Origin of the sequence: Tumebacillus amylolyticus, from assembly GCF_016722965.1 — a bacterium.
In the GTDB taxonomy this organism is placed as follows: domain Bacteria; phylum Bacillota; class Bacilli; order Tumebacillales; family Tumebacillaceae; genus Tumebacillus; species Tumebacillus amylolyticus.
This window is the reverse complement of sequence record NZ_JAEQNB010000005.1, coordinates 56,197-171,539: the sequence shown is the minus strand read 5'-3', so window position 1 is coordinate 171,539 and position 115,343 is coordinate 56,197. Positions and strand designations below refer to the sequence as shown.

Genomic DNA, 115,343 nt, shown 5'->3' with positions numbered 1-115,343 from the left:
GAAAAAAGCGTTGATTCGCTTGGAAGACGTCGGGCCGGGCGGAAAGTACGGGACAGAGGAAAGTCTACTAAAATTGTGCGTGGTGGCCGACCTTCTGGCACGCGAAGGTGTGCCGTTTCATGTCGCGATGATTCCACGCTTTGTCGATCCATCCAAGGGGTATGATTCGTCGATTGCAAACGGCAAAGACCCATTTGTAAAGAAGTTCTTGAACGTGATCCACTATCTGCGCACGCGCGGTGGGTCGATCGGGATGCACGGATACCGGCATCAATATCAAATGGAAGCCAGTGCAGACGGGTATGAGTTCGCCTACTCAGCCTGCGAGAGCGATTGCCCCCCACAAGAGCCGGACGCCTCGTATCTCGATCGCGAGGAATTTGAGAAGTCCTATTCGTCCAGTCGGATGCGCGATGGATTTGCGACAGCTAAGCAGGCGGGAGTGAAGTTGGATTGGTTTGAGACGCCCCATTATGCGGCGGAAGGAAATGCGCGTCAGGTGTTGGAAGGTTGGGTCGGGTTGTTTTTCGAGAACGACCCGAGCCATGAAGAAGCGAATAAAAAAGTGAAGTTTGAAGACCTCGACACCCCGCTGTACAGAGGTGTCGTGTATGTGCCGACTCCGCTTTTTTATATAGATGGGTCGCATCCGGAGCAAGATGTGGAGCGGATGTGCAAGGAAATTGCAGAGTATGCACCTGATGAAATTGCCGGCTTTTTTTATCATGCGTTTTTGGAGTTTCCGTACATTGCGTTCGAATCGACGGGATCGGGCAAGAAGCGGGTGAAGTATGATGTCAAATCGCCTTTGCACCGGTTGATCCGTTGTTTCAAGCAGCAAGGCTGGACGTTTGAGCATCTGTTGAATCTCGTGCCGTTTGCGCCGTCGGCGAGGCGAACGGGTGTTTTCCCGGGAAATAACGGGGTGGTGTTAACGGGAGATGTAGACGGTGACCAGCGGTCAGAATTGGTGTTTTGGGAGCCGTCGACAGGCACTTGGTCGGTGTTGCGAGCGAACTTGGATGGATATCCGAACCGCAACATTCCCATTGGAGATCCTGATCAGGCGTTGACCGGGTGGGCGCAAGGGGAGTATTGGCGTCCATTCTTGGGCGATGTGAACGGTGATGGCCGGGCGGATTTGATCGTGTTGGACCCGGAGATCGGGCAGTGGCAAGTGGCGTTGAGCGATGGACAGAGATTTGCTCCCGCGGCAGGGGATCGACAGTTTCTCTGGTTGGAACACTTCCCGAGCGGCGAGGACTGGGTTCCGCTCGTCGGGGATTTCAACGGAGATGGAAAAACGGACGTGGCCGTTTACAACGTCACGACCGGCGATTTGCGTGTTGCGCTAAGCACGGGGGCTCACTTTGAAGAAATGATGGTCAAGGGAACAGACCACGCGCACCTGTGGTTGAAAGGCTGGGTGAAAGGCAAGGATTGGCGAGTGGCGGTGGGAGATTTCAATGGAGATGGCCGCTCGGACCTCGTGGCATGGAACCGAAGAACGGGAGATTGGAAAGTGGCGTTGAGCAACGGCCGCCAGTTGATGCCGACTGCTGGGCACGTGGGGACCTACTGGCGGCGCGGGTTCGGGGTTGGAGATCAATGGAAGTTGCTGGTGGCGGACGTGAACGGTGATGGGCGCGATGATGTGTTGCTGGTCGATTCTGCCAAGGGTCTATGGCTTGTGGCGCGCAATGAGGGGGACCGGTTCGTTCCGCATGACACAACGTTCGGACCGTGGGCGGCAGGGGCGTATGCGGCGCCTTTTGTCGGGAAATTTACAAGGGACGGCAAAGCCGCCATCGGCGTACGGCAGCCGCTTTTACGAGGCGGGGTTGTGGATTTTTCTCTTTCGGTCATGAAGTGAGGGGAAAATAGGCACTTGTCCCTTGACTTGATTCCCTTAGATTGGGTAAGATAGTTGCAACGTAAAATGTTGCGGCGATGAAGAAACAGAAAGTACCTGCCTCTCCATCCACCAGCGAGCTGGGGACGGTGTGAGCCCAGCGGATGCGGGCAGGGAAACGGCGGTTTCGGAGCTGCAAATCGTGAAGAGGTGGGCGTGGCGATTCTTCGTTGCGTCAACTAGGGTGGAACCGCGGGAGGAAGCTCCCGTCCCTAGGCTTTTACAGCCAGCCTAGGGACGGGAGTTTTTTTGTATGCTCGTGGCCCTGGCTGAGCCCCTCACCAACGAAGGAGCTGTTTCAGATGAGCGTCAAAATGGACGAAATCGTAGCACTGGCGAAACACCGTGGCTTTATCTTCCCGGGTTCGGAAATCTACGGCGGCCTCGCCAACACGTGGGACTACGGCCCGCTGGGCGTTGAGTTGAAGAACAACGTCAAAAAAGCATGGTGGAAGAAATTTATCCAAGAATCTCCGTACAACGTCGGTCTCGACGCGGCGATCCTCATGAATCCGAAGACTTGGGTTGCATCGGGTCACGTCGGCAACTTCAACGACCCGATGATCGACTGCAAAGCTTGTAAAGCTCGTCACCGCGCTGACAAACTGATCGAAGAAGCGCTGGGTGAAAAAGGCATCGAGATCATCGTGGACGGCATGACCTTCCAACAGATGGCCGAACTGATCAAGGAACACAACATCCCGTGCCCGGATTGCGGTGCGCACGACTTCACCGACATCCGTCAGTTCAACTTGATGTTCAAAACCTTCCAAGGCGTCACCGAGTCGTCCACCAACGAGATTTTCCTGCGTCCGGAGACGGCCCAAGGTATCTTCGTCAACTTCAAGAACGTGCAGCGCACGATGCGCAAGAAGCTCCCGTTTGGTATCGGCCAAATCGGTAAGTCCTTCCGCAACGAGATCACCCCGGGTAACTTCACGTTCCGCACGCGTGAGTTCGAGCAGATGGAATTGGAGTTCTTCTGCAAGCCGGGCGAGGAATTGAAGTGGCACGAGTTCTGGAAGCAAGAAGCGAACACTTGGCTTCGCACGTTGGGTATCAAGGATGAGCACCTGCGCCTTCGCGATCATGATGAAGATGAGTTGTCTCACTACTCGAACGCTACCAGCGACTTCGAGTACAAGTTCCCGTTCGGCTGGGGCGAGCTGTGGGGCATCGCGTCCCGTACGGACTTCGACCTCAAGCAGCACATGGAGCACTCCGGTGAAGACTTCCACTACACCGACACCGAGACCAACGAGAAGTACATCCCGTACTGCATCGAGCCGTCTCTGGGTGCTGACCGCGTAACTCTTGCGTTCTTGATCGACTCCTTCGAAGAGCAACAACTGGAGGGCGGCGATTCCCGCACCGTGTTGCACTTCCACCCGGCTTTGGCACCGTTTAAAGCGGCGATCTTCCCGCTGTCGAAGAAACTGTCTGAGCCGGCGACGAAAGTCTTCGCCGATCTGGCGAAGCATTTCAACGTCGATTACGACGAGTCCGGCTCGATCGGCAAACGTTACCGCCGTCATGATGAGATCGGTACGCCGTACTGCATCACGTTCGACTTCGAATCGGAAACGGACGGCGCGGTGACGGTTCGTGATCGCGATACGATGGAACAAACTCGTATGCCGATCGCCGAGCTGAAGTCGTTTATCGAATCGAAGCTGGAGTTCTAAACCTTCTATATTAAAAAGCCTTCTGTTCCTCCCCTTGAGGGAGGCAGAGGGCTTTTTTTATTTCTAGCATCCCGCACACTCTACAAAACTTTTTTCTAGTTTCTTTGCGAACAAGTTGGTATAACTCCACTTCCTGTCCCATACACATGAAATAACAAACGAGAGAGGGACAGGGAGGAGGAGACACGATGATCGTACACAACCGGCTGCAGACGAGCACGCTCGATCTCGAACCCGTGCTGCGAGAACAAATCGCGCCGGTGCTTCCCCTGCGGCTTCGACAGGCGGTGCTCTCTTTGCCGGACGAAGTGCGCCGCCACTTGGAAGAAGTGCGCATCCGACTGGGTCGTCCGCTGCAAGTTTACTACGGCGGACGTGAGGCGTTCGTGACCCTCACAGGTCAAACGTCACCCCGCGCTGAGGACGGGCATTTCATCGACGAAGAAGACATCGCCCAAACGCTCAACCTCATGACGCACTCTTCGCTCTACGCGTTGGAGGAAGAGCTCCGGCGCGGCTATCTCACCATCCCCGGTGGGCACCGTGTTGGACTTGCCGGACGAGCTCTCTTGGATGGACAAGGGCAACTCCGCGGCTTGAAGGAGATTACCACGTTCAACCTGCGTATCGCCCGCGACGTTCGACATGCTGCAGAGAAGATTCGCCATCTGCTAATCGATTCCGCGGCCTACCGCTTGCACAACACGCTTTTGATTTCGCCGCCGCAATGCGGCAAGACCACACTCCTGCGCGACCTCGCCCGACATCTCTCCTGCGGCACGTTGCATCCGAAACTGCCGCCGCAAAAAGTCGGCATCGTGGACGAACGCTCCGAAGTCGCCGCTTCCTGGCGAGGAGTTCCACAACACGATCTCGGTCCGCGCACCGATGTGTTGGATGCCTGTCCGAAAGCGGAAGGCATGCAGATGATGATCCGCTCGATGTCGCCCCACGTTCTCGTCACCGACGAGATCGGTCGCCCGGAGGACGGAGCTGCGCTGCTGGAAGCGATTCACGCAGGCGTTCATGTCATCACCACGGCACACGGTTTCGGGATGCATGAAGTCCGCAACCGTCCGGTGTTGCGCCAACTGTTTGAACAGGGCGCCTTCCACCGCTACATCGTGCTTTCCCGCCGTCGCGGACCCTGCACGATCGAGGGTGTGTTCGACAAACGGGGAGAACGGGTGCAGACGGGGAGTGAGAATCATGTTTAAACTGCTCGGCGGCCTGTTGATCCTAGGGGCCTGCACGATGGCCGGATTTCGAATGGCCAACCGATATGCGGAACGCCCCAAGCAACTTCGGCAGTTCGTCAGTGCTTTGAAGGTGTTGGAAACCGAAATTTTTTACGCGGCAACCCCGCTGCCGGATGCTTGCCAGCGCATCGCCGCACGACTGCCCGCTCCGGTCGGAGAGTTTTTTCACAAGATGTCTGACAAGCTCCGCGACGGGCGCGGGCTGACCGGTGACGGTGCTTGGCAAGAGGCTCTCGACGAGATGCGCAGTCGCTTGGTGCTCAAAGAGGGAGATCGCGATGTGCTTCGCCAGTTTGGACGCACACTGGGGGCTTCTGACCGGGCCGACCAGATCAAGCACATCCACCTCGGTGTCGCGCATTTGACGGCAGAAGAGGCGAGCGCTCGCGAAGACCAAGCCCGCAACGAAAAAATGTGGCGGTACCTCGGCGCACTGCTCGGGCTGACCGTCGTGATCCTGTTGTATTAGTGGGGGGGAACGATGATGGGCACAGAGATCAATGAAATATTCTTCATCGCGGGTGTGGGCATCCTCACCGCGGTCATCCACACCGTTTTAAAGCAATCGGGCAAGGAAGAGTTCGCCTCATGGGCGACGCTGACCGGTTTTATCGTGATCATGTTCACGGTCGTCTCCTACATCGGCGACCTGTTCAACAAAGTCCGCGACGTGTTCCTGTCGCACTAGCGTCCGGTCTCGAAAAAGGAGTTCGACGCCTATGGACATCATCCAAATTGTCGGCCTCGGGTTGACAGCCACGATGCTGATCGTCGTCGTGAAGGGCAAGTCCCCCCAGATTGCGTTTCTGTTATCGCTCTTGGTCGGGGTGTTCATCTTCATCTTCCTCCTCGACAAGATCCAGCTCGTGATCAACCTGCTTGAGAAACTCTCGGTGCAAGCCGGGGTCGAGATGATTTTTTTACAGACGATCTTGAAGATCATCGGGATCGCGTACATCGCAGAATTCGCAGCGCAGATCGCCAAGGACGCGGGCGAAGGCAGCATCGCTTCCAAAATCGAACTCGCCGGTAAAGTGTTAATCCTCGTACTTGCACTGCCGATTGTGCAACGCGTGGTAGAGACGGTGCTGAATCTACTTCCGACCTAAGGAGGTGAGGCGATGAGTCTTACTTCAAAACGGACAACCAAGCGATGGACCTGGATTTTCTTCTGGCTTGCACTCGTGATTGCCATGAGCGTGGGCAATCTCACCCACGCGTTTGCGGAAGGCACGTCGCCTTCACCGCCTGCGTCGCAAGGAACACCAATCCCGCAGGAGAACGCAAGCGCGAGTCTCACCGACCCATTGGTTCAACAGCAATTCCAGCAACTTGACTTGCACGACTTCGATACATTTTTGGACGAGATCGTGCAGGAGTATGGCGACTATTTGCCGCCGGAGGTCAAAGGCCATGTGGGCGACCTCGTGCTCCACGGCCACTTCGGTACGGTGTTTCAAGGCCTGCTGGTCGGGCTGCTCAAATACTTGTTCCACGAGTTGTTCCTCAATTCGCGATTGCTTGGCACGATCATCGTCTTGACGGTTTTCGCCGCCATCTTGGAGAACATGCAGACCGCATTTGAAGGGAACAACGTCTCGAAAATCGCCCACACGATCTGCTTCCTCGTCCTGATGATTCTCGCCGTGCAATCGTTCTCGGCGGCGACGAGTTACGCCAAGGATGCGATCTCCACGATGGTCGATTTCATGACGGCGACGATCCCGATGTATCTGGCCTTGCTGGCTGCAACGGGCGGTGTGACATCGGCTGCGATGATTCACCCGCTGATCGTGTTCCTGATCAATGTGATCGGCGACTTGATTCAGTTCGTGATCTTCCCGCTGATTTTCTTTTCGGCGATCCTCTCCTTGGTCAGCAAGATTTCCAACCGCTACCAAGTGACCCAACTTGCCGGGCTGTTGAAATCAACGGCGGTCTGGGTGCTCGGAGTGTTCTTCACGATCTTCCTCGGCGTCGTCTCTGTGCAGGGGGCGGCGGGGGCGGTCGCGGACGGGGTCTCGATCAAAGCCGCCAAGTATGTGTCCAGCAACTTCGTCCCTGTCGTCGGCAAGCTGTTCTCCGATGCGGCCGACACGGTCGTCGGAGCGAGTTTGATCGTCAAAAACGCACTCGGCATCACCGGGGCTGGCGTCCTGCTTTTGCTCGCAGCGTTCCCGGCGTTGAAAATTCTCTCGCTGGCGATCGTCTACAACGTCTCGTCAGCTGTGATGCAACCGCTGGGGGAATCGCCGATCATTGGCTGTCTCAGCACGATCGGCAAGAGCTTGATCCTCGTGTTCGCGGCGCTGGCAACCGTCGGCTTCATGTTCTTCCTCGCGGTCACAGTGATTATCGCGGCAGGCAATCTGTCGGTGATGGTGAGGTGATGGACGATGATGGCCTTTCTCAGCGACTGGCTGCGCGGGCTGATCCTCGTGATTTTTCTCGCGGTGATCTTGGACATGATCTTGCCCAACAACATCATGCAACGCTACGCCAAACTGGTCATGGGTCTCTTGATCATCTTGATCATGCTGACCCCGGTTTTGAAGCTCTCCGGCAAGTCGATCTACGAGATGGACTTCACACTGGACTCGCTTCTTACAGGAGGCAAATCAAAAGCTTCCAACTTGCCAAGCCTCGACCAAATCCAACAACAGGGCGAGCAAATCGCCCAGCAAAACCAAGGGTTGACTGCCGAAGCCTGGAAAGCCGGCATCACCCAAAACGTCAAACAGATCGTCGAACAGGAAAAACCGGGCCTGACCGTCGACCGCGTCGAGGTGAAATACACGACGAATCAACAAGGCCAGCCCGAACAGCTAAACGGTGTGACCGTGACGGTGAAAAACCGCACGGAGGCCGGGTCGGTCCAACCGATTGAAGACGTGCCGCCGATCATCATCGGCAAAAGCGGAGACAGCGCGGACAGTCAAACCACCCTCGCGCAGGGAGACCGCCGACATGCGGAAATGAGCTCCTCCATCCGCACGCAGATCGCCGCCGAGTACAAACTACAATCTTCACAAGTCCTCGTCGTCTGGCGGGATTCCTGAAAAAGGGGGTGAGCGTTCTTGAGCAATTTGAACGACAAACTGCAAGGTCTGATGAAAAACAAAGCCATGCTGATCGGCATCGGCGCAGTCGGTGTGGTGCTCCTCTTCAACCCCTTCTCCTGGGGGTCATCCAAGGGGAGCGGGCAGCCGGTGACCGCGCAGAAGCCGACCGAGAGCGTCACGGTCAACACCGAACAACAACAGATGGCGAACTACGAAAAAATGTACGAAGACCGGCTGACCGAAATCCTCGACGACATCCGAGGAGTCAGCGACGCCAAAGTGATGGTCACCATCGATTCCAGCGAAGAGATGGTCTACGCCCAAGATGAACAAGAAAACCGGCAAACCACCTCCGAGCAAGACAAAAGCGGTGGCAACCGCACCGTCACAACCATTGATAAAAACGGAAAAATCGTCATGACCAAAGTCAATGGGGCAGACCAACCGGTGCTCGTCAAAACGATCAAACCCCGCGTGCGCGGCGTCGTCGTCGTCGCCAACGGGGCTGAAGAAGTGAAAATCCAAGCGTTGATCACGGAAGCCGTCCAGCGTTCGCTGGAAGTGCCTCCTCATAAAATTTCCATCCTTCCAAAAAAATCCTAATCACAAAACCCAAGGAGTGTGTTGAAAAATGGCAAAGCGTCAAACGATCTGGTTGTCCACGATGATGGTACTCTCTCTGATGTTGATCGGCTTCTACACCGTCAACAACAACGTCAAGGAAGTCTCCACCGACCCGACCCAAGCAACTGCAACCGACACCAAAACCGCAGACAAAGCGGCGGCCGACAAAGCAGCCAAAGGCGGGGACAAAGCGGTGATGGAACCGTCCGACTACTTCATCTCCTACCACCTCGAAGAATCGCAAAAAGCGTCCGCCGAAGCGGAACGCCTGCAAACGGTCATCGCCAACGACAAGACCCCGGCTGAGCAAGTAGAAAAAGCGAAAAAAGACCTCGAAAACCTCAACAACAACCAAGATAAATTCGACAAAGTCATCGACCTGATCATGGCAGAAGGATACCCGGATGCGATCATCGAAATGAAGGACGACAAAGTCAACGTTACCGTCCAATCTGCTGACCTTGACAAGAAAAAAGCGGTAAAAATCATGGGAATCGTCGCAAAAGAAATGGGAGTTTCCTCGGCAAAAGTAGTGGTGGGCAAACACGAATAAACCCTTGTGGCACAAGAGATCCCGCGGTTTTCGGGATCTCTTGATTTTTCTAACTCAAGACAGGAAGTGACTCCAATTTAGACGGAGAAGTAGAATGAAAATCTGGGGCTATGTTATACTTGGATAGGACAGGTAATCCAGCCGAGTATATTTACCATTACATATTTGCACAGGAGAGTGGCATTGAGTCATGTTCAAATTGAATGAAATCCGCGAATTGATTCGCCTGCTCGACGAGACGAGCATTAACGAGTTCAACTACGAACTTGAAGGCGCGAAACTTTTGATCAAGAAAAACGAAGTAGGCGTCGCAAACATCGTCGCAGCACCGCAACTGGTCCAAGCAGCTCCGGCTCCGGTTGTACAAGCACCGGCAGCTCCGGTCGCAGCAGCTCCGGTTGCCGCACCGGTTGCAGAAGCAGCTCCGGCTCCGGCCGCAGCTCCGAAAGCAGATGACAAGAACCTCCACAAAGTCGTTTCCCCGATGGTTGGTACGTTCTACAAATCTCCGTCCCCGGACTCTGACGCGTATGTCAAAGCAGGTGCCCGCGTCGACGAGAAGACGATCGTCTGCATCGTGGAAGCAATGAAATTGATGAACGAGATCGAAGCGGATGTCAAAGGCGAGATCGTCGAAGTGCTCGTCGAGAACGGCCAACTCGTGGAATACGGTCAACCGCTGTTCCTCGTCAAAGTTGACTAAGAAACGGGGGCTGACACCATGTTCCACAAAGTACTAGTAGCAAACCGCGGCGAGATCGCGGTCCGTGTCATCCGTGCTTGCCGAGAACTCGGCATTCCGACGGTTGCCATCTACTCGGAAGCGGACCGTGAAGCTCTCCATGTCCAACTGGCTGACGAAGCTTACTGTGTCGGCCCGACTCTGTCGCGTGATTCGTACTTGAATATCAAGAACATCCTGTCCCTCGCGACCGCTGTCGGTGTTGACGCCATCCACCCGGGCTACGGCTTCTTGGCGGAGAACGCAGACTTTGCAGAGTTCTGCAAAGCATGCGGAATCACGTTTATCGGACCGGACTCTTCGGCCATCGAGAAGATGGGCGACAAAGCTTCCGCGAAAGACACGATGAAGGCTGCGAATGTTCCGACCGTACCGGGCACCGAAGGTTTGGTAGAAGACATCGACGAAGCGCTGAAGATCGCCGATGAGATCGGGTACCCGATCATCATCAAAGCGACCGCAGGCGGCGGCGGCAAGGGCATTCGGATCGCCCAAGACCGTGAGGATCTGGCACGCCTGATCCAAATGGCACAAACCGAAGCACAGACTGCGTTTGGCAACGCGGGCGTTTACTTGGAGAAGTTCATCACCGAGATGCGCCACGTCGAAATTCAAGTCATGGGCGACAAGCACGGCAACGCCGTCTACTTGGGCGAACGCGACTGCTCGATCCAGCGTCGTCTCCAGAAGCTGATCGAGGAAGCTCCGTCTCCGGCACTGTCCGAAGAGAAGCGCCGTGCGATGGGCGAAGCGGCAGTGGCTGCGGCGAAGGCCGTCAACTACTCCGGCGCTGGTACCATCGAGTTCATCTATGACAAGGACGGCAACTTCTACTTCATGGAGATGAACACCCGTATCCAGGTTGAACATCCGGTCACCGAGATGATCACCGGCATTGACTTGATCAAGGAGCAAATCCGCGTCGCAGCGGGTGAGCCGCTCTCGATCGCACAGGAGGACATCGTCCTCGACGGCTGGTCGATCGAATGCCGCGTCAACGCCGAAGATCCGGACAAAAACTTCATGCCGTGCCCGGGCAAGATCACTCGTTACCTCCCGCCGGGCGGTTTCGGAGTTCGTGTCGATTCCGGGGCGTACGAAGGCTATACGGTCAATCCGTTCTATGACTCGATGATTGCGAAGCTGATCGTGTGGGCTCCGACCCGCGAAGAAGCGATTCTCCGCATGCACCGCGCACTGAGCGAGTTCAAGATCGAAGGGATCAAGACCACGATTCCGTTCCATCTCAAGGTTCTTCGCCACGAGAAGTTCATCGAAGGCGACGTAACCACGAAATTCCTCGAAATGTATCCTTTGTCATAATTCAGCCAGAAGCTTATACTTATAGTACTAGCAAGAGGGACAAGACGAGGGAGGGAACTCACCAGTGACTATGAACACAGAATTCAGCTCTACCGATATGGGGAACATTCGGATCGCGAACGAAGTCATCGAGATCATCGCCGGTCTTGCGGCTACCGAAATCGTCGGCGTTGCCGGCATGTCGGGTGGAGTTGCGGGCGGCATCGCCGAATTGCTCGGCCGAAAGAACCTCAGCAAGGGTGTAAAAGTAGAAGTCGGGCAGAAGCAATGCGCGGTCGACGTTTCGATCGTCGCTGAATACGGAGTCCGTATCCCGGAAGTAGCAGGCGAGATTCAAGACAACGTGAAGCGAGCGATCGAGAGCATGACCGGCCTCGAAGTTGTTGAGGTCAACGTCCACGTGCTGGGCGTCGTCTTCTCCAAACCGGTCGTCGAGGAAGTCGTCAAAGAAGAGGAAAAACCTCTGCTTCCGCCGAATCGTGTCCTGTAAATCGTAAGTACTTGGGAGAACCCCCCTGGGAACAGGGGGGTTATCTTCCATTGGAGAGGAGGACAAGCTCATGAAAATCGTCCCGCGCATTCTGCTCTGGCTCTATGCACTAGGCATCGCGGCCGCATCGGTGATCGGATTGCTCGACTATGCCGGACTCTACCGCATTTATAGTCTGCAAATCAACGACGAGACGGCCATCGCAGCTGTCGTCGCCATCCTGTTCTCACTGTTCTTCCTGTTTGCCCGCACGGGGCAACGTGCTGCACGCGAGCCGCAGACGGTGACGCAGCGCATGGAAAACGGCGATGTGAAGATTTCCTACGAGACCCTCGAGCAACTGGTCGGTCGGGCCGCTTCCGCCATCCGTGGTGTACAGAAACACAGCGCTCGCGTTCGTACCACCGAACAGGGATTGCTGCGTATCATGATCCGTTATTCCATCGAAGCGGATCTTGACATCCCGAAGACGACGGCTGACTTGCAAGAGGCGGTCAAAACCTACATCCAGACGACGACCGGCATCAAGGTCGAGTCGGTCACAGTCTACGTGACGGAGCTCGCGGTGCAACAAGAGGCCGTACAACCGACCAAGAAGAGACGGGTGGAGTAGAGCATGGACAAAGCGACCCAAGTCCTCCAGTTTCTCCTCGCGAACAAGCGCTTCCTCGGACTTGCAGTCGGATTCGTGTTCGGGTTGTTGTACCTGATCTTCGGGTTCCTGCAGACGATTGCATTTGCGCTGTTCCTCGTCATCGGCTACTTTGTTGGGAAGATGTTTGACGACCGCGAAGACTGGCGAGATGTACTTGACCGCATCATGCCACCGAAATACCGGGAATAACCACCTTTGCAGGTGGTTTCCTTTTTGCCATTCGGGTACACTATGAAGAGAAGCAATGTGACACCATAAGGAGTGCAAGAGATGAGCCGCAGAACTTCCAGAGAATTTGCGTTGCAAGGACTTTTCCAGATCGACGTCGTCAGCGCTGACGTACAGAACGCGATCACCCATGTGTTGGAACAGGAGGGGGCTGAAGTGGACCCGCTGTTCGTTCGTGATCTCGTGTCCGGCACCGTATCGCGCCAAGACATGATCGATGAACTGCTGAAAAAGTATTCGGTCGGCTGGGACCTCACCCGTATGGCGAACGTCGACCGCAACGTGCTGCGTATGGCGGTGTATGAGATGCTGTTCCACCCGGAGACGCCGAGCCATGTTGTAATCAACGAGGCGATTGACCTCGCGAAGGGCTTCTCCACGCCGGAGTCAGGCAAATTTGTCAACGGCATCCTCGCGAAGATCTTGCCGGAAGTCGATGCGCTGCGGGCGCAAGTAGGTCAATAATATGACCTACGTCCTCGGCATTGACACCAGCAACTACACGACCTCCGTGTGCCTCGTGGATCAACAGGGGCAGATCGTGCGTGAGGAGCGACGGCTGTTGCGGGTGGAAGAGGGAGAGCGGGGGCTGCAACAGTCAGCCGCTCTTTTTCAGCATGTGCAGAACTTACCTGATTTGATTGAAAAAATCGGCGTGTTGCCATCCGAACTCGCCGCTGTCTGCGCGTCCACACGTCCCCGTCGACGTGACGGTTCGTACATGCCGGTCTTCACGGCGGGGAGCGGCCTCGGTCGCAGTCTCGCAGCGACGTTTGGCGTGCCGTTTCTCGAAACGTCGCACCAAGAGGGACACATCGCAGCCGGTGAAGGAAGCACAGAAGCTGTACCCGCCGATCACTTTCTCGCCGTCCACATCTCCGGCGGCACCACCGACTTGCTCGATGTGATGCGTCTGTCGGACGGATATGAGATTGAGGAACTCGGCACAAGCGTTGACCTGCATGCGGGTCAATTCGTTGACCGTGTCGGCGTGGCTCTTGGCCTGTCGTTCCCGGCAGGACCGCACTTGGAGACGCTCGCTCAACAGTCGAACGACGAGAGCGTGACGCTGCCATCGCCTGTCAAAGGCTTCAATTTGTCGTTTGCAGGGCCGGAGACGGCGGCGATGCGTTTGATTCAAGGAGGCGCCAATCCGGCAGACGTTGCCCGTGCTGTCGAGCGCTGTATCGCAAAAGGCTTGGAGAAGACACTCCGTAAGGCTGTCGAGGAACTCGGCGCCAAGCACTTGTTGATCGTCGGAGGTGTTGCAGCGAACGCGTTCATTCGCGGGCGCTTGAAGCACCGTCTCGAACACCCGGCCGTCCGTGCGCAGTTGTATTTTGCATTGCCGCGCTATTCCACAGACAACGCGTTCGGGGTGGCACGACTCGGATTGTCACAACTCCAAAACAAAAGTCACTCCTGAGTACATTTCGGACTCAGGACTTTTCCTGTATAATGGAATTTGGTGAATGCTCGAAATTGCTCGAATAATAGGAGGCAGTGAAATTCATGGCAGAAGTACAGGATTTGAAAGTGGACCAAGAGATGTATGACATCACCATCGTCGGTGGCGGCCCGGCAGGTCTGTTCACCGCGTTTTACGCGGGCATCCGCGATGCGAAGACCAAGATCATCGACTCCCTGCCGCAACTTGGCGGTCAATTGGCAGAGTTGTACCCGGAGAAGTACATCTACGACGTAGCGGGCTTCCCGAAGGTTTTGGCGCGCGACCTCGTCAACAACCTCAAGGAGCAAGCGTTCCAATACAACCCGACCGTTTGCCTGAACGAGAAAGTCATCGGCTTGAACAAACTGGAAGACGGCACTTTTGAACTGACCACCAACACCACGAAACACTACTCCAAAACGGTCATCATCACCGCGGGCATCGGTGCTTTCACCCCGCGCGAACTGCCGGCTGAGAACGCAAGCAACTTCCGTGGCAACGGGATTCACTACTTCATCGACAACCTCCAAGCGCATCAAGGCAAAAAAGCCCTGGTCGTCGGCGGCGGCGACTCCGCGGTAGACTACGCGCTGATGCTGGAAACCGTCTGTGAAAAAGTTACCCTGATCCACCGCCGCGATCAGTTCCGCGCGCACGAAGAGTCTGTCAAGAACCTGCAAAAGTCCACTGTTGAGGTGAAAGTCTTCACGGAACTCAAAGCGGTCGACGGCTCCGGCAAAGTGGAGAAGGCGACGCTTATCAACAACAAGGACAAGTCCACCGAAGAGATCGACGTGGACCTGATTATCGGCGCACTCGGTTTCTCTGCGTCTCTCGGTCCGGTTCATGAGTGGGGTCTTGAGATCGTGGACAACGCCATCGTCGTCAACACCAAGGGCGAAACCAACATCCCGGGCGTCTATGCAGCGGGCGACGTCGTCACCTATCCGGGCAAAGTCAAGTTGATTGCAACCGGCTTCGGCGAAGCGCCGACCGCAGTCAACAACGCGAAGTTGTTCTTCGACCCGAACGCGAAACTTCATCCGGGCCACAGCTCGTCCCGCGATCACTAAGAAAGTTTGCGTTTGTGAAAAGAAAGTTCACACCCCTGTGCGGGTGTGAACTTTTTTTGCTGTATGTTAGAATGCTACTATCTACTGTCATGGAACGAGAGGACGAGCGTTTTGAACAACCAGCGTGAGATCCCGACCGTCACGATGCTGACGATGAAGATCAAAAACATGTTTGAAAACAATCCGAGCCTGCAAGACTGTTGGGTAAGAGGTGAGATCTCCAACTTTACCCATCACAGCAAAGGCCACATGTACTTCACGCTCAAGGACCCGAACTCGCGGATCAAAGCGATCATGTTCGCCGGGAACAACCGCTACCTGAAATTTATCCCCAAGGAAGGCATGAAAGTCATCGTGCACGGCTATGTCTCCGTGTTCGAGCGCGACGGGGCGTACCAGCTCTATGTCGACGACATGCAGCCGGAGGGATTGGGGTCGCTGTTCCTCGCCTTGCAACAGCTCAAGGAAAAACTCCAACGCGAGGGCTTGTTCGATGCGGTACACAAAAAACCGCTCCCGAGTTTCCCGCGCGTCGTGGGCGTGATCACCTCGCCGACAGGAGCGGCTGTGCGCGACATCATCACGACGATTTCCCGCCGCTTTCCGGTTGCGGATGTGCTCCTGCACCCGGTCATCGTACAGGGTCCGGGAGCTCCGTCGTCTGTAGCAGAGGCAATTCGCGCCATGAACGAGCTCGGCGAAGTCGACGTGTTAATCGTCGGGCGCGGGGGCGGGTCGCTTGAAGAACTGTGGGCGTTCAACGAGGAGATCGTCGTGCGGGCCATCCATGCGTCGACGATACCTGTGATTTCGGCGGTCGGTCACGAGACCGACACGACACTGGCCGACTTTGTGGCGGACGTCCGAGCGGCGACCCCGACGGCGGCGGCGGAACTTGCGGTGCCGCACATCGTGGAGTTGCGACGTCGGATCGACACGTTGCAGATGGGGTTGCAGAAGCATTTGCTCGATCGCGTGAAGGATGGACGCAAACGTTTGGAGCGCGTGGAGTCGTCGACGGTGTTCACACGTCCTACGCACCAGTTGAATCAATGGCGACAGGTGATCGACAACCAAGAAGACCGCCTGCAACTGGCGCTCACGAGGCTTGCCAACCAACAGAACCGCCGCTTGTCGCAGTTGGAAGCGCGGTTGGTGCAAGTAAGCCCTGTCGAGCGTGCGAAGCGGATGGAGCAACAGTTGATGTACGCTGTGGAACGCTTGACCCGTGCGACCGGACAAGTCGTGCAACGTGATGAGAACCGTTTCGAGCGCATGCTTGACAAACTCGACGCCTACAGCCCGCTCAACGTCATGCGCCGTGGCTATTCCCTTGCCTACACAAGCGGCAAAAAACGCCTGATCCGTTCCGTCCGAGACGTGAACCCGAGCGATCAGGTGTTGGTGCGCGTGAAGGACGGCTGGCTCGACTGTCAAGTATGGGGATTGGAGGAGGAGAACACCGATGACGGAAACGAATGAACAACAAGTAGAACAAAGCTTTGAACAAGCTTTGGAACGCCTTGAAGAGATCGTGCGCGCCATGGAAGCGGGCGACTTGCCGTTGGAGCAAGCGATTGCCGAATTCCAAGAGGGGATGAGCCTCGCGCGCATTTGTCGGGAGAAGCTCGACCAAGCGGAACAGAAAATCCAGATGTTGGTTCAAGAGTCGGGCCAACTGGTGAAAAAACCTTTTACGACGACGGAGGAATAGCTTCATGGCCTCATCCACGGACCTGAAGACGTATATCGAAGAGTTGAATGAGAAAATTGAACAGACGATGGACCGTCTCTTGCCGCCCAAAACGCAGTATCCGGGCGTGCTCTACGACTCGATGCGCTACAGTCTCTTTGCAGGTGGAAAGCGACTGCGTCCCGCTCTGACTTTGGCTACGGTGGACGCGTTGGGCGGAAACCTCGAAGCGGCGTTGCCGGTTGCGACAACGCTTGAGATGATCCACACCTATTCGCTGATCCATGACGATTTGCCCTGCATGGACGACGATGACCTGCGCCGTGGTCAACCGACCAATCACAAAGTGTACGGCGAAGCGACCGCGTTGCTGGCCGGCGATGCGTTGCTGACCCATGCGTTTCAAGTGCTTAGCACCGTGCAGACGGGAATCAAAGCGGAAACGATGCTCCGCATCATCGGCGAACTTGCCAAAGCGGCAGGCGCTGTCGGGATGGTCGCAGGTCAGATGGCGGATATGGAGAACGAGGGGAAGCAAGCGAATGCGGAAACCCTCGCTTTTATCCACGCCAACAAAACCGGAGCGCTTCTCACAGCATCGGTGCGCATCGGGGCCCTGTTCGCCGGTGCGACCGAAGTGCAGTTGCAAGCCCTGACCACCTATGCCCAGCGGATCGGCCTCGCGTTTCAGATTCAAGACGACATCCTCGATGTCGTAGGCGAGACGGCGAAGCTCGGCAAGGCGGTCGGAGCGGATGCGGCGCATGACAAATCGACCTACCCGGTGCTCTACGGGTTAGATGAATCCCGTCACATGGTACGCCGCTTGACTGACGAAGCACATCAAGCGCTGCAAGCATCCGATCTTGAAGCGTTGCGACTGCATGAGATTGCCGATTGGCTGGTCTCTCGCGACAAATAAGAAGTTAAAAAAAGACTTGTGGCACGCGCTTGCCGCAAGTCTTTTTTTATTTCCGGGTTGATTGGGATTAACTGGTTAATGGAGATATTGAACGCCAAACTAGATATTCGTACCCGTGATATGATATAAAGACTATGTAAGGCATTTTTTGAGAAGCATTTATCGAATCTAACATACAAGTATAGATCGTGGAGGGTGAACCGTGGGATTGGGGAACGGCTTGGAGCATCTGGTGCAATCGTTGCAATGGCTTGACTTGAAAATTCAGATGCTTTTGAACAAACAATGGCAAGCCGCGCCGCCGCAGGAAGATCTCATGGACCCGTTTCAGGGATTGGTTGTCTCAGAGCAAGAGGTACAGCGGTTGCTCCTGCAGGAGCCGATGCTTTTTGCAAGGGACGAAGAGGGCGATGAGGAATGGCGGGAACAAGTGGAGCTACAAGCGGCGTTGGAGGAGTTGGTGCAGCAGAGCCGGCAGGAGAACGTCCGCTTGCCCTTGGCACACGTTGCTTCATGCTTCGCCCTCACGCCGTTTGAACAACGTTGTCTGCTCGCTTGTCTCGCCGTCGAAGTAGACCGCAAGTATGAGAAGCTCTACGCCTACTTGCAGGACGATGTGACGTGTAAGTATCCGACGGTCGATCTGGTATTGAAGTTGTTGTGCGACTCTCCGTCGGAACGGATGGAAGCTCGGGCGGCGCTTGGGCCGGATGGGGCGTTGATGCGGTATTTTTTGAAGCAAGAGGAGCAAGCGGGAGGTACGTGGCTTTCGCGTCCGCTTCGCTTGGATGAGCGGATGGTGCGGTTTTTGTTGCATGGGGAAGAGACGGGGTCGTTGTTGCCCTGTATCGATGTCTATTCTCCGGAGCAGGAATGGCCGTCATTCATCTGGGAAGAGGATGTACAGGAGCGCTTGCAGGCGGGTTTGTCTGTGGAGCGAGGGGACTCTCAGTGGGTCGTGTTGCTGACAGGCAACCCCGGTTCCGGAAAGCTGTTGCATGCGGGGCATTTCGCGAAGCAGTCGCATCGTGCGCTCGTGGTGGTCGATGTACGTCGAGCGATCGAGGAGGAGCGACCGTTGCGCGAGGTATTGGCGCAGGGGGTTCGTGAAGCTCGGTTGCAGCAAGGGATTCTGTGCGTGCGTCATGTGCAGGTGTTGCTCGAGGGCGAGGCCAGCGACCGCCGTCTGTACTTGCTGCTCGACTCCATCCGGGATCAGGTGGATACGGTGTTTCTGCTCTCCGAGACACCGTGGCGTTCGGGAGATTGGAGCGAGTCCCAAGTCGTGCAGTCTCTGAAGTTGGACATCCCGCCGGATGAGTTGCGCCGTACGATCTGGGAACGCCTCGCAATCGGAATGCCGGTGGCGGACGAAGTCGATTGGCGTGTGGTGTCCGGCAAGTTTCGCTTCACGATCGGTCAGACGATCCGTGCGTTGCAGGCAGCCATGCACGGAGTGCGTTGGCAGGGGGCAAAGGAGATCAACCTTGAGATCCTGTACAAAGCCTGTTACCAACAAGTCCAACACAAATTGGAGAAAAAAGCGGTCCGCATCACCCCAAGGCAATCCTTTGACAGCTTGATCCTCCCGCCCGAGCAGAAAGACCTCTTGAAAAATGCCTGCGCCCAGATGAAATATCGCACACAGGTGTACGGCGAGTGGGGGTTTGGCAAGAAACTGTCCTACGGCAAGGGGCTCAGTATGTTGTTTGCAGGGCCTCCGGGCACGGGGAAGACGATGTCTGCGGAAGTGATTGCCCATGAGTTGCAGTTGGAGATCTACAAAATAGACCTCTCGCAAATCATTTCGAAATACATCGGGGAGACGGAGAAAAACTTGCATGAGATTTTTTCCGAAGCGCAGTTGAGTTCTTCGATCCTGTTCTTTGACGAAGCGGATGCTTTGTTTGGCAAGCGATCTGAAGTGAAGGATTCGCATGACAAGCATGCCAACGTCGAGACGGCCTATCTCCTGCAAAAAATGGAGGAGTACGAAGGGATCACGATCCTCGCGACCAACTTCCAGCAGAACATCGACGAAGCGTTTATGCGGCGTTTGAATTATGTCGTGCGGTTTCCGTTTCCGGATGCCACGTACCGTGAGTATATCTGGAGAGGGATGTTCCCCAAGGAAACGCCGCTTGACGAGGACGTCGATTTCGCCTACCTCGCCGAAAAGTTCCAATTGGCGGGCGGTTCTATTAAAAATATCGTAACTTCCGCCGCGTTTCTGGCGGTGGAAGCAGGGCAGTTGGTCCAGATGCGCCATCTCTTGCGGGCGGTCAAGCACGAATTGGACAAAACCGGCAAACTGCTTTTGAAAACGGAAGTGGAAGATTACCTGCATGAACTGGGGTTGACTTGATATGGCAGATTTTACGGCGATTGCCGATGTCGGGCGGACGATTGTACACCTGTTGCGAGAACAGATGACGCCCGATCCGATTCCCACCCCGGAGATGATCGGATTGTCCTCCCCGGCGGACAAGGGCGATTTGGCACTGTCTTTGTTTTTGTATGAAGTCCAGCAGAACGGGATCAATCAACAGAATTTTTGGAGTGATCAAGGAAACTCCCAGCAGGCACCTCCGATGGCGCTCGATCTGCATTTTTTGCTCACGGCGCATTCCAATGCCGACGTGCAGACGCGGGCTTTGGACGAACATCGCATCCTCGGGCGGGCGATCCAAGTGCTCTATGACAACCAGACTGTGCGCGGTTCGAGGTTGCAAGGGGCGTTGGCCGACAGCAACGAAGAGTTTCGCCTCTTGCTGATCGAGCCGTTGTCTTTGCACACCGCGATCACGCTGTTCCCGAACCAACCGTACAAGCTGTCCTTCAACTTCATCGCAGGGCCGGTCTACCTCGACTCCGGTCGCAACAAACAGTCCCAACGCGTGCTCGATCGCAAAGACAACATGCGTGGGCTTGAGGGATCATGAGCGAGTTCAAAGGACTGTTCGTGGTACAGCTCGTCGATTCGGTGTCGTACGGGCCGCCGGCAGGGGGCACGGACGTTTTTGTCGAGGTGGAAGGGGCTGTGAAAAAGCCGTTGCGCAAGCCCAACGGGATGTTCGTGTTCACGGACGTCCCGCCTGGCCCACGCCGGGTGTTCGTGCGGGCCGGACGGTATCATGTGCAGAGCTTCACGGTCTCAGCCGAGACGTTGAATCCGAAGTATCCGGTTGTGGTGGTGCCGCTTGCTCCCTTGCCGTCGTACCCGTTTGGCGACGGCGTGACGCTCGTGCGCGCTTCTGTGCGCGACTCTGCAGGGCGGGTGATGGCCGGTGTTCCCGTGCGGGCGGTGGTGGTGTCAGATGTCTCTGCCCGAGCGCGGTTGGCGAAGGATGCTCCAAGCGGTTCGTTGGACGTGTCGCTCGCCCGTGTAGCGGGGCGTCTGCAAGTGGGAGAGCGTCTGTGGTTGCCGGGCGAGTCTTGCATCGTGTACGAGGTGGGAGCGGACAATCGGTCGTTCTCTCTGCAAGAGCCGCTTGCAAACGCATTCAAACGCCAGAGCAAACTCATGCCATGCGTGGAGTCTCAGAGCGATGAACGCGGCGAAGTGGTGCTTCCCTTTGGGAACTGCCGCAGTGCGGCTTTTGACGTGCAGGTACAGGTGTTGCAAGGCAAGTCGGAACTTAAGGAGGTGAGGGTGGAGGAAGGCAGGACGATGAATTTGGGCGTGATTACGATTGAACCTTGACGCAGAGAGGAGGGACCGGTTCGCTCATAGGATACGAACCGGGACGAGATGCCGGAATATTTGACCCCAGGGGTCTATGTAGAAGAGTTTGACAGCGGCTCGGTGCCGCTTGAAGGGGCTAGTACGAGTACGGCAGGTTTTATCGGTCTCGCCGAACGCGGACCCAGCAAAGGGATGCCGGAATTGGTGACGGGGTTCCATGATTTCCGTCGCATTTACGGCTCATACCTCTCCAAAACGAAGTGGGAAGAGTTCCGTTTCCTCTCCTACGCCGTGGAGAACTTTTTCCTGAACGGCGGTTCCCGCGCGTACATCATGCGCGTAGTGCCGGAGAATGCGGTTTCGGCTGCCAACTTCGATACCAAGTTGGACGACGCGAACCTTCCGGCTACCCTGCTCGTCGAAGCGAAGAACGAAGGGATTTGGGGCAACCAGATCCAAGTCGTCGTTCGCCCGGACAGCAAGGCAAAGTCGGCGATCAAAGCTGTGGTCGATGCAGGGACCAAGAAATACCAACTGAAAAACTCCTCCGGCTTCAACGCGGGCGATGTAGTGATTTTTGACGGGGGCGGTTCGGACAACCCGATCACCATCCTGTCTGTTCAAGATGACGTCATCGAACTGTCCCAAGCTTTGCCGGATGATGCAGTCGACGAAGCATTGCCGCCGACCAAAGTGTTGAAGACCTGCGAATTCTCCATCACCGTGCGCTACGGCGACGAAGTGGAGTTCTATGAACAAGTCTCGCTCAACCGTGAAGCGACGAACCATGTGGACAAATTGCTCGCGAAATCGAACTTGATCTTCGTCATGGACAACCATGCCGCGCAAGACCCGGCAACCCCTCTGCATCCGTACAGCGTGGTTTCCGACGGCAAAGACGCGAAGGAAAAAGACACCTCGTTTGCGATCGTTCTGAGCGGCGGCAGCGACGGCTCCTATGATTCGATCAAGGCTGATCCGAAGCGCTTCACCGGCGTGGACGATGCCGACCCGGCAAAACGCACGGGGATGCAGGCGTTCCTCAACAACGAGGTCGTTTCGATCATCGCGGTGCCGGGCATTACCGACAAAGTCGTGCAAGTGGACTTGGTCGCGCACTGTGAGAAAACCCGCAGCCGTGTGGCGATCCTTGATGTGCCGCTTGAACTCGTAAAGCCGGATGACATCCTCACCAAACACCGTGACCTGTTCGACACGTCGTTTGCTGCGATGTACGGTCCGTGGTTGCAAGTGTTCGATCCGCTGGACAAGCGCAACATCTTCATCCCGCCGTCCGGTTCGGTGGCAGGGATCTTTGCTCGCTCCGACAACACTCGTGGCGTCTCCAAGGCTCCGGCGAACGAAGTGGTGCGCGGTTGCACCGGGTTGTCCACGTACTACAACAACGGAGCGCAAGACATCCTCAACCCGAAAGGCGTTAACTTGATCCGCTCCTTCCCGGGCCAAGGCATCCGTGTCTGGGGTGCTCGTACGCTGTCTTCGAACGGGCTTTGGAAATACATCAACGTCCGTCGTCTGTTCATCTTCGTGGAAGAAACGGTTCGTCGCGGTACGAACTGGATCGTGTTTGAACCGAACGATGAGCCGCTGTGGGCGCGTGTCCACCGCACGATCGACGTGTTCATGACCGGCGTATGGCGTTCCGGCGCGTTGATGGGGGCTTCTCCGGCTGATGCGTATTACATCAAAATCGGCCGTGAGACGATGACCCAAGATGATATCGACAACGGCCGCCTGATCTGTGAGATCGGGATTGCACCGGTCAAACCGGCAGAGTTCGTCATCTTCCGCTTCACGCAGAAGACCGGGGACGCACAGTAAGGATTTTGGGAAGAGAGAGGAGTGTAAGGAATGGCAGACCGCAAGGACCCGTATCGCAAGTTTCGATTTATCGTGCAGTTTGACGGCACCGTACAAGGGGGCTTTTCTGAAGTCAGCGGTTTCGACGCTTCGATTGACGTTGTCGAATATCGTGAAGGCGATGAGGCTGCAATTACCCCGCGTAAACTGCCGGGCTTGGCGAAGTACGGCAACGTCACGTTCAAACGCGGCGTAACCGATTCGATGGAGCTGTTCAACTGGCTGCAAGGTTTCACCGAAAACAAAATTGTCCGCAAGAACTTGACGATCATCGCCAAGGACGAAGCGAACAACGAAGTCGCGACTTTCCAAATCATCAATGCTTGGCCGACCAAGTATACCGGCCCGGACTTCAACGCGACGGCGTCGGAAGTGTCGATTGAGTCGATTGAAGTGGCGCACGAAGGCATGAAGCGCACGAAGTAAGGTAAGGCATTTTTTTTCAAAATTATTGGGTGTGGAGAGGGTGGCTCGGCTGTATGGCCGGGCTGCCGTTTCGGCCCCTACTGGGACAGTCCCCAATGAGGAGGAACTAGCATCATGGCATTCCAGACCGAGTACGAATTTGTGTTGCCCAAAGGCTACGTGGACGAAGAAGGAACCCTGCACCGCCGTGGTGTGATGCGCTTGGCGACGGCAGCGGATGAGATTCTTCCGATGCGTGATCCGCGCGTACAGAACAACCCGAGTTACTTGTCGATCATCTTGCTCGCTCGTGTCGTCACCAAACTTGGAGATTTGCAAATGATTGATACGCGCACGGTGGAGAACTTTTTCACGGCGGATTTGGCGTACTTGCAAGCTCTGTACCGCCAGATTAACGAAGGGGAAGGCACGATGTTGAAAGCGCATTGTCCGAAATGTGAGCATGAGTTTGGCGTTGACATGGCTTTTCCGATGACGACGAACGGGGCATGATGGGATATCCCGTCGACAAGATCTACGAGGAAGCCTCGTTCATCGCGTACTATTTTCATTGGACGCATGATCAGATCATGGCGATGGAGCACCGGGATCGTCGTAAGTGGTGTGAGGAAATCTCGCGCATTAACCGCAACTTGAACGGGGAGAAGGACCGACCTCCGAACCCGTTTGATGTATTTAAGTAGGAGTGATTGCATATGGCGCAGGAGAAGCAACAGCGTACTGTGGTCGGGGCCTACCGTTTTTCTGTAGAGCTGAAGGGCATCACCGTGGCCAGTTTCAGCGAGGTCTCGGGGTTGCAGTCCGAGATCGAATATGAGGAGTACAACGAAGGCGGCGTGAATGATTTCACGTACCGTTTTCCCAAGCGCACGAAGTATTCACCGATCGTGCTCAAGCGTGGTTTGAGCGATTCGTTTGAGTTGTGGCAGTGGTATCAGAATACAACGCAAGGCAACGTGCAGAAAAAAGACGGGGCCGTGATTTTAAACGATGCGACCGGGCAGGAAGTGTGCCGTTGGTCGTTTCAAGATGCATACCCGGTGAAGTGGTCCGGGGCGGAGCTCAACGCGTCGCGTAGTGAAGTGGCGATTGAGACGATGGAGATCGTGTTTACGCAATTGAAGATGTCCAAAGGAAGTTCGTGATCATGCTTCCGTTTTTGCAAAAGCCTCATGGGCTTGAGCCTCGAGGTCCGCTGGCGACGCTGGTGGATCATGGGATGGCGATGTCCATTTTGGGGAAGTACGGTTCGTGGCGTGAGGATTGGTTAGGGTGGCTCGACTTGGTGTATCGCCAAGGGGCTGAAGAAGAGAGCGGTGCGGAGAATGGCGGAGTGCCAGAGCTGCATCAGTATCTCGTGCAGTTGCAACTGCAGCTTCAGACGTTGCAGCACCCGGAATCCAAGCCGATGAAGACGCAACAGATTCTTTTGACCCAACTACAGAATGTCATGCGGCAACCTGCCGTTTTTCATAAGATTACCCAGTCGGTGATGCGAGAAGTTGTGACTGTGAAGGTGCCGGTACAGCGGGAAGGATTTCCTGCACCGACCGTCACGAGAGAGATCGCAACGACGAAAGTGCGGCCGTTCGGGGTGGGAGTGGGGGAGGGGCAGCCTGAGGCTTCGACAGATGTTCAGCAGCAGACCCAGACCGTAGTTCCCGTCCGACATTCGTCCGCACCGCAGCCGCCGAGCTTGGTTTATACCGAGGCAAAAACAACGGAGCCCGCAGGGGAGACCGGAGCAAAAGCAACAAATGTTCCGCGCTCCGTCGGTGAGGCACGAAAATCGATGCCGCCGAACTCCGGGAGTGAAGCAAAGGCAACAAAGTCGCAGAGCTCCGTGAGTGAAGCACAAGCAACGAAGTCGCAGAACTCAGTGACTGACGCACAAAAAACGAAATCTCCAAGCTCTGTGGCTGAAACACAAGCAACGAAGCCGCCGGGCGCAGTGAATGAACCACAAGCAAGAAAGTCGCAGAACTCAGTGACTGATGCACAAATAACGAAATCTCCAAGCTCTGTGGCTGAAACACAAGCAACGAAGCCGCCGGGCGCAGTGACTGAAACACAAGCAACAAAGTCACAGAACTCAGTGACTGACGCACAAAAAACGAAATCTCCAAGCTCTGTGACTGAAACACAAGCAACGAAGTCGCCGGGCGCAGTGAATGAAACACAAGCAACAAAGTCACAGAACTCAGTGACTGACGCACAAAAAACGAAATCTCCAAGCTCTGTGGCTGAAACACAAGCAACGAAGCCGCCGAGCTCACTGAGCGAAGCACAAGCAAAAAAGTTACAGAACACCGTGAGTGACACACAAGTACCTCAATTGTCGAACTCCGTGAGAGATTCACTAGTAAAGCAGTCGCCAAACACCGCGAGTGAAGTACAAGCAACGCAGTCGCCGAGCTCACTGAGCGAAGCACAAGCAACAAAGTTGCAGAACATCGTGAGTGAAACACAAACAACGAAGTCTCCAAACACCGCGAGCGAAGCACAAGCAACGCAGTCGCCGAACTCCGCGAGTGAAACTCAAGTAACGCAGTCGTCGAACTCTGCGACTGACGCACAAAAAATGAAATCTTCAAGCTCTGCGAGTGAAACGCAGACTGCGAAGTCTCCGAGCACTTCGCTTGAAGCTAAGACAACATACATTTCAAATCCTGTGAGTGGAGTTCCGACGAGGTCCTCCAACTCTGAGAATACAATTCAACCAACAGCCCCCTCGGATAACGGCCATAAATTTGTGACGTCACATACCGAGGGTGATATTTCCTCGACAGATGGATCGAACACGGAAGTTGCGATTTTCGATCGTGGAGCTAGAACCACGACTCTGTCGGAATCTGAGGATCAAGCACTTGCACCACAGGAACCTTTTTCTGTAGGTGAGGCGCCCAATTCTCTAGAAGAGACAAGAACCCGCGATACGGTGGGCTTCTCAAATCCAACAACAACTTCTCTTGAGGCAACTCCTGCAAGCGGCGAAGTCTTTCTACCCAATTTGCAGAGATTCACAAGTGAATTTACTATCTCGACAGCATCGGTTTCCGAAGGCGTGACCTCTGTTTTTTCAGATGACACGACTTCGAACGGTGTTCAATCATCCAAGGGGCAAGCCCTACTCGCCCCATTTACCGGATACATGTCCTACACCGGCACTTCCCAACGCTTGTTTAGGTTACCAGCATCTACCTTGCAGGCATTATGGATGACATCGGTGCAGCAAATGCACAGTCCACTTCTTGATAGGTCCTCTTTTTCTGAAGAAGTGAACTCTTTTCTGACGTCGGATGGATGGTGGTCGGATGTCACGTCCTTGGTGTTCCTCGCCAATAGGATTCAATCAGACCTTGAACCAAACTCCAATGATCCTCAGCCATTGAGTTCAAGCAGGACTCCAACCAATGGCGTCTCACCACTTTGGATGGATCTAGCTATAAAAGGCATGCAATCACAGTCGATGAGTCAGCCATATAGGGGACCTGAAACCCATTGGTTGAGTACGCCAAGTAGAGCCATACAAGCAATACGGTTGAGCCAACATCGTGGAGTCGCACAAGTTCCATCGACGAATCAGCCAAATGGTGAGTTACAAGTTCAGGGGATGAACCAGCCCGTTGGAGCATCGCAAGCCGAACGGATGGACCAACGAAGTGGAGCTATGAATGCTCCATGGATGAGTCAGCTAGCTCTTGCCATACAAGCTCAGCTTACGAACCATTCAAGTGATGTCAGCCAAGTTCCCTGGTTGAGCCGATTACGTGATGTACTGCGGGCCCAGTTTACGAACCAGTCAAGTGAAGCCAACCAAGTTTCATGGATGAGTCGACCAAGTGAAGCACTGCAAACTCAGCTGATGAACCAGCCGAGTGAAGGCAGACAAGCTCCATGGATGAGTCGACCAAGTTTAGTCATGCAAGCCCAGCTTATGAATCAACTGAGGGGATTCATCCAATCTCCAGGGCTGAGCCTGCCTAGTCAAGCCCTGCAAACCCAACTTTTGAACCGTTCCGGTGGAGTCTTACAAGCTCCATGGATGAACCTGCCAAGTCAAGTCCTGCAAGCCCAACTTTTGAACCATTCCGGTGGAGTCCTACAAGCTCCATGGATGAACCTGCCAAGTCAAGCCCTGCAAGCCCAACTTTTGAACCGTTCCGGTGGAGTCTTACAAGCTCCATGGATGAACCTGCCAAGTCAAGTCCTGCAAGCCCAACTTTTGAACCAACCTAGTGGCGTCTTCCATTCTCCATGGACGAGCCAACCAAATCTAATACTTCAAGCTCATCTTATGAACCAGTCGGATGGAGTCTTACAATCCCCGTGGATGAGCCAACCAAGCCTAGCCCTGCAGGCTCATCTTATGAACCAGTCGGATGGAGTCTTACAATCCCCGTGGATGAGTCAACCAAGTCTAATACTTCAAGCTCATCTTATGAACCAGTCGGATGGAGTCTTACAATCTCCGTGGATGAGCCAACCAAGTCTAGTACTTAAAGCCCGTCTTATGAACCAGTCGGATGGAGTCTTACAATCCCCGTGGATGAGCCAACCAAGCCTAGCCCTGCAAGCTCATCTTATGAACCAACTGAGTGAGGTCTTGCAGTCTACAGGGTTGGGCCATCTCAATGGTGGAATTCAGACTCACCGCATGATTCAGCTTCGTGAAATTTTGCAAGTTCCGTTGATAGGTCAGCCAAGTATTGCTTTGCAAGGCGAGCGGTTGAGTCTTCTACGTAGAGACTTGCAAGCCTCATGGATGGGTCAGGCAGCTATTGACATGCATGCCGAATCAATGAGCTTGCCAAATGGAGTCATATTGGTCCAACGGATGAACCAATTGAGTGGGGAACCGCAAGAACAACCGGTGAGTCAAACGACTCGAACCACTCAACCCCAGCAGGTCATTCGGCCAAATGGAACCATGCAAGCTTCGCAGATGAGCCAGCCAAATGGAACCATGCAAGCACTACAGATGAGCCAGCCAAGTGGAACCATGCAAGCTCCGCAGATGAGCCAGCCAAGTGGAACCACGCAAGCACTACAGATGAGCCAGCCAAATGGAACCATGCAGGCTTCGCAGATGAGCCAGCCAAAGGGAACCACGCAAGCACTACAGATGAGCCAGCCAAGTGGAACCACGCAAGCACTACAGATGAGCCAGCCAAATGGAACCACGCAGGCTCTACAGATGAATCAGCTGAGTGGAAACACACAAGCACAGTGGATCATTCAGCAAAGTAGAGACATGCTGGTCCAACGAATGAGCCAACTCAGTGGGGGCTCTTCTGTCCCATGGATGACTCAACCAAGCGCAAACGAGCAATTCCGTTGGTTGAATCTCAGTAGTAGCCTACAGCCTGCGTGGAGCAGTTTTTCAAATGGAACCGTGCGTGTACCGTGGCTGAGTCTCATAGAGAGACACACACAGGATTTCTGGACCAATCTCCTCTTAAATAGAGGCATCCAAGCTTCGCCGACGGGCAACGTAGCTGGTACCCTGCAATCTCCGTCGACGAGCCGCTTCGATGGCAGTGCTCAATCTTCGTTGACGAACCGCTCAGATCAAGACGTGCAAGTATCTTTGCTGGGGAACTCAAAGCAAAGCCTGCCGATCCCATTGATCGGACATTCAAGCGGGAGCCTTTACACCCCGTGGACAAATATGTCTGCTGGAACCATGCTTAACCCGTGGATGAGTCCATTGATTGGCAGTGTGTTAACACCGTGGGAACGAACTTCAATCGGTGGGGCGTCGGCGCTTGGAATGTTGAGTTCGCTACCGATGAGAGCACCTTGGACGTCGCTCTCATGGGGGAACGTACCGCCCATGATCTACTTCGAAGGACAACCTCAAGACTTCGACCAGATTGCAACAGCAGAGGGCTTAGTGCGTACCCAGCAAGTTCCGAGTGCAAGAACCACTCCCACGGCGGCACAGTCCACTTGGGGAACGACTGCCGTTATGCAAGTCCTCCAAATGTTGTCAGCTGCAAAAGGGACCCAAGTTCCGTGGACTCCGAACTTCACCGGAGGAACACAATCCCCGTTGACCTCAAACCTCAACGGGGGAGCGCAAATCCTTCATTTGTTGACAAACGCCGGAGAACAACAAACTCCGTGGGCCTCAACCCCGACCGGCGGAGCACAAGTCCTCCAATTGCTTCAATCGGCGAGAGGCTCGCAAACTCCGTGGCCCCTGCACACCACAAATGAAACGCAAATCCTGAAATGGCTGGAAACCGTCACTGGAGCACCCACCGACAGAGCGGTTCATCCGCTTATCTTCCAGCATCTCATTCAAAAAATGAATCCCTCGGCGGCACCCTCCCGCAACGGAGGCAACTCGCCATTCCATCCGGATTCACAAATCTCGCAAGCCCTGCAACCTCGCAACACCCGCGAAACTCGCATGTCCCTCCTGTATCACTTGCAAATCCAAGAGGAGGGTATTCTCTACGAACGAGTCCGGGACCGCTATATGACTCAACTTGAGGAAGTCCCCCTCGTCGTCCCGATGCAACACCGCAGAGAACTCAACCCGGATCAGGACGTGGTCGTCCGCCTCGAACATCGTCAACCCGAGCGAAGCACTGAAACACCACCATCGGAACGAGCTTCCGGCATCGCGACCACCCCGACTCTCAAAGTAGAACCAACCGGCCCGAAACCGACCGAACTGGATCAAATGGACATCGACCGCATCGTCGACCGTGTCTACCGCGAACTGCAAAAACGACTCCAATTCGAACGCTCGATCCGAGGCATGTAACAAACTCTTCCCCTAAGGAAAGGAGACTCCCAAATGGCCGAAAAAGCGCTCATCCAAGTTCTCGATGGCTCTCAAAAAGATACAAAATACAAAGTTCTCTTCAACCCGAATTCCTACACCATCGACCACGGCAACAAGTACGCTTGGCACACCATCCCCGGACTCTCCCTTCCGCTCACGCAATTTATCACAGGGGAGACGCCGAGTCTGTCGATGGAGTTGTTTTTTGACTGCAGCGACGGCGGGACGGATGCAGACATCCGAACGGAGACCACGAAGTTTGCCAACTTGCTCTCCGTGGATTCCGAACTGCACGCCCCGCCAACCTGCCAGTTCGTCTGGGGTTCTCTGCAGTTCAAGGGCGTCATCGAACGCCTCTCGCAACGCTTCACCATGTTCTCCTCCAAAGGCAACCCGATCCGTGCGACGCTCAACGTCACGTTCAAAGCCGTCGCCACGGTGCAAGAGCAATTCCAAGGCATCCCCAGACATTCGCCCGACCGCACCAAGCAAAAAATGCTCAAGCAAGGCGACCAACTGTGGATGCTTTCCGCCGAGGAGTACGAAGACCCGAAACACTGGCGCGCCATCGCGGACGCCAACAACATCGACAACCCGCGCGTATTAACCACCGGACGCCGCGTTGTCGTCCCGAGATTGGAGTAGGCCCATGTTGGAAGTCAAACTGGACGGCAGCTATCAATTCGACGACCTTGACAGCAAGTACAATCACTTCAGGGCCCCGGAGTTCGAGGTGATCAGCAACGGCAAAAATCTCGTCCAAGAAGGGGTTGCCATCACCTCTCTTCGGATCACAACCAGCATCTCGCCGGAAGCGAACAACTTTACGTTTACCGTCGCCAACGCGTACGACTGGGTCAAACGAGATTTCAAATGGATCTCCGACTACTTCCCGCTCGGGCAAAACGTCGACATCAAACTCGGCTACGGCGGCAAGCGAGAGCCCGTTTTTTCCGGCATGATCACATCGATCTCCTACGACTACCCTGCGGAGGGCAACCCGACGCTTACCATCACCGGCATGGACTATTCCTACCAATTGATGAAGGGCAAGGGATCGGACGCCAAAAACATCTGGACCGACAAAAAACACAGCGAGATCGCATCGGAAATCGCCCAAACCTATTCGCTGACCGCCACCGTAGATGCGACAAGCGAAGTGGTGCGGGTGGACCGTGAAGGACTGGACGATTACCAACTTCTCGTCAAACTGGCGAAGGCGAACGACTATGAGTTTTTCGTCTTAGGCAAAAAACTTTATTTCCGCAAGCCGGCACCTTCGACCTCGCCTATCGTAACGCTGGAATGGGGAAAAAACCTGCGCTCCTTCCAGACTTCGACCGACATTTCGATGCAAGTCGGTTCGTTCGTGGTACGGGGCTACGATGACAAGGAGAACAAATGGATTGAAGCCAAGTCAGAAGCGGTCAAACCGTACGGCGAAGGCTCCACCACCGGCTCAGACTTGATCGCGTCTGTCACCAAGAACAAGATTCACTACGAATATACCAACTACTCCAAAGCCAAAGCCTTGCAAGACCGCGCCAACGCCCTCGCTCGGGAAGCGGCGATGAAACTGGTCCAAGGCAACGGAGAATCGATCGGACTGCCGGAATTGATCGCAGGGCGTTTTATCAAAATCAAAGGGCTCGGCCCCCGATTTGGCGGATCGTTGTACTTAACCAAAGTCGCGCATTCGATTTCGGGTTCCGGATACTTGACCACTTTTGATGTGGGAGGGAATGCACTGTGAGTTTTGGCGATTTTGACTTTCTCGGAGGAGGTATGTCCGGTTCCAACGCCTCCTCCTCAACCACCAAGATCAACGGTGTCGTCGTCGGGGTCGTCACGGACAACAAAGACCCGGACAACCTCGCCCGCGTCAAATTGAAATTCCCGATCCGTGAAGGCGAAGAAACGACCGACTGGGCGCGTGTGGCCAACCTCATGGCAGGGAACGACCGCGGCTCGCTTTTTATCCCGGAAGTCGGCGACGAAGTGCTGGTCGCCTTCCATCTCGGTGAAGTCAGTCAGCCTTACGTGATCGGCTCGCTTTGGAACAAGGACCAAGCCGCTCCCAAGGGCGACGCAGACAAAAACAACATCCGCAAATTCCGCTCTCGCTCCGGACACGAGATCACGTTCGACGACGACGGAACGGACGGCCACGTGCAGATTCAATGCAGCAAGGGCCACTACATCCTGCTCGACGACAAAACCGACACGATCAAAGTCTCGGACAAAGACGGCAAAAACATCATCGAGATCAAAGGCGGCGACTCCGGGAAAATCACCGTCACCTCCGCCGGTTCCGGTGCCAGCGCCGTGCTGACCCTCACCGCGCAGGGCGACGTCACCCTCAACGGTGCAAAGTCGGTCAAAGTGGAGTCTCCGCAGATCAACATCGAGTCCTCCGGCATGCTCAATTTAAAAGCGAGCGGCAACATCCAGATGGAGTCAAACGCGATGGTCACGATCAAAGGTTCAATGGTTAAAATCAATTAACGCAACCCCGCGAGGAGGCCTCTGCACATGGACAACCACTTTCTCGGCCGGGGCTGGAAGTTCCCCGTCACCGTCGATCCAGCGACCGGACGCATCCTCATGTCCGAGCACGAAGAGGACATTGCCGAAGCCATCCGCGTGATTATTTGGACCGCCAAGGGTGAGCGGGTGATGCGGCCAAAGTTCGGGTGCGGCATCCATCAATTCGTTTTTGAGCGGACCGACCCGACCACGGTTTCTCTCATGGAGGAAAGCGTCAAATCGGCCATCATGCAATGGGAGCCTCGCGTACACCAAGTCACCGCCAAAGTGACGTCCGACCCCAGTGCGGACGGTCGACTGTCGATCTCCGTTTCGTACGTCGTCCGCTCGACCAACAACTTGTACAACCAGGTGTATCCGTTCTACATCCACGAAGGCACCAACTAATCCTGACCGGAAAGGAGGGGAGAGCGCATGCTGCCACCCCCGATTGATCCACGCACCCTGCCCGATTTGATCGAGCGAATGAAAGAAATGGTGCCGTACTACACCCCGGATTGGCGGTTCTCCCCGAACGACCCGGACCCGGGGACCGCGTTGTTCTACCTGTTTGCAGACATGTACCTGCAGAACATCGACCGTTTGAACCGCGTCCCCGTCAAAAATATGATCGCGTTTCTCAACCTGCTCGACGTCAAACGACTGACCGCCCGTCCGGCACAGGGCTATGTGACGTTTCACCTAAGCGTCGGCACTCCGCAACCTGTCTTGATCCCTAAAGGCACGGAAGTCGCAGCCGAGGGAGAAGACGGCGGCAAAGTGGTATTTCAAACGCAAGAGACGATGTTGGCCACACCCGCGCGTATCACCGACGCCGTGTTGGTTTCCACGCGGCAAGACAAAATCGTCCGCATCATCGACTCGTTGCAGGACGGAGAACCGATCGCCCTGTTTGACGTCACGCAAGGAGTCAACGAACAGTCGCACGCCCTCTACATCGGGCATCGCGATCTCCTGTTGATCGAGGGCGCGGCCGAGATTCAACTGCAATTTTTCAATTCCAAGGAACCGTACCGCCAACAGAACAGCGGGGAGTGGTTCGCCGATCCGGCTCGCGTCGAGTGGCGCTATCTCACCGAAGACGGTTGGCAGCTCTTCGACGAAGTGAGAGGCGACGGAAACCAACTCTGGCTGAGCAAAAAAGGCTCCGTCCCGTTCGCCCTCACCGACCTGAACGGCGAGGCAAACCGCTGGCTCCAAGCCCGGTTGCTTCCAATAGACGACCCATCCGGCACGCATCCGCTTTTGATTGACGGCTTGCGACTGAAAACGCAGTCCCTCAATGAACAGCGAAACGGAGGGTTCGCGCCTGATGTTTTGTTCGCCAACGACGCCCAAGCCGACGCGGAGGGATGCTTCCCGTTCGGGGAGTTTTTAGCTCCGTACAGTTTGTTCTACATCGCAAGCGACGAAGCGTTCTCCAAGCATGACAGCATCGTCGAGATGTCGTTCAACTTGAAAACGTTCCACCGCCAACTGATGCCAGTCGAACAGCCCGAAGTCGAGTGGAAACTGATCATGAAGGAATCGGACATCCCCAAACCGGCCAAAATCTACCTCGCTTCCATTCGCAGTGTGGTCTGGGAGTACTGGAACGGCAAATCGTGGGCGCGGTTGATGAACGGAACGGAGCAGGAGGAACTGTTTTACCGTCCGACGTTGGAGGGATTAGACGTGACGGTGCGCTTCCGGTGCCCGAATGACTTTTCCGAGACGTTCGTGAACGGTCACTACAAGCGCTTCCTCCGCGTGCGGGTGCAAAGTGTGGACAACCTCTACACGCCCAATCCGATTCACCTCGCTCCGTGGTTGGAGAAGATCTCCTTGAAGTACCGCTATGAGCCGGACCGCTCCTTCCCGGCGCAGAAGGTTCTCGGGGACAACAACATGCAGTGGACGGATGGAACCCCTGCGCTCACCGCCAACCCACCGCGTGTGTTTACGCCGTTTGCGCCGATCGACGGCGGACATCCCGCCCTCTACATGGGCTTTGACGAAGCTCCGCTCAAGGGACCGTTGCATTTGTATTTTTCCTTCCAACAACAGAACGGCATGGAACAGAACCGTCCGATCTTGGAATGGGAGTACCTTCGTCAAGACGGAGACCGTATCGAGTGGGCGACCTTGAAGACCGTCGATGAGACGTTGGACTTCACCCGCAGTGGAACGGTGCAGTTCGTGGGACCTTCCGACATGGTGCGCAAGACGCTGTTCCGCCGTGATCAGTATTGGTTGCGCGTGGTAAACCGCGACAATCTCTATGACAGCACGAAGCCCGACTTGAAACGGCCGATCTTGCAAGCGTTGCGTCCCAACACGGTGCGCGTCATTCAGCAGGAGACCCTCCGAGACGAGACGCCCAAGCAAGTGCGTGTGAGCGATACCGAAGTGGAGTACCGCTTGCAGAACGCTCCGGTGTTCTCCGAAGAAGTCTGGGTGGATGAGACAGGCCACGTGACAGAGCGGGAGTTGGAAGACTTGATGAAGTCCGGCGTGCGAACAGATGCGGTTCGCGACGGCGGAGGTTATCTGCTGCGGTTGTGGGTGCTGTGGAAACCGATCGACCATCTCGAAGACAGCGGACCGCAGGAGCGTTGTTATCGAATTGACCGCACGGTGGGCCACATTCAATTTGGCGACGGACGCCACGGCAAAGCTCTGCCGGAGGGCGGAGCAGACCGAATTCGCGTGCATTCCAATAAGATCGTAGGCAGTCGAGGCAACGTCCCGTCCGGGGCGATTCACCGCCTGCAACGCTCCATCGCATTCGTGCAGGGCGTGATCAACCCGGAACCGACGGCGGGAGGAAGCGACACCGAACCTCTGGCAAAAGCGCTCCGACGCGGACCGCAGACCGTCCGTCACCGCGACCGCGCCGTCACAGCACAAGACTATGAGTGGTTGGCACGAACCGCTTACCCCGACCTCGCCAAAGTCAAGTGTTTTGCGGGGTACAACGGAGAGATGGAACCTGACAACGGCTCGGTCACCCTCGCCGTCCTACCGCTCAACGGCGGGCCGGGGCTGCCGTTTTTTCCCCAACTGAGACGGCAGATTGCCGACTACTTGGTCGAGCGTTCCGCCACCGTGGTGGCTACTGCGGGACGAGTGGAAGTCATTGAGCCTGCGTACTTGGAGATCAACGTGTTTGCCGAGTTGGTCGTCAAGTCGATGGAGAGCGTGGTGCCGGCCGAGCGGGAAGCGGTGGAGAAATTGGACAAATTTCTCGACCCGTTCACCGGGAATTACGATGGAACAGGCTGGGAGATCGGGCAACAGATTCATCCTTCTGTGCTCTATGGTCTGTTGAAATCGGTTGACGGGGTCAACCACGTGCAGAAGCTTTCGATGAGCGTCTACCTCGTAACAGATGGGCAAAAGCGAGAGTTGCGCACGGAAGAAGCGGTGAATCTGCCACATGGGATTGTGATCAACGGCAGGCACCAGATCGTCGTCGATCTGCTGTAAGCGCCAGAGAGGAGGGAGAACCACATGTTGCAGTTGCCCAATCTCGACGACCGCCTCTATGAGGAGATCGTCGCCGAGGCCCGTAAGAGCATTCCGCGCTTGCTTCCTCAGTGGACGGATGAGAACGCACACGACCCCGGGATCACGATGGTCGAACTGTTCTCTTGGCTGTCGGAGATGCAACAGTATTACTTGAACCGAGTCACCGCCAAAAACGAGCAGAAGTTCCTTCAACTGCTCGGCCTCGCACTCCAAGGAGCTTCCACAGCGCTCGTGGACGTGACGTTTGGCGGTGTGCAAGACCCGGTGCGGTTGCCCCGCGGCACCAAGTTGCAAGCTTTGGATCAGACGTTTGAAACGAGAGAAGCCATCTGGATCTGGCCGCATTCGATCAAACGCGTGCTGGTCCGAACGGACATCGACTCGTCCGACTACACCTCTGCCAATGACAACGGCCGAGTCGGCTATTACGCATTTGGCGCAGAGGCGTGGCAGGGCACGCAGCTTTGCCTCGGATTTGACCAACCTTTTCAGGCGGGGCATCCGATCTCATTGACGATCAACTTGCGCGAAGATCTGGCCGTTTCCCGCAATCCGCTGACAGACGATGCCGATGTGACGCCCTCCGCTCAAGTGACGTGGAGTTTCTACGGAACCGACGGGAACTGGCATCCGCTTGAGGCTGAGCATCTCGTGGACGGCACGAACCATCTCACACAGAGCGGGAGAATCACGCTCCGCTTGCCGGGCGAGATGGGCAAGACAACGATCCACCCCGCCAACGATCTGACGCGGGCATGGCTTGCTTGCTCCGTGCAAGTGGAAGGGTACGAAGTGCCGCCGATGGTGGAGAAGTGTACATTGAACACCGTATCCGCCGAACACGGAGAGACCCACAGCCTCGTCCGTTCGTTTGACAGCGATGGTTCGCAACATCTAGAACTGGTGTCGGACGAGTTCCTCGCGTTTTTTGGCGAAGTGGATGTACAGGTGCAGGAACCGGGCGGTTTCTGGCGCGATTGGAAAAAAGTCGCGGACCTGGCCGACTGCGGCCCCCGCGACTCCTGCTACGAACTCCGGCGCGACGTGGAGCAGAAAACCACCCACATCCGCTTTGGCGATGGCCTTCAAGGTCGCATCCCGCCAAACGGTCAGGGCAACGTCCGAATCCTCGCCTGCGGAGAAACTTTTGAACACCACCGTTTGATTGGGCCGAGCAACGGGTTGCCGAACCAACGCTTTGCTCTTCCGCTGACTCCGTTGGTGCCAAGTGAATTCCTGTTGCAAGTCGGCAAGATTTCCAAGGGTGCAGACGGAGCCGAGAGCTGGTTGTGGCAGGATTGGACGCGCGTGGATGACTTGGAGCGTTCCGGAGCGGACGACCGACACTACTTCCTCGACCTTGACGCCGAGGAGATCGTGTTCGGCAACCATGAGCAGGGTCGAATCCCTGAGCGTGAAGAGTCCTGGCCGAACCTCCGCTTGCTCTCCTACCGTACAGGAGGCGGCTTGCGCGGCAACGTGCAGCAAGACCGCATCTCGGGGTTGCTCGCCCCGGAAAAAGCGTTCCCATCGTCCTTGACCGTCACCAACCACTTCTATGCGGCAGGTGGCAAAGAGCGAGAAACGCTGGAGGAAGCCAAGCAACGGGTGAGACGTGAGATGCGGGAGACGACGAGAGCCGTTACCGCTACCGATTACGAGCGAATCGCCTTGGCGACACCGGGCTTGCGAGTGGCGCGAGTCAAAGCCATTCCTCTGTACCGCGTGGGTCAAGACGATCCCCACGAACAGGCGCAAGGCCAAGTGACCGTTGTCGTGGTACCGTACAGCGACGGTGCAATCCCGACGCCAAGCAGTGGATTCTTACAGACCGTACAGCGTCATCTCGACCGACATCGTCTGCTGACCACCGAAGTTCACGTGACTGCACCGGAGTACGTGCAGATTACGGTCCAAGCCGTCGTTGTGGTGCATCCTGATTATCGACACCAGACGCAACGTGTGCTGGATGCCTTGAGCGGTTTGCTCGACGTGCTCGATGACCGCGATCCGACCAAGGGGTGGGAATTCGGACGGTCGGTGTACAAAGGCGATGTGTACGGAGTGATCAACCGATTGCCGGGCGTGGAGTACATCCAGTCGTTGTACATGGACGCCGAGGGTCGCGGCATCCGTCGGGATGGAAATGGCGACATCCATCTGCCGCCGCACGGACTGGTCTATTCGGGACGTCACACGGTGCAATTGCTCAGCCGCACCGATTTGTAGGAGGTAGGAGGGAGACCTGTTGTACGAAACCACCACATTTTTTTCGTTGAACAAACTGAGCGATTGGCAACAGGGGACAGCCTACAACCTGCGATTGACAGAGGAAGGCGTCCGTCTGGAACGCACCGTCCGCTATGGATGGCAGCGCGACATCTCGCTCAACCGAATCGTAGGCACCTCGCAGGTCACCAACTTGACGCTGGGGCCGGGGGGAACGTTGTTGTTGTTGGACCATTCCGCCAACGTTTGGATGTACGACTACATCAACGCGATCTACGAATCGTTGTTTCCCAGAAAGCACCGCCTCTTCACCCGCTATGCCTTGCTCGCCGCCACCGATGACCTGCTGGTCGTCGCAGAGCGCGTTCGTGACCCGCGCATCACCGCCTACTCGCTCTCCAACATCCAAAGTGTTTGGGAGATGCGCGAATGGCAGGGACAACCGCTCTGCCCGTTGGCTCTGAGTTCCGACGGCGTGGAGGACGTCTTCGTCGTCATCCCGGAGCAGACCGTGCTCGAAGGCCGCCGTCGCGTGGTTCCCGCCGGCACCGCATTCGTCATCTTGCAAATTGGAGCGGGGGGTCGCATCCAGCACGTCTACCGCGATGAAGAGTTGCGCGCAGAGGAGTCGACGCGACTCACCGAACTGTGCAAGCGCTTTTTCCTAAACGTGCAAGGTGAGGGCGAAGTGTCTCTCTTGGACGGCCGACGGGGCAGATTGCACGTGTTTCACCGCAAGGGAGGGGTCGCACGCCATCTGGACTTGAACTTCCCCGGAGTCCCCTCAGGGCTTGGCATCGACCCGCGCGGCTCACTCTACATCAGCGACGGTCGAGAGCAGGCATCCGAAGGCCCGGACGACCGCTTTGTTCGCGTGTACAACCAGGACGGTTCTGTGTTGGAAAACGTCTCCGGCATGCAAGGGCAAGTGGACCGCATGCTGTACGGACACCGCCAGCTCCTGTACCTGTGGAACAAAGCCGAGCAACGCATCACCGTGCTCGAACCCTCGTCCCGCATCCAAGGCGCACCCGGACAGAGCGGTTCACCCGAGGGTGTCTACTTCACCCGGGCGTTCGACGCGGTGACTTCCGAGATGGTTTGGCACAAGATTCTGCTTGATGCAGACTTGCCGGACGAAACCCAACTTCGCGTCTACTACTACGCGTCGGATCATCGGGAAGTGTGGCTCGACGAGGGCACGGTGCTCCTCGACGATTTTTTACATGACGAACGTTTCAGCCTGGAGGAGAAGCAACGCCGGACTCGCAATCTCTGGCATGGCCCGATCGTCAACCCGCGAGATGCACTGCTTCGCGCCCAAGGTCGTTACTTGTGGCTTCGCATCGAGTGGAGCGGGAGCGATCGCAAGACCCCGCTTTTGAAAAAAGTACGTGCATACTACCCGCGCACGTCTTACTTGCAGTACTTGCCCGCCGTCTACCAGCAGGACCCGCAAAGCCGCGATTTCCTCGAACGGTTCCTGTCGCTGTTCGGAACCTTTTTCGATGAGATGGAAGAAGCGATCGACCACATCGCCCGCTGCTTTGACACCGATGCGGCGACGGGTGACCTGCTCAAGTGGCTCTCGACGTGGATGGGGATCGCGGTGGATGATCGCTGGACAGAGGAACAGACGCGCACGTTGCTCAAGCGCGCCCCTGATTTGTACAAAAAACGGGGCACACGCGAAGGAATCCAAGAATTGCTGGAAGTCTTCACAGGGGAGAAACCGATCCTCGTCGAATTCTTTCAATACAAAAACCTCATCGAAAAAGCGGAAGTTCGTCGCCTCATGGAGCGCCTCTACGGGCTCGACCCCTATCGGTTCAGCGTGCTGGTCAAGCCGGAAGCAGTGCCGGACGACCGCAGCCGAGCGCTCCTGGAAAAGTTGCTCTCGGAGGAGCGGCCCGCTTTTACAGACGTTCAATTGGTTGTGCTTGAGCCTCAGATTCACATGGGGTCCCACACGTACCTTGGGATCAACACGTTCTTGCAGGAGCCGACTTTGCTCGTTCTCGACGAGAAGTCCACGCTCCCTTATCACACCGTCCTCGTAGACGTCGACCACAACAGCCGAATTGGCTTGCACACGCGTCTCGGGATGGATTCGACATTGGAATGACGGCGGAAAGGAGATTTCACACATGCAAAGTTCACGTCCATACCCGTTTGAACGCAATCGATACTTCTATGGGAAACTGCTGACCGTCCGTGATTTCGAGTCGGAGCAGACCTACATGAACCAGAAGCGTTGGCTTCTGAACCGTCTCCTACATGGTGTCGGTGTCGTGACCGGCTTGCAAGTCACTCCGGCCGGAGAGCGGAAAATCACCGTCAACGCAGGCCTCGCTTTTGATTACCAAGGCCGCGAGATCATCGTGGAAGAGCGCCAAACGCTCGACCTCTCCACAGTTCCGGGCTTCCAGAACAACGGCGACTATGCCAAGATTCTCTACCTCTGCCTCAAGTACGACGAAATCGGCAAAGAGATGGTGCATTCTGTCGCAGGCACGGGACGCAAGGAAGAAGTCAGCGAATACAACCGTCTGGTGGAAGGCTACCAGTTGTTTATCAAGGAGGACGCCCCGCCGATTCAGCAGTTTGAGGCGACGAACCTCGCTTCGACGACGACGGTCCTCCATGAAGACCGCGACGTGCGAATCTTGCACCAAGTGCCGCAAGTGGCTCAGGCGGGCGACCGCTTCGAGGCCAAACTGCTGATCCAGCGCATCTCGCAACAACGCCATGTCCGCCTGGAGTTGAGTGTCACGACAGAGGGTTGTGTACTGGATGACAAAAATCAACAAGGCGACATCTTGGTTTTCGAGAAGGAGTTTGACAGCGAAGAATACAATGTGACATACAGCTACACCCTGCGCGCCCTGCAGCCCGAACCGGGGCAGGCGAACGGAAGCGTTACAATCAAGCCGTCCAACGTGAAACTTTTCCTGGCGGGCAACGAAGTGTCTGTGACGCGGTCTGCCAAGCATGTCTTCGAAGTTTCCAACGAGCCGGTTGCAGACCAACTTTTGCAAAAGTCCTGTGCGCGCGCACTCGAAGACGTCCTGACGTCTCCGAACGACCAATGCCTGTACCTGGCGCAGATCCATCTCCAACCGTGGGGGGCGTCGTACAAGGTCGATTCCATCGTGCCGGTGCCGTTCTTCGAGCAAGTCCACAATTCCTCGCTGCTGTTCAACCTTGGCGCACAAGGGAGCGGTGGTGTCGGGTCGGATGGCATCCTCGATGTACAAGCGGAGACAGTGACCCTTCCGGCGGAACAACCGCCGCACTTGGATGTGAACTACGACCGTGTCAATCGCGTGCTGAAATTCTCGCTCGGACTTCCGGAGCCAAAACAGCCTGAACTGCCGAAGACCACGGCGTCCGGCTGGCTCGACCTGTTCTTGATTGAGAAAAACAAGCCCGGTCTCTTCGGCAAAGCGGAACGCAGCTACGTCACGGACGAGATTGCACATGGATTGGGAGCGGGCCAAGTGCTGATCACCGTGGGTGTGGAAGCGAACGAGAGCTTGTTGGCGGACGCTCAGACGCAGGTCTATGGAGATGCGGATATCTTCCGCGATACCGAATTTGCGACGGAACTGCCCAAGCATACGTTGGGTACGCTGGTCTACCCGAACCGCGGTACGTTCCGAGTGGGCGTGAAGTTGCAACAGCCTACAGAACTTGGAAAACTTCGCATCCACTGGTGGGCGACCAAGGCGGACGAAGCCAAGTCGACGTATGAAGCGGTGCAACCGAAGTGGGAAGCCGCTGCGGGCAGCACTGACGAACCGAATCCTTCGCAAGACTAAGAGGAGGAGATCCCCTTGTCAAAAGCACCGAGACAAGCCAAAGGCACAACATCTTCGGTTTCCCAGCAAAAAACGTCGAGGTCCGTCCCGGCCTCGTCGTCTCCCGTACCGTCGGCGCTCTTGCAAATGCAACGCGCGTATGGCAACCAAGCGACCGCCCGTTTCCTGCAGCGCAAGACCGCCCAGCGCGCGGCGCCGGATGAGGAGGAAGAACTGCAGCTCAAAGTGGACCCCGCCCAGACTGTACAACGTTCCACAGGCGGGGGGAGCAAGATGCCGGAGGAAGTGCAGGCCAAGATGGAGAACGCGTTCCAAACGGACTTCTCCGACGTCAACATCCATGTCGGCTCCCAAGCGTCCGATGTGGGAGCGCTCGCGTATGCACAGGGTAATGACATCCACTTTGCGCAGGGCAAGTTTGAACCGCACAGCCAATCGGGTCAAGAACTGCTCGGTCACGAACTCGCCCATGTCGTCCAACAACGCCAAGGGCGCGTTCAACCGACCACCGAAGTCGGAGGTCTGCCCGTCAACGATGACGTCTCTCTCGAACGCGAAGCCGACCAACAGGGTCGAGTTGCTGCTCAGACCAAGCTCGAAGAACAGGAAGACTAAACCCGCTCCAAACCACACTAAAAAACCACCTCTCCAAAGGGAGCAGGTGGTTTTTTGTGCATGACCGACCCCTGTGGAAGCAGGTGGTTTTTTGGGTGCAAGTACCTTACTTAGCAGCCGGCGCAACCATCGCGCGCAACAGTTTGTCTCCGTTGTAGTAGCAGTAGTACATGGCATCGCCGACCCGGAACACGGTGACGTTGCCGTCTTGACGAACTTTTGTCGGTTTGTTGTCAGTGGTTTCGCCCTTCGGAGTGTCTGCGCTGTCCGTGCTGCCGGGTTTGTCGTCCTCATCAGCGGCGGGAACGGTGTCGATCCCTTTTACAATCGCGTCGATGTCTTGCAGTCCGCTTTCGTTCCACACCTCAACGGAGGTGACGAGGGAGTCCTTGTCATTCGCTTTGGACATCTCCAATTGGAACGTCATCTTGTATTTGTCATACAACATCGCCATCTTCGGCGAACTTGAGGTCGAATCCACCGTCGTATCGGTCGGCTTCTCCAACAATTCCTCCACCGCTTTCGGAGCCAGCCCGAGGAAGCCGGGGTAGTAAATGCGCCCCCGTTGGAAAAAGCCTTTGTACACAGTCGTGCCCTTCGCATCATAGCGCTCACCTTTGCCGTCTTCCAAGCCCGACTTGAATTGGCCCTTGTACAAAGGCGACCCCTTGGCGTCGAATTTCTGTCCATCGCCATCGAACTTTCCGTTCACAAAAGCGCCCGTATACGCAGGTTTGCCCGTTGCAGAGAACAACTTGCCGTCGCCTTGGTACTTGCCTGCCGAGAAATCGCCCTTGTACTTCAACGTACCATCGGTGTAGAACTCTGTCCCGGCTCCGGAGTACTCCCCGTTTTGGAAGGTGCCGTCATAGACCGGCTTGCCATTGGAACCGTACAACTTCCCGGCCCCACTGTACGACCCAGCGGCGAACAGACCTGCATAGACCAATTGATTCTGGTCGTTGAACAGTTTCCCTTCACCCTCGTACTTGCCGTTGAGAAACTGTCCGTCATATTGGACTTTGCCGTTGATGTCATACAGCGTCCCTTTGCCCGCGTAGTCATCGTTGACAAATTCTCCGGTGTACTGAATTTGCCCGGTCACGTAATACTTCGTGCCCGCCCCCTGCATCTTGCCGTTCTTGAACTCGCCGTCATAGCGCATCTTGCCGCTCGTATGGAAGGCCTGTCCCTGGCCGTTAAACATCCCGTCCTTGAACTCGCCTTGGTAGAGCAGTTGACTCATGCCGTTGTATTGCGTGCCGGTCCCGTTGGGGAGGCCTTTTTTGAAATCACCGTCGTAGATCAGGACTTCCTTGGCGTTGTAGAGCTTGCCTTTGCCTTCGTAGACGCCCTTCACTACTTGCCCGACGTAGTGCAGGTCGCCTTCTTCGGTGATCAACTTGCCCAAGCCTTGAAACGCCATCGCTTGCTTGCTTCCCTCAAGCAATGTCGTCGGCCAGCCCAGCCAATTGGCAAGCAGAGCAGGAGGGCGCAGATAGAGGTAGAGCGGGACGATGACGATCAGCAGACAAACGACCACAACCAAACGCTTCGAAAAGTAGCGGCGTCCGAACTTCACATATTGAGTGATCGAATGCTCCGGTCCCCATTTTTCCTCGACGGATTCTTTGCCCTTTTTAAAGAGGTCGGGAAGTTTTTTCACCCAGTCGATTATGGCTTTCAGTGTTTTCATCTACGGTACCTGTATGGTTTGCTGACCGGGGTTCGTGAGTTGGATCACGCCGCCCCAGTTGCACATTAATTTCGAAGAGTTATTGAGGGCTGGGAAATTGCCGATCTGTACAGTTGGTGCGCCGGGCGCCCAAGGAGCAGCCGTCACCGGCACACAGGGCATAGGAGTCAACGCCCCCATCGCCGCTGCTGTCGCGGAAGCCACCGCCGGATTTGCCATCGACTGGCACATCGCAAACGGCAAGATGTTGACCATCGGTTTATTATCCATAATCGTCGCAAGAGGTTGCGACGTGACACAACGATTTGCCGGGAGCACCATCAAATTCGCGGGAGCCGTGCCAAAACTGCACTGCATTTGCGCTCCTCCGCATACTCCGATACCCATCTCTTCTCTCCCCTTCATTTGTGTTCCAAATCAGACTCTAGAACCTACTCTCTAACTGTACCACAATCCCTGAAACTATAGTAAGATTGACTTGAAATGAGTTTTAAAGGAGAGGAACCAAATTGTTGAAAAAACGCCGTCCGTCGACTGTCTTTCACCTCGTCATGCTAGGCGTTCTGACCTTCCAACAACTGGGTTCGGCGAGCTCGGCGTATGCTTCGGAAGAGATCTCGTTATCTGACGCGATTCGCAACAGTGTGGACGCCAGTGCAGAGATTACGACGATGAAAAACGTCCAGCTCACGCAGGCCGACTTCGACCTCGCCCAAGCCTACCAGACTCTTCGCAACCAAGACGAGAAAGACAACTCCAACAAAGCCAAAGAACACAGCATGAGCCGAGACATCGACCTCGGGCTCAAAGTCCCGCAAGCCATGCTGAACAAGAAAAAACTCCAACACCAACTCGACGACAAAGTCCGTCAGACCCAAGTCCAGACGGAACAAGCGTATATGACCGCCTACCAGCAACAAGTTGGCGTAGACAACGCAACGGCCGCTCTGCAAAAAGCGGAGCAGAAAGCCAAGGACCTGCGGGCCAAGCAAAAGTTCGGGTATGCCACAGCTGACGATGTCACCGCGGCAGACGCCCTCGTGGTGCAAACGCAGACCAACCTGCAAACCGCCCAGCTGTCCTTCAAGTCAGGCCGTCTCGCGCTCGGACAACTGCTTGGCAAGGACCTCGACGGAGACTATCGGTTTGAACTGCCGCGCGTCTACGCAAATCTCACGCAAGACACCATGTGGAAACTCTATGAGTCTGCGAAATCATCCGACTTCGATCTCTTCCAAGACACCGAAGCCACCAACATGGCGCAGACCAAAGCCAACATCATCCGCGGCCTCTACCAGAACAAATTCGGCACGCAAGCGACCTCGTTGCTCGCGTCTATGTATCAATCACCGAAAGCCCCCGACTACAATTCGTTTCTCTCGCAGTACGACTCGATGATTCTCTCGCTCAAAAATAAATGGAAGGGAAAAGCACTCGTGCTCGCTCTCTCGTTTCCTTTTATTAAGATCGTGGACAAAGTCGAACTCCAAGGCGAGTACCAAGACGACCGTTATTTCGAAGACCTTTCCAGTTCCTTGCCGATGGCGTTGCTCGATTTGGACAAAGCCAAACTCAAGGAAGCGGACACTCGCAACAAACTGGCTGCGAAGATCAAATCCACGTACTTGACCGCCAAGCAAGCCGAAGCGGGCTATCTCCTCGCACTGAAAGCAGAAGCCACCGCCAAGGAAACCGTTGAGAGCGCCAAAGGCAAGATCAAATTCGGTCAACTCACCCAAGACGATGTGGACAAGTTGCAAGGAGCCTACGAGCAAGCGCAGATGGCGACACTCTCCAGCTACATCGCCTACAAGTCCTCGCTCTCCACCTTAAATCTCGCCGCCGGAGGGACGCTTCCGTACGCCTCAGGCATCCCGAAAACAGCAGCGGAGACAGGTACAGAGGCGTTCAAACCGCAACCTCCCGCACCGAAGTCGCTCGGTCTCTGGCAATTGGAACCGGTGGCCAAGGGCATGACCAGCTCTTTCAAACTGAAATTGGCGGATGGAGCGACAGCCACTCATTTTGCTTTGCGATTGAAACAAGGGGGTCAACTGATCGGAGACAAGACTCCGATCAACGGGGGGATCACACACCTCGACCTCGTCTTCCAAGACCCGAGCCTTTTGCAAGTGGTGCTCTACGCCGGAGACAAACAGATCGCCGTCACAGACTTGAGCGGCTATGCACCGTCTGGACAATTAACGGAATCTCCTGATTCCTGACTTAACTGAGAGGAGCCATCGCTGTGCCCACCCGTCCTTCGAGACAACTTGTACTCAAACTCATGCTGGCTTCTGTTCTCGTGACCACGACCGGCATGCCGCACCCGTTGTCTGCCGTCGCAGCCGAGGCTACGGTCACCCGCCCGGCCGCCGCATCGATTCCTCCCGGCACGCTGTTGATCGGCACCTATCTCGTGCAAACAGAAGCCCTCTCTCAATCGGTTTTCACCGCTGCCAAAGCGACGATGGAACCGTCAGACCAAGGGGTCTACTACAGGTCCGAATTCGCCAAAGGCTCGTGGATGAACATCGGCAAGGCGACCGACATCAGCGCCCTTTTCAAAAACAACGACGGAAAAAGCGCCCCCGTCTCCTTCGATGACATCGACAACTTGCAGATCACGTTCTGGATCACTCTGCAAGAAGGGAAACCGCATGTCGTCAGCTTCCTCTCCCCGGCTGATTTACAAGCCGCGATTGAGACCGCCAAAACCGACCTGGAGGCGAAAAAGCAAGAAGCCGACAGCGCCGCAGACTCGCAACTTTCTCAGATCGCACTGGACGCGGCAAGTTTGCAAGCGCAACTCGATTTCCTGACCGCTGTGCAGAACGGACAGGATACGCAAGCCATGCAAGCCTTGGATCGTCAAGCCGACCCGGCCTCCGCCGTCTCCACCGATTTGCAGAAAGCTCAGCAAACACAGCGTCAGACCCTGCAAAACAACCTCGATGCCGCGAAATTGGACCTCGCCGCCGCCCAGAGCTCCGGCGACACCCAGCAGATCGCCGCGTTGACCGCTCAGATTCAAGATTTGACCGCTCAATTGCAGAAGTTTGACGTTCAGATCAAAACGGCAGACCTCAAAACGGCCGATGACGATCTCACCGGCAAACTCAAAGACTTGCAATCGGCCGTCGCCACCTCCCAGACGAAAAAAGCGACCGATTTGCTCCTGCAAGTCGCAACGGCCGCTGCTGCTCTAGAAGACATTCGTCAAGCGTTGCTTCAACAGCAACTTGCGCTGACGACCGATCCCAAGGAGCAAGACAGTCTGCAACAAGCATCTCACACAGCGACCCAGACCGCTCTGAAAGCGCAGAACCTCAAACTTCGCAAGATCCAGGAAAACGCAAAACTGACAGGTCAAGTGGAGCTTGCAAACTTGCTTTTCGCTCAACTCACCGACAACAACGCCAAGCGCGATGCTTTGCGTCAGACGGACAGGCAATCGCGGATCGAGGCGTTGCAAACCACGTTGGCGACCCTCCAAGCGCAACTCAAGCAAGTTCCGCAAGGGCAGAGCCCGTCCGGAGATTTGCTCGTCCAACTCGTCAAAACGCAAGCTCAGTTGAACGCCGAACAGCAAAGCCTGACAGACGCCGCAACACTGGCCCAAGAGGACATCGACTTTTTGCAAGGGATGATCGACACCTACCAAGCCGAGGAAAACCAAACCGCCGCCGCCAACTTGCAACCGTTGCTTCTCGAGGCAAAGCGGCGGGAGGTCGATGCGACGAAAGCGCCGCTTTTTTTACAGAAATACGAAGCGGAGAGCGTACAGGCCGTACAATCGCAACAGACGCAACCGAGCCCGGCGCTTGTCGATCTACACAAGCAGACCATCGAGACCATTGAAGGAGTCGAGAAGGGCCGTTACACACAGCCGGAATTGGATGCAGTTGCACAGTTGGCAGTGGAAGTGGACAAACAACTCGGTCAGGAACCTCACGAGATCTTGCCCGTCGAGCACTTGATTTCCAACTCCATCAACTTCAAACTGGCGGCGCCGCTCCTGCGAGTCAACGGGACGACGATGGTTCCGATCCGCACGTTGCTTGAAGGTTTTGGTGCGCAAGTCTTTTGGGACGATGGCGAACAGATGGTGCGTGTGGAGTATCAGGGTCGAACCGTCGTAGCTTGGATTGGCAAGACGGCGTACCAAGTCAACGGGGAAGCCAAAACGATTGACGTCGCGCCGGTGCTCTTGGCACAGCGGACGTATGTACCGCTTCGACTGCTGGTTGAAGCGTTCGGGTTCGATGTGGCTTGGGATGAACCGACCGAAACGATTGATGTCAAAGGTCTGCCTGTGGAGGTGACGCCATGAAACGATATGTTTGGCGCGTGATCGTGCTTTTGCTGGTGATGGCAGGGCTTTCGTACGGGCTGTGGATTGAGAACGACTTCCTCAACACCAAGCCGTTTGAGAGCCAAGTTACCTTAAATAACCCGACCCGAGTCATCTCGGATGCCAACTGGCTCTACGTGATTGAGAATTCCAAGCGCGAGTTGGTCAAGTACGACCGCGGAGGTACGTGGAAGTATGACATCGACGCTCCGGAGATCGGCGATTTGGCGGCGTTGACTCCGACGTTGGACTCGCCGGATACGTTCGATTCGAGCAAGATTCAAGATGCCAACAAGTACTACCTGAGGTTCGGAAACGCCGTTTCTGAGGACAACGGCGGACTCTACGCCTTGGTGCAAGTCATGGATGAGAAAGCTCTGACCTTGAAATACGAAGTGCTCTGCCACTACACGGCGGAAGGCAACCTCGATTCGGACTGGGGCGTGTACATTCAGAAATACGACAGCAAGAAAAACGGAGCCTTGCGCTCCGGCACCGTCAAAGCTTTGCAGATGCGCAAAGGTCGCTTTACGTTCCTCGCGTTGGAACAAGGGGTGCTCAAATGGAATTCCTACGACGAGAGCATTCACAAGTTCAAAACGCTCTACCAGATGGACATTCCGTCGAACCTCTACCTCTCAGAAGTGCTGGGCTCCAAACCGGACGACCTGACCTATTCGACGATGCAAGGGACGATCTACAAGCGGGGCGGTGTGAAGCTCTATCCGTTGACCACCCCGAGCGTCGGAGATGAAGTGTATGCCGAGAGCATCCAACGCGATGCGCAGAACCGAGTCTGGTTCCTCGACCCCTACGGCAAGAGCATCAAACAGTTGGACCCGCAAGCACCCGAAGGCGTCCAGACGATCTTGACCGTCGAACAAGCGCAACAAAAACTCGGGAAGTCGGAACAGAGTGCGTCCAATGCAGACGTTTCGTTTGAAAAACTCACCGTCGCACCGGACGGTACGCAGTTCGTGATCTTCAACGACCATGTCTTGGTGGTCAGTGCGGATGGGTCTCAAGTCCGTACGTTGGACTACTCCACCAACATTCAAATCAAGCAATGGCTGTACTGGGCGGGACTTGCACTGCTCGTCCTGCTGTTCATCTGGCTTTGCAAGACGCTCTACATGGACATCATGCCGAAGTCGATCCTGCTCAAACAGGTGTTCATCCTCTTCCCGCTCATTGCGGTCTGTATGATTGGACTGTCCTTTATCATCCAAATCAAGCTCAGCGCGATTACAGACACAGAAGTACGTCATTCTATGGAATACGTGGTCAAAGACGCGCAAAACCTCGTGCATGCGGAGGAATTGCAAAAAATCCAATCCCCGCTCGATTTCATGGGCATCGGATATCAAGCATTGTTCGCCGATGTGCATTCCGAAGAACGCGACGGTCGCTACTACCTCATGGTTCACAAAGTCAAAGACGACCGAGCGTACAGCGTCTTCGAAGACGACAACGACGTCAAAATGTTCGATTCGTTCCCCTTGACCACCAACACCGGTGACTTGAGTAGTTGCAAAATTCTAGACCCCGAGTTGGGCGCTTACGAAGACGTCAACGATGTCCAACTCGTCACACACCTGCAAAATCACAATGTCGTCACTTGTACCTCCCAAGATGAGAACGGCACCTGGCTGTTCGCACTGGGGCCGCTGTTTGACAAGGACAAAACCAAGATGGTCGGCGTATTTGAAGCGGGCGTGAACATGTACAGCTACGACCAGCAAATTCTCGAAGAGCGCTTGATCACGATCATGATCGTGACCGGGTTCACGATCTTGATTCTCGGTGTCGTCCTGCTGGTGACGTGGTTGCAACTTCGACGAATCACTCGTCTGCAGGAAAGTGTTTCCATCCTGCGGGCCAACCCGGAGGAGAAGCGAAGCTTCTGGATTGAAGATCATTCCCAAGACCAAGTCGGGGAGTTGGGCCGACAATTTAATGAAATGGCCGCTTCGATTCAAGAGAGCATCGAGCAGACGAAACAATTGCGCGACGCCTACAAACGCTATTTCCCGGAAAATCTCGAGTTGTATCTGGGCAAAGACATCACCTCGCTCGACCTTGGAGATCAGAAGATCTTGGAGCACATGTCGGTGCTCGTGATCAACATTCACGACTTCCGCCAAGGGGTCAACAACGACCCGCAAGAGACTTACGATCTGATCAACAACCGCTTCCTCGCACACGTTTCCAAGGAAGTGGCGGAGCACGGGGGCATGATTGCCAAGTTCCTTGAAGCAGGTGTCGTCGCTTTGTTCCCGAAGCAGCCTGCAGACGCGTATGCGGCAGCCGTCGGCATGTGCCGCCGACTCGAAGTTCCGGTCGGCATCGGCATCCACACCGGCGACATCACGCTCGGCGTCATCGGGGCGGATGATCGTTTGGACTCCTCTCTGATTTCCGACCAAGTGATTTTGACAGGCACGTTGGAGCAATTGACCGAGCACTTCAAAGTCACCCTGTTGACCACCAAGTCCACGTATGAAGAGGGAGACGCGACCCATCGTGTTCCGGCCCGCAACATCGGCAAGATCTCTCTCGAAGGGCGGACGCTGGAGCTTTACGATGTGTTTGAAGCGGACGATCAAGCCACTCGTTTGCTGAAGTCTGAAACGAAGCCGCTGTTTGAAGAGGGCGTTACGTTCTTCAAACACGGTCGCTTCTACGACGCCCGCGAACGATTCGTGGAAGTGATGCGCCGCAATCCGCACGACTTGATTGCGCGCTTGTATTTCTATCAAAGTGACGAGTTCTACCGCACCGGTGTCGCCCTCGATTGGGACGGCTCGTTGTCGGTCACGTTCAATGAGTAAAAGTTTTCAAGAAAAAGGAAGAGGCCCTGCGGCTTTCTTCCTTTTTTTGTACACACTAACGACTAAGGAAAAGGGATGGAAAGGAAAAGCTGTGCTGTGATACAATGGTTAGACGAGTGACTTTTTTTGACTACTTGTTTTGACTATCACGAAGTGAGGCGGTACACATGCTTCTTGACAAAATCAATACCCCCTCTGATATAAAGCATTTGTCGGTGGAACAACTCAATCAACTCGCAGAGGAAATTCGTCAGTTCTTGATCGAGAACTTGGCGACGACAGGCGGGCACTTCGGCTCCAATTTGGGAGCTGTGGAATTAACGCTGGCTCTGCACCAAATTTACGACTCTCCCCGTGACAAGATCATCTGGGACGTAGGGCACCAAGCCTACGTACACAAGATCCTGACGGGACGAAAGCACCTCTTCCCGACTTTGCGCAAATTCAAGGGGATGTCTGGCTTCCCGAAACGCTCCGAATCGGAGCACGACATGTTCGATGTCGGGCATGCCAGCACCTCAATCTCGGCCGCGATGGGCTATGCATCAGCCCGGGACATCGCGGGCGAAGACCACAAAGTCATCGCTGTGATCGGCGACGGCTCGATGACCGGCGGGATGGCGTTTGAAGCGCTCAACCACGCCGGACATCTCGGAACAGATATGCTCGTCGTCCTCAACGACAACGAGATGTCGATCGCACCGAACGTCGGAGCGATTTCCCACTATCTGACCAAACTGCGCGTCGATCCGTCCTATTCGTCGCTCAAGAAGGACGTCGTGAACTTCTTACATAAGTTCGGCGACCTTGGGGACAAAACCACGCGCCTGATCGACCGCTTCAAGGACTCTTTCAAGTCCTTCCTCGTGCCGGGCATGCTGTTTGAAGAGTTCGGGTTTACCTACCTCGGCCCGATCAACGGACATGACTTGCCGACGCTTTTGACCTATATGCAACGCGCCAAACAGACCAAGGGTCCGGTGCTTCTGCATGTTGTCACGCAAAAAGGCAAAGGCTATGCCGTCGCCGCCGATGCGCCCGACAAAATGCACTCCGTCTCCAAAGGCTTCAACGTCGTCAAAGGCGATGCGCCGAAAGTTGTCAAACCGGCACCGCCGCAATACCCGAACTTGTTTGCCGACACGATGATCGAGTTGGCCGAGCGGGACCCGGACATCGTGGCGATTACGCCGGCGATGTTGCCGGGCTCGGGTCTGATCAAGTTCCAAGAAGTGTTCCCGGAGCGTTGCTTCGACGTCGGGATCGCAGAGCAACACTCGGCGACGTTTGCCGCAGGTCTTGCATGCGGGGGCAAAAAGCCGGTGCTCGCGATCTACTCGACGTTCCTGCAGCGTGCGTACGACCAAGCGATTCACGACATTGCCATCCAGAACTTGCCCGTGACGATTGCCATCGACCGCGCGGGTCTGGTCGGCAACGACGGCGAAACGCACCAAGGCGCTTTTGACATCGCATTCTTGCGTTGCGTCCCGAACTTCACGATCATGGCACCGAAGGACGAGAACGAATTCCGCCAGATGCTCTACACCGCGGTCAACCACGCCGGCCCGATTGCGATGCGTTATCCGCGCGGCGGCGGTCTCGGTGTACAGATGGACACGGAATTCAAAGCACTTCCGATCGGCAAGTCGGAAACCGTTCGCGAAGGCAAGGACGTGGCGATTCTCGCGCTCGGGTCGATGGTTCACGTTGCGCAGAAAGCTGCAGAAGCCCTCGTTGAGAGCGGAATTGATGCGAAGGTTGTCAACATGCGTTTCGTAAAACCGCTGGACGAGGAACTCTTGCTCGACCTCGCCAAGCAGGGGATGCGCATCGTTACGATCGAGGAAGGTTCGACCCAGGGCGGTATGGGGAGTGCAGTCATGGAATTTTTTGCACTGAACCGCATCTACGGCATGGAGATCTACCCGATGGGTCTGCCGGACCTGTTCGTGGAACACGGAGACCCGCAACAACTGCTCGACCACGTCGGCCTCAACGTCGATTCGGTGGTGGAACTGGTCAAAACCATGGCGCCGCTCAAACAGAAGCGCGCGTAACCATAGCTTCATAGCTGTACAGAGCGGGCGGGACGCATGTCTTGCCCGTTTTTAGTGAACGGTAACAAGAGACAAATCATTGATGACAGAGGGTATGACATGAGTGCTAAGGAACGGTTAGATGTACTGTTAGTGGAACAAGGCCATTATGATTCCCGCGAGCGGGCCAAAGCGGCCATCATGGCGGGACTGGTTTCCGTCGACGGAGAACGTGTCGACAAAGCGGGCACCAAAATCAAAGTGGAAGCGAAGATCACCGTCAAGGGAGACTTGCATCCGTACGTCTCACGCGGCGGTCTCAAGTTGGAAAAAGCGCTCGCCGCTTTCAACGTCTCGCTGGTGGACAAAGTCGTCGTCGACATCGGCGCCTCCACGGGGGGATTCTCCGACTGCGCGCTGCAAAACGGAGCGAAGCAAGTCTATTCCATCGACGTCGGCTACGGCCAACTGGCGTGGAAAGTGCGCAACGACCCGCGTGTAATCGTCATGGAGCGCACCAACTTCCGCCATCTGCAACCCCAAGACCTCAAGGGAGAGACACCGCAAGTGGCGGTCATGGACGTTTCGTTCATCTCGATTCGACTCTTGCTGCCGGTGATCTCGAATATTTTAACGGAAGACGGTCAACTGCTCTCCCTGATCAAGCCGCAGTTTGAAGCAGGTCGTGACCGTGTGGGCAAAAACGGCATCGTCCGCGACCCGGAGGTACACCGTGACGTGCTCGTACATACGTTGGGAACGGCTGTGGCGCAAGGCTTCCGCGTTGTCGACATCACCTTCTCGCCCATCACGGGCGGGGATGGGAACATTGAATTTTTGGCGCACTTGACGAAGGTTGGGAACGGCCTGTCTCCGGAGGAACTGACGGAGAAAATTCAGGGAGTTGTTCAAGATGCGCATTCTTCCTTAGAACGATAAAAAGGAATTCTTATTCAAGACAGCGAATGCTTGTTAAGAATGTGAAAGCCTGTCTACAGAATGGAGGGCATCCTTTATGAAGACAATCGGATTGGCGGTCAACCCCACCAAGCCAACGGCGATTCCGGTCACCCAAAACTTGGTGGAGATCATTGAACGCCACGGGGCACACGTGTTTGTCGATGAGGAATCGGCGGAGAAGATCGGACGCCCGGAACTTGGAATTCCGCAAAGCGACTTTCCGAGCCGAGTCGAAATTCTCTTCGTATTGGGCGGGGACGGCACCATTCTGGGATTTGCCCGCCAGTTCGCCAAGACGGGCTTGCCGATGCTTGGCATCAATCTGGGACACCTCGGCTTCCTCTCCGAAGCGGAGCCCAAAGACATGGAGAACGCGGTCCAGCGGGTCTTGGCAGGAGACTACTGCTTGGAGGAGCGCTTGATGCTGGAAGCGCAGGTCATCCGCGGGGGTCAGGTCTTGCACGAAGCGGTGGGTTTGAACGACGTGGCGATTGCCAAAGGGTCGTTTGGCCGGATGGTGACCAATCGCGTGTTCGTAGACGACATGTACGTGGACCAATACACGGGCGACGGTTTGCTCGTTTCCACACCGACGGGTTCCACGGCGTACTCGCTCTCTTGCGGGGGACCGGTCGTTTCTCCGCATATCGACGTGATCGTGCTGACTCCGATCTGTCCGCACACCTTGCATTCGCGGCCGATGGTCATCGCCGCCAACCAAGAAGTGCGAGTGGAAGTGGAAGCGACCCACGATGAATTGGTGCTCTCAGTTGATGGACAGCTTTTTTATGAATTGGAGAATCACGACGTGATCCGTGTCCGGCAAGCCGGGTACAAGACCACGTTGATTAAATGGCGCGATAGGGAATTTTTCGATGTACTACGCCGCAAATTGCACGTCGCGACGTGAGAGAAAGGGTTCGATAGAGAATGAAAGGCCAACGCCTGTTGAAAATTCGTGAGATCATTACCGGGCAAGAGATCGAGACACAGGAGGACCTGGTGGAGCAACTCCGCGCCGCCGGTTTCCAAGTCACCCAAGCGACAGTCTCGCGTGATATCAAAGAACTGCACCTCGTCAAGACCCCAACTCCGAACGGCACCTACAAGTATTCGTTGCCGGCCGAACCGACGTACAATCCGGAGCAAAAATTGCGCCGGATGTTGCTCGACTCCTTTGTGTCGATCGACCGGGCCGAAAACCTGATCGTCATGAAGACACTGCCGGGGAACGCACACGCGGTCGGCGCCATCGTGGATGCGTTGGACTGGTCGGAAGTGCTTGGCACCATCTGTGGAGATGACACGATCTTGATCATCACCCGATCCACCGAGATCGCCCCGAGTATCGTCAATCGATTCCTCTCCTACGTCTAGGGGGTTTTTTTCACCATGTTGATGGAGTTGACCGTGCGCAACTTTGCGCTGATTGAAGAAGTCCACCTGTCCCTCGAACCGGGATTGAACATCCTGACGGGGGAGACGGGTGCCGGGAAATCCATTCTGCTGGACGCCATGAGCCTCATCTTGGGGGGCAGAGCCTCGTCCGACACCGTTCGGCAAGGCGCTGCGAAAGCCACCATCGAGGCTCTTTTTGCCGTTCCCGTATCGAATGAGTTTCGAGAATTGTGTGAGGAGTACGGCATCGACCTCGACGACGAGGGCGTGCTGGTTTCCCGCGAGCTTTCAGCGGCGGGCAAGAACGTCTGCCGCGTCAATGGCCGCATGGTCACCGTGCAGATGCTCCGTCGATTTGGGCAATACTTGATGAGCATGCACGGACAGCACGAGCACCAGACGCTGACCGACCCGCGGGAGCAGATCGCCCTGATCGACGCATTTGGCGGCGAAGACCTGTTGGCGCTGCGTGCGGCGGTCGAAGCGAGTTTCCGCGACTTCCGTGTTGCGCGGCAAAAAATTCGCGAGGCGCGCCTTGGCGAACAAGAGCGAATCCAGCGTCTCGACATCGTGCGTTTTCAACTGCAAGAAATCCAAGAAGCCAACCCGCGCCCCGGCGAAGACGTGGAACTTGAAGAAGAGCGCAAGCGTCTGGCGCACGCTGAAAAATTGTTTGCCGCCGCCAATGCTTCCTATGATCGACTCTACAGCGGCGAGGGGCGCAACTCATCGGCTTTGGATCAACTCAACCAGACCATCGTCGATTTAGATGGAGCCGTCCGCTATGACGAGTCGCTCGCACCGACGCTTGAGTTGATTAAAACGGCACTTCTCCACGTCGAAGAAGCTGCGCATAGTTTGCGCGATTACCGAAACGAAGTGGAGTTCAACCCGAACAAATTATCCCAACTGGACGATCGTCTGAATGTCTTGCGCCGCCTGCGGAAAAAATATGGAGACACGGTCGAGGAGATCCTCGTCTACCGGGACAAGTTGCTTCGCGACCTCGAAGCGTTGGAGAACCACGAAGAGAACTTGGAACGGTTGTCCCTTGAGTTGGAGCGAGCGGGCAAAGGGCTTGCCAAAAACGCGGTCGCTCTCTCCAAAGCGCGACGCGCGGCTTCCGAACGCCTCGCCAAAGCGGTGATGAAGGAACTGGGCGAGCTGATGATGCCAAACACCCAGTTTGCGATCAGCTTCACGCAGATTCAGGAAGAAGACGGATTGCCGATCGGCGAACGCCGCGTCCATGTGACGGAAGCGGGAATCGACAGGGTCGAGTTCCTTTTCTCCCCGAATGTGGGTGAATCTCTGCGTCCGCTTGCCAAAATTGCATCGGGCGGCGAACTCTCGCGCACGATGCTGGCGCTCAAGACGTTGCTCGCCGATGCGGACGATGTGGGCACGCTGATTTTTGACGAAGTAGATACCGGAATCTCCGGCCGGGCTGCCCAAGCCGTGGCGGAGAAACTGGCCGTCGTCTCCCAGTCGCGGCAAGTGATCTGCGTCACGCACTTGGCGCAGGTGTCGGCGATGGCAGACACGCACTACTTAATCGAAAAAAGCATGGAGGACGGTCGCACTCGAACCGCCGTGTATGCGTTGGACGACGACCTGCGCGTGCAGGAACTCGCCCGCATGATCTCAGGGCTTGAACTGACGGAAACTACGCTACGCCACGCCTCCGAAATGTTGGAACGCGCCCGGAAATTTAAAAGTTGAAGGTGGGTTCAATGGCAGATGTTTCGCAGGATACGACATCTGTCAGGGAGGCATAGTAGAACCATCACTTCAAAGAGGTGTAGACACGGGAAGAAAGGGGAGGGTGAGATGGTTGACTAGACACACTCGCAGGAAACTAACAGGTCTCTTGGTTGCAATCCTATTCGTCGCCATGTGTTGGTTTACACCCATTCATCAGCTCGCAAGCATTCCCCAGGAACTGCGCATCTTGCAAGGCGCACACGCCGCACTCGATCTCGGAATGAAGTCGTTCGCCACGGTGACGACGTCGCAACCGGACGTCATCTCCGTCTCCGGAACTCCGAAATCGGCGGTTTCCCACCTCAATCAACCTCTACAGCTCGATTCCGGCAAAACCGGCACCGCCGACCTAAAAGTAAAACTGTTCGGTCTGATTCCGGTCAAGTCGGTCCATGTGAACGTGGTCCCGGACCTAAAAGTCGTCCCCGGCGGCCAGTCGATCGGCGTCAAACTCAAGTCCTCCGGCATCATGGTAGTTGGCTACAACTTGGTCAAAGCGGGCAAAGACTCCATCTCGCCCGCCGAGCAAGCGCAAGTCAAAGTCGGTGACATCATCACCGCCATTGACGGCACCACCGTCAAATCGGTCGAGCAAGCTGCGGAGTTGATCAACAAAGCAGGCAAGACCGGCAAGCCGATGGAATTCACGATCAAACGGCAGAAGGAGCAGCTCAAACTCAAAGTGAAGCCGCTCTATGACAAAGACAGCGACATCTACCGTATCGGCCTCTACATCCGCGACTCGGCAGCCGGTGTTGGTACCCTCACGTTCTACGCGCCGGATCAGAAAAAATTCGGTGCCCTCGGTCATATCATCACCGACGTGGACACCGGTCAACCGATCGGCGTAGGCGAAGGCCAGATCGTCCACAGCTCCGTCACCTCGATTGACAAAGGCGAAAGCGGTTCCCCAGGGGAGAAGCGCGGGATCTTCATCGACGAAGACAAAGTCCTCGGATCGATTACCCGCAACTCCGACTTTGGTGTCTTCGGCAACATGAACAACCTGCCGGACAACGCCAAAATCTCCAAAGCGATGCCCGTCGCCCTCGCCGAACAAGTTCATGAGGGGAAAGCCTCCATCCTCACCGTCGTGGACAGCCAAAAAGTCGAGGAGTTCGACATCCAGATCGTCAACGTCATGAAACAAAAGTATCCCGCCACTAAATCGATGGTCATCAAAGTGACAGACAAGCGCCTGTTGGAAAAAACGGGCGGCATCATCCAAGGGATGTCTGGCAGCCCGATCCTCCAAGACGGAAAAGTCGTCGGCGCCGTCACCCATGTATTCGTCAACGACCCCACGCAAGGCTATGGGGTGTTCCTCGAATGGATGCTCAACGAAGCAGGAATCGAGACCAAGACAAAGGTTAAATCATAAAAAGTACACCTATCCGGATATCGGGTAGGTGTTTTTTTATTTTTTGGTTCACAATTTTTTATCGAAGTGAAGGGTTGCTAACGTTTCCATCGTCTATATGCCTATAACAGAAAGAAAGTGGGGAGTAATTCGTGTCGTTTTTTACTAAGTTTTCGCTGAAAAACCCTGTCGCGATCGTGATCTTGTGCCTCTTGATCGCCGTCGGCGCTGTGTTTTCGGCAACCAAGTTCCGTCAGGAACAACTGCCTGACGTTGACCTTCCGTCGGTCACCGTGCAAGCGATCTATCCGGGAGCGTCTCCGAATGACGTCCTGAACCAAGTCACCGTACCGCTCGAAACTGTGCTGCGCAATGTGGAGGGCGTCAAGAACGTCACCTCCCAATCGCAGAACAACTTCGCGATGATCACACTTGAATTCAGCTTCAAAGACAACATGGAAGACAAAAAGAAAAAAGTCGAGGACGCCATCACCAACGTCAAGCTCCCGACAGAAGTTGAACATCCGAAAGTTTCCTCGTTTGGCACTTCAAACCAAGCGATCATCTATTCCGCCGTACAAGTCAAAGGCAACACGTCCCAAGAAGAACTCAACGACATCGTACAAAACCGCATCCTCCCGCAACTCAAATCTGTAGACGGCGTTGCCGACGTCAAAGCGAGCGGCCTCACCGATACGGGCGTGTACATCCAGCTCAATACGGACAAAATGAAAGAGAAGCACCTCTCGTTCAACATGATCCAACAGGTGCTGCAAGCCAACAACCTCAGCATTCCGCTTGGGGAAGCAACTCTGAACAAAACCAAAGAGCCGGTCATCATCACCGGCAAAGTGGATTCCGTAGACAACTTGAAAAACGTCGTCCTCTCACCGGAACCGAACAAAGTGGTTCTCGGGGACGTCTCCGATATCAAAAAAGGCAAGGACGTCAACATCATCTCCCGCACGAACGGCGCGCCGTCCATCGGGATCGACATCTACAAAGCCTCTTCCGCAAACACCGTTGCCGTTTCGGAAAAAGTCCTCGAATCCTACAAAGCGTTCGATGACGAAGGCAAAGTCCAGACGCTGATCGAGTACGACCGCTCGGCGGACGTCAAGGAATCGGTATTCTCGATGGCGCGTGAGGGCGGCCTCGGGGCGCTTTTCGCTTCGATCTTGATCCTCCTGTTCCTGCGCAACGTGCGCGCAACGATCATCGCCATCGTTTCCATTCCGCTGTCGATCATGATCTCGCTGATCACCTTGAAGTATTTTTCCAATGTCACCTTGAACATCATGACGCTCGGCGGGATGGCCGTCGCAACCGGACGGGTGGTCGACGACTCCATCGTCGTCATCGAGAACATCGTTCGACGCCTGCAAACCGAGAAAATTTCCAAAGACCTGCTGCTTTCGGCCACTCGTGAAGTCGGGGGCGCAATCACTGCGTCGACCGTCACCACTGTCGCCGTATTTGCACCGCTGGGTCTCTTGCAAGGCATCTCCGGCGAGTTCTTCGCTCCGTTTGCTCTGACCGTTGCTTCCTCTCTGGTCGCATCGCTGATCGTCGCTCTGACCGTCGTGCCGCTTCTGGCATGGGGCTTGATGCGCAAGCGAGTTCCGAAGGAGCATGAAATGGAGTCCGGCATGGCACGCACCTACAAGCGCGTGCTGAACTGGTCCTTGAACCACAAAGCAACCGTCCTGATTCTCTCCGTCCTGCTCTTCGTGGGCACGTTGCCGTTGACGCAACTCGTCGGCGTCACGTTCATGCCGGAGACGGAAAATAAATTCCTGTTCGCAACCGTCGAGATGCCAAAAGGCACTTCGCTTAGCACCGTCGATGAACTCTCCCGCAAAATCGACGAAGAATTCCGCAACAACCCGGCAGTGGAAACGACCCACGTCGGCGTCGGCCAACAGAACGGGCAAACGGTAGAACCCAACTACGCAAACTGGTTCCTCAAACTTAAGTCTGACACCGACACGAAGCAACTCATGGCAGACATGAAGGCGAAGATCAAAGTCGAAGAAGGCTCCAAGTTCGACATGTACGACGGCAACGGCGGCGGCGCAAGCGCGGGTCTCGACATCACCGTCACCGGCGGAACCGCAGAAGACCGCAAACAAGCGACCGAAGACATCACCGCCGCAGTCAAGAAAATCGAAGGCACCTCCAACGTCAACAACAACCTGCAAGAAGGTTCCAAAGGCGTGCAACTGCAAGTCCGCACCGAAGACGCCCTCAAAAACGGCTTGACCGTCATCCAAGCGTCCTCGATGCTGCGCCCGTACCTCACCGAGAGCCAAATCGGCAAAGTCGGTGACGGCAAGTCTGCGTCCGACCTGTTCCTGACGCTCAAAGGCAATTCGCTGACGACGCTGGGTGAGATCGGCAAGATGACGCTCGACCTGCCGACCGGCAAACAAATTCAAGTCAAGGACATCGCAGATGTAACTCAAGTCCAGCTGCCGGGCAAGATCCAGAACAAAAACGGCGACGAGTACTCCTCCGTCACCGGCACGATCACGTCTGCAGACGCCAATGCTGTCAACACAGCGATAACCGACGCGCTTGCGGCGATGACGCTTCCGTCCGGAGTGAAATACTCGATGGGCGGTTCTACGGAAGACATTCAAAACATGATGTCCGACATGATGCTCGCGATGTCTGTCGCACTCGGGATGGTCTACATCGTCATGGTCATCTCGTTTGGAGAAGGCCGCGCACCGTTTGCGATCTTGTTCTCGCTGCCGTTCGCATTGGTCGGCGGTCTGCTTGGCACGATCGTGATCGGCGAACCGATTTCGATCTCCTCGCTGATCGGCTTCTTGATGCTGATCGGGATCGTCGTCACCAACGCAATCGTTCTCATCGACCGTGTACAGCACCAGATCAAAAACGGTCTCTCGATCCGCGAAGCCTTGCTGGAGTCCGGCGGCACTCGTCTGCGCCCGATTCTCATGACGGCGATTGCGACGATCTTTGCGCTGGTTCCGCTGGCAGCAGGGATTGGCAGCGGTTCGATCATCTCCCGCGGTTTGGGGGCGGTCGTCATCGGCGGTCTGGTCACGTCGACCCTGCTGACGCTCATCGTCGTACCGGTCATTTTCGAACTGCTCAACTTCCGCAAAGCGCGTGCAGAGCGTCGCGACACGGTGGCAAAAGTAGCCCTATAAGATGGAAAAAAGACGGCATCCTCTCGGGTGGCGTCTTTTTTTTGAAAGACTTTTCGACAAAAAGGCGGGGGTTTGGGTCGGATTCGACTCTGTAAAAGGGTCAAAAGAGGTTGTGAGGTTGTTTTGAAGGGGAAATTTGTTGAAAATGGTCAAAATCTTTATCGTTCCAAAATGGAGGAATAAAAATGGCTTTGTCGAAATATCTTCCTGTCAGAAACCATTGAACGCACTTACCTAAGGGGGTTCCCATACAGTGAAACAAATCAAAGTGATGATTGCGGATGATAACCGTGAATTCGCCGAGCTGTTGAAAGAGTTCGTAACGGAGCAACGTGACATGGAAGTTGTCGGCGTTGCGTACAACGGCAACGAAGTTCTGGAAATGCTGGAACAACAGCAACCGGATGTCATCATCCTCGACATCATCATGCCGGTGTTGGACGGCATCGGGGTCCTGGAGAAAATCCAAGGGATGAGCCTTTCCTTCGACCCGAAAGTCATCATGTTAACGGCGTTTGGCCAAGAGAACATCACCAAGCGCGCCGTGGAGTTTGGGGCGGCGTACTACATCCTCAAACCGTTTGACATGGACGTCCTCGCCAACCGCATCCGCCAAGTGGTGCGCGTACCGGGCACGGGAGCACCGAAGCAGCAAGTGATGATGACGCGCGGCAAGAACGTCGACGCTTCGATCACCAACATCATCCACGAGATCGGCGTTCCGGCGCACATCAAGGGCTACCACTACCTGCGTGAAGCGATTGGCATGGTGTACAAGGATGTCGAGATCCTCGGCTCGATCACGAAGATCCTCTACCCGAAGATCGCCGAGAAATACAACACCACCCCGTCCCGCGTCGAACGCGCCATCCGCCACGCGATCGAAGTCGCTTGGGGCCGCGGGAACGTGGACTCGATCCGTGCGCTGTTTGGGAACACCGTCAACGTAGGGAAGAGCAAGCCGACGAACTCGGAGTTCATCGCGATGGTTGCGGATAAGCTGCGGATTGAGGCGAAGATTTCGTAATCTTCTCGAAGCCTTGTCAGATAAGGGAAATTGGCGGTACGGCAATCATAATTCGTAATTGTGACAAGCCAATAAATACGATTTTGAGCCTATAAACTTATTCCATCTCACCCAATGAATATAAAATTCATTGGGTTTGTTTGTTGGGGCGTGATGGAGGATGTCCGATGAAAATGAGCGAATTCGATTTCTACATAGAAGACTTTCTGCTGTACTGCCAAAACAAAAATTTGTCCCAAAAACGCTCTCCTCTTACGAGCAATCGCTGGGATTGTTTTTCGCCTACCTGACCACCGAACACGGAGTAGAACGTCTCAGAGAAGTGCGGACAGGACATATCAGGCAGTACATCGCCTACGTACAGGAGCGTGGCAAGTACACGGTTGTCAATCGCGATGCCAGTATGCAGATCAACCACCCTGAGGATCGAACAGACTACAAAAAATAAGTTTTCAGCGTGACTATCAACAACTACCTAAGAACTGGCTACATGAAGCGCGAGAAGTCATCAAGATTCCGTTTGACAAGGTGAACAACTACATTCAGTTCGAAGACAGAAAAGCGGAGTGTCACCAGAAGAGTTCAATAGGCTTTTGGAACAATTCGACTACACGACATGCCACGGGTACAGAATAAAGATAGTTGTTTTGCTCCTACAGGACACAGGGATGCGCATTGGCGAGTGCTTGGAGATCGAGGTTGACCAGACCTCAACGTGAAAAACACAGGCTCCTGCTCAGTAAAGGGAAGTTTTGCAGCGTATCTGAACTAATATTTTTGATTTTAAAAACGATCCCCCTTGCGTTAAACAGCAAGGGGGATCGTTTTTTAAAATCAAATGCTTCGCGGTGTGTTAACTTTACTTAAGTTCCATTGTGTAACACATTTGGGAGTTGTCACCGGTTTGTTTGACCACTTTGATATAGTAATCGGAACCGGAGGTCACCGAGAAACTATAGGGGGAGGAAGACGCTTGGAAGCCGACCGAGCCTCCAGCCAGTTGGGTACCGGTTCCTTGGTAGAGACTCCAACCAATGCTGCCCGGAGCCTGTGGGAGAATGTCGAGAGATACCGTACCGGTTGTGTTGGCATGGAATTTGTAGTAGTCCACATCCTGAGAGTTATACAAGAAGTAGCTGTTCAATCCGAGGTTCACCGATGTAGCTTGTGCGAACGAGTCGTTCGGCTCGTTGGCATCAAGATTCTCAAAGGAAATGTTATAGTACGAACTTGAAACTGTACTCGTCGGGAAGTACTTGACGTAATATTTGCGGCCAGCAGTCACGCTGAATTGGAACGGTGTTGAAGTTGCATCACTGCCACCGCCACCGATCGTGCCTCCAGCAAATGATTTACCGAGATCATCATATATCGAAAAGTTAGCTGCTGCGTCGCCCGGCTGCGTAAGGGTGATGGTCGCCACCCCGTTCTTGGTTGCGTTGTATGCATAGTAGTCAACATCGGATGTGGTAGCTAAAACTGCATTGTAAAAATGCCCGTCTGCGATGGAGTACGCTTGAGCTTGGGTGTTGTTTACTTCCCCAGTGTCATAGTGGCCCATCACGAGTTGGTATGGATTGGCGGAGACATTGCCGTTGCTATAAATCTTGATGTAGTACGGAGTCTGGATTGTCGAGACGTTGAACGCCAGGGTGAGAGGTCCCCCTGTTGAGGACGTGCTTCCTGCAGTCATAACAGTGTTGTTCGGGTCAATGACCTGGACGTTGTAGACGTTGCCATCATTGGGCGGCGTAAAGGTGAAGGTCTGCGTGCCTGTGAAAGAGCGATAGTACTGGTAATAGTCTACATCCGTGCCAGTGGACAGGTAGGAAGTATAGGTGGTGTCGGCTGACACATAGTAAGCTTGTGCCTTCGTGTCATTCGGCTCGTACGTGTCGGTTGATGCGACGGCTGGGTACGAAGCGAGCGTTGTCGTCAAGATTGTGGTAACGACCAGAGGAAACAATTTTTTGGGCATCGTAAATTTACACCTCTTATGGAATTTTTTACTTCTGATACTCATTATGGGATATCATAATGATTTTGTAAATATTTTTCTTTTTTGGAAATACCCTTTCCTCCATTAAGTTCCTTCTGATTTTAATTACTGCTATTCTTGTAGCAACATCAATTGCAAATACAAAAAAACAAACGAAGCTGTTTTCGAAGATCATTTTTGTAACCTACAAAAGCTGATCCGCATCCACCTGACTGGACACAAATAGCACGCCGTCATTCGTTGCGATGGTCGCGGATAAGCTGCGGATTGAGGCGAAGATTTCGTAGTTGTTGATTCGTCAAGGGTTCTAGGCATATCGCACTCATCTACTTTTAATTGTGAAAAGCCGACAAACCCATTTTGGAACCGATAAACTTTTTCCATCTCACCCGATGAATCTTTTGATTCGTTGGGTTTTTTGTTGGGCGGGAGATAGGGGAATGTACAGTGAAAATGAGTGAGTTTGATTTCTACCTTGAAGACTTCCTGTTGTACTGCCAGAACAAAAATCTGTCTGCTAAAACCCTTTCTGCCTATGAACAATCCCTCAAGTTGTTCTTTGCCTAGCTGAAAAACGAACACAGCGTAGAACTCCTCCGTGAAGTCCGTACAGGGCATATCCGTCAGTATATGGCGTATGTGCAAGAAAGAGGGAAGTATACGGTTGTCAATCGAGAAGCGTCTAAACAGATCAACTTCCCTGAAAACAGAACTGACTACAAGAAACAGGTATCGAGCGTGACGATCAATAATTACCTTCGCAACATCAAGGTCTTTTTCAAATGGCTCCACCAAGAAGGTGAACTGATCAAGAACCCCTTCGATAAAATAGAAAAATTACATTCGATTCGCAGACAGAAAAGCGGTGTCAGTCAAGAGGAGTTCAATAGGCTCCTCGACCAGTTTGACTACACGACATTTCACGGATATCGGAACAAGATCATTGTCATGCTCTTACAGCACACTGGAATGCGAATCGGTGAGTGTCTGGAAATCGAAGTTGAGCAAATCGACTTCAAACACAGGATGGTTCTCTTGACTAAAACCAAGGGGAAGAATGAGCGGTATATCTACTTTTCAATGGTCATGCAAAGGGAGCTTCGGCAATACTTGAAGCTCAAAGATCGTCATACGGAAACAACACTCCTGTTTCCAACAAAACGAGGAACCAAGTTGACGATACTGTCATTTGAGAAGCAACAATAGGAGGCGGGGAACATGGTCGCGGACAAGCTACGGATTGAGGCGAAGATTTTGTAAGTAAGGCAAGGCTATTGTACGTGTGAGGTTTTTTTGAGAACGCTCCACTTCATGGGGTTCCAAGAACCGTGAGGAGGAGTGTTTTTTCATGTCCGATTTTGAGTTCCAGTGTATCTGGAAATCTAAAAGCAAAGACGAGCATCCAGCTACTGTGGATGCTCGTCTCTTTGTTGTACCCACCATCGGTCCCTTCCAAATCGAGAGCTGCAAATTATGAGTTTGCAGGTTTCCTCAGCAGGAAGCAGCCTAGCAATAGTGATATGGCGAAAAACACGCTGAAAACTCGGAATCCCGTGTCAGTCAAATGTACGAGTGCGCTTTTAACCAACTTGCTTTGTTCAATCCCCATCCCGAGAAACATATGAGATGCGATGTTAGGTGCTATACGAAGCTCAACGATCATCAGCGCAAGCGTCTGACTCACAGCCCGGCCAATGTTGTACACCGTGTAGAACATCCCAGATGCGGAACCCGCTTGTTCTGGAGGTGCGGCAGTCAGTACGGTTTTTGCGAGTGAGGGCCACGCCAAACCGTTCGCCACAGAGATGAGGAACAGCGGCACGATGACAGCGAGACGTGACAGATGGTCTCCCAGATTCCCGAGTAGCAGCAAGCCAAAAGCAATCAAAACCATCCCGCCCATGAGCAATCGGCCCGTACCGAAACGATCTGCCAGTCTGCCGCCGAAGGGACCCATCACGAGTTGAGGAGCCGACAAGGGAATGAGAAGCAGACCTGACTCCAGCGGGCTCAGGTGCTGAGCCCCTTGGAGGTACAACGCAAGGAGCAGGGAAATTGAGAAATATCCGATGCAATAACTCAAGGTGACCCCTAATCCAGTTGTGTAGCGTCTGTAAGAAAACAATCGAAGATCAAACAGCGGTTGGCGTACCTTCAATTCGGTGTATAGAAATCCGATCCACATCAGCAGTGCTCCCCCAAAGAGACCCAGCACCGGCCTTGACATCCACCCCCATTCTTGCCCCTGCGACAGAGCTACCAAGAAGGCGGAGAGTCCAAGTCCAAACGTGATCATACCGAACCAATCGGTATTTGTTCGGGCCCGTTCCGTTGATCCCTTGAGCAGAAACCATCCCGCAACCAATCCGATGAACGCAAAAGGGGCGGATGCAAAAAAGATGGAGCGCCATCCAAATCCGCTGATCAATGCCCCGCCAGCCACAGGACCTATGATGGACCCAATGACCCATGAGGTCGAATTAATACCGATGGCGAGCCCGAGTTGCTCGCGTGGGAATGTCCGCATCATGATTGGCGTAGCGGTCGCTAAAGCGAAGGCCGCTCCGACGCCCTGGACAAGCCGAAACACGATGAGCATCGCGCCGGAATTCGCCAGGCCACACAGGACGGTGGCGATTGTAAAACAGGCGAACCCTGATAGAAAAATGCGTTTGGTCCCCATAATGTCCGCCCATCTTCCGGCCGGCAGTAAAAAGACGGTGCTTGTGATGAGGTAGGACGTAATGATCCACATCCCAGCCACAAACGAAACGTGCAAATCCTCCGTCAGCTTGGGCAGACCGATCACAACAATGGTCGCATCCAGATTGGTAATAAACGAAACAAGTGTGACAACGGCCAAAATTGCCCACTTGAGTGTGCGTTCCTTCGACATATGTAACTCCTCCTTTTGGTTGTCGATGTCTACAACCAATGTACAAGAGGTAGATGATCATGTAAAATGAACGCAAACGATACAATGATTCGTTATTTGTGATAGTTGGGTGGGATGTGGAACAATGGAGAGCCATGAGCTTCGAATTTTCCGGGCGGTTGCAAGGGAAGGAAGCATTACAAAGGCAGCTCATACCCTCGGTTATGTCCAATCGAACGTAACAGCGAGAGTGAGGCAGTTGGAAGAGGAGTTAAACACGAAACTTTTCTATCGACAGCGGGGCATGGTGTTAACCCCAGCAGGCGAGAAACTGCTGGGGTACGCGGAGCGAGTTTTGCACTTGCTTGACGAGGCACAATTAGCCCTGAACGATTCAATAGAACCCATGGGACCACTCAGGCTCGGAGCGAATCATACAGTGTCAGCTCTGCATCTGCCGAACATACTTGCAGAATATAACCAGAGATATCCCAAGGTAGAGATGTCGCTTGTGACCGATGTTTCCGAAGAACTGGTGCGCAAGATCCTTCATTTTCAACTGGATGGTGCATTCGTAAAACTGGCAGTCGATCATGAAAACGTGGTAAAGGATTTGGTCTATGAGGAAGAATTGGTTCTGATTACTCAGCCTGGGGACAGCGACCTTCAGGCGGTATGCAAGCAACCTTTTCTCATGAACACAATCGGGTGTCCGAATCGAGGACAACTTGAGACCTGGTTGCGATCCATTGGTAGCGCTCCTGTCCGATACTTGGAATTTAATCATCTTGACGCGATGATTCAAGGGGTGATATCCGGACTCGGAGCTTCTTTCGTCCAATACTCTGCCGCGCAAAAATACGTGGAGGCTGGAGTATTGCGGTCTTTTCCCATTCCATCTCCATATAGCTTGACCCAAACCTATTTCATCCGACACAAGGACAGCTTGTTGACAAGCGCACTCGAAAAATTTCTTGAGACTCTAAAAAAGAGTCAACTATATAGCCGGTAAAAAACAAGGCCGACAAGTGGCGTGTCGACCTTGCGGGTTCTCTAGGATCTGGCACTCCTCATTCATACTTGTGATATGCCGATAAACTTGTTCCATCTCACCCGATGAATTGTTAGATTCGTCGCTCTTAAAAGTGGTTTGAAGATTGGGAGAAGGGTCAAAGTTCAGACTTGATCCTCAGCAGGACAACACTTGAATTAACTATTTAATCATGATATAGTTTATTTGTGAAGTGAAATTTGCCAACAACTCTTGCCACTCGTCGCTCACATGACTCCTTAGACATACTTCCTAGTACATTCTATTGTAAAGGAGGATGAATTCGATGGAAAACATGTTCGAACTCGATGTGCAAGTCATGAACACCCAATTTTCAAATACAGATTCGATCTCGACGTTAACGACGTATTTGGGAACGAGCAAATGCGACGCAATTTGATGATCTCAAAGTTCGAGGAGAGTAATTCTCCTGGAAACCTTGTTCGATCTCAGAGCAACGTGCCATCACCATTCTTTTCAGAATTGGTGGTGGTTTTTATTTTTGATGAACAGGAAGCGAATTGAGGCGAAGATCTCGCAGGTGGAGCTTTGTATCTGGCAAGCGGGTATAAAAAACACCTCTGCGGTAGTTGCTAGAACCGCAGAGGTGTCATGTCAGATGCATGCTGTATTAGTTTTGAACGACGCTCAGGTCATCCACGTAAAAAGTGCCCGATGCGCCGTCTGCCGAGGAGCGGAGTACGGCGTACATTCGCAGGGAAGCTGTGTTGGCCGGGGTGGTAAAGCTGTTCTTCAACAGCACATAGCCTTTGGTGGTCAGGTTGTTTGCCATCAACAGATAACCAGGTGCTGTACCGTTGTCCGCCATCATCATATAGCTCGGGGTGGCAGGGGCTGCGAACCCGTAGTAAGGGAGCGAGTTCGATTTGATAAAGCGTCCGTCTTTGTCGTAGAAGTCGACGTAGAGTTGCACGAATGCGTTGTTCAAACTTTCAATGTAATACATCCCGCTGACGGAGTAACTCGTATTCGCATGGGCCGCAACCGATTGGTAGATGTCGAGGGCGTTGCTTTTCGGAATGTTTGTCCCCGAAATTTTTTGCGCATAGGTTCCCGTAGAAACCGGGGAAGTCACGACAGTGAAATTCGGGGTGGAACCTGTGGCTGCATAAGAGGTCCAATTTTTACCGACTTGCGTGCCGTTTGTGGTCGTAACCATGCCGTCTTCGAAGCCGGGGTTGAGCAGCAAGTTAAGCACAGGAGTCAACGTAATCGTGTTTGACGCAGGCGATTCGCCGTCTGCGTTCACGGTGGTGACGGAATAGGTGTAGGACTTGCCGTTTGTCAGACCTGCATCCGAATAGCTTGTCTCCGTTACAGGCTTTGTGTTGATTTTCACGCCGTCACGGTAGACGTTGTAGCTTTCCGCACCATTTGATGCCGTCCAAGTCAGGGTTGCTTGGGCATCCCCAGCTTTGCCGATAAGGTCAACCGGCGCATTGGGTAGGTAGGTTCCGACGAGATCTAGTTCAAGCATGATGCCCGAATAATTCGGATTTGTAGTTTTCAGTACTACTTTGGCTACGTTTTGTGCATCGACAGGGATGGGGTCGTTGTTGGTTGGTTCGGACGCTCCAATGGTGGCTACAAGATTCCCTGCTGTATCGTACAGTTGCACCTGCATGTAGTCTGGGCCATCTGCATAAACTCCCGTAACTTTTGCTGGTGCTGGCAGGATGTAGGTTTGGCCGCTTTGAAAGGGAATCATGATGTTCTCATCATAGTTGCCGTCTGTAATCCTCGTTTCACCTGTTGTGGAAGCGATCCCTCGCAACAAGCCGGGCGGTGGAGTCGAACAAACCGCGGAATAGTAAAACATGGCATCTTCCCCGGATGCTGTGATCGGAGCGAGGTAGTATGTATACCATTGGCCATTTATGACGTCGGTATCAGTAAACGTGGTGCCAGTAAGAGGCTCGGGGTTGATCTTGTTTTCCAGCTGTGCTCCCTCTTTGTACAGATTGTACCCGATTGCCCCGTCGAACGGCTCCCACTTGAAGGATATTTGGGAGTGGGAGTCGTCGGGAATCGACTCAAGTCCCGTAGTTTGAATTTTGAAATCCGGGCTCTCTTGAACGCCGATTACGTCGAAGTCTTGCATGATAAGAGTCCGGTCTGTAAAATTCACCGCTCTCACTTGGATTATGTGTTGTTTATTGACATCGATGAAATCGTTGGTCGGGCTGGATGCATTGTAGTAACCTGCAAGTAGCCCTACCTCGTCCACCAATTCAATCTCTAGGGACGGGTCGCCAACCGCTTTAAGTCCCGTTATCTTTGCTCCGGGAGCCAGTGTGAAGATTTCGCTTTCGCCAGGGGGAATGGAAAGGACCGTCGCATTGTCGCCATCGGTCAAGTTCGTCACTCCATTATAATCAGAAGCCAGCCCCCGCAATAAGCCCGGTTTTGACTTGGGCAAGAGCGAAATCTCATTCGACTGGGGCGACGACACGCCTCCAAGGATGGCCGACACGGTGTAGGTATAGGTGTTACCGTTGATGACCGTCGTGTCCAGATAGGTGTTGTCCGTGATCGGCGTGTCGGTGATTTTTGCACCGTTTCGGTAAACGTCGTACCCCGTTGCGCCTGCGACGGCCGCCCAAGTCAACGCAGCTTGGGCGTCGTCCGCAGTTCCGCTAAGCGTTACCGGTCCATCAACTGCGTACGCAGTTGTGGGAATCAAAGGTCCAACGGAGGTTGTCGAAGCCAACAACAGCGCACTCAGAAGTGTAACGCCGCTGAGTTTGATTTTTGATCGGATTTGTTTCCGATTTGTCATGAAGTCACTCTCCTCTAGAATGAAATCCATTATTTTCTATTTTCGAAAAAATTATATCATAGATAAAGTAAGGGTTCCATAAAATTGGATGTTTTATTTATCTAAACTACTAGCGTTTGTATAATAGAGGGTGGAAACTGGCTTTTTTTGTTTGTTGCAGTGTCAATCCGGACAGGCCAAATAGACGAGCATCGGGTACCTCCTCGGATGCTCGTCATTCTATTCGCGTGTAGGTGAACGTACCTCTTGTGATATTCCATTTCTGCCCAATCATGAGAGATCGTATGTAAACTGCCGAAACACCCGTTTGGTGAACGGCAGTATGTTCACTTGCTCTTCTTGAACTAGCAACCATAGCCTGCGCCTGCAGCGTAACCTGCACCGTAACCCGGAACGAGCAGGAAGAACAGAACAAAGATGATCAAGAACACAACTGCCCAACGGGTGTAACCTCCGAATGCACCGTACATAAGATTCACCCCCCTGTATGCTCATCTTCAAGAATTAGTGGCACTGCATCGTCGTCGTTTGAACCGGGTAACAGACCGGTACAAGCAAGATGAACAGCACGAAGATGATCAAGAAGACGACAGCCCAACGAGTGTAGCCTCCAAAAACGCCATATCCGTCCAAAAATACAACCTCCTCTCGAACGAGCTTTCAGCCGTTATTACCACCACAAGCCGCCACCCCAGAAACCAGAGAGACCAAACCAAGGCAGAAAACCAAGACCTAAACCAAAACCACCAAAGAATACAGGCTCTGCTTCCGTCCCGACCCCTTCGTTCTGGCTGTACGCATGATCGAAGGTCTTTTCCACTTGATCCGTTGAAGCGTGTCCTGCTCCATAACGAATGTACATCCCTTCCGGAGTCACAGAGTGTAAGATGCCGCGATGGACGGTCCCGTTCACATGATGAGCTACGATCGGTTGCCCGATATACCGCATGGCATGCTGACTCAAATCCATACCGTTACATTCCCTCCTTTCTGTACCAGCGAATAGTTCAAGCTATGAGCGACGTGCCGTACAAGGAACGGCGTTCGACTATTTCTTCATAAGAAATGAAGTGATGCAGACCAACTATGTTCCAAACTGAAAAAGATAGGACCCAATGCCTATAAAAATTTTAAAATAAAGTACGATATGTAATAGTGAGTGGTTATCAAAAACATGAGGAGGAATCAGTTTTGAAAAAGTGGTTGGTAAGTTTCGCGGTATTGGGCATGATCTTGGCGAGTACGCCGATGGCATCCATGGCGGCAACGACTGTCTCGGCACAAAGTACGGCAGAGTTGGACACTGCACAAGCTCCTGTCACGTTCGGGTTCGTGCTGCAGGGGTATGAAACTCGAGACATGATCACGATCCAAGTCGCTGTGGACGAATCCGTGAAGGCGAGCACGTTCCAGAACGTGGCCACCTCGCTCGTGAAGTACGAATTGGTGGACAGCAACGACCAAGTGGTCGCTTCTTTCTACAACCAAGGATACGGAACCCAAGACCATCTGTTCTACAACGTCACGGCCGGCACGTACACCGTTCGAATCACGAATATGACCGCCGATACGGTTGGCGGAGAGACCTACATGAACTGGTAAGGTTTCGAAAAAAACACCCTCCCGAACTCGCGAGGGTGTTTTTCATTTCCCAATATTGACATGCAAATGGGAGAATGTTATATAAATAGATGTTGGCACTCGATCTGGTAGAGTGCTACTAATATCCTGCTTTCAGGGGGTACATTGAGATGGAAAAAAAGCAATTTCAAGCAGAATCCAAACGACTGCTGGAGATGATGATCAACTCCATCTATACGCAGAAGGAGATTTTCCTGCGGGAGTTAATTTCGAATGCAAGCGATGCGATTGATAAGATCTACTACAAAGCGTTAACCGACTCGACCCTGGTCTTCGATCAAGACCATTATTACATCAAAGTCACGGCGGATGCGGAAAACCGCACTCTCACCATCCGCGATACCGGGATCGGTATGACCGAGGAGGAGTTGGAAGCCAACCTTGGCGTCATCGCCAAGAGCGGCTCTCTTGCGTTTAAACGTGAGCACGAATCGAAGGACGGGCACGATCTGATCGGCCAGTTCGGCGTCGGTTTCTATTCTGCGTTCATGGTGGCGGATGAAGTCATCGTCCGAAGCCGCGCTTTGGGAAGTGAACGCGCCTACCAGTGGCAATCCACGGGGGCCGAGGGCTACACGATTGAACCCTGTGACAAACAGGACGTCGGCACCGAGATTCTCTTGAAGATCAAGGAGAACACGGAAGACGAGAACTACGACGAATACTTGGAACCGTATCGGTTGAAAGCGATCATCAAGAAATACTCCGACTTCATCCGCTACCCGATCAAAATGGACATCGCCGATCAAGAAGACCAGACGCTCAACTCCATGGTCCCGATCTGGCGGAAAAATAAAAACGAGCTGACTCCCGCAGATTATGAGAATTTCTACACGGAGAAGCATTACGGCTTCGACAAGCCGATCAAGCACATTCATCTGAACGTCGAAGGGTCTGTGACGTACCAAGCGATCCTGTTCATCCCGGAGACGATTCCGTTTGACTATTACTCCAAGGAATTTGAAAAAGGGTTGGAGCTGTACTCGAACGGTGTCTTGATTATGGACAAATGCTCCGACCTGCTGCCGGACCATTTCTCCTTCGTCAAAGGGATGGTCGATTCCGACAGCTTGTCGTTGAACATCTCGCGCGAACTGTTGCAGCATGACCGTCAACTGAAATTGATCGCCAAAAATATCGCCGGCAAGATCAAGAGCCAACTCCTGAGCCTCCTCAAGGATGAGCGAGAGCAGTATGAAAAGTTCTACAACTCGTTTGGCAGACAGTTGAAGTTCGGCGTGTACAGCGACTTCGGAGCCAACAAAGACGCACTGCAAGACCTGTTGCTGTTCCATTCTTCCAAGGAGCAGAAACTCGTGACGCTCGACGAGTATGTGTCGAGAATGCCGGAAGACCAGAAGTACATCTACTACGCGACCGGCGATTCCATCGAGCGAATCGAAAAACTTCCGCAGACCGAGTTGGTCACCGACAAGGGATACGAACTGCTGTACTTCACCGATGACATCGACGAGTTCGCCATCAAGATGCTCATGACCTACAAGGACAAGGAGTTCAAAAACGTGTCCAGCGGTGACTTGGGCATCGAAGAAGCGGAAAACCAAACTCAACAAGAACAGCAAGAGAACCAAGAGCTGTTCGCGTACATGACGACCCAACTGTCGGGCAAAGTGACGAACGTTCGAGCGTCCAAGCGTTTGAAAAAACATCCCGTCTGCCTGTCGACAGAGGGAGACGTCACCATCGAGATGGAAAAAATTCTAAATGCCATGCCGAACAACCCGAGTGTGAAAGCGAACAAAGTCTTGGAGATCAACCCTCAGCACGAGGTCTTCCACTCGTTGAAGGCTGCGTTTGAGAACGACAAAGAGAAGCTGAATCTGTACACCGCCCTGCTCTACAACCAAGCGCTGCTCATCGAAGGGTTGCCGTTGCAGGACCCGGTCGAATTCACGAACGATATTTGCAAGATCATGGTGTAAGCATACGAAAAGTCCTCGATCCTCGCGATCGGGGACTTTTTGATAGCAGAGGGGATGAGCAACGATGCGAGAAAGACACAGGGTGTTTGTCTCGCAAGCCTATGACAATTTGAACGACATAAGCGGTACTTCCTCTCGAATCTTATAGTAAGATAGACTCATTGGAGCAGGGGAGGAAGTACGCAAAATGAATGGATCACGATGGACTTCATCTCTTATCGGCAGCATCGCTACGGTTGCGGTTGCTTGTTCAATATTCGCAACCTTACCCGCAAATGCCCAAGACAGCAATTTTCGCGATGTATCTCCGAGCGATCCGAACGCTCCGTACATTGCGGAGTTGAAAGGGCAGGGCATCTTGACCGGGTATGGAGACGGTCGATTCGGTCCGTCTGAAACGATCACTCGGGAACAGTTTGCGACTCTGTTCGTGAGAGCTTTGGGTCTGCCGATGGGAACGGGATCGATGCCGTTTGGAGATAGTGCGGAGAGTTGGTCGGCGCCGTATATCAAGACTGCTTTTGAATACCGGATCGTCAACGGAACGAGTGCGACGACGTTCTCTCCGACGCAGGCGATCAAGCGCGAAGAAGCTGCGCAGATGGTGTGGAATTTTATGAGCAAGATCGGCATCAGCGCTCCCGACAACGCGGGGAAGAGTTCGGTCGCCGATGCGGACTCGTGGGCGCAAACGGGTGTCCGCAATGTGACAGCACTTGGGTTGAGCGCGCAGGGGATCACCGATCCGGCTCAGTATCGCTCTCAAGCGGAGATGCAACGCGGAGATGCCGCCACGCTGATCGATTTGGCGATGAAAAAAATTCAGCAACGCAAAGCCGCCATTCGCCCTCAGCATGTCGTCATCGTCGTGGAAGAGAACCGCAAAAGTTCACAGATCATCGGAAACGGAACTGCCCCTTATCTCAATCAGCTCGCCAATTCGGGAGCGTACTTCAGCAACTCGCACGGGGTTCAACATCCGAGCCAGCCGAATTATCTTGCCTTGTTCTCAGGCTCGAACCAAGGGGTGAACGACGACTCCGTTCCGCATTCGTTCACAGGCCCGAACCTTGCCAGTTCTTTGCTGGATGCCTATCTGACATTTGCCGGCTATTCGGAGGACTTGCCTTCGGTCGGGTTTACCGGGAACTGGTACAAGCAATACGGACGCAAGCACAATCCGTGGGCCGACTTCACCAACGTTCCTGCGAGTGTGAATCTGCCGTTCACCCAGTTTCCGAGCGACTTCAACCTCCTCCCGACGGTCTCGTTTGTCATCCCGAACATGACAAACGACATGCACGACGGCACCGTGGCTCAAGGGGATACCTGGTTACATGACCACTTGGATGCCTATGTGCAGTGGGCGAAGTCGAACAACAGCCTGCTCATCGTGACATGGGATGAAGATGATTTCTCACCCACCAACCAGATCCCGACGATGTTCGTCGGCCCGATGGTGCGTCTGGGCGTATACAGTGAATTCATCAACCACCTGAACGTCCTGCGAACGATTGAGGACTTGTACGGACTGCCGCATGCCGGAAACAGCTCATCGGCAAACCCGATCTACGACATTTGGAAGTAAAAAAGAGCCCCTGTCCACAAGAATTGTGGCACAGGGGCTTTTTTTCTATAAGAGAGGCTCGTTGCCGTACGGATTTCGCGGTTACCTTTACACGGCGAAGAGAATCCGCGCCGCGTACACCACGAGCGCGACTGTGACGGAGCTGAACATCGTGGTGAGCAAGACCGCTTGGGCGGCGTACTCGGGGTGGTTGTTGTATTCCAGCGCGAACAACGCACTGTTGCGCGAAGTGGGGTAGGCGGAGGCGATCAGCAGTGCTTGTGCCGTGACGCCGTCGAGATGCAAGAAGTAAATGAGGACAATGGCCAGCAACGGGGGCAGAAGCAACCGGCCGATCAAGCTCAGAGAAAGCGGCAGGGTGAAGGACGTGAGTTTCAGCGTCGCACTTTGCGCGCCCAAGGTGATCAGGGCCATGCACAGGAACGCGTTGGCGACATTTTCAATCGGAGTCCAGAGAAACAGCGGAATCTCGATGTTGAACGCGTTGAGCAAAAGCCCCGCGAGGATGCCGTAGATCACGGGAGTTTTGAAAAATTCCTTCAACGAAGCCCAGCGGTTTTGATGGACCGAGACCACGTTGAGCAGTCCGTAGGTGTAGGTGAGCAGGTTCTGGAAGATCGTGATCACCACTTGGATCGACATCCCGAGCGGATGGTCGGCAAACACCAATTGCGAGACCGGCAGTCCGTAGTTGCCCGAGTTGTTCAGCACGACGCTGTTGCTGAACGTGACGGACAGCCCGCGGTCGAACTTCGCGAGTTTGGAGACTCCGTTGCTTACCAGAATCAAGAGGATCGCTTGCAAGACCAAGAACACGAAGATGTGGAGGAGCGTATCGCCGCCAATCTTGCTCTTGTAGATGTTTTCAAAACTGACAACCGGCATCAGCAGGTAGGTGTTGATCTTTGACAGGGTGTTCATATCGAATTTGAATTTCCGGTGCAAGAACGCCCCGACGCCAATCAAGGCGAAAACGGGAAAGATGATGTTGATGAGGATCAACAGCAGGATGGTCATAGGGAATCACTCCTTGTAGACCCATCATAGTCCCAACCCCCTGCTGTCGAAAAATACAAATAAGGAATCGACGGTCATAGAAAACCGGAATCGCTACAAGTCTTTCGTAAAATCGATGCTCTCGACGAACTTCACAAATTCATGAACCAGTTTGGTTTCAAGCGTTGTGTGGTGGTAGAACATCCACGTGTCGCGCACGATCGGCTCTCCTCGGTCGTTTGTGACTTCGATGCGGTGCAGGTCGGGATGATGTTCGATCAGCGCACTCGAGAGGATGCCGTAGCCGAGACCGTGGATCACCATTTCCTTGCAGGTATCGCCTTTGTCCACTTCCATGCCGATCAGCGGCGGGTGGGCGAACGTGCGGCTCCACCAGTTGTCGATGATCGACTTCATGAGGGCGTCCATTTCGTATTCGATCCGGGGATGCGAGGGGAGGTCTTGGAGGTCGATCGGGTTTTGAGAGGCGACGCAGATGCCCTCTTGGAACAGGAGCTTTTTGGCATCCGGCCATTGGTAGTCGCCGCGGACGATGCCGACGTGGACGTCTTGGTTGTAGACGAGTTGGAATACATCTCGACTCCAGCCCGTCGAGACTTTGAAATCGACATGGGGAAAGCGCTCGCGAAAGAGTTTCAGCAGACGCGGCAACTTATGCTTGGAAATATAGTTGGAAACGCCCAATCGAAGCGTTCCCATCACTTCCTGGTTCAAGTTCAGCGCATGCTCCTTGATCTGCTGCAAGCGATCCAACATCTCATCGGCGCACTTCGCCAGATATTCGCCCTCGGGTGTGAATTGAACACCGCGTGTTCCGCGTTGCACGAGGGTTACGTTGAACTCGCGCTCCATTTGTTGAATTCGTTTGGTGAGGGTCGGTTGTGCGGTGTAGAGGGTTTGTGCGGTTTTGGTGATGTTCTTTTTTTCGTAGAGTGTTTTTAAGATCAGCCAGTCGCGGTCGTCCATCTGAAGTTCCTTTCGGCCGTTTTTTTCCAGTATAGCAAAAAACGGTGCCAGTAGAGCAAGGCGGAATTTTCGATACGGGGACGGCGGCCATCTTGGCGCGGGCAGGTCATGATGAACAAGTGCTGCAATGCGGGACCCACGTCCCCCGTGACGAAGAAAGCTACAAAGAACTGATCCGCATGGGCGGCGAACTCACCCCGGTCTACAGCAATTGCTCCGGCAAACACGCGGGGATGGTCGCCACGGCTGTTCATATGGGCGAAGACGTGGAAACCGCATTTCAACTGCACATCTCTTGACATTCATGAGAATGAGCCTTTATTATTAAAACCGTTCTTATTCCAGTCAAAGAGGAGATCTAACGAAATGAATGTGGACTTTTCTGCTCTGAATCTCTGGGCGATTTTGGTGGGCATGGTGGTCGGGATGATCGTCGGTTCGCTGTGGTACTCCCCGGTGCTGTTTGGCAACGTGTGGATGAAATTGATCTCGAAGAAAAAAGAAGACATGGTTTCGGCGACCGGACCGATGATCGGCGCGGTCATCATCTCGCTGGTGAATTCCTTCCTGCTGGCAGTGCTGTTGCAATGGACGAATGCACAGTCGGTGGGCGACGGGTTGGCGGTCGGGCTGTTGCTTTCGCTGATCGTGATTACGGCGACGACGATCAACTATTTGTTCGAAGGCCGTGCGATGAAGTTGATGGGAATTCAGGCGGGCTTCCATGTGGTCGTGTTCCTCCTGAACTCCGTGATTCAGACGTTGTGGACGTAAGTAGATAAAAAGAAGGGCTGTCCAAGCGAGCGCTTGGCAGCCCTTTTTTTCGTTAGTCGAGGGGGAGCCCCATGAGGTAGGTGTCGAAGAACTGTCCGTGAATTTGCATGCTGCGAGTCTCGCGGCCCTCGTGTTGGAAGCCGAGTTTTTCGTATAGGGCGATCGCGCGGTCGTTGTCGGTGCGGACGTGGAGGTTGATTTTTCGGATGCGTGGGACGAGCTTTGCCCAGTCGATCATGTAGGACAACATCTTGGTGGCGATGCCGAGGTTCCAGAACTTTTTCTGCACGGTGATGCCGAACTCCCCTTTGTGCTCATTGCGCGGTCGGGAGCCGGTTTCGAACGTGAGGGTGCTCGCGATCTCGCCGTCGACGAGCGCGAGGAGGTACAAGCCGCCGTTTGCACTCCATTGTTCGAGGACTTGCTTTTGTTTTTCAAGCGTTGTCGTGAACTCGCCTACACCAAAGGACAGGTTGTCGCTCTCTCCGGACACGAGATGGATATAGTCCAAGATGGCTTCTGCATCGTCCGGATGTGCTTGGCGGAGGGTGAGCGTTTGGCCGGTGCGCAGTTCGAACGTCTGTTCAGAGGTCATCGGGTTTCCACTCCTCTCAAAAACTCTCGCACAACGCGAAGGTATTCATCCGTTTCTTCGTGATACGCTTTGTGTGAGCTGTTTTCAAAAACGTGGAGTTGAGAGCCGGCGACGAGGCTTTGGTAGTAGGCGAGCGTCTCGGGCTTCGTCTCGTCATGGCGACCGCAAAGGAACAGGGTCGGAATCTCGAGTTCATGGAGTTGGGGCGTGACATCGTAGGTTTTCAAATTCCCGGTAGCGCAGAATTCGGACGGACCCCACATCGTGTTGTAGACGACCGAACCGAATCCTCGATCTTCGGGTCTCGGCGGCGAGTCGATGCGGCAGAGGTGACGTTTGTAGTACTGCATCATCGCTTCTTGGTACTCTTCGGAATCCGTCGTCCCTTCCGCTTCGCAACGGGCGACGATTTCTTGGAACTCTTGCGGGAACCCTTTCAAGTGCTCGCCTTGGTCCTTCGCCCACAGCAACGCACTCAGGCAAGGGCTTGAGAAAATCACGCTGCGAACGCCCTCAGGGCGAGTCAGAAGATAGGAAGCTGCCAGCATCGTGCCCCAGGAATGTCCCAAGAGATGCACGTCTTTCAAACCGAGTGCTTCGCGGACTTGTCCCAATTCCTCGACAAACCGATCCAACTGCCAGAGCGACATGTCATCGGGACGGTCTGAATAGCCGCATCCCAGTTGGTCGTAGATGACGATGGATCGTTCATCGCCCAAAGGTTCCAAGCTCTCCAAGCCAAAACCGGTGGAACCCGGTCCTCCGTGCAACGTCAGGAGCGGAGTTTCACTGCCTTCTCCAAGTACCTGATACCAGATTTTGCCGCCCGTTACTTCTACATAGCCTTCTCTCATCCTGACACGCTCCTGTTCAATTGCTTCGATTCTAGTAAAAGAATTGTACTACAAGTGAGAGAAAAGTAAAATAATAGGATACCAAAAGAAAGCGTGGTCGAATCGGTTGAAGCGAATGGGTCGTGTCGTGAACGTGTTGTCGGATGAACAGCGTGTGGAGTGGTTGCATCGTAGCAAGGGCGCAACGCAAGGGGAGCACGCGGAGCAGAGGGAAGCGATTCGTCGGTTTCCGGTGAGCGTCTACTATCCGGTGGGAGCAGACGTTGCTCCGGAACAAGAAGTGCCGTATCTAAACGTGTTCGCTCCCGCCGTGGAGCAGTCTTTGCAGACGCTTCTGGAAATGGGTGCACAGGAGGAGCATCTGCGCAGTTTGACGTGCGGGATTCAGGATTTCGCTGAGATGACACGCACCAACCATCCCAAACCGGTCGTCGTCTATTCACCGGCGATGGGAGTGGATCGGGATTTGTACCAATACAACATCTCGCAGTTGGTTCAGGCGGGGTATGTTGTCGTGACGGTCGGGGCTGCGTATGAGACGCTTTTTACCGTGATGCCGGACGGGGAGTTTTTGCGTCAGGGGGCCGCTTTGGAAGGGTTTGACTTTGGAGACTTTGATGCTCTGCGGAAGTTGGTGGAGGTTCGACGTCTCGACTTGCTTCAGGTGTTGGACGAGCTGGCCGTGTGGAATGAACAGGACCCTTTGTTGAAAGGCCAATTGGATTTGAATGGCATCGGACTTATCGGACACAGTTTGGGAGGGGCGGCTGTGTACGCATTGGCGGAGGAGGACAGCCGAGTGAAGGCTGTCGTCTTGCAGGACCCGAGTCTGCATCTGCCTGCGTATGAGCGGGAGGTGCAGGTACCGCTGCTACTCCAGCGTCAGATGAACACAAGTCGGGACGATCTGGCGAAGTCCGGCATGCAAGAATCTGTAAAAGAAGCCACGTTGTCAGGCCAACGCCTTCTGTTTGATCGAGCGAAGGGATTCAGATCTTTAATAAAAATAAAAGGTGCCAACCACATGACGTTTTGCGACTTTCCCATCCTGTTCGGCAACGTCGAGGAGACCGCTGTCTTGCAAGAGGCGATCTCCGAATTGACGGTGGCGTTCTTGGACGAGTGGCTACTGGGGCGCAATCGAGCGTATCAGGAGTTCATCGCAATCGACAGCAGAGTCGCACAGATCGATGCAGACGGGAATGCCGTCTAAGCTTACACTTTCGCCAACCGTTTCTGGAGAAACGCAAGCCATTCACGGGCGGCGAAGGAGAGGTAGCGTTCCCGACGCCAGATGACGGCGAGGTGCCAGTGAATTTGCGGGCGATCGACGTCGAGGACACGAATCGAGTTCAGGGGGAGGTCGCGGGAGAGAATCTCGGGCAGCAACGCCACACCGAGTCCGGCGGCGACCATTTGGCGGATGAGGTCCCATTGCGAGCTTTCGCAGACGACTTGCGGTTGGAACCCGGCGATGCGGCAGGCTTCGCGGATTCGGTCGTGCAGGGAGAATTCCTCGCTGAACAGCAGGAACGAGTCGTCCCGCAACTCCTCCAGCCCCACGCTGTTCCGCTCTGCCAACGGGTGGTGAGCGGGGAGAAGCAATTTTAAAGCTTCATTATAAAAAGGGTGAACTTCGAACACGTCCGAGTTCACCGGCAACACAGTCGCGCCGAAATCGAGCGTGCCCTCCTCCACGAGCTGTTCGACACGCTTGCCGCCGTGCTCTTCTAATTGAATGGACACATGCGGATACGCGGCATGAAACTCTGCCAAGAGACTCGCAAAAAAAGGCGCCCCCACCATCGGAGGCAGCCCGATTCGCAGCGTCCCCGTCTGGACGTTGCGCACATCGTCCAAAGCGGAGGTCAAGTTGTGCAGCGACTGCAAGATGTCCAACGACTTGGTGTAGACAACGGCACCGGCATCGGTGAGTTGGATTTTTTTCTGAGAGCGGTCGAGCAGGGTGACTTGCAGTTCTTCCTCTAAATTGCGAACCATTTTGGAGATGGTCGGTTGGGTGACGTGCAGGGCAAGACTGGCCTTGGTAAACGAACCCAGCCGTGCCACCTCGACGAAATAGGTCAGTTGGCGGATGTCCACGTGAACTCCTCCTATAGCCAAACGGAATGAAGTGAATGCAGTATATGTATTATACCTATGCGTTCTCGGGGTGTATACTGGGCTCCGAGAGGTGAGAACGGATGAAAGTTGTACGATTGATCGGGCAAGTGTTGATCTTGACGGTGTTTTATGAAGCAGGACGGTTGATCGTGCAGGCGTTGGAAATTCCCATCCCGGGAAGTTTGATCGGACTCGGCCTGTTGCTGATCTTCCTTGCAACGGGTGTGATTCGGCTGGAATGGGTGGAAGCGGGGGCGGCGTTGTTGCTGTCCGAGATGCTGCTGTTCTTCATCCCGGCCTCTGTGCAGGTCGTTGATTTCGGCTCCCTGCTTGCCAAAAGCGGAATTCAGTTGGTCGCGGTGATCGTCTGCAGCACGGTGACGGTCATGGTGGCAGTCGGCTTGGTGACAGAACGAATCGTTCGTTGGAAACAGGGGGGACGGAAATGGAAACAGGGTACGCAGTCCTCAGTCTGATCGCGACGGTTTTGGTGTATCTGGGAGCGAAGTTTCTGCACAAACGGTGGTCGTATGTGTGGTTTTCTCCGTTGGTGCTCGGGCCATTGCTTTTGATCTTGTTGGTAAAAGGGACGCATGTCTCCTATGCGTCCTATTGGAGCGGGGCACAGTGGCTTTCCGATTTGCTGGGTCCGGCGACGGTGGCATTCGCCGTGCCCTTGTATAAAAATTGGGCGGTGATGAAGCGCCATGCGGTGGAAATTGTGTCGAGTATCGTGGCAGGAAGTTTGATTGCCGTCGGCTCGACCTGTCTCTATGCGTGGCTGGTTCATTTGAGCCCGATGTTGATTTCAAGTCTCGCCCCGCGTTCGGTCACGACGCCGATTGCGATGGACATCTCATCCCGAATCGGCGGGCAGGCTTCGTTGACTGCGGTTTTTGTGTTGCTGACGGGGATTACCGGATCGATGCTCGGACCTTGGTTGCTCAAGCAACTGGCACTGCGCTCTTCGATTTCACGGGGCGTCATGCTGGGACTCAGCGCCCACGGGGCCGGCACGGCCGTTGCGTTCTCCGTCGGCGCGTTGGAAGGGACGATTTCCAGCCTGTCGATGATTCTGACGGCTGTGGTGAGTCTCGGGTTGATACCGATTTTGTTGACGTTGTGAGAGAAAAAACACTCTCGGCGATTGATCTGACCCCTGTCAGATTGCCGGGAGTGTTTTTTTGTTACTGTTTGGGAGCAGGATTTCCCACTAGGTTTGAATAAGTAGTAATCAGAACCAGCAGACTGCTAGTTAGCAGTTCTTGCCAGAGGAGGTCGGCCATTCGTGAAGCATATAAATAATTTGAAAATAGAGGGCTTTCGTGGAATACGAGATTTGAGAATAGAAGGTCTTGGTTCCGTGAATTTAATTGTCGGTGGAAACAACGCAGGGAAGACAAGCGTTTTGGAAGCGATTGAGCTCGTGTGTAATCCAATAAGTATTGCGAAGTTCGTTGAGACCTCTAGGGGGCGTGATCGTGCAATATCTAATTTTAGAGTGCCGCTGGAAACTTCCGTTGAGTGGATGTTTCCCGTATCTCGTAGCCAGGATCAGAATGAGGGTTCTATGGGTCGAGAATTAATTCAACTTGAAGCATCGATTCATGGAGTAAGACATAGCTATGTAACTTCCTGTGTAGAGACAAAAATAATAAAAACATATGAGAATGCTTTAGAGCCCTATGATCAAACCGAGTCTCGAGCTCTGGAAATTACCTTGCGTCATTTTTACATGGCTCTAGTAGAAGTCGAGGAAAAAATATCGTTTTTGACATCGGAACTTCCTCGTGGGTTACGCACAAATGGGAAAGACATTGTTCCATCTCGTATGGTGACACCAGTTGACCATAGGATGCTTCCCATTGAAGCTAAATCGCTTACTCAAACTTTTCAATCAGACAAAAAAGGACTCATTTATTTGTTGCAAATGTTTGATTCCGACATTATGGGCATTGAACTGCTCGCTCCAGACGGTGTATCTGCCATCCCATTCATTCAGCATCGATATAAATCTTATGTTCCAGTGTCTGTATACGGTGATGGAATGCGTCGAGTTCTGACGTTGGCATCTGCTGTAATACAGGCAAACCATGGTGTTTTACTCATTGACGAGGTTGAAACAGCCCTTCACCATCGGAATTTATCAAAAGTATTTTCATGGTTAGTGGAAGCTTGTTCACTATTTGATGTGCAGTTGTTTGTATCGACCCATAGTCTGGAAGCCATTGATGCTATAGTAGATACTTTTATTGATGTTGACTTAGAAACAGAAAACGTCTCCCTAGAGCGGTTAGATCGGATTGTCGGCTACCGACTCGTCCAACAAACCAATCAAACAATCGCCAAACGATTTGCAGGCAAAGACCTCTATTCGCTTCGACATGAATTTGGTCAGGATGTGAGATGACGTGAGATACCACTACATGGTGGTCGAAGGTGCGCATGACGCGGCTGCGGTGGGGAAAGTGCTCGAACTTTTAGGAGCGCGTCAGATCAAAAAATTGCTGACTTTGAACAAGCTCGATGAGGACAGATACTTTGAACACCTGACGAAGCTTGACTTTCCCTACAACGATGATATGACCGAACGTATGCCGGTTCCGCTGTTTTTCCGGTATGGGGATCATCAAGACCTAGACCTAATCGCTATCCACGCGGTAGGTGGGGAATCAGCGTTGGTGAAGACCATGATGGCTACTCTTTCAAACCTTGATGACAACGGGGAGAGTTTCACCTCTCTTTCCATCATGGGCGATGCAGACGGTAGAACACCAAGCGGTGCATTGGCCTATTATAAGGAAAAACTAGAGGAATTCCCAAATCCTCCTGCTGTGATGAGTCACTTTGCTAATTTCGCGGAGCCAGGCCTCGTTCTCGAACGGAGACAGCGGATTGGGGTATATGTCCTTCCAGACAATGAACAAACGGGGACTCTCGAAACCGTATTGCTCGAATGTGCGGCGGGCTCTTACCCAGACATTCATGACAAAGCGGTGGAATACGTCGATCATTTCGCTCCAAACTATGGACAAGATTGGACAGGTTCCAAACGAGACAAAGCCGTGATCGGTTGCATAAACAACTTGCTTCGACCCGGAACTTCCAATGCGGTCTCGATCGCTAGAGACCAGTGGTTCTGTACGAACACGATGACGTTATCGAGTGCTTCGAAGTTGCAATATTTCTTGCAACAACTGCTGGGCATGGAACCCTGCTCACCAGAACAGGAATGAGAAAAAAGAAGGCACCGCAATCGCGGTAGCCTTCTTTTTCATTTACTTACAAGATCCCACAACTGTTTCCCAATCATCAACACACTGACGGAGATAAAAAGCGGTCGTACATAAGACGCGCCCTTGCGAATTGCCACGCGGGAGCCGACGAGTGCGCCGAGGATCATCGCGATCCCCATCGGAATTCCGTACGCGTAGTTCACCATCCCCAGCGACATGAACGTCACCATGCCCGCCAAGTTGCTTCCGAAGTTCAACACTTTCGCGTTGCCTGCCGCGCCTACGAAGTCAAAGCCCAGCGTCAGGAAGATGAACAACAGGAACGAACCTGTCCCCGGACCGAAAAATCCATCGTAGAAGCCCATGCCAAGCGCTGTGATCGCCCCGAGCACGGCAACTTTTTTCGTGAGCCCTTGGTAGGTCGATTTGTCGCCCCAGTTTTTCTTGAACAGCGTGTAGATCGTCACCACGATCAGCATGACGACCACGATCGGCTTCAAGAAGTCGGACGGAATCATTTTCACGATCAAGACCCCGGTGGCCGAGCCGAGCAACGACAGGGGGAACAGGTACTTCACGAGACCGAAGTTGACTTTTCCCGAGCGAATGAACGAGATCGTGCTCGTGAAAGACGACAGCGTGCCCGCCAATTTGTTCGTGCCCAGTGCAATCGGCGTCGGTATGCCGGTCAGCAACAGCGCGGGAACCGAAATCAACCCGCCGCCGCCGACCACCGAATCGACGAACGACGCGATAAACCCTGCCACGACCAGAAACGTCAACATGCCAAAACTGATGTGATCCCACATGTTAAAACTCTCCGTTCCATCCGCAAAATAAGTTCCCTTACTACTTCCATCCTCCCCTCGCTAAAACCTTTCGAGAGACGAAAATAGAAAAAACCAGAGTCCGGTTGAGATCCGAACTCTGGTCGAGCAGGTGTTTGCAAGTGACGCAGGCAGACTAGACGTTGATACGGCTGTTGTTGTGTGGACGTTGATTGTCTCGAGGTTTGTTCCGGTTGAACAACCCGCGCAACCACGGGATGACGTAGAAGTCGCCACCGAACTTGCCCGCGTTATAGCCGGCGACGAGAATGAACATCCCGAGGAGGATGTCCCACGGATTCGAGGAAACGGTTCCCGCCATCAGGTACATGAAGTTCATCAGGACTCCGAAAAACATCGCCGACGTGGTCAAAATTCCGAGAATCAAGCCGAGGCCGACAAGTAGCTCGCCCCACGGAACGAGGAAGTTGAAGATCTTCACATGCGGCAAGGCAAAATCATGCAAGAACGCCTGGAAGGTCGGAAACACGGTGCTTTTGTCAGGGCTGAGCACCGGATGTGCCAGGCTGTTTTTCAAAAAGCCGGTTGCATCGAACGCCTTTTCACCGGTAATCTTCTCCCACCCGGCGTGCAGGAATTCGTACCCGAGATACAGGCGAAGAAGTGTGAGCAGCAGGGCAGCGTATCGGTTGGAACGTAACCAGTTGACGAACATCTGGATTCCCCCTCATTGAGTCAAACGTAAGAACAATTGCGATACGTTCATTGTAGTTTGTTTGACAGGGAATTGAACTCAGTGGGTTCCCTGATGTTTGAGGGGGGGACTCCCTGATTCGAAGCAAATAAAAAAGCCCCTTCCAAAGAAAGGGCTTCACCACCTATTTCAACTCCAGCGGAAATCTCGCCATCAGCGCAATCTGCAAGTCCTTCGTCATCTTGCGCACAAACCCGAACGACGTGGTTTGCAGGTTGTCCCGGTTCAATTTCACGTTGGTCGTATGCACGTTCACAAATCCGTGGATGCTGTAGTGCCCGACCGGAGGAAAGTTGTTGCCTGTGCCTTCGCCTGCTCTCATCGGGCCGACACGCAACTCGTAGTTTCCGAGGTTGTGCTCTTGGCCAAGGCAGGCGTCGATGGCGATGACCTGTTTGTTCGCAGGCAACGAGTTGACGATTCCCTGCAAGTTGAGGCCGTGGCAGGGGGCGTCCAACGTGCCGATGACGTTCTGATACCCGGCTTCCTTCAGATACGTACCCAACAGCGGACCCAGGCAGTCGCCGGTTGCTTTGTCTGAGCCTATGCAGAGGAACAAGATGTCGCTCGTTGTCATGTCGTCCGGGAAAAATTGAAACAGACAGCGGGTCAGGTCTTTCCTACCATGTACATTCCGATAATTCTTGGCGAGCATTGCCACGGGATCACCTCTATAACTAGAATAACATCTTCCGTAAAGAGAGCAAAGAGGGTATCTGAGTTTTGTTTAATAAGATGAAAATTTTCGCACGAGAAGAGTTGTGAGTTGTCCGATTTTTCCTCTTCCGTATTATAATAGTCTACAAGATTGGAATCTATGAGAGGGGGACGTACAACTTGAGCAAGAGGGAGCGAGCGAAGTCGTTTTTGAAGACAAGAGCGCGGGGCTTGGAACGGGCTCTTTTTTCCTATGAGTTTGAGAACGGATCTGTGGGGGATGTTCTCGTAGAGCTGAAAGCGTATCAGAATGAGGACGGAGGGTTCGGGCACGGCTTGGAGCCGGACTTCCGTTGCGCGGCGTCGTCAGCGCTTGCGACGACGATCGGGTTGCAAGTGTTGGGCCGTCTGCCGGTCGATCACGAGAATGAGATGGTGCAGCAGGTCATCGGCTATCTGCTGACGACCTTGAATCGGGACAAACTGCTCTGGGAGATCGTGCCGCCGGAAGTGGAAAGCGCTCCGCGCGCGCCGTGGTGGACGTACAGCGCGAACCCCGAAGAATCATGGGGCTGGGGGAACCCGAGTGCGGAGATTCTCGGGCATCTGCATCGGTATGCGGAGTTGGTGCCTCCCGACTTGCTGGCGACGTTGACGGAGAAGGCCGTGGCGTACATCAATTCGGTGGAAAAAGAGAACTTCCACGAACTGCTGTGCTTCTTGCGATTGGAGGAGCGCCTGCCGCAAGCCTCCCAACGTCAAATCGAGAGCAAGATTCGCCGGTTGCTCGATGCGTGCGTGACGGTCGATCCGGAACAGTGGGCGACGTACTGCCTGCAACCGATCCAAGTCGCACCAAGCCCGCAATCTCGCCATTATCAGCAATTCGCAGACGTGTTGCCCGCCAACTTGGATTCGCTTCTGGAGAAGCAGACCCAAGAGGGAGTTTGGGAACCGGCGTGGGCGTGGGGCCAATTCGAAGAGACGTGGCCGCAAGCCAAACAGGACTGGTGCGGATGGTTGACGCTTGAGAACCTGCGGGTCTTGCGCGCGTATAGTCGGTAGAAAAAAAGGCATCCCATCGGGGACGCCTTTTTTTATTTCGTCCTATGACTTCTTGCCCGTGTCAAAGCGACCAAGTAGTACAAACGTAACAGATGACCCCCAAATGCATGGAAGCAAAGAGGAATATCCGACTATTCAATAGATCTGACCAGTTGGTTAAACTCAAATTATAAAGTAGAGAGACGAGAGGCAGATGGGAGTCATAAGGGTATGCATATAAAAGTCCGTGTATCGGACTTGGAAGTGAACCAAATTGTCGCGACGGACCTGTACTCCCCCGACGGCGTCTTGATGCTCGGGGCGGGAACCGTCTTGAATGAAACGCGCATCCAGCGCTTGCGAACGATGGGTGTCCTCGAAGTCTGGATCGAGCGTGAGAATACCCGAACGCTGAACCCGGGACGTCAACTGCTCAATCCGACGTTGATGTCCGGTTATGACCGCGCGGCCCGCGAGTTGGGCGCGCTTTTTGAAAGAGCAACGTCGAGCAAAAAAGTCGAGATCGTCGAAGTCATCGCCACGCTGCAACGCTTCGAAGAAGTTTGCGAGCCGGAGACCAATCCGTTTCGCATCTTCATCTCCTTGCTCACAGACGAGGACACGCTCGTTCATCACTCGATTCGTGTCGCGATGCTGAGCAAAAAACTCGGGGAGTGGATGGGGCTGGATGGAGATGCGTGCGAAGAGCTTCAACTCGCCGGCGCTCTGCATGATATCGGGAAAACGCAACTTCCCGCCGAACTGGTGCGCAAACAGGAGCGGTTGACCGACGCCGATATGATGCTGTACCAAACGCATCCGTCCCTCGGGTATGAAGTGTTGCAGAATTCCCGCTTGCCCGAGCGCATCGCGCTGGTCGCCAAGAACCACCACGAAACCCTCAACGGCCAAGGCTATCCGTACGGGTTGCGGGAGGAGGAGATCGATCTCTACTCCCGCATCGTCGCCGTCGCCAACGAGTTCGTCAACCTGACATCGCGAACGGCGCGCTATTGGAGCGTTTCTCTGTATAATGCACTGGATGAACTGAGTCAGATGTCCTTTGGCAAGTTGGACCCGCACTGCGTCTGGCAGCTCACGACGCATCTGAAAACATTTTTCATCGGCAATCTCGTAGAACTGAGCGACTCCACCACCGGACGGGTGGTGTATGTTTCGCCGTATCAAGTGACCAAGCCTCTAATTCGGACTGGCGACGTGTACCTCGACCTCACAGAATTGCGACATCTCAGCATCCGCCGCGTCCTTTCTTGGTGAAGGGAGAGAAACGCATTGACCACTCAATATCGTCCTCGCAAAGCCCGCCTGATGGCGTCGGGCAACACATTTTCGGAAAGTGTCTTTCTGTACTACCTGATTCGTTTGTACGACCAGACCAAACAATGCAGTGAAAAACCGGACATCGCCCGGTACATCAGCGAATACCCGAAAGTGAAACTCGAGTTGGAGCAGAGCGTGCTGGACACCGCCAGCTACTCCAAAAAACTCGGGTAAGCAAAACAGGCTCCCTCCTCTCCACCCTTGTCCCTTTCGACGACACCTCGCGCGGCATAGCATGAGGGGAAGGGAGGGGAAATGATGTCTAACAGATGGCGAAGCACAGCAAGACAATTTATGGGCCAGCCGATCGTCGTTCACCAACAGGATGGAAGTGTGTCCCAAGGAATTCTGCGCAAAGTCGATGAGCGCGGGGTACATCTTCAACCGATGGGCGGCGCACGGTACGCCTCGGTGATGAAACAAAAAGCACAGCCGGAAATCACCCAAGCACTCGCAACGGAATCGGACACCCCGGAGACCCAACAGGTCTTTTTCGCGGCGTGGTTTTTGATTGCGTTCGCGCTGATCGCAGGTCTTTATGCGTGGGGCGGTTACGGCGGCAGGTATGGGTATGGCGGTGGCTACGGGTACGGCGGCGGCTACGGTGTGGGGAGACCCGGACCGTATCGACGTGGTTGGTACTAGAAGCTTCATCACGAACTTTTCAGCCGGTACACGATTTTTGTGTATCGGCTATCGGTTTTTCTGACTTCTCCTCGTATACTACAGATAGAGCAGATAAATCGGAGAGAGAAAGCGGGTGTCTCTATGGAAGGGCAAGACGACGTCAAACACCAAGTCAAGGAATACTTCTCCAAGACCGCCGAGAATTATCTCGTCAAAGGGGAAGTCAAGGAACCGGACCTCCTGCACATGCTGCAGACGATTTCGTTCACTGGCCAAGAGCGGATGCTGGATATCGGCACGGCGACGGGACGAACGCTGATGACGTTCGCCCCGCACATCCGCGAGGGCATTGGGCTCGACTTGACCCCGGCGATGCTCGCGATTGCCGAGCGGGAAGCGAAAGCAGCGGGGCTTACCCATCTGTCTTGGCAAGAGGGCGATGTGGAAAACCTGCCGTTTGCCGACGGGTCGTTCGATCTGATCACGGCGCGCATCTGTGCCCATCACTTCCCGAACGTGCAACGCGCCGTCGAGGAGATGGCCCGCGTTTTGAAACCGGGCGGTCGTCTGATGATCGTCGACAATTACGCGCCGGAGCATGACGGAGGAGATGTTTTTATCAACGCCATTGAGATTCTGCGCGACAACTCGCACGTTCGGGAATGGAGGCTCAGCGAATGGAAGAGCTTCTATGAAAAAGCCGGACTGTCGTTCGTCGTCGACTTTGAGTACCGCACGTTCCATCCGCTGGGGGCTTGGACGCGCAAATCGCAGACCCCGTCCGACGTGGTGGCGCAGATTGAGCAGGACATCATCGCGGCGGCAAGCGACGAGAGCATTCGCGACATCTTCAACTTGAAGCAAAATCAGCAAGGGGAGTGGTCGTTCGACTTGCTCAAAGCGTTGATGGTCGGTGTGAAGAGGGAAAGTCCGTGAAAATGACGCGCTTGTTGTACGAATTTTTGATCCTGCTCGTTGTACTTACGTATGCCATCATCATTTTTGCAGATCCGAACGACCATCCGTTTTTGACCAAGAAATTCGTGCAAGAAGTGGATTATTGTATGATCGCGTTTTTCGGCGTGGAATATCTCGTTCGACTCTGGCGGTCTGAGAATCCCAAGAAGTTTATGGTGAGCAATTGGTTTGACTTGATCGCGATGATTCCGTTTGACATGCATTTTCAGTTGGCGCGGGTGATGCGCTTGATTCGACTGATTCGAATCTTAAAAGCGTCGCCGCTGCTGTGGAGTGTGGTGTCGTCCAAACAGATGCGGATGATCATGATCTTCATGCTGGTGATCGTGGCCTGGAGTTCTGTGGGCATTCTGTTGTTGGAGTCGGGGCACAACCGAGGCATTCAAGACTACGGCGATGCCATTTGGTGGGCAATCGTGACGATGACCACCGTGGGGTATGGCGATGTGTCTCCGACAACGGAGGGCGGGCGAATCATCGCGGTGTTTCTCATGTTTACCGGCATCGGCTTGATCGGTACGTTCACGGCGAATCTCGCCAACCATTGGGTGGGGTTCTCCTATCCGTCACAAGGGACCGGAGAGCCGGAGCGAGACGAGAACCGCGTGCGCGACCAGATGAAAAACGCCGCCTTGCAATGGCTGTACCGCATTGAAACCCTCACCGACCAAGAGTATCGCCAACTGCTGAGCGTCATGGAAGCGTTGCGCGAAGGAGACAGACCGGACGGGAAAGACAAAGATAAGCACAAACCGGCTTGAGTACGAGCGGACAGAAGCGAAAAAACACCCGCCCCAAGAGGGGAGCGGGTGTTTTTTTGACTGCATCTAGAGGAGAACGTCCAACAATATTTCAATACCTGTCGTTGTCTCCAGGTCGGTCGTTGTTCCCGGGTCTGTCGTTGTCTCCGGGTCTGTCGTCGTCTCCGGATCCGTCGTGGTTCCCGGATCGGTCGGTTCGCTGGGGTCCGGGGGCAGAATCATCGGGTTCGGCGGTGCCCAGTCCGCTTGTTTCGAGGTGTGAAGATGAGTCCCAAAAGCGAGCAGGATCGCAAGGGCGGTCAGGGATGCAAGTAGTTTTTTCATGGGTGCTAGTCCCTCCTTTGGAACAAATCCTCAAAAGATGAAGAATCTTGGTCCGTTTGTAAATAGTACTGAAAATACGTCATGACCGCAAGCGAATCGCCATGTTCAGAATAATGCTTCATTAAATACTTATATCCGGACGCCTTCCATTCACGTTCGACGATCTCCATCGCCAGAACGTCTCCCAAAGCTTTGAGATCCTCCGACTTGTACGCATGTAGCAAGTAGAGGTACGCCAACACTTGGGGTCGCTTGTGTAATTCCGGCTCGTGCTCTTGAATCAATCTCATCGCCGATTCCAGTTCTCCGAGGTGAATCCGCGCTTTGATCAACATCTCCACAGCTTTGATTCGAAACGGACTGTCCGCGGCGAGTTCGTGCAACGCCGATTCCAAGGAGGAGTCGGCAGCTTGCAGTTCGCCGGTCAGGTATTGCACGCGCCCGAGGTTGTAATAGCCGCGGCCGATATATTCCCGATTATCAGTTTCACGGTAAGCGGTCAAGGACTTTTGGAACAGCCGCTTGGCGTCGTCTAACTGCCCCAGTTCGTACTGTGCGACTGCACTGGCAAAAAACGTGGAACCCGCTTTCACAGGATCATCCCATGAGAAGCTCTCGACCCGTTTTAACAAGTCGGCCAGCCCGCTGTACTCCTTGCGAACCGTGTAGGTGATGGAAAGGTTATGTGTGAAACGGTACATGCGCTCCGAGTCTTGATACAATTCAAAAACCGGTTCATAGAGGCGGTAGGACTTCAAAAACGCTTCATGCGCTTCTTCCAACTTACCGGCCGCATAATACGCTCTGCCCAGCAGGCAGTATGCATCGGCCCGCTCTGTCGCCCCCAGTGACAGTGCGGCCAATTCTTCCGCTACCAAAACGGTTTCTTCAGAAGCCCCCTGCGACTGAAGAAGTTCGTGCAAGCGTTCCAACCGCTCTTGCGTGTCCTCACGCGTCAACCGTTCAACGGTGATGCCAAGCCCCTTGGCGATCTGTTCCAGATCTTCCGGGCTTGGAACGACTGCGCTTTGCAGGATGGAGACGAGACGATGCGGGTTGAAGCGAATGCGGTTGGCAAAGAACCCAACCAGATACGCTGCGCCCTTTTCCTCTAAAATCTCTTGAATCCGACGACCGAGGGGGATAGGATCCCTCGTTTCGTTCGATGTTGCACTTGCTGTCATATGGTTCACCCCCCTGTTACTGTGACATATCCGCGTGTCGAATTCAATAGGATTTTGTCGAATGAAAAATGGGTTTACGAGATGTATGCACGGCAGGCTTCGGCGGTACTATAACGGGCGGGGAGGGATGTCCAATGGCACTCAAAGTGGATCCGAACAAAAACGACAACACGTACAACCCGAACACTCCGTACCCGCAACGCCCGCAAGAACTCGCGAAAAGCAAGAACAAAGCGCGCAACAAGTAAGGTGGAAAGTCCCTGCTTGCAAGTCGGCAGGGACTTTACCAAAAACTGGTACGCATGTAAACCCTCCTCGGTGGCATTCTAAAGACACAATCACAGAGAGGAGGTGACACACACAATGGCTAACAACAACAGCGGATCGAATCAAATCCTCGTCAACGGCGCTTCTCAAGCTCTTGACCAAATGAAGTACGAAATCGCGTCCGAATTCGGCGTGAACCTCGGTGGTGAAACCCCGTCCCGTCTGAACGGTTCGGTTGGTGGTGAAATCACCAAGCGTCTGGTGGCGTATGCAGAGCAAGCTCTGTCCGGCCGTCGCTAATCGCACTTTTTCCTAACTGAATAGCTAGGCGTTGCACAAAAAATTCGGCAAGGGGACATTCCCTTATAATGCGAATCCCCCTTGCCTCAAAACTCAACGGAGGTGGCCTCACATGGCAAACAACAGCGGATCCCGTAACGAACTTCTGGTAAACGGTGCACAACAAGCTCTGGACCAAATGAAGTACGAAATTGCTTCCGAATTCGGCGTGAACCTGGGTGGCGAAACTCCGTCCCGCCTGAACGGTTCCGTCGGCGGCGAAATCACCAAGCGCATGGTGGCGTACGCGGAGCAAGCTCTGTCCGGCCAACAACGCTAACCATTCGTTTGAAGAAAGACTCGGGCCCGTCTGGGCTCGGGTCTTTTTTCACCCCTGCGGCAAGCTCAGAAATTCCTCGGATTTCCAGATAAAAAGCATGCATGAAACGGAGCAAGCGAACCATACTAACCTCACAACCACACAAGGAGGTGACACACAGTGGCAAACAACGGAAATCGTAACGACGTACTGGTAAACGGCGCGCAACAAGCTCTGGACCAAATGAAGTACGAAATCGCTTCCGAGTTCGGCGTCAACCTGGGTGGTGAAACTCCTTCCCGTCTCAACGGGTCGGTCGGCGGTGAAATCACGAAGCGCCTCGTAGCCTACGCAGAACAGGCTCTGAGCGGCCGTCGCTAACCGAAAGTGGTCAAGCACAAAAAATTCATATCCCATATAGGAGGTAGATCAAATGTCTAACAACAGCGGATCCAACCAAGTTCTCGTCAACGGTGCTCAAAAAGCTCTGGACCAAATGAAGTACGAAATCGCTTCTGAGTTCGGTGTAAACCTTGGCGGTGAAACGGCTTCCCGTCTGAACGGTTCCGTCGGTGGCGAAATCACCAAGCGTCTGGTTGCCTTCGCAGAACAAGCTCTCTCCGGCGGTCAACGCTAAAAACTTCATAGACTAAACTCAGAGCCTCCCTGCTAGGGGAGGCTCTTTCCTTATCGTTCAGAGGCGGTCAGAAGGAGCGTGACCGAAGTTGACTCTCTCCGTGCTTCCGTTACAATTAAGAGACGATTTTCAACTAGTGACGGAGGTTGTACATTCATGAGCCAACTTACCTCGGCAGCTTCGATCGTTAAGGGATTGAATCCTGAGCAAAAACTTGCCGTCGAGACTACGGAAGGCCCGCTATTGATCTTGGCAGGGGCCGGCTCCGGCAAGACCAGTGTCATGACGCGCCGCATCGCGTATCTGATGCATGAGCGCGGTGTCGCACCTTTTAACATCTTGGCGATCACCTTCACGAACAAGGCCGCCAAAGAGATGAACGAGCGGATTCAAAAACTGGTCGGCGACAAAGCGGAAGACTTGTGGATGTCCACGTTCCACTCGATGTGCGTGCGCATCCTCCGCAGAGAAGCCGAGCGGATTGGTTACAAAAACTCATTTACGATTCTCGACCCGGACGACCAAGTGTCTGCGATCAAGCAATCGATGCTCGACTTGAACCTCGACATCAAGAAATTTGACCCCAACCAAATTCAATGGAGAATCTCCGCTGCGAAAAACGAACTTCAAACGCCGGACGACTTCGCCAAAATTGCAGGCAGCCGTCTGCAGGACATCGCGGCGTCGCAAGTGTACCGCGTCTACCAACGCAAACTCCAAGACTGCAACGCGATGGACTTCGACGATTTGATCATGAAAACGGTCGAATTGTTCGAGACCCAGCCGGACGTGTTGGAGACGTATCAGGACAAGTTCGTCTACATCCATGTCGACGAATACCAAGATACGAACCGCGCGCAATACAAAATGGTCAAACTGCTGGCCTCCAAGTACCGCAATCTCTGCGTCGTCGGGGACGGGGACCAAGCGATCTACGCATGGCGCGGGGCGGACATCTCGAACATCTTGAACTTTGAGAAGGACTACCCGGAAGCGACGATTATCAAATTGGAGCAGAACTATCGCTCGACGTCCACGATTCTCGACGCAGCCAACGCCGTCATCCGCCACAACCAGAACCGCAAGGACAAAGCGCTCTGGTCTGCCAAGGGCCAAGGGGACAAGATCGCGATCTACCAAGCGCTCGACCAAGAGGACGAGGCGCAATACATCGTCCAACAAGTCCAAAACCATGTGGCCAACCGCGGCAAGTACAGCGACTGTACCGTCCTGTACCGTGCCAATGCGATGTCCCGCGTGATCGAGGAAGCGTTTTTACAAGTGCCGATTCCCTACAAGATCCTCGGCGGCTATACGTTCTACGACCGTCGTGAGATCAAGGACATCATGGCGTATTTGAAGTGTTTGACCAATATGGAGGACGAGATTTCGTTGCTTCGTATCATTAATACACCGAAGCGTTCCATCGGCAACGGGACGGTTCAGAAGCTCTTGAATTTTGCGCACGACGAAGACCTGACCCTGCTCGATGCGATGGGTCGGCCGGAAGACAACGGTCTGCCGGAGAAAACCGCGCAAACCTGCAAAGAATTCTACGATATGATGAAGTACCTGCATCTCTGCCAAGAGGGATTGTCGGTGTCGGAGTATCTCGAAGAAGTGCTGGAGAAAACCAACTACCGCCAGATGTACGCCATCTCCAACAAGGAAGAGGACCAGATGCGTCTGGAGAACATCGAAGAGATGTTCTCGATCACTAAGTCGTTCGACCGCCGTCGCAGAGGTTCCGTTGCGGACTTCCTCGCCGAAGTTTCCTTGCTCTCCGATAATGACAAGGACAAGAACGAAACGGAAGACGCGGTGATGATGATGTCCTTGCACGCCTCCAAAGGGCTGGAATTCCCAACGGTCTTCATCGTCGGCTGTGAAGAGACGATCTTCCCGCATATGCGGTCGATGGATTCGCCGGCGGGCATCGAAGAGGAGCGCAACTTGGCGTATGTCGGGATTACCCGTGCCAAGGAGAGACTCCACATGTCGTACTGCTCGGAGCGGACATTGTTCGGCAACACGTCGCGCAACGATCCGTCGCGGTTCCTCGATGAGATTCCCGAGGATTTCAAAGAGACGATTCTCGGAACCAACGACGTGCCGGATGCGGAATGGAAAGTCGGCAACTATGTGACCCACCCGCAGTTTGGACAGGGGATCATCCTCGACAAACGGGGGGCCGAAGAGACGCTCGAACTCACGATCATGTTCCACGTCAAGATCGGCGAACGCAAGGTCTTGCCGCGCTTCACGAGGTTGAAAAAAGCATAGACAGAACGAAGCCCAGCCTCGGCTGGGCTTTTTTTGCCCTTTGAAATTTTTCTAAAAAAGAGTATTGTCAAAACACTCTGTAACTGATATAGTTTGATCGTAGTCAAATATTGCAGAAAAATTACAGAGAGATTACGTGTCTGTTACGTTCTATATCGAAAAGGGGGAACTTTTCCATGAAATCTAAAAACTGGCTGAACGTGGGTCTTGCACTCACCATGCTGGCTTCTGTTGCACTCGTAGGTTGCGGTAGCAGCGACTCTTCTTCCAACGGCTCCTCGACCAAAGACGGTCAAGCGGATGCTACCCAAGAACTCAACCTCGCACTCGGCGATGAAATCCCGACCATGGACTTGTCCAAGGCGACCAATACGTATTCCTTCACCCTGTTTGCAAACATCAACGAAGGTCTGACCCGTCTGGACAAAGACGGCAAAGCACAACCGGCTCTTGCTGAGAAGTGGGAAGTTTCCCCGGACTCCAAAACCTACACCTTCCATATCCGCGACGGTCTGAAATGGTCCAACGGCGACCCGGTCACCGCGAAGGACTTCGAATATTCCTGGAAGCGCACCCTCGACCCGAAAACGGCAGCCGAGTACGCATTCATGGTTGCTTGGGTCAAAGGCGGAGACGCTTTCAACCAAGGCAAGGGCACTGCTGACGAAGTCGGCGTAAAAGCGACCGACGACAAGACCCTCGTCGTCAACTTGGAGAACCCGGTTCCGTTCTTCGCAGAACAGATGGCGTTCCCGATCTTCTTCGCACAAAACGAGAAGTTCGTAACCGCAGCCGGCGACAAAAACGGCGCTGACGCTGACAAAGTCCTCTCCAACGGTCCGTTCAAGATGACCGGTTGGGTTCACGAGCAATCGGCAACCATCGAGAAAAACGAAACCTACTGGGATGCTTCCAAAGTTAAGCTGAAAAAAGTCAACTTCCAAGTTGTCAAAGACTCCAACGCGGCGCTCAACCTGTACGAATCCGGCCAACTCGATCGTACCGGCCTCGTTCGCGACCAAGTTGACAACTACAAGGACAAACCGGAATACGGCATCCAACCGGAGCTAACCACCGGTTACATCCAATACAACCAAAAAATCCCGGCTCTGCAAAACACCAAGATTCGCCAAGCACTGACCTATGCAGTTGACGGCGACCAATACGCGGACGTTGTTTACCACAACGGTACCGTTGGCGCTACCGGCTACACCCCGAAGGGGATCTCCAACGGCCAAGGCGGCGACTTCACCAAGGACGTCGGCGACTTGATCAACCGCAAAGAAAACAAATCCAAAGCAAAACAACTGCTCGCAGACGGTCTCAAAGAAGCCGGCCTGTCCGAGTTCCCGAAACTCAAGTTGCTCTCCGACGACGGTGACGTCGGTAAGAAATCGACCGAGTTCCTCAAGGAACAATGGCGTCAAAACCTCGGCATCGATGTCGAGATCGAGACCGTTCCGTACAAACTGCGTCTGCAACGTTCCCACTCGCATGACTTCGACATGGTCGTTTCCCTGTGGGGCGCTGACTACAACGACCCGATGACCTTCCTCGACATGTTCGTCACCGGCGGTTCCTTCAACGATCCGCAATGGAGCAACGCGTCCTATGACGACCTGATCAAGAAAGGCAAGGCAGAGGGCGACCCGAAAAAACGTATGTCCTACCTGTACGATGCAGAGAAGCTCCTGATGAAGGAAATGCCGATCGGCCCGCTGTACTTCCGTGCGCGTGCATTCGTTATCAAGCCGTACGTCAAAGACTTCCTGCCGCGCGTATACGGTCCGGACTACGAACTCAAAGAAACCTACATCCAAGGCAAGTAATTCCTTGGTTCACACAAAAAGTCGCCCGCAGCTCATGCGGGCGGCTTTTTTTTTGCTAGATCATGACGATGACCGGGTTCTCGTACCAAGACTGCAAGGCGGTCTGCAAGTGATCGGGCGTCGAGAACGTCTCGGTGCGTCCGTGTTCGTTTGTGAAGGTGATCTGAGACCCGCGGGCATCCACGGTGTAGATCTGCCCGTCGATGGAGAGCTGAAACAACTCTCGGTCCTGTAGGCGCTGCTCCAAGTCCTGCATCCAATCCATCCGCAAAACCTCCTTTGCCTGTAGTGTGTCTCGAAACGTTCTATTTTACAACTTTGTGACGTAAAGTGTTGGTAGAAGATCACTTTGAGTGGATATTTCACTCAGCACTTACAGGGTTTCATCTTTTTTTAAAGGGTTGATTTACCCGCTTGTCCATGCTATATTGTCGTTGTAGACGAAATAGTCGCAAAAAACAGAAAAGAGACAATTTTTAGGGGGTTCGATTAAAGATGAAAGCAAAGAAGTGGTTGGGTATTGGCGTAGCAGTAACCATGCTCTCCAGCGTAGCGCTGGTAGGTTGCGGCTCCGATGACAAGGCAAGCACGAACACCGGTGACAGCACCAAAGCGGCAGAAGCTCAAGAGATCAACCTGGCTCTCGCTGACGAGATCCCGTCTCTGGACTCCTCCAAAGCTACTGACAACATTGCATTCAACATGCTGGGTCAAGTTATGGAAGGCCTGACCCGTCTTGATAAATCGGGTAAAGCAGTACCGGGCGTTGCGAAAGACTGGAAAGTCTCCGACGACGGCCTGACCTACACCTTCAACCTGCGTGACGACTCGAAATGGTCGGACGGCACCAACGTAACCGCGAAAGACTTCGAGTACGCGTGGAAGCGCACCCTCGATCCGAAAACCGCATCCCAATACGCATTCATGCTCGCATGGGTCAAAGGCGGCGACGCTTACAACCAAGGCAAAGGCACCGCTGACGAAGTCGGCGTAAAAGCGAAGGATGACAAGACCCTCGTCGTAACCCTTGAGCATCCGGTTCCGTTCTTCGCAGAACAAATGTCCTTCCCGCTCTTCTACCCGCAGAAGAAGGAATTCGTCGAAAGCAAAGCTGACAAGTACGGCGGCGACGCAGACAAAGTTCTGTTCAACGGGCCGTTCAAAATGACCTCTTGGGTGCATGAGCAATCCGCAACCCTCGAGAAAAACGACAACTACTGGGACAAAGGCTCCGTCAAGCTGACCAAGGCGAACTACCAAGTCGTCAAGGATTCCGGCGCACTGGAAAACCTGTACCAAGCGGGTCAACTCGACCGTATCGCCCTCGTTCGCGATCAAATCGACCGTTACAAAGACTCCAAAGAATTCGGCACCGTGCCGGAGTTGACCAACGGTTACTTCCAATATAACGAGAAAAACAAACTCTTCACCAACGCAAAAGTCCGCAAAGCGCTGACCTACGCGGTAGACGGCGACCAATACGCTGACATCGTGTACCACAACGGTACCAAAGGCGCGACCGGCTTCGTTCCGACCGGCACCTCCAACGGCAACGGCGGCGACTTCCGCGCTGACAACGGCGACCTGATCAAGCGCAAAGAAAACGCTGCGAAAGCGAAAGACCTGCTCGCAGAAGGCCTGAAAGAACTCGGCATGACCTCGTTCCCGGCTACCAAGATGCTGTCTGACGATGGTGACGTCTCCAAGAAAGCGTCCGAGTTCATCAAAGAACAATGGCGCCAAAACCTCGGCATCGACGTCGAAGTCGAGAACGTTCCGTTCAAACTGCGCCTGAAGCGCACCACCGACCGTGACTACGATATCGTCGTTTCCCTGTGGGGTGCAGACTACAACGACCCGATGACCTTCCTCGACATGTGGGTTACCGGCGGCGACTTCAACGAAAACGGCTACTCCAACGCGAAATACGATGATCTCATCCACTCCGCGCAGAAGGAAGCTGATCCGAAGAAGCGCATGCAGTCGATGTACGACGCTGAGAAAATCCTCATGGAAGATATGCCGGTTGGCCCGATCTTCTTCCGCGCATCTGCGGTTCTCACCAAGCCGTACGTCAAAGGCTGGGTCACCCACGTTTCCGCTCCGTCGTCCGACCTCAAGGGCGTTTCTATCGAAGGCAAGAACTAATTTTCACCGAAAAGAAACCCTCCGCCAAGCGCGAGGGTTTCTTTTTTTGTATACTGGAGTCGGAGGTGTGAGGCATTGGTAGTAAAAGTATCGTTGAAGATGAAGGACGGTTCCGTCCAGAAGGCGCGCGTTACCGATTGCGACTCGGTCGAAGAAGCGCTCTCGTTTATGAAAGAGATGCGCCCGGGCGTTGTCGAAGCGTATGAAGGTTGGGAAGTTGCAGAGGAGTATGAAAAAAAGGCACCCTAAACTCAAGGGTGCCTTTCTGCGACTTAAATGTTTCGGTTGAGTCAAATTATTTCAGAAGTTCCCTGATTTTAACAGGTTTCGGAAATCGAAATGTAGAATAGTACCTGAGAATCATTTCCTTCGTCGAAACGTTCTAACTGTCAGAGAACTTACATAAAGGTAGGAAAAACGTTCGCTCGAAGAGGACGGGGTGAGAGTGAGAATGGTAAAAGCCAAGGCGTGGTACCGCATGGGGTATCTGTTTGAGGTGGTCCTGATCACGGCGGGTCTGATTGTTCTGTTGCAGCATCCGTTCCATCTCACGGCGAACAGCTGGCTTCTCTATCTGTTCGGCACAGCTTTGATGGCTCTGTCGGTCGTGTTTCCGGTCACGTTGCCTTCGATGTTGATTTCGCTGGAGTTGGTGTTTACGTTCTACTTCGTGATGACGTATGACATCGCGACGGCGCTGTGGGTGAATTTCTTGGGTGAGTTGGTGGGGACGCTGTTGTTGGCCCACAAGTCGCGCAAGATGGCGATCTTCACCAATCCGGCGTTGAAAGTGATCTGTCTGATGGCGGGGTATCTCGCGTACTCGCTCGTAGAGCCGGTGCTTCTGGCGAACAACATGGAGTATGGCTCGAAGGTTGTGAAGCTGTTCATCGTCGGGATTGTGTTTTTTGTCTTCAATCATCTGATCATTCACGTGAATTTGTTTTTGCGACAGAGGCACTTTTCGATTCGTACGGGTTTGAACGCGGTGATGTGGGAATCGTTCATCTATCTCGCGGTGTTTCCGCTGGCGATGCTCGGGGACCTGTTGGAGCGGCACCTGGGCGCGTATACGTTGCTGGTGATCGCGGTGCCTGTGGCGGCCGTTACCAGCGTCATCCGCACCGTCTCCCACTTGCAGTGGTCGAACCGCGTCAACTACGCCTGCATTCAGTTGAGCATGGCGAAAGACCTCTCGACGATCTACCAGAAAACGTTTCACATCGCGCATGACCTCACCGACGCACGACAAGTGATGCTGCTCAAGAAACTCCCGGACGGGTCGTACCAAGGCTTGGACGACCGCGACGAGGTACTGGTGGAGAACGTCCGTCACGAGTTGCTGGAACGAGCGATTCGAGAGCGCAACGTCATCTCCGTGCCCAAGGTCAAAGGGAGTCTCGAATTGTTCCCGGACTGGGAGGCACGCTCCTACATCCTCGTGCCGCTGGTGGGCAAGACGGAAGTGTTCGGCGTCATCTGCATGGGAAAGCCGCACTCGTTTGGCTTTAAGCAAGATCATCAGAAGCAGTTGGGTTTTTTGGCAAACCAAGTCTCGATCATTCTCGACCGCAACCATATCTATGAAGAATTGGAGCGGGCCGCGATCATCAACCAGTTGACGGGGTTGTACAACTACCAATATTTTTACGAGCAATTGGACTGTCAGTTCCAACAGGCGAAGACCACCGGAGAAGACTTATGCTTGATCATCTTTGATATCGACTATTTTAAGAAGTATAATGATATCTATGGGCATATTGTCGGCGATGAGGTGTTGCGCCAAGTCGCGATGATCGCCAAGTCGGTCTGTGTACAACATGGTGTCTTGCTCGCCCGTTACGGCGGCGAGGAGTTTGTGGCAATCGGTCGGATGACGATGACACAAGCTTATGAACTCGGAGAGGAAGTCCGTCGGAAGATCCAAGACCATCAGTTCGTCTACCAAGAACACACGGTCAAGAACATCACGATATCGGTCGGCATCGCTCATTTGCAAGAGCATGATGCGCTGTCGCCGAGCGATCTGTTGGAGAAGGCTGACCAGTCGCTGTACTGGGGAGCCAAGGAGATGGGGCGCAACCGGGTAGCGGTGTACAGTTCGGAGTTCGACCAGCGTTTGTTCGTCGATGCGTTGACCGGACTGCACACGATTCACTACCTGCGCCGCAAACTGCGCTCGCTCTGTGAGAACCAGACCCACTTTCCCATGCATTTCCTCTTGGTCGACATCCTGGGCATGCGGACGATCAACGATCAGTACGGTTTCGAAGTCGGCAACCGTGTGCTGATCGACGTGTCCTATCTCTTGAAGAACACGATGCGCGGAGATGACTTGATCTGCCGCTATATGGACGATGAGTTTCTCGTCGTCGTCAAAGGCATCCCCGAGTGCGATCTCGGGATCATCTCGAAACGGATTCACGAAGCGTTCGCCAAGCATTCCTTCCACCATGTCGGGCACGTCGCAATCGATCTGACGGTGGTGACGCTTGGCAGCGCGGACGAAGAGCCGGTGTTGTTGGAACGCATCGACACGGCGCGTCGCAGTTATTCAGGAAAACAAATAGTGTGAATGTTGCGAGAGAGGAAGCGTGTACCGAAAGTGAAACGGATGAAAGTCAAAGTGCTCGGGATTCCGGTCTCGGTCTATGAGATTGAAGGAGAAGGTCCGCTGACGGCGCTCTTCCTGCACGGCGTCGGCGGTACGGCCAGGATGTGGGCCTACCAGATGCGGTATCTAAAAAAGTACGGACGGATGATCTCCGTCGACATTCCCGGTTTTGTAGGGGACAAATGGCCGGCGGAGATCACTTCCTTGAGTCAGTACGTCGAGGTGATGACCGGCGTGCTCGACGCTCGCGGAGTGGACAAGGCGGTCTGGATCGGTAACTCGCTCGGCGGACGGATCTCCATCGAGGCGACCCTCACCGCTCCCGAACGAGTGGCGGGTCTCGCCTTGCTCTGTACGGCCGGCGTGTTCCTCGGCCCGGATCGGGAGCGAATTCCGACCGACATCACGAAGGACGAGTTCGACCAAGCGGTGTTCTACCAACCGGAGCGATTTGCCGCTGTGCAGACCGAAGAGAGCAAGCGCCAGAATTTAGAAGGACGCCGCCGCTACGAAGACCTCGCCGATGTGACGGAGCGGATGAACTTCCGTGACTCTCTCTGTGAGATTCGGGTCCCCACGCACGTGATCTGGGGTCGTCACGACGGCGTGACCAAAGTGCCGGTCGGGGAATACATCGCCGCCCACGTCGAGGGTGCCGAACTCTTGATTCTCGAAGAAGCGGCCCACGTCCCGCAGGTCGAGCAACCGCAACTCGTGACGGCTGAACTTGAGAAACTGTTCCAAACCGTGACTGTCTAAAAAAGAGAGCTGTCCTCCTCGGAGGGCAGCTCTCTTCTATTTGCGGGCGGGGCGCGCATATGTTGGAGGGGTGGATGAACGAACGGGGCGGGTGTGAGAGATGCCGATTCGCAAACAGATGGAGAGGCAAGTGCTGGAGTTGTTGCAAGAAGCGATTGCCCACGGAAAGCGGTTGGAGAGAAGCGGAATCATGGCGGAGGATGAGCGGGTTGTCGAATGGCGCAAGGGAGCGTCGCGATTGCTGCTGTTTGCGTTTGGCGAACTCTCCCCGTATACCCGCAAATTTCAAGCGTGTGAGGGCGCGGAGAGCTGTCTGGTGAGCGCTCGACGTGCGCTCTGCCGTGGAGGGATTCCCAACCCGTGGTTGCTCGTCGAAGAGCGTGTAGGGTTGCCGAGCTTCCCGCGCAACCGGGCCTGGTACGCCGAGCAACAAGGCGAGGACGCGATCTGGGAGCTGGCGTTGTCCTCCATATGGTTTGAAAAAATCAAGCTGTGAAGAAGCAGGGTGTATGGTACGATAAGAGAGATTCTTTCGGAGATAGAAACAAACTAGAAGCTAGAAGGAAAGGTTTTTTCGATGCGATCTCTCTATTCGTTTCTCCTGCTCTTCACGAGTTTTCTCTGGGGCGGCAATTTTGTCGTGAGCAAGTTTCTCGTCGGACATGCCTCCTCGATGACGCTTACGTTTTTGCGGTTTCTCGTGGCGGTTCTCTGTCTATTCCCGCTCGTCTACTGGCGTGAACGCAAGCTCCTGCCCCCGCGCAAGGCGATCTTGCCGCTTGTGCTGATGGGGCTGACGGGCGTCGTGCTGTTCTATCTGTTTATGTTCTGGGCGTTGGAGCGCACGACGGCGACCAACGTCGGATTGCTTTCCACGTTGAACCCGGTGTCGATCGCGCTGTTCTCGTACTTGCTTCTGCGGGAACGGCTCCACTGGTTGCAGGGACTCTCCATGCTGCTCTCGCTTTGCGGAGTGCTGGTCGTGTTGTCGGGCGGCGATCTCGGGCGGTTGCTGCACATGAAATTCAACGCCGGCGACCTCTGGATGCTTGCCGCCGTCACGATGTGGGGGCTGTATTCCGTCTTCGGCAAATGGGCGATGCGCCATGTGTCGCCGATGATGTCCACGCTCTACTCCGGGCTGTTCGGCTTGCTGATGCTCTTGCCGTTTAACGTGGGGAATTTCACGATCCACGAACCGAACGCCGTGTTCTGGTGGTCGCTGCTCTACAGCGGCTTGCTCTCCACCGTAGCGGCGATGGTGCTCTGGAACATCGGGGTGCAAAAACTCGGCGGTACGGCGGCCGGGATGTTCTTGAATTTCAATCCGGTGTTCACGGCGGTACTGGCGTATCTCCTGTTGGGGGAGCGCTTGTCGTGGATGCAACTCATCGGCTGTCTGTTGGTGATCCTCGGCGTGTATTCCTTCTCCCGCGCCGGACGCTTGCTTCTACGGCGGGACGAACGCGCGTAGACTGTCAGCGGGAGGTGAGAGGATGTTGCGTGGATGGTTGCGCAAGGTCGTGACGGGGATTGCGGCGTTTCTCTTGGCTTGTTTGGAGGCGCTGGGTTCGGCCAATCTGGGTTATTCGATGGGGCCGTATGTGCCGCATTACACGTGGACCGATTACGGGATGCGCGTTCACATGGAACAGCAAGAACAAGCCCACCGCGAGATGACAATCGCCCGTCTGGAAGGCGACGTGCAAGAAGAACATCTTCGCCGCTCGGTCTCATGAGCAAGTAAAAAAGCATGCACCACTCCGTGAGGAGGTGTGCATGCTTTTTTGTTACAAATGGAGAATGGGTGACGGACTTACAGAGCGTTGGTGATGACCATCGGCTCATGTTCGTTCCAGATCGCTTGCGTTTTGACAGTTGCCGGCAACGACAAACCGAGTACGAGAGCAGCGAGCAGAGTGAGGGCGAAGAATTTTTTCATGTTAGAACATCCCCTTTTTTCGTAGATATTTTTGCATAGCGATTTGCGTTTCTTCTAGCACTTCGGTGGAGGACTTGTAGTCGTCCAACTGTTTGTACAAATCGCTAAGATGTAGGCTGGTTCTGTTGTAGTCTTGCAGGGCCTCGACGGAATAGTACATGTCGAGGGCACGTCTGGCTTCGGGAACGGCAGCGTGCAAGTCTCCTCGTGCAGCAAGAAGCAAGGAATTCACGTAGTAGCATTGCGCGTGGTAGACGGTGTCCGGTTCGCAAAGTTGTTTGGCTCGTTCGAGATGTGCTTCCGCTTCGTCCAGAGAGTTCATCTGAATCAAGAGTTTGGCAATCTCGGCATGCGTGTTGGACGTCTGACTGTCAAAGCCGTGCTCCGTGTATTCTTGCAGGCATTCCAATAACGTTTGAAGTGCCCCTTCGTTGTCGCCGCGTTCGCTAAGCAGGATGCCGAAGTTTTCCTTGATTAAGATCGACTGGCGAACTTGATTCAAGTTTTTGTAGATGGTAATCGCTTGTTGGCAATAGTCCTCGGCGAGACGGTATTCTTTCTTGCCGAAGTACGAATTCCCAAGTCCCATGTAGTTCGCGGCCAGATGATGGAGGTTCGTCGAACCTTCGAGCAAGTTCTGGGAGGTTTCATACAGTTCCAAGGAACGGTCAAACTCCCCGATGTGGTTGTAGACCAACGCTAAGTTGGTCATCACTTCCGCTTGCAAGAATTTGTCCACGACTTCGATTTCTTGGAGCGCTTCGAACGACTTCTGCCAGTAGTGTTTCGCCAGGGTGATGTTGTTGCGGGTGTAAAACAGGCCGCCCAGCATCTTCATCGCTTTCACGTAGGTCACTTTGTCTTCCTGACGCAACGCTTGGTGCATAACGGTCTCCAACAGTTCAATCGCTTCTTGGGAAGAATTGAGCTTGGTGTAGCAAGTGGCAAGGTCCAACATCACATCGAGGTTGTCTTGCTGGGATTGGAGGAGCATTTCCAAGATCGGTACAGCGTTCTGCGGCTCATCTGCCAAAAGGAACGTTTTTGCCAACTTGTGAGAGGTCGTCTGCTCAAGATACGACTCCCGCTCTTGGGTGTCTAAAAAATAGTCAAGTTGCACGCCCAATCGATCGGCAATCTGACACAGCAGTTTGTAGGAAGGATTGATTTTGTCAGATTCAATCTGGGAGATTGCACTGGCGCTGACCAATCCTTCTGCCAACTGGCCTTGGGTCATCTTCTTCTCCAAGCGTCGCTGGCGGATCTTCTGGCCCAGAGAAAGCATGGCATGTCCTCCAATACTCAAACTCTTCTGAGCCCATTATATAGGCACAAGCTATAAAGGCGATAGATGGAAATTTAATTAATTTATCTATAATAAAAAAACTTCGTGACAATGTAGTGTGACTGTTGTCTATACGTGTTTGTAAAATATTCATGTCAGGTTTTGTGTGCGAATGTTTGGGACGATCTTCTCATAAAAATCGAAGTAGGACAGGTAGAGAGTGAGGGGGCATCACATGTTGCACATCGTGGTTTGTGTCAAACAAGTTCCCGACAGCCGGGAGATTCGCATCGACCCCAAGACGAACACGCTCATTCGCCAAGGGGTGCCGGCGATTGCCAATTTTTACGACATGCACGGTTTGGAAGAAGCACTGCGCATCAAAGAACAACACGGAGCCAAGATCACCGTCGTCTGCATGGGTCCGCCGCCGGCGGAGAAATCGCTCAAACAGTGCATTTCGCTTGGGGCTGATGAAGCGGTGCTCGTCACCGACCGCGGGTTTGCCGGCGCCGACACGCTGGCCACCTCTTACGTGCTGGGCATGACGATCGCCAAAGTGGCGGAGACGTTCGGCCCGGTCGACATCGTGTTCTGCGGCAAGCAGACGCTCGACGGCGACACCGGTCAAGTCGGGCCGGGCATCGCCTGCCGTCTCGACTTGGAGCAGTTGACCTACGTGTACAAAGTGGAAGCCATCGACGAGGAGAACTCTCGGATCACCGTCCATCGTCTCTTGGAGGACGGCGTGGAAGTCGTGCAGACTTCGATGCCGGTGTTGATCACAGCTCTCAAGGAAATGAACAAAGTACGCCGAGCGCCGATGCCGGGGATGCTTCGCGCAGCTACATACAAGCCGGTGATCTGGACGACGGCCGACTTCCCGGGTCTCGAACGCGCCAAAATCGGGTTGAAAGGCTCGCCGACCATCGTTTCGAAGACATGGGTGCCGGAGCAGAAACAAGTGGACACCGAGATGCTCACAGCGGAGACGTCGGCGGGCACGGCGACGGCGCTTTTAGAAAAACTGTGGCAAACGGACTTGCCCCAGCGTTTTGGCTGGACGGCGGAAGAGGAGGTATAAGTCATGGCAGAGGACAAGGCACAGAAACCACAAGCACCCGACATGCCGGACTGGTCGGCGTATCGAGGCGTGATGATCGTCATCGAGCAGCGGGCCGGTGTTGCCAAGAACGTTTCGTGGCAACTGCTCGGCGAAGGACGTAAGCTCGCCGACAAATTGGACACGGATTTGATTGCGATGGTATTGGGTCACAACATCTACCCGCTGGCAGAGGAAGCCGTTTCTTATGGAGCCGACCGCGTCTATTATTGCGACGCACCGGAGCTTCAGGAGTACCGCACACGACCGTACTCCCGAGTTTGCTTGCAGACGATTGAAGATGTGAAACCGGAGATCGTGCTGTTCGGCGCGACTGCGACGGGGCGTGACTTGGCGGGCGCGATTGCCACGCATCTGCCGACCGGTCTGACGGCCGACTGCACCATCCTCGACGTCGAACCGCATCCAAGCCGATTGCTGCTGGCGTCACGTCCGGCGTTTTCGGAAAAAATGCTCGCGACCATCCTTTGCAAACAGTACCGGCCGCAGATGGCGACGGCGCGCAGCGGCGTTTTTGAAGCGTTGCCGCGCGATACGACCCGTCAAGGCAAGATCATCGCGGTGCCAAACCAGATGGCGGAGAACGAGATTGCGGCGCAGGTTTTGAATTTCATCGAAGCGGCGGAGACGTTCAATTTGGAGGAAGCGGAGATCATCGTGGCGGGAGGACGCGGTCTTGGCGGGCCTGAGCCGTTCAAATTGCTGCAAGAGCTCGCCGATGCCTTGGGCGGTGTCGTCGGGGCGTCTCGTGCAGCGGTCGATGCGGGCTGGATCGGGCATGACCACCAAGTGGGGCAGACAGGGTACACCGTGCGTCCGAAACTGTACTTCGCCATCGGGATTTCAGGAGCGGTGCAACATACGGTGGGCATGCAGAATTCCGACCTGATCGTGGCGATCAATCGAGACGCGAACGCACCGATTTTTAAATTCGCGAAGTACGGCATCGTCGGTGATCTGTTCCAAATCGTCCCGGCGATCACGGAAGCGGTCCGCCAAAAGCGGGCGAACGCGGCCAAAGTGACTGTCGAGGGGAGGAACTAGAGATGCAGAAATTCGATGCGATTGTCGTCGGGGCGGGCCCTGCGGGTGCGGCTGCAGCGCTGACGATGGCCAAAGCAGGTCTCTCCGTCGTCATGTTGGAGCGCGGGGAGTTTCCGGGGGCGAAAAACTTGTTCGGCGGGGTCTTGTACCGCAAGCAGTTGGAGGACATCATCCCCGAGTTTTGGAAGGAAGCGCCGTTGGAGCGTCAGATTATCGAGCAGAACCTGTGGATCATGGGCAAGGACTCCGTCACCAAACTCGGACACCGCAACGAAGGCTTCAAAGAGCCGCATAACTGCTGGACGGGGATGCGGGTCAACTTCGACCAGTGGTTTGCGAACAAAGCGGTCGAAGCGGGCGCGATTCCGGTGTACGAGACGGTCGCGTTGGAATTGATTCGCGAGGGAGATCGCGTGGTGGGCGTGCGAACCGACCGTGAAGCGGGGGACTTGTATGCGGACGTGACGATCATCGCGGACGGGGTGAACTCGCTGCTTGGCAAGCAACTCGGCGTGCATCGCGAATGGCAGCCGGATCAAGTCTCGCTGGCGGTGAAAGAGCAAATTTTCTTGCCCAAGGAGAAAATTCTCGATCGCTTCGGGCTGGAAGACAACGAAGGCGCGACGATTGAGTTCGTGGGGGAGACTTCGGGCGGGATGACCGGCCTTGGGTTCCTGTACACGAACAAAGAGTCGATTTCGCTTGGAATCGGGGTGATGGTGTCCGATCTGAAACGAACGCGTGTGAAACCGTATCACCTGCTGGAACAAGTCAAGCAACATCCGGCGATCCGCAAGCTGATTCAAGGCGGCGAGACCAAGGAATACGCGGGGCATTTGATTCCGGAGGGCGGGTTAAAAGCCGTCCCGCCGTTGTCGGGTGACGGCTGGATGATCTGTGGAGACGCGGCGCAATTGGTCAATTTCGTGCATCGCGAAGGCACGAACCTCGCGATGACCTCGGGTCGTTTTGCGGGCGAGGCGGCGGTGAGTGCAAAATCGGCGGGCGTATACAACCGTTCGACGTTGGGTGCATATGATCGAAAGGTAGCCGAATCGTTCATTCGCAAGGATTTGAAAAAGTACCAAGGCCTGCACGGGCTGCTCAACGAAGTCGATCCGAAGTTGTTGTTCGGCGCTCTGCCGCAAGCGATCAACACGGCGGCGTTTGAGATGTTGAACGTCGACGGCAAGACGAAAGCGGAGAAGCAGCGGTTTGCGATCGACCATATGAAGAAGACGGCCGGTGGAACGTGGGATCTCTTGAAGCTCGGCTGGAAGGGATGGAGGGCGATCAACGGATGAGCTCGATCGAGGAGAAGCTGTTTACGATTCGGTATAAGGTGGACGACATCTCGCATTTGATCATCAAAGATCAGCAGACGTGCATGAACTGCGAGACCAAGGAGTGCAACGACTTCTGCCCGGCCGATGTGTACTCGTGGAGAGACTTGCAGACGCACGTCGCGTTTGAGAACTGCATCGAGTGCGGCACCTGCCGAATCGGATGCCCCACGTACAACATCGAGTGGGTCTATCCGAAGGGCGGCTACGGGATCACGTACAAGTTCGGTTGATGGAAAAAAAAGCGTCCGGCCGGTTGCGGCAGGGCGCTTTTTTTCTACTTTAAGAATCGGACGTGCCGGATCAGACCGTTTTCCACATAATAGATCGCCATCGCGTGAGCAACTCCAACCTGACCGACTCGTCCGGTGATGTGTTCTTCATCGAGGACGTACGACCCGACGATCGTGCGCGAGACCAGATCGCAATGCAGGTTGGGGTTCGATTCAAAATACTTCCGATACCCCTCATACATCGCATCCCAGCTGTCATAGAGCACGTTCCCAAGTCCGTCCTCCGCTTTCACATCCTTGGCAAAACACGCCATGTACGCTTCAATATCGCCGTTGTTGTACGCTTCCAGTTGCTGATCTGCAGGTTTCGTAAGTTCCATTTTCATTCCCTCCCTTCCTGCATACTACCAGAAAAAAAGCCGGAACCCGAAGGGCTTCCGACTTTTCTCTTGCTTAAAAAGGTTGGTAGCTGTGCAACATCGTCTTCGCCGTATGATCGCGCATCGTCGGCACTTGATACAGCCCGCGAGCGTTCATGTATTCGAACACTTCATACGCATTGTAGTTCGCCGTATTCGCCGTGTTCATCAACATCTGGCGCAGGTACGGGTCGGCGCATTCCAAGGACGCCGCCATGTTGTTTTTGGCGGAGTTTTTGTGCGAGTGCAGCACGGCGCGGCAGATTTGCTCGTCGTACAATTGCGTGGTCGGAGCCCCAATCGGCGTGACCGGAGCCGGGTTGCGCAGGCCGTATTGGATGGTATCCGGAGACGCGACTTGCGAGAATTGCACTTCATTGGGCACGACGCCAGTGTAGTCGTGGGTGTAGGAAACCAGTTCGTTGTAGTTGCGCAGAGCGGAATTGCGGTGGCGGCGGATCAGGTCTTTCAGCGTCGGGTCGCTCGCTTGCATTTCATATTGTAAAAAATGATCGATCATGCAGACTTTCGCAGTCAGCACCTCATGCACTTCCAACGCTTCATGAGCACCAAACGGCATCGAAAAAACCTCCTCAGAGTAGATCGTTCCCTGCGTCTCCCAAGGAAAGGATGAGCGCAGGGCCTCTTTTTTATGCAGGTCTGTCGCTCGGGGAGCAGGACTTTCTACTTCGCCTTGCGAAGAAAATACATAGACCTACCAAGGAGGCGACTCACTATGATCCGCGTCGAGCAAGTAACGACCGACGAACAATACCAAAAAGCCCTTGCCATCCGCACCGAAGTGTTCATCGTAGAACAACAAGTGCCGGAAGAGCTTGAAGTTGACGAATATGAACAGGTGGCAACGCACGTCGTTGCATATGATGAAAGTGGGGAGGCCGTGGCTGCCGGACGAATTCTCCCGTATGGAGACGGCGTGGGCAAGATGCAACGCATCGCCGTTTTGAAAAACGCCCGCACCGGCGGCTACGGCACGGCGATCATGAACAAATTGGAAAACCTCGGTCGTGAACTCGGCTACACCCAATTTGTGTTGGAAGCACAAATCCACGCAGAGGGCTTTTACAAAAAGCTCGGCTATG

112 protein-coding genes and 1 pseudogene (2 of these 113 only partly in view) are annotated in these 115,343 nt (G+C 54.2%); 89 read left to right on the top strand and 24 right to left on the bottom strand.

The window, feature by feature from the left end; translation table 11 throughout:
- From JJB07_RS16145 to JJB07_RS15955, 39 genes are all read left to right on the top strand, one after another.
- On the top strand, positions 1–1,873 hold the 3' portion of the coding sequence (locus tag JJB07_RS16145; protein WP_201636844.1) for a DUF2334 domain-containing protein. 2 nt of this gene lie to the left of the window's left edge; 1,873 of the gene's 1,875 nt are visible here — the last part of the coding sequence; its start codon straddles the left edge of the window (only 1 of its three bases is visible, at position 1); its stop codon occupies positions 1,871–1,873.
- Between the two features lie 341 nt (positions 1,874–2,214).
- Positions 2,215–3,597: a glycine--tRNA ligase gene (locus JJB07_RS16140; RefSeq protein ID WP_201636842.1), complete on the top strand. Its 1,383-nt coding sequence runs from the start codon at positions 2,215–2,217 to the stop codon at positions 3,595–3,597.
- A gap of 188 nt (positions 3,598–3,785) precedes the next feature.
- Complete coding sequence (gene spoIIIAA, locus JJB07_RS16135) at positions 3,786–4,814, top strand: stage III sporulation protein AA (RefSeq protein WP_201636840.1); 1,029 nt, start codon at positions 3,786–3,788, stop codon at positions 4,812–4,814.
- Positions 4,807–5,325, top strand: coding sequence for a stage III sporulation protein SpoIIIAB (gene spoIIIAB / locus JJB07_RS16130; protein ID WP_201636837.1), 519 nt, complete (start codon positions 4,807–4,809; stop codon positions 5,323–5,325). The genes spoIIIAA and spoIIIAB overlap by 8 nt, the downstream gene beginning before the upstream one ends.
- A 15-nt stretch (positions 5,326–5,340) precedes the next feature.
- A complete protein-coding gene (spoIIIAC, locus tag JJB07_RS16125) occupies positions 5,341–5,544 on the top strand; it encodes a stage III sporulation protein AC (RefSeq protein ID WP_201636835.1) in 204 nt (67 codons plus the stop codon).
- Positions 5,545–5,575: 31 nt separating this feature from the next.
- On the top strand, positions 5,576–5,965 hold the full coding sequence (gene spoIIIAD / locus JJB07_RS16120) for a stage III sporulation protein AD (protein ID WP_201636833.1): 390 nt from the start codon (positions 5,576–5,578) through the stop codon (positions 5,963–5,965).
- A 12-nt stretch (positions 5,966–5,977) separates the two neighbouring features.
- The gene (gene spoIIIAE / locus JJB07_RS16115) at positions 5,978–7,246 is read left to right on the top strand and encodes a stage III sporulation protein AE (RefSeq protein WP_236588139.1); all 1,269 of its coding nucleotides are present in this window, start codon (positions 5,978–5,980) and stop codon (positions 7,244–7,246) included.
- A gap of 6 nt (positions 7,247–7,252) precedes the next feature.
- Positions 7,253–7,915 (top strand): stage III sporulation protein AF, encoded by a 663-nt coding sequence (gene spoIIIAF, locus JJB07_RS16110; RefSeq protein ID WP_201636831.1) that lies wholly within the window; start codon positions 7,253–7,255, stop codon positions 7,913–7,915.
- Positions 7,916–7,933: 18 nt separating this feature from the next.
- Positions 7,934–8,521, top strand: coding sequence for a stage III sporulation protein AG (gene spoIIIAG / locus JJB07_RS16105; protein ID WP_201636829.1), 588 nt, complete (start codon positions 7,934–7,936; stop codon positions 8,519–8,521).
- Positions 8,522–8,549: 28 nt separating this feature from the next.
- Complete coding sequence (locus tag JJB07_RS16100) at positions 8,550–9,095, top strand: SpoIIIAH-like family protein (RefSeq protein WP_201636827.1); 546 nt, start codon at positions 8,550–8,552, stop codon at positions 9,093–9,095.
- Positions 9,096–9,285: 190 nt separating this feature from the next.
- Positions 9,286–9,798, top strand: a complete 513-nt coding sequence (gene accB, locus JJB07_RS16095; protein ID WP_201636825.1) for an acetyl-CoA carboxylase biotin carboxyl carrier protein — start codon at positions 9,286–9,288, stop codon at positions 9,796–9,798.
- Between the two features lie 18 nt (positions 9,799–9,816).
- Entirely contained in the window at positions 9,817–11,160 is a 1,344-nt protein-coding gene (gene accC, locus JJB07_RS16090) for an acetyl-CoA carboxylase biotin carboxylase subunit (RefSeq protein ID WP_201636823.1), read from the top strand.
- A gap of 70 nt (positions 11,161–11,230) precedes the next feature.
- Positions 11,231–11,650 carry an Asp23/Gls24 family envelope stress response protein gene (locus tag JJB07_RS16085; protein ID WP_201637319.1) on the top strand — a complete coding sequence of 140 codons (420 nt, stop codon included), beginning with the start codon at positions 11,231–11,233 and terminating at the stop codon, positions 11,648–11,650.
- Between the two features lie 70 nt (positions 11,651–11,720).
- Positions 11,721–12,263, top strand: coding sequence for an alkaline shock response membrane anchor protein AmaP (gene amaP / locus JJB07_RS16080; protein ID WP_201636821.1), 543 nt, complete (start codon positions 11,721–11,723; stop codon positions 12,261–12,263).
- A gap of 3 nt (positions 12,264–12,266) precedes the next feature.
- Entirely contained in the window at positions 12,267–12,494 is a 228-nt protein-coding gene (locus tag JJB07_RS16075) for a DUF2273 domain-containing protein (RefSeq protein WP_201636819.1), read from the top strand.
- A gap of 81 nt (positions 12,495–12,575) precedes the next feature.
- Positions 12,576–12,998, top strand: a complete 423-nt coding sequence (gene nusB, locus JJB07_RS16070; protein ID WP_201636817.1) for a transcription antitermination factor NusB — start codon at positions 12,576–12,578, stop codon at positions 12,996–12,998.
- 1 nt (position 12,999) lies between these two features.
- Positions 13,000–13,959 carry a tRNA (adenosine(37)-N6)-threonylcarbamoyltransferase complex transferase subunit TsaD gene (locus tag JJB07_RS16065; RefSeq protein WP_201636815.1) on the top strand — a complete coding sequence of 320 codons (960 nt, stop codon included), beginning with the start codon at positions 13,000–13,002 and terminating at the stop codon, positions 13,957–13,959.
- An 86-nt stretch (positions 13,960–14,045) separates the two neighbouring features.
- A complete protein-coding gene (locus JJB07_RS16060) occupies positions 14,046–15,056 on the top strand; it encodes an NAD(P)/FAD-dependent oxidoreductase (protein ID WP_201636813.1) in 1,011 nt (336 codons plus the stop codon).
- Positions 15,057–15,167: 111 nt separating this feature from the next.
- Positions 15,168–16,538 carry an exodeoxyribonuclease VII large subunit gene (gene xseA, locus JJB07_RS16055; RefSeq protein ID WP_236588138.1) on the top strand — a complete coding sequence of 457 codons (1,371 nt, stop codon included), beginning with the start codon at positions 15,168–15,170 and terminating at the stop codon, positions 16,536–16,538.
- Positions 16,522–16,770 (top strand): exodeoxyribonuclease VII small subunit, encoded by a 249-nt coding sequence (gene xseB, locus JJB07_RS16050; RefSeq protein ID WP_201636810.1) that lies wholly within the window; start codon positions 16,522–16,524, stop codon positions 16,768–16,770. Before xseA ends, xseB begins: the two co-directional genes overlap by 17 nt.
- Positions 16,771–16,774: 4 nt before the next feature.
- Positions 16,775–17,671, top strand: a complete 897-nt coding sequence (locus tag JJB07_RS16045) for a polyprenyl synthetase family protein (protein ID WP_201636808.1) — start codon at positions 16,775–16,777, stop codon at positions 17,669–17,671.
- A gap of 202 nt (positions 17,672–17,873) precedes the next feature.
- A complete protein-coding gene (locus tag JJB07_RS16040) occupies positions 17,874–20,036 on the top strand; it encodes an AAA family ATPase (protein ID WP_201636806.1) in 2,163 nt (720 codons plus the stop codon).
- A 1-nt stretch (position 20,037) separates the two neighbouring features.
- Positions 20,038–20,613, top strand: a complete 576-nt coding sequence (locus JJB07_RS16035) for a Pvc16 family protein (protein ID WP_201636804.1) — start codon at positions 20,038–20,040, stop codon at positions 20,611–20,613.
- Complete coding sequence (locus tag JJB07_RS16030; RefSeq protein WP_201636802.1) at positions 20,610–21,374, top strand: hypothetical protein; 765 nt, start codon at positions 20,610–20,612, stop codon at positions 21,372–21,374. The genes JJB07_RS16035 and JJB07_RS16030 overlap by 4 nt, the downstream gene beginning before the upstream one ends.
- A gap of 48 nt (positions 21,375–21,422) precedes the next feature.
- Complete coding sequence (locus JJB07_RS16025; RefSeq protein WP_201636800.1) at positions 21,423–23,198, top strand: phage tail sheath subtilisin-like domain-containing protein; 1,776 nt, start codon at positions 21,423–21,425, stop codon at positions 23,196–23,198.
- A 30-nt stretch (positions 23,199–23,228) separates the two neighbouring features.
- Positions 23,229–23,663, top strand: a complete 435-nt coding sequence (locus JJB07_RS16020; protein ID WP_201636798.1) for a phage tail protein — start codon at positions 23,229–23,231, stop codon at positions 23,661–23,663.
- A 114-nt stretch (positions 23,664–23,777) separates the two neighbouring features.
- A complete protein-coding gene (locus JJB07_RS16015) occupies positions 23,778–24,155 on the top strand; it encodes a phage tail assembly protein (protein ID WP_201636796.1) in 378 nt (125 codons plus the stop codon).
- Positions 24,152–24,346, top strand: coding sequence for a DUF6760 family protein (locus tag JJB07_RS16010; protein WP_201636794.1), 195 nt, complete (start codon positions 24,152–24,154; stop codon positions 24,344–24,346). The genes JJB07_RS16015 and JJB07_RS16010 overlap by 4 nt, the downstream gene beginning before the upstream one ends.
- A 12-nt stretch (positions 24,347–24,358) precedes the next feature.
- Positions 24,359–24,808 carry a phage tail protein gene (locus tag JJB07_RS16005; RefSeq protein WP_201636792.1) on the top strand — a complete coding sequence of 150 codons (450 nt, stop codon included), beginning with the start codon at positions 24,359–24,361 and terminating at the stop codon, positions 24,806–24,808.
- Positions 24,809–24,810: 2 nt separating this feature from the next.
- Positions 24,811–30,441 (top strand): hypothetical protein, encoded by a 5,631-nt coding sequence (locus tag JJB07_RS16000; RefSeq protein ID WP_201636790.1) that lies wholly within the window; start codon positions 24,811–24,813, stop codon positions 30,439–30,441.
- A 33-nt stretch (positions 30,442–30,474) separates the two neighbouring features.
- The gene (locus JJB07_RS15995) at positions 30,475–31,107 is read left to right on the top strand and encodes a CIS tube protein (protein WP_201636788.1); all 633 of its coding nucleotides are present in this window, start codon (positions 30,475–30,477) and stop codon (positions 31,105–31,107) included.
- 4 nt (positions 31,108–31,111) lie between these two features.
- A complete protein-coding gene (locus JJB07_RS15990) occupies positions 31,112–32,215 on the top strand; it encodes a phage late control D family protein (protein WP_201636786.1) in 1,104 nt (367 codons plus the stop codon).
- On the top strand, positions 32,212–32,967 hold the full coding sequence (locus JJB07_RS15985; RefSeq protein ID WP_347338360.1) for a phage baseplate assembly protein V: 756 nt from the start codon (positions 32,212–32,214) through the stop codon (positions 32,965–32,967). The genes JJB07_RS15990 and JJB07_RS15985 overlap by 4 nt, the downstream gene beginning before the upstream one ends.
- A gap of 27 nt (positions 32,968–32,994) precedes the next feature.
- Complete coding sequence (locus JJB07_RS15980) at positions 32,995–33,396, top strand: GPW/gp25 family protein (RefSeq protein ID WP_201636784.1); 402 nt, start codon at positions 32,995–32,997, stop codon at positions 33,394–33,396.
- Positions 33,397–33,423: 27 nt separating this feature from the next.
- Positions 33,424–36,477, top strand: a complete 3,054-nt coding sequence (locus tag JJB07_RS15975; RefSeq protein WP_201636781.1) for a putative baseplate assembly protein — start codon at positions 33,424–33,426, stop codon at positions 36,475–36,477.
- Positions 36,478–36,501: 24 nt separating this feature from the next.
- Positions 36,502–38,748, top strand: coding sequence for a putative baseplate assembly protein (locus tag JJB07_RS15970; protein ID WP_201636779.1), 2,247 nt, complete (start codon positions 36,502–36,504; stop codon positions 38,746–38,748).
- Between the two features lie 19 nt (positions 38,749–38,767).
- Entirely contained in the window at positions 38,768–40,873 is a 2,106-nt protein-coding gene (locus JJB07_RS15965) for a phage tail protein (protein WP_201636777.1), read from the top strand.
- Between the two features lie 22 nt (positions 40,874–40,895).
- Positions 40,896–42,569, top strand: coding sequence for a hypothetical protein (locus tag JJB07_RS15960; RefSeq protein ID WP_201636775.1), 1,674 nt, complete (start codon positions 40,896–40,898; stop codon positions 42,567–42,569).
- A 15-nt stretch (positions 42,570–42,584) separates the two neighbouring features.
- A complete protein-coding gene (locus JJB07_RS15955; RefSeq protein WP_201636773.1) occupies positions 42,585–43,184 on the top strand; it encodes an eCIS core domain-containing protein in 600 nt (199 codons plus the stop codon).
- 106 nt (positions 43,185–43,290) lie between these two features.
- On the opposite strand, the gene JJB07_RS15950 is transcribed toward JJB07_RS15955, so the two are convergent.
- Both JJB07_RS15950 and JJB07_RS15945 read right to left on the bottom strand, forming a co-directional pair.
- The gene (locus JJB07_RS15950) at positions 43,291–44,880 is read right to left on the bottom strand and encodes an MORN repeat-containing protein (RefSeq protein ID WP_201636771.1); all 1,590 of its coding nucleotides are present in this window, start codon (positions 44,878–44,880) and stop codon (positions 43,291–43,293) included.
- On the bottom strand, positions 44,881–45,267 hold the full coding sequence (locus JJB07_RS15945) for a DUF4280 domain-containing protein (protein ID WP_201636769.1): 387 nt from the start codon (positions 45,265–45,267) through the stop codon (positions 44,881–44,883).
- A 122-nt stretch (positions 45,268–45,389) separates the two neighbouring features.
- On the opposite strand from JJB07_RS15945, the gene JJB07_RS15940 reads away from it, so the two are divergent.
- The 11 genes from JJB07_RS15940 (at position 45,390) to spo0A (ending at position 63,795) form a co-directional block, all read left to right on the top strand.
- Complete coding sequence (locus JJB07_RS15940; RefSeq protein ID WP_201636767.1) at positions 45,390–47,105, top strand: TolC family protein; 1,716 nt, start codon at positions 45,390–45,392, stop codon at positions 47,103–47,105.
- A 23-nt stretch (positions 47,106–47,128) separates the two neighbouring features.
- A complete protein-coding gene (locus JJB07_RS24420) occupies positions 47,129–49,213 on the top strand; it encodes a stalk domain-containing protein (protein ID WP_201636765.1) in 2,085 nt (694 codons plus the stop codon).
- Positions 49,210–52,065, top strand: coding sequence for an adenylate/guanylate cyclase domain-containing protein (locus tag JJB07_RS15930; protein ID WP_201636762.1), 2,856 nt, complete (start codon positions 49,210–49,212; stop codon positions 52,063–52,065). The genes JJB07_RS24420 and JJB07_RS15930 overlap by 4 nt, the downstream gene beginning before the upstream one ends.
- A gap of 167 nt (positions 52,066–52,232) precedes the next feature.
- Entirely contained in the window at positions 52,233–54,125 is a 1,893-nt protein-coding gene (dxs, locus tag JJB07_RS15925) for a 1-deoxy-D-xylulose-5-phosphate synthase (RefSeq protein WP_201636760.1), read from the top strand.
- Positions 54,126–54,224: 99 nt separating this feature from the next.
- Positions 54,225–55,043, top strand: a complete 819-nt coding sequence (locus JJB07_RS15920) for a TlyA family RNA methyltransferase (protein ID WP_201636758.1) — start codon at positions 54,225–54,227, stop codon at positions 55,041–55,043.
- A 76-nt stretch (positions 55,044–55,119) separates the two neighbouring features.
- Complete coding sequence (locus JJB07_RS15915) at positions 55,120–55,974, top strand: NAD(+)/NADH kinase (protein ID WP_201636756.1); 855 nt, start codon at positions 55,120–55,122, stop codon at positions 55,972–55,974.
- A 20-nt stretch (positions 55,975–55,994) separates the two neighbouring features.
- Complete coding sequence (ahrC, locus tag JJB07_RS15910; RefSeq protein ID WP_201636754.1) at positions 55,995–56,441, top strand: transcriptional regulator AhrC/ArgR; 447 nt, start codon at positions 55,995–55,997, stop codon at positions 56,439–56,441.
- Positions 56,442–56,456: 15 nt separating this feature from the next.
- Positions 56,457–58,184 (top strand): DNA repair protein RecN, encoded by a 1,728-nt coding sequence (gene recN, locus JJB07_RS15905; protein ID WP_201636752.1) that lies wholly within the window; start codon positions 56,457–56,459, stop codon positions 58,182–58,184.
- 112 nt (positions 58,185–58,296) lie between these two features.
- A complete protein-coding gene (spoIVB, locus tag JJB07_RS15900; protein ID WP_201636750.1) occupies positions 58,297–59,607 on the top strand; it encodes a SpoIVB peptidase in 1,311 nt (436 codons plus the stop codon).
- A 131-nt stretch (positions 59,608–59,738) separates the two neighbouring features.
- On the top strand, positions 59,739–62,768 hold the full coding sequence (locus JJB07_RS15895; RefSeq protein WP_201636748.1) for an efflux RND transporter permease subunit: 3,030 nt from the start codon (positions 59,739–59,741) through the stop codon (positions 62,766–62,768).
- A gap of 253 nt (positions 62,769–63,021) precedes the next feature.
- Positions 63,022–63,795 carry a sporulation transcription factor Spo0A gene (gene spo0A, locus JJB07_RS15890; protein ID WP_201636746.1) on the top strand — a complete coding sequence of 258 codons (774 nt, stop codon included), beginning with the start codon at positions 63,022–63,024 and terminating at the stop codon, positions 63,793–63,795.
- Positions 63,796–63,840: 45 nt separating this feature from the next.
- Here the strand turns inward: spo0A and JJB07_RS24530 are convergent, their stop codons facing one another.
- Entirely contained in the window at positions 63,841–63,957 is a 117-nt protein-coding gene (locus JJB07_RS24530; RefSeq protein WP_430727231.1) for a hypothetical protein, read from the bottom strand.
- Between JJB07_RS24530 and JJB07_RS24045 the strand changes: the two genes are divergently transcribed.
- Positions 63,956–64,243, top strand: coding sequence for a site-specific integrase (locus JJB07_RS24045; RefSeq protein WP_236588136.1), 288 nt, complete (start codon positions 63,956–63,958; stop codon positions 64,241–64,243). The two genes, JJB07_RS24530 and JJB07_RS24045, sit on opposite strands and share 2 nt — an antisense overlap.
- Positions 64,244–64,361: 118 nt before the next feature.
- A complete protein-coding gene (locus JJB07_RS24040) occupies positions 64,362–64,514 on the top strand; it encodes a tyrosine-type recombinase/integrase (RefSeq protein WP_347338359.1) in 153 nt (50 codons plus the stop codon).
- A gap of 140 nt (positions 64,515–64,654) precedes the next feature.
- Here the strand turns inward: JJB07_RS24040 and JJB07_RS15875 are convergent, their stop codons facing one another.
- Positions 64,655–65,773 carry a hypothetical protein gene (locus tag JJB07_RS15875; protein ID WP_201636744.1) on the bottom strand — a complete coding sequence of 373 codons (1,119 nt, stop codon included), beginning with the start codon at positions 65,771–65,773 and terminating at the stop codon, positions 64,655–64,657.
- Positions 65,774–66,424: 651 nt separating this feature from the next.
- Here JJB07_RS15875 and JJB07_RS15870 point away from each other — a divergent pair.
- Positions 66,425–67,000, top strand: a complete 576-nt coding sequence (locus JJB07_RS15870) for a tyrosine-type recombinase/integrase (RefSeq protein ID WP_236588134.1) — start codon at positions 66,425–66,427, stop codon at positions 66,998–67,000.
- A 265-nt stretch (positions 67,001–67,265) separates the two neighbouring features.
- Here the strand turns inward: JJB07_RS15870 and JJB07_RS15865 are convergent, their stop codons facing one another.
- Positions 67,266–68,690: an MFS transporter gene (locus JJB07_RS15865; RefSeq protein ID WP_201636742.1), complete on the bottom strand. Its 1,425-nt coding sequence runs from the start codon at positions 68,688–68,690 to the stop codon at positions 67,266–67,268.
- Positions 68,691–68,814: 124 nt separating this feature from the next.
- Here JJB07_RS15865 and JJB07_RS15860 point away from each other — a divergent pair, with 124 nt between their 5' ends.
- Together JJB07_RS15860 and JJB07_RS15855 are read left to right on the top strand one after the other, a co-directional pair.
- Positions 68,815–69,681, top strand: coding sequence for a LysR family transcriptional regulator (locus tag JJB07_RS15860; protein WP_201636740.1), 867 nt, complete (start codon positions 68,815–68,817; stop codon positions 69,679–69,681).
- A 325-nt stretch (positions 69,682–70,006) separates the two neighbouring features.
- Positions 70,007–70,120, top strand: coding sequence for an FDLD family class I lanthipeptide (locus JJB07_RS15855; RefSeq protein ID WP_201636738.1), 114 nt, complete (start codon positions 70,007–70,009; stop codon positions 70,118–70,120).
- Positions 70,121–70,351: 231 nt separating this feature from the next.
- On the opposite strand, the gene JJB07_RS15850 is transcribed toward JJB07_RS15855, so the two are convergent.
- The 4 genes from JJB07_RS15850 to JJB07_RS15845 form a co-directional block, all read right to left on the bottom strand.
- Positions 70,352–72,520: a rhamnogalacturonan endolyase family protein gene (locus JJB07_RS15850; RefSeq protein WP_201636736.1), complete on the bottom strand. Its 2,169-nt coding sequence runs from the start codon at positions 72,518–72,520 to the stop codon at positions 70,352–70,354.
- Positions 72,521–72,864: 344 nt separating this feature from the next.
- On the bottom strand, positions 72,865–72,990 hold the full coding sequence (locus JJB07_RS24265; protein ID WP_283809137.1) for a hypothetical protein: 126 nt from the start codon (positions 72,988–72,990) through the stop codon (positions 72,865–72,867).
- Between the two features lie 34 nt (positions 72,991–73,024).
- Positions 73,025–73,153 (bottom strand): hypothetical protein, encoded by a 129-nt coding sequence (locus JJB07_RS24260; protein WP_283809136.1) that lies wholly within the window; start codon positions 73,151–73,153, stop codon positions 73,025–73,027.
- A gap of 37 nt (positions 73,154–73,190) precedes the next feature.
- Positions 73,191–73,490, bottom strand: coding sequence for an LSm family protein (locus JJB07_RS15845; RefSeq protein WP_201636734.1), 300 nt, complete (start codon positions 73,488–73,490; stop codon positions 73,191–73,193).
- 221 nt (positions 73,491–73,711) lie between these two features.
- Here JJB07_RS15845 and JJB07_RS15840 point away from each other — a divergent pair, with 221 nt between their 5' ends.
- The 3 genes from JJB07_RS15840 (at position 73,712) to JJB07_RS15830 (ending at position 77,692) form a co-directional block, all read left to right on the top strand.
- Positions 73,712–74,122, top strand: a complete 411-nt coding sequence (locus tag JJB07_RS15840) for a hypothetical protein (protein WP_201636732.1) — start codon at positions 73,712–73,714, stop codon at positions 74,120–74,122.
- A gap of 149 nt (positions 74,123–74,271) precedes the next feature.
- Positions 74,272–76,104, top strand: coding sequence for a molecular chaperone HtpG (gene htpG, locus JJB07_RS15835; RefSeq protein ID WP_201636730.1), 1,833 nt, complete (start codon positions 74,272–74,274; stop codon positions 76,102–76,104).
- 187 nt (positions 76,105–76,291) lie between these two features.
- Positions 76,292–77,692 (top strand): alkaline phosphatase family protein, encoded by a 1,401-nt coding sequence (locus JJB07_RS15830; protein WP_201636728.1) that lies wholly within the window; start codon positions 76,292–76,294, stop codon positions 77,690–77,692.
- A gap of 87 nt (positions 77,693–77,779) precedes the next feature.
- On the opposite strand, the gene JJB07_RS15825 is transcribed toward JJB07_RS15830, so the two are convergent.
- Both JJB07_RS15825 and JJB07_RS15820 read right to left on the bottom strand, forming a co-directional pair.
- On the bottom strand, positions 77,780–78,709 hold the full coding sequence (locus JJB07_RS15825; RefSeq protein ID WP_201636726.1) for an AEC family transporter: 930 nt from the start codon (positions 78,707–78,709) through the stop codon (positions 77,780–77,782).
- 93 nt (positions 78,710–78,802) lie between these two features.
- Entirely contained in the window at positions 78,803–79,675 is an 873-nt protein-coding gene (locus tag JJB07_RS15820) for a LysR family transcriptional regulator (RefSeq protein WP_201636724.1), read from the bottom strand.
- Between the two features lie 89 nt (positions 79,676–79,764).
- On the opposite strand from JJB07_RS15820, the pseudogene JJB07_RS15815 reads away from it, so the two are divergent.
- Positions 79,765–79,950: pseudogene (locus JJB07_RS15815) on the top strand (asparaginase); the annotation flags it as partial.
- Between the two features lie 91 nt (positions 79,951–80,041).
- A complete protein-coding gene (locus JJB07_RS15810) occupies positions 80,042–80,449 on the top strand; it encodes a DUF1761 domain-containing protein (protein ID WP_201636722.1) in 408 nt (135 codons plus the stop codon).
- Between the two features lie 52 nt (positions 80,450–80,501).
- Here the strand turns inward: JJB07_RS15810 and JJB07_RS15805 are convergent, their stop codons facing one another.
- A complete protein-coding gene (locus tag JJB07_RS15805) occupies positions 80,502–81,044 on the bottom strand; it encodes a GNAT family N-acetyltransferase (protein WP_201636720.1) in 543 nt (180 codons plus the stop codon).
- Complete coding sequence (locus JJB07_RS15800) at positions 81,041–81,898, bottom strand: proline iminopeptidase-family hydrolase (protein ID WP_201636719.1); 858 nt, start codon at positions 81,896–81,898, stop codon at positions 81,041–81,043. Before JJB07_RS15800 ends, JJB07_RS15805 begins: the two co-directional genes overlap by 4 nt.
- Positions 81,899–82,013: 115 nt before the next feature.
- Here JJB07_RS15800 and JJB07_RS15795 point away from each other — a divergent pair, with 115 nt between their 5' ends.
- The gene (locus JJB07_RS15795; RefSeq protein WP_236588162.1) at positions 82,014–83,111 is read left to right on the top strand and encodes an alpha/beta hydrolase family protein; all 1,098 of its coding nucleotides are present in this window, start codon (positions 82,014–82,016) and stop codon (positions 83,109–83,111) included.
- Positions 83,112–83,113: 2 nt separating this feature from the next.
- Here JJB07_RS15795 and JJB07_RS15790 read toward each other — a convergent pair whose 3' ends face one another.
- A complete protein-coding gene (locus tag JJB07_RS15790) occupies positions 83,114–84,001 on the bottom strand; it encodes a LysR substrate-binding domain-containing protein (RefSeq protein WP_201636715.1) in 888 nt (295 codons plus the stop codon).
- Positions 84,002–84,102: 101 nt separating this feature from the next.
- Here JJB07_RS15790 and JJB07_RS15785 point away from each other — a divergent pair, with 101 nt between their 5' ends.
- From JJB07_RS15785 to JJB07_RS15770, 4 genes are all read left to right on the top strand, one after another.
- Entirely contained in the window at positions 84,103–84,498 is a 396-nt protein-coding gene (locus JJB07_RS15785) for a CidA/LrgA family protein (RefSeq protein ID WP_201636713.1), read from the top strand.
- Positions 84,468–85,148 carry an LrgB family protein gene (locus tag JJB07_RS15780; protein WP_201636711.1) on the top strand — a complete coding sequence of 227 codons (681 nt, stop codon included), beginning with the start codon at positions 84,468–84,470 and terminating at the stop codon, positions 85,146–85,148. The genes JJB07_RS15785 and JJB07_RS15780 overlap by 31 nt, the downstream gene beginning before the upstream one ends.
- Before the next feature lie 162 nt (positions 85,149–85,310).
- Complete coding sequence (locus JJB07_RS15775) at positions 85,311–86,432, top strand: AAA family ATPase (protein ID WP_201636709.1); 1,122 nt, start codon at positions 85,311–85,313, stop codon at positions 86,430–86,432.
- A 1-nt stretch (position 86,433) separates the two neighbouring features.
- A complete protein-coding gene (locus JJB07_RS15770) occupies positions 86,434–87,258 on the top strand; it encodes a DUF3226 domain-containing protein (RefSeq protein ID WP_201636707.1) in 825 nt (274 codons plus the stop codon).
- 38 nt (positions 87,259–87,296) lie between these two features.
- Here JJB07_RS15770 and JJB07_RS15765 read toward each other — a convergent pair whose 3' ends face one another.
- The 3 genes from JJB07_RS15765 to yyaC form a co-directional block, all read right to left on the bottom strand.
- A complete protein-coding gene (locus tag JJB07_RS15765) occupies positions 87,297–88,067 on the bottom strand; it encodes a TSUP family transporter (protein ID WP_201636705.1) in 771 nt (256 codons plus the stop codon).
- Positions 88,068–88,221: 154 nt separating this feature from the next.
- Positions 88,222–88,761 (bottom strand): DoxX family membrane protein, encoded by a 540-nt coding sequence (locus JJB07_RS15760; protein WP_201636703.1) that lies wholly within the window; start codon positions 88,759–88,761, stop codon positions 88,222–88,224.
- Positions 88,762–88,924: 163 nt separating this feature from the next.
- Entirely contained in the window at positions 88,925–89,455 is a 531-nt protein-coding gene (yyaC, locus tag JJB07_RS15755; protein WP_236588160.1) for a spore protease YyaC, read from the bottom strand.
- Positions 89,456–89,637: 182 nt separating this feature from the next.
- Between yyaC and JJB07_RS15750 the strand changes: the two genes are divergently transcribed.
- The 6 genes from JJB07_RS15750 (at position 89,638) to JJB07_RS15725 (ending at position 94,208) form a co-directional block, all read left to right on the top strand.
- Positions 89,638–90,522 (top strand): hypothetical protein, encoded by an 885-nt coding sequence (locus JJB07_RS15750; RefSeq protein WP_236588132.1) that lies wholly within the window; start codon positions 89,638–89,640, stop codon positions 90,520–90,522.
- A gap of 210 nt (positions 90,523–90,732) precedes the next feature.
- Complete coding sequence (locus tag JJB07_RS15745) at positions 90,733–91,779, top strand: HD-GYP domain-containing protein (RefSeq protein WP_201636699.1); 1,047 nt, start codon at positions 90,733–90,735, stop codon at positions 91,777–91,779.
- Positions 91,780–91,794: 15 nt separating this feature from the next.
- Complete coding sequence (locus tag JJB07_RS15740) at positions 91,795–92,016, top strand: hypothetical protein (RefSeq protein ID WP_201636697.1); 222 nt, start codon at positions 91,795–91,797, stop codon at positions 92,014–92,016.
- A gap of 84 nt (positions 92,017–92,100) precedes the next feature.
- Positions 92,101–92,487 (top strand): hypothetical protein, encoded by a 387-nt coding sequence (locus JJB07_RS15735; RefSeq protein WP_201636695.1) that lies wholly within the window; start codon positions 92,101–92,103, stop codon positions 92,485–92,487.
- Between the two features lie 123 nt (positions 92,488–92,610).
- The gene (locus JJB07_RS15730) at positions 92,611–93,405 is read left to right on the top strand and encodes a class I SAM-dependent methyltransferase (RefSeq protein ID WP_201636693.1); all 795 of its coding nucleotides are present in this window, start codon (positions 92,611–92,613) and stop codon (positions 93,403–93,405) included.
- Between the two features lie 2 nt (positions 93,406–93,407).
- On the top strand, positions 93,408–94,208 hold the full coding sequence (locus JJB07_RS15725; RefSeq protein ID WP_236588159.1) for an ion transporter: 801 nt from the start codon (positions 93,408–93,410) through the stop codon (positions 94,206–94,208).
- A gap of 66 nt (positions 94,209–94,274) precedes the next feature.
- On the opposite strand, the gene JJB07_RS15720 is transcribed toward JJB07_RS15725, so the two are convergent.
- Positions 94,275–94,532, bottom strand: coding sequence for a hypothetical protein (locus JJB07_RS15720; protein ID WP_201636689.1), 258 nt, complete (start codon positions 94,530–94,532; stop codon positions 94,275–94,277).
- A 5-nt stretch (positions 94,533–94,537) separates the two neighbouring features.
- Positions 94,538–95,716, bottom strand: a complete 1,179-nt coding sequence (locus JJB07_RS15715) for a tetratricopeptide repeat protein (protein ID WP_201636687.1) — start codon at positions 95,714–95,716, stop codon at positions 94,538–94,540.
- Between the two features lie 363 nt (positions 95,717–96,079).
- On the opposite strand from JJB07_RS15715, the gene JJB07_RS15710 reads away from it, so the two are divergent.
- From JJB07_RS15710 to JJB07_RS15685, 6 genes are all read left to right on the top strand, one after another.
- Complete coding sequence (locus JJB07_RS15710) at positions 96,080–96,283, top strand: alpha/beta-type small acid-soluble spore protein (RefSeq protein ID WP_201636685.1); 204 nt, start codon at positions 96,080–96,082, stop codon at positions 96,281–96,283.
- A 112-nt stretch (positions 96,284–96,395) separates the two neighbouring features.
- Positions 96,396–96,602 carry an alpha/beta-type small acid-soluble spore protein gene (locus JJB07_RS15705; RefSeq protein ID WP_201636683.1) on the top strand — a complete coding sequence of 69 codons (207 nt, stop codon included), beginning with the start codon at positions 96,396–96,398 and terminating at the stop codon, positions 96,600–96,602.
- Between the two features lie 159 nt (positions 96,603–96,761).
- The gene (locus tag JJB07_RS15700; RefSeq protein WP_201636681.1) at positions 96,762–96,962 is read left to right on the top strand and encodes a small, acid-soluble spore protein, alpha/beta type; all 201 of its coding nucleotides are present in this window, start codon (positions 96,762–96,764) and stop codon (positions 96,960–96,962) included.
- Positions 96,963–97,014: 52 nt separating this feature from the next.
- Positions 97,015–97,218, top strand: a complete 204-nt coding sequence (locus tag JJB07_RS15695) for an alpha/beta-type small acid-soluble spore protein (protein ID WP_201636679.1) — start codon at positions 97,015–97,017, stop codon at positions 97,216–97,218.
- 156 nt (positions 97,219–97,374) lie between these two features.
- A complete protein-coding gene (pcrA, locus tag JJB07_RS15690) occupies positions 97,375–99,501 on the top strand; it encodes a DNA helicase PcrA (protein ID WP_201636677.1) in 2,127 nt (708 codons plus the stop codon).
- A gap of 176 nt (positions 99,502–99,677) precedes the next feature.
- The gene (locus JJB07_RS15685; RefSeq protein WP_201636675.1) at positions 99,678–101,330 is read left to right on the top strand and encodes a peptide ABC transporter substrate-binding protein; all 1,653 of its coding nucleotides are present in this window, start codon (positions 99,678–99,680) and stop codon (positions 101,328–101,330) included.
- A gap of 55 nt (positions 101,331–101,385) precedes the next feature.
- On the opposite strand, the gene JJB07_RS15680 is transcribed toward JJB07_RS15685, so the two are convergent.
- Positions 101,386–101,595 carry a hypothetical protein gene (locus JJB07_RS15680; RefSeq protein WP_201636673.1) on the bottom strand — a complete coding sequence of 70 codons (210 nt, stop codon included), beginning with the start codon at positions 101,593–101,595 and terminating at the stop codon, positions 101,386–101,388.
- Positions 101,596–101,825: 230 nt separating this feature from the next.
- Here JJB07_RS15680 and JJB07_RS15675 point away from each other — a divergent pair, with 230 nt between their 5' ends.
- From JJB07_RS15675 to JJB07_RS15645, 7 genes are all read left to right on the top strand, one after another.
- The gene (locus tag JJB07_RS15675; RefSeq protein WP_201636671.1) at positions 101,826–103,478 is read left to right on the top strand and encodes a peptide ABC transporter substrate-binding protein; all 1,653 of its coding nucleotides are present in this window, start codon (positions 101,826–101,828) and stop codon (positions 103,476–103,478) included.
- A 75-nt stretch (positions 103,479–103,553) separates the two neighbouring features.
- Positions 103,554–103,727: a hypothetical protein gene (locus JJB07_RS15670; protein ID WP_201636669.1), complete on the top strand. Its 174-nt coding sequence runs from the start codon at positions 103,554–103,556 to the stop codon at positions 103,725–103,727.
- Between the two features lie 202 nt (positions 103,728–103,929).
- Positions 103,930–106,053 carry a sensor domain-containing diguanylate cyclase gene (locus JJB07_RS15665; RefSeq protein WP_236588157.1) on the top strand — a complete coding sequence of 708 codons (2,124 nt, stop codon included), beginning with the start codon at positions 103,930–103,932 and terminating at the stop codon, positions 106,051–106,053.
- A gap of 39 nt (positions 106,054–106,092) precedes the next feature.
- Entirely contained in the window at positions 106,093–106,851 is a 759-nt protein-coding gene (locus JJB07_RS15660; RefSeq protein WP_236588156.1) for an alpha/beta fold hydrolase, read from the top strand.
- Between the two features lie 100 nt (positions 106,852–106,951).
- Positions 106,952–107,347 carry a hypothetical protein gene (locus JJB07_RS15655; protein WP_201636663.1) on the top strand — a complete coding sequence of 132 codons (396 nt, stop codon included), beginning with the start codon at positions 106,952–106,954 and terminating at the stop codon, positions 107,345–107,347.
- 81 nt (positions 107,348–107,428) lie between these two features.
- Positions 107,429–108,325 (top strand): DMT family transporter, encoded by an 897-nt coding sequence (locus JJB07_RS15650; protein ID WP_201636661.1) that lies wholly within the window; start codon positions 107,429–107,431, stop codon positions 108,323–108,325.
- Between the two features lie 22 nt (positions 108,326–108,347).
- Entirely contained in the window at positions 108,348–108,590 is a 243-nt protein-coding gene (locus JJB07_RS15645; RefSeq protein ID WP_201636659.1) for a hypothetical protein, read from the top strand.
- Between the two features lie 77 nt (positions 108,591–108,667).
- On the opposite strand, the gene JJB07_RS24255 is transcribed toward JJB07_RS15645, so the two are convergent.
- Together JJB07_RS24255 and JJB07_RS15640 are read right to left on the bottom strand one after the other, a co-directional pair.
- A complete protein-coding gene (locus JJB07_RS24255) occupies positions 108,668–108,793 on the bottom strand; it encodes a hypothetical protein (protein WP_283809135.1) in 126 nt (41 codons plus the stop codon).
- 1 nt (position 108,794) lies between these two features.
- Positions 108,795–110,078 carry a helix-turn-helix domain-containing protein gene (locus tag JJB07_RS15640; protein ID WP_201636657.1) on the bottom strand — a complete coding sequence of 428 codons (1,284 nt, stop codon included), beginning with the start codon at positions 110,076–110,078 and terminating at the stop codon, positions 108,795–108,797.
- A 235-nt stretch (positions 110,079–110,313) separates the two neighbouring features.
- Between JJB07_RS15640 and JJB07_RS15635 the strand changes: the two genes are divergently transcribed.
- From JJB07_RS15635 to JJB07_RS15620, 4 genes are read left to right on the top strand one after another with little or no spacing between them, the layout of a single operon-like run.
- Positions 110,314–111,162, top strand: a complete 849-nt coding sequence (locus JJB07_RS15635; protein WP_201636656.1) for an electron transfer flavoprotein subunit beta/FixA family protein — start codon at positions 110,314–110,316, stop codon at positions 111,160–111,162.
- Between the two features lie 3 nt (positions 111,163–111,165).
- Positions 111,166–112,245, top strand: a complete 1,080-nt coding sequence (locus tag JJB07_RS15630) for an electron transfer flavoprotein subunit alpha/FixB family protein (protein WP_201636654.1) — start codon at positions 111,166–111,168, stop codon at positions 112,243–112,245.
- A 2-nt stretch (positions 112,246–112,247) separates the two neighbouring features.
- Positions 112,248–113,549, top strand: coding sequence for an FAD-dependent oxidoreductase (locus JJB07_RS15625; protein ID WP_201636652.1), 1,302 nt, complete (start codon positions 112,248–112,250; stop codon positions 113,547–113,549).
- Complete coding sequence (locus tag JJB07_RS15620) at positions 113,546–113,821, top strand: ferredoxin family protein (RefSeq protein WP_236588131.1); 276 nt, start codon at positions 113,546–113,548, stop codon at positions 113,819–113,821. The genes JJB07_RS15625 and JJB07_RS15620 overlap by 4 nt, the downstream gene beginning before the upstream one ends.
- A 44-nt stretch (positions 113,822–113,865) precedes the next feature.
- Here the strand turns inward: JJB07_RS15620 and JJB07_RS15615 are convergent, their stop codons facing one another.
- Positions 113,866–114,201 (bottom strand): nuclear transport factor 2 family protein, encoded by a 336-nt coding sequence (locus tag JJB07_RS15615; RefSeq protein WP_201636648.1) that lies wholly within the window; start codon positions 114,199–114,201, stop codon positions 113,866–113,868.
- Between the two features lie 73 nt (positions 114,202–114,274).
- A complete protein-coding gene (locus JJB07_RS15610; RefSeq protein WP_201636646.1) occupies positions 114,275–114,820 on the bottom strand; it encodes a spore coat protein in 546 nt (181 codons plus the stop codon).
- Positions 114,821–114,976: 156 nt separating this feature from the next.
- Between JJB07_RS15610 and JJB07_RS15605 the strand changes: the two genes are divergently transcribed.
- Positions 114,977–115,343, top strand: the 5' portion of a protein-coding gene (locus tag JJB07_RS15605) for a GNAT family N-acetyltransferase (protein WP_201636644.1). It continues 68 nt past the right edge of the window; the window shows 367 of its 435 coding nt (coding positions 1–367); it begins with the start codon at positions 114,977–114,979; the stop codon falls past the right edge of the window.

Bases quoted from the DNA above. Each gene is read 5' to 3' on its own strand.
- JJB07_RS15625 (WP_201636652.1), top strand. From the start codon at position 112,248: ATGCAGAAATTCGATGCGATTGTCGTCGGGGCGGGCCCTGCGGGTGCG.
- JJB07_RS16075 (WP_201636819.1), top strand. From the start codon at position 12,267: ATGGACAAAGCGACCCAAGTCCTCCAGTTTCTCCTCGCGAACAAGCGC.
- JJB07_RS16030 (WP_201636802.1), top strand. From the start codon at position 20,610: ATGAGCGAGTTCAAAGGACTGTTCGTGGTACAGCTCGTCGATTCGGTG.
- JJB07_RS16025 (WP_201636800.1), top strand. From the start codon at position 21,423: ATGCCGGAATATTTGACCCCAGGGGTCTATGTAGAAGAGTTTGACAGC.
- JJB07_RS15825 (WP_201636726.1), bottom strand. From the start codon at position 78,709: ATGACCATCCTGCTGTTGATCCTCATCAACATCATCTTTCCCGTTTTC.
- amaP (WP_201636821.1), top strand. From the start codon at position 11,721: ATGAAAATCGTCCCGCGCATTCTGCTCTGGCTCTATGCACTAGGCATC.
- JJB07_RS15725 (WP_236588159.1), top strand. From the start codon at position 93,408: ATGACGCGCTTGTTGTACGAATTTTTGATCCTGCTCGTTGTACTTACG.
- JJB07_RS15715 (WP_201636687.1), bottom strand. From the start codon at position 95,716: ATGACAGCAAGTGCAACATCGAACGAAACGAGGGATCCTATCCCCCTC.
- htpG (WP_201636730.1), top strand. From the start codon at position 74,272: ATGGAAAAAAAGCAATTTCAAGCAGAATCCAAACGACTGCTGGAGATG.
- JJB07_RS15620 (WP_236588131.1), top strand. From the start codon at position 113,546: ATGAGCTCGATCGAGGAGAAGCTGTTTACGATTCGGTATAAGGTGGAC.
- JJB07_RS15875 (WP_201636744.1), bottom strand. From the start codon at position 65,773: ATGCCCAAAAAATTGTTTCCTCTGGTCGTTACCACAATCTTGACGACA.
- JJB07_RS15975 (WP_201636781.1), top strand. From the start codon at position 33,424: ATGCTGCCACCCCCGATTGATCCACGCACCCTGCCCGATTTGATCGAG.
- JJB07_RS16010 (WP_201636794.1), top strand. From the start codon at position 24,152: ATGATGGGATATCCCGTCGACAAGATCTACGAGGAAGCCTCGTTCATC.
- spoIIIAC (WP_201636835.1), top strand. From the start codon at position 5,341: ATGGGCACAGAGATCAATGAAATATTCTTCATCGCGGGTGTGGGCATC.
- JJB07_RS15665 (WP_236588157.1), top strand. From the start codon at position 103,930: ATGGTAAAAGCCAAGGCGTGGTACCGCATGGGGTATCTGTTTGAGGTG.
- JJB07_RS15915 (WP_201636756.1), top strand. From the start codon at position 55,120: ATGAAGACAATCGGATTGGCGGTCAACCCCACCAAGCCAACGGCGATT.
- JJB07_RS15945 (WP_201636769.1), bottom strand. From the start codon at position 45,267: ATGGGTATCGGAGTATGCGGAGGAGCGCAAATGCAGTGCAGTTTTGGC.
- dxs (WP_201636760.1), top strand. From the start codon at position 52,233: ATGCTTCTTGACAAAATCAATACCCCCTCTGATATAAAGCATTTGTCG.
- spoIIIAF (WP_201636831.1), top strand. From the start codon at position 7,253: ATGATGGCCTTTCTCAGCGACTGGCTGCGCGGGCTGATCCTCGTGATT.
- JJB07_RS24045 (WP_236588136.1), top strand. From the start codon at position 63,956: ATGTCCGATGAAAATGAGCGAATTCGATTTCTACATAGAAGACTTTCT.
- JJB07_RS15730 (WP_201636693.1), top strand. From the start codon at position 92,611: ATGGAAGGGCAAGACGACGTCAAACACCAAGTCAAGGAATACTTCTCC.
- JJB07_RS15710 (WP_201636685.1), top strand. From the start codon at position 96,080: ATGGCTAACAACAACAGCGGATCGAATCAAATCCTCGTCAACGGCGCT.
- JJB07_RS15785 (WP_201636713.1), top strand. From the start codon at position 84,103: ATGAAAGTTGTACGATTGATCGGGCAAGTGTTGATCTTGACGGTGTTT.
- JJB07_RS16015 (WP_201636796.1), top strand. From the start codon at position 23,778: ATGGCATTCCAGACCGAGTACGAATTTGTGTTGCCCAAAGGCTACGTG.
- JJB07_RS15980 (WP_201636784.1), top strand. From the start codon at position 32,995: ATGGACAACCACTTTCTCGGCCGGGGCTGGAAGTTCCCCGTCACCGTC.
- JJB07_RS15650 (WP_201636661.1), top strand. From the start codon at position 107,429: ATGCGATCTCTCTATTCGTTTCTCCTGCTCTTCACGAGTTTTCTCTGG.
- JJB07_RS15735 (WP_201636695.1), top strand. From the start codon at position 92,101: ATGTCTAACAGATGGCGAAGCACAGCAAGACAATTTATGGGCCAGCCG.
- JJB07_RS15695 (WP_201636679.1), top strand. From the start codon at position 97,015: ATGTCTAACAACAGCGGATCCAACCAAGTTCTCGTCAACGGTGCTCAA.
- JJB07_RS16065 (WP_201636815.1), top strand. From the start codon at position 13,000: ATGACCTACGTCCTCGGCATTGACACCAGCAACTACACGACCTCCGTG.
- JJB07_RS15860 (WP_201636740.1), top strand. From the start codon at position 68,815: ATGGAGAGCCATGAGCTTCGAATTTTCCGGGCGGTTGCAAGGGAAGGA.
- JJB07_RS15830 (WP_201636728.1), top strand. From the start codon at position 76,292: ATGAATGGATCACGATGGACTTCATCTCTTATCGGCAGCATCGCTACG.
- JJB07_RS16045 (WP_201636808.1), top strand. From the start codon at position 16,775: ATGGCCTCATCCACGGACCTGAAGACGTATATCGAAGAGTTGAATGAG.
- JJB07_RS15675 (WP_201636671.1), top strand. From the start codon at position 101,826: ATGAAAGCAAAGAAGTGGTTGGGTATTGGCGTAGCAGTAACCATGCTC.
- JJB07_RS16100 (WP_201636827.1), top strand. From the start codon at position 8,550: ATGGCAAAGCGTCAAACGATCTGGTTGTCCACGATGATGGTACTCTCT.
- JJB07_RS15855 (WP_201636738.1), top strand. From the start codon at position 70,007: ATGGAAAACATGTTCGAACTCGATGTGCAAGTCATGAACACCCAATTT.
- JJB07_RS15660 (WP_236588156.1), top strand. From the start codon at position 106,093: ATGAAAGTCAAAGTGCTCGGGATTCCGGTCTCGGTCTATGAGATTGAA.
- nusB (WP_201636817.1), top strand. From the start codon at position 12,576: ATGAGCCGCAGAACTTCCAGAGAATTTGCGTTGCAAGGACTTTTCCAG.
- JJB07_RS15820 (WP_201636724.1), bottom strand. From the start codon at position 79,675: ATGGACGACCGCGACTGGCTGATCTTAAAAACACTCTACGAAAAAAAG.
- JJB07_RS15780 (WP_201636711.1), top strand. From the start codon at position 84,468: ATGGAAACAGGGTACGCAGTCCTCAGTCTGATCGCGACGGTTTTGGTG.
- JJB07_RS15795 (WP_236588162.1), top strand. From the start codon at position 82,014: ATGGGTCGTGTCGTGAACGTGTTGTCGGATGAACAGCGTGTGGAGTGG.
- spoIIIAD (WP_201636833.1), top strand. From the start codon at position 5,576: ATGGACATCATCCAAATTGTCGGCCTCGGGTTGACAGCCACGATGCTG.
- JJB07_RS24265 (WP_283809137.1), bottom strand. From the start codon at position 72,990: ATGTACGGTGCATTCGGAGGTTACACCCGTTGGGCAGTTGTGTTCTTG.
- JJB07_RS15960 (WP_201636775.1), top strand. From the start codon at position 40,896: ATGCAAAGTTCACGTCCATACCCGTTTGAACGCAATCGATACTTCTAT.
- JJB07_RS15970 (WP_201636779.1), top strand. From the start codon at position 36,502: ATGTTGCAGTTGCCCAATCTCGACGACCGCCTCTATGAGGAGATCGTC.
- JJB07_RS15800 (WP_201636719.1), bottom strand. From the start codon at position 81,898: ATGAGAGAAGGCTATGTAGAAGTAACGGGCGGCAAAATCTGGTATCAG.
- xseB (WP_201636810.1), top strand. From the start codon at position 16,522: ATGACGGAAACGAATGAACAACAAGTAGAACAAAGCTTTGAACAAGCT.
- JJB07_RS15630 (WP_201636654.1), top strand. From the start codon at position 111,166: ATGGCAGAGGACAAGGCACAGAAACCACAAGCACCCGACATGCCGGAC.
- JJB07_RS15640 (WP_201636657.1), bottom strand. From the start codon at position 110,078: ATGCTTTCTCTGGGCCAGAAGATCCGCCAGCGACGCTTGGAGAAGAAG.
- JJB07_RS15920 (WP_201636758.1), top strand. From the start codon at position 54,225: ATGAGTGCTAAGGAACGGTTAGATGTACTGTTAGTGGAACAAGGCCAT.
- JJB07_RS15950 (WP_201636771.1), bottom strand. From the start codon at position 44,880: ATGAAAACACTGAAAGCCATAATCGACTGGGTGAAAAAACTTCCCGAC.
- JJB07_RS15845 (WP_201636734.1), bottom strand. From the start codon at position 73,490: ATGGATTTGAGTCAGCATGCCATGCGGTATATCGGGCAACCGATCGTA.
- spoIIIAA (WP_201636840.1), top strand. From the start codon at position 3,786: ATGATCGTACACAACCGGCTGCAGACGAGCACGCTCGATCTCGAACCC.
- spoIIIAB (WP_201636837.1), top strand. From the start codon at position 4,807: ATGTTTAAACTGCTCGGCGGCCTGTTGATCCTAGGGGCCTGCACGATG.
- JJB07_RS15685 (WP_201636675.1), top strand. From the start codon at position 99,678: ATGAAATCTAAAAACTGGCTGAACGTGGGTCTTGCACTCACCATGCTG.
- recN (WP_201636752.1), top strand. From the start codon at position 56,457: ATGTTGATGGAGTTGACCGTGCGCAACTTTGCGCTGATTGAAGAAGTC.
- ahrC (WP_201636754.1), top strand. From the start codon at position 55,995: ATGAAAGGCCAACGCCTGTTGAAAATTCGTGAGATCATTACCGGGCAA.
- JJB07_RS16005 (WP_201636792.1), top strand. From the start codon at position 24,359: ATGGCGCAGGAGAAGCAACAGCGTACTGTGGTCGGGGCCTACCGTTTT.
- JJB07_RS15805 (WP_201636720.1), bottom strand. From the start codon at position 81,044: ATGACCTCTGAACAGACGTTCGAACTGCGCACCGGCCAAACGCTCACC.
- JJB07_RS15610 (WP_201636646.1), bottom strand. From the start codon at position 114,820: ATGCCGTTTGGTGCTCATGAAGCGTTGGAAGTGCATGAGGTGCTGACT.
- JJB07_RS16000 (WP_201636790.1), top strand. From the start codon at position 24,811: ATGCTTCCGTTTTTGCAAAAGCCTCATGGGCTTGAGCCTCGAGGTCCG.
- JJB07_RS15765 (WP_201636705.1), bottom strand. From the start codon at position 88,067: ATGTGGGATCACATCAGTTTTGGCATGTTGACGTTTCTGGTCGTGGCA.
- JJB07_RS16020 (WP_201636798.1), top strand. From the start codon at position 23,229: ATGGCAGACCGCAAGGACCCGTATCGCAAGTTTCGATTTATCGTGCAG.
- JJB07_RS16060 (WP_201636813.1), top strand. From the start codon at position 14,046: ATGGCAGAAGTACAGGATTTGAAAGTGGACCAAGAGATGTATGACATC.
- JJB07_RS16035 (WP_201636804.1), top strand. From the start codon at position 20,038: ATGGCAGATTTTACGGCGATTGCCGATGTCGGGCGGACGATTGTACAC.
- yyaC (WP_236588160.1), bottom strand. From the start codon at position 89,455: ATGCTCGCCAAGAATTATCGGAATGTACATGGTAGGAAAGACCTGACC.
- JJB07_RS15995 (WP_201636788.1), top strand. From the start codon at position 30,475: ATGGCCGAAAAAGCGCTCATCCAAGTTCTCGATGGCTCTCAAAAAGAT.
- JJB07_RS15615 (WP_201636648.1), bottom strand. From the start codon at position 114,201: ATGGAACTTACGAAACCTGCAGATCAGCAACTGGAAGCGTACAACAAC.
- accB (WP_201636825.1), top strand. From the start codon at position 9,286: ATGTTCAAATTGAATGAAATCCGCGAATTGATTCGCCTGCTCGACGAG.
- JJB07_RS16085 (WP_201637319.1), top strand. From the start codon at position 11,231: ATGAACACAGAATTCAGCTCTACCGATATGGGGAACATTCGGATCGCG.
- JJB07_RS24255 (WP_283809135.1), bottom strand. From the start codon at position 108,793: ATGAAAAAATTCTTCGCCCTCACTCTGCTCGCTGCTCTCGTACTCGGT.
- JJB07_RS15635 (WP_201636656.1), top strand. From the start codon at position 110,314: ATGTTGCACATCGTGGTTTGTGTCAAACAAGTTCCCGACAGCCGGGAG.
- JJB07_RS15870 (WP_236588134.1), top strand. From the start codon at position 66,425: ATGGCGTATGTGCAAGAAAGAGGGAAGTATACGGTTGTCAATCGAGAA.
- accC (WP_201636823.1), top strand. From the start codon at position 9,817: ATGTTCCACAAAGTACTAGTAGCAAACCGCGGCGAGATCGCGGTCCGT.
- JJB07_RS15720 (WP_201636689.1), bottom strand. From the start codon at position 94,532: ATGAAAAAACTACTTGCATCCCTGACCGCCCTTGCGATCCTGCTCGCT.
- pcrA (WP_201636677.1), top strand. From the start codon at position 97,375: ATGAGCCAACTTACCTCGGCAGCTTCGATCGTTAAGGGATTGAATCCT.
- JJB07_RS16140 (WP_201636842.1), top strand. From the start codon at position 2,215: ATGAGCGTCAAAATGGACGAAATCGTAGCACTGGCGAAACACCGTGGC.
- spoIIIAE (WP_236588139.1), top strand. From the start codon at position 5,978: ATGAGTCTTACTTCAAAACGGACAACCAAGCGATGGACCTGGATTTTC.
- JJB07_RS15850 (WP_201636736.1), bottom strand. From the start codon at position 72,520: ATGACAAATCGGAAACAAATCCGATCAAAAATCAAACTCAGCGGCGTT.
- JJB07_RS15760 (WP_201636703.1), bottom strand. From the start codon at position 88,761: ATGTTCGTCAACTGGTTACGTTCCAACCGATACGCTGCCCTGCTGCTC.
- JJB07_RS15990 (WP_201636786.1), top strand. From the start codon at position 31,112: ATGTTGGAAGTCAAACTGGACGGCAGCTATCAATTCGACGACCTTGAC.
- JJB07_RS15645 (WP_201636659.1), top strand. From the start codon at position 108,348: ATGTTGCGTGGATGGTTGCGCAAGGTCGTGACGGGGATTGCGGCGTTT.
- JJB07_RS15745 (WP_201636699.1), top strand. From the start codon at position 90,733: ATGCATATAAAAGTCCGTGTATCGGACTTGGAAGTGAACCAAATTGTC.
- JJB07_RS15705 (WP_201636683.1), top strand. From the start codon at position 96,396: ATGGCAAACAACAGCGGATCCCGTAACGAACTTCTGGTAAACGGTGCA.
- JJB07_RS15655 (WP_201636663.1), top strand. From the start codon at position 106,952: ATGCCGATTCGCAAACAGATGGAGAGGCAAGTGCTGGAGTTGTTGCAA.
- JJB07_RS15930 (WP_201636762.1), top strand. From the start codon at position 49,210: ATGAAACGATATGTTTGGCGCGTGATCGTGCTTTTGCTGGTGATGGCA.
- JJB07_RS15865 (WP_201636742.1), bottom strand. From the start codon at position 68,690: ATGTCGAAGGAACGCACACTCAAGTGGGCAATTTTGGCCGTTGTCACA.
- JJB07_RS15810 (WP_201636722.1), top strand. From the start codon at position 80,042: ATGAATGTGGACTTTTCTGCTCTGAATCTCTGGGCGATTTTGGTGGGC.
- JJB07_RS15680 (WP_201636673.1), bottom strand. From the start codon at position 101,595: ATGGATTGGATGCAGGACTTGGAGCAGCGCCTACAGGACCGAGAGTTG.